The following is a 114,278-nucleotide window of genomic DNA, read 5'->3' as shown; positions in this document are numbered from 1 at the left end:
CCATCGCCCGGGTGAGCGCGATCACGGCGCCCTTGGACGTGACGTAGTGGGCGAGCCGTACGGAGCCGTACAGCGCGGCGTCGGACGCGAGATGGACGATGCGACCGCCGTCGCCGTGCGCCAGCAGCTGGGGCAGCAGCGCACGGGAGACCAGCCAGGGGGAGCGGGCGTTGACGGCCATCAGCCGGTCCCACTCCGCGACGGTGATGTCCTGGAACTCCTTGCCGCCCACGCCGTTGGCGAGCGCCGCGTTGTTGACGAGACCGTGCAGCGGGCCGAGCCCGGCGACGGCCGACGCGAGGGCGTCGACCGATGCGGGGTCCGCCACGTCGCACTGGACGAAGTGGGCGTCCAGGCCCTCGTCGCGCAGCGCGCGGGCCGCCGATTCGCCGCGTTCCCGGTCCAGTTCGGCGACCACGGTGCGGAAGCCGTCCTGGCCCGCCCGGCGGGCCATGGCCAGTCCGAGGCCACGGCCGGCGCCGGTGATGACGACAGTGCGCATCAGTCGCGGGTCACGCCGTGCATCGGCGAGTGCTCGGGGTAGGTCGGGACCTGCGGCTTCTGCGTGCCGATGACGACGCAGAACAGCGCGTCGGTGTCGCCCTCGTTCTTCAGCGAACGCGCCACGCCCGCCGGGACCACGATCATGTCGCGGTAGCCGAGCGTGCGGTACTCCGCCTCGCTGTCACCGCGGTGGATCCCGACGCGCACCTTGCCCTCCAGGACGAAGAAGGCCTCCTCGACGTCGTGGTGGGTGTGCTCGGGGCCCTCGGCGCCCGGCGGCAGCAGCATGTTGGAGAAGGTGAAGCCGCCGGACGGCAGGATCCGGTTGTCACCGTCGTGGTTGCCGGTCGCGCCGGAGCCGACGTAGCGGATCTGCGCGCGCCGGTACTGGTCACCGGCCTTGGCCTGGAACGCCAGGGTGTCCCAGTCGGGCTCGCGGGAGTCCTTCGTGGCGATCAGGGAGTCGGTGTAGCCGGCGAGGTCGCCGCCGTTGTCGTACTCGGTGGTGGTGACGGGCATGACGTGCTCCTTCTCGGTGCGGGTGCTGCTCGGGTGGGTGCTGCTGGGGTGGGTCATTCGGGGATCTGTGCGGTGATACGGAGGTGGGAGAGGACCCAGGCGTTGAAGGCCCGGGGCTGCTCCTGGTTGGCCAGGTGACCGGCGTCCTTGACGATCACGTAGGCGGACTTGTGGAGGGAGCCCGCGATGAGCTGGCTCGCCTCGACGCCGGTGACCCGGTCCTGGTCGCCGCAGATGACCAGGGCTGGGGCGGTGATCCCGGCGAGTTCGGTACGGAGGTCGGCTGCGGCCATCGCCTCCGCGGCGTAGCCGTAGCCGGGCAGCCGGACGGCGCCGGCCATGGTGTCGACGACCCGCCGCACCAGCTCCGGGGGCGCCATCGCGGAGACGAGCCGCGGTCCGCGCTGCTCGGCGAAGGCCCGCGGCCCGGCGGCTTCCAGCTCGGCCGCCCGTCCGCGCATCGCCGCCGCCTTCGCCGGGTCGGTGCCCGAACCGGCGCTGGAGTCGGCGACGATCAGCGAGGCGACCAGCCCGGGGTGGCGGGCGGCCAGCCGCAGTGCGATGACCCCGCCCCAGGAGACGCCCAGCACATGGGCGCTGCCGCCGCGCTCCTCGATGAGCGCCGCCGCCGCGTCCGCGTAGCCGTCGAGCGTCAGCGGGCCCCGCGGGTCGGGGGACGCCGCGTAGCCGGGCGCGTCCCAGGCCACCACCCGGACGTACGCGGAGAGTTCCGCGAGCTGCGGGGCGAAGGCGGCGGACGACGAGCCGATGCCGTGCAGGCAGAGCAGCAGCGGCCCCGCGGCCCCGGCCTCCGTCACCCGCGGGCCGGCCGCAGGCGCGGCGGTCACAGGATCTGCCCCGTCCGCCCGGCGAGGGCCGCGATGCTGCGCAGCACCGCGTACGGCACGATCCGGCTGGTGGCGGGGTTGCCGGGGTCCGGCAGATGCGCGACCTCGAAGCGGTAGGTCCCCTGCGGGCCGTCGGCCTCGATGAGATGACGGGTACGGTCGGCGCCCGGGTCGGCGACCACCCTGACCCGTACGGAGTCCGGGTCCCCCACGGCGAGGGCCACCGAAGCGGCCACATTCGTCGACTTGGGGAATTTCACCGGGATGTCGCGTGCGGTGCCCGACATGACCTCGACCGGACCGGTCGCCGTCCGCATCCGGGTCAGCAACTCCTCGTCCATCCAGGGCTGTTCGAGGGTCGACGGCAGTTTGGTGGTGGTCAGCCGTATGTCGTGCAGCGGCCCGAGGCCCTGGGCCGCCTGGAGCAGGTCGAGACCCCCGACGGCGCCCGATGTGAAGTACACCCGGCCAGGACCGGCGGCCAGCAGCCGCTTCGCCAGCTCCTCGTCGGTGAGCGCCCCGGTCGACGCGATCAGCAGATCGGTCCCGGACCGCAGGATGCGCTCGGCCCACTCCCGTACGACGCCCTGGCCCGCCGCCTCCACGATCAGATCGCAGCGCTCCAGGGCCTCTTCGAACGTCAGCTGCGGGGCGGGCGCTTCGCCGATCGCGCGGTTGTCCACCACGCAGACCAGTTCGGCGCCTTCGACGGCGCCTGCGGCGAGTGCGGTGCCCACGGTGCGGCCGATGGCGCCCCAGCCGACGAGTCCCACGCTGCGGGTCATACCGGAATCTCCTCGGTGTCGGTGTCGGTGTCGGTGTCGGTGTCGGTGTCGGTGTCGCTGTGGGTCGTTGCTGTGCCGGCGTCGGCACAGGGGGTTGCGGGGGCCGCCGGGGCGGCGAGCGGACCGGGGTCGGGGGTGCCCGCCATCCGGTCGCGGATCTCCGCCGACGGCGGCCCGGCCGTTCCCCAGAGATCGGACAGCTCGGGGGTCCGCCGCCAGACCCGGGCGATCCAGGCGTCCTCCACGATCTGCGCGACCTCCGACGTGTACTCGCAGACGAGCCCCGACGGGTCGGTGAAGTACGAGAAGGTGTTGTCGCCCGGACCGTGCCGGCCGGGGCCCCACTGCGGGACGATGCCGTGGTGACGCAGGCGGCCGAGCCCGCGCATGAAGTGGTCGACCGAACTCATCTCGTACGCCACGTGGTTGAGCGAGGCCCACTCGGCCTGGTTGAAGGCGATGCAGTGGTGGTCGGCGTTGCACCGCAGGAACGCCATCTGGTGCTCGGACCAGTCGGAGACCCGCAGGCCGAGTACGTCGCGGTAGAAGGCGACCGAGGCGTCGATGTCGGTGGTGTTGAGCACGGTGTGGGTGACGCCGACCGGCACCGAGCCGTCCCGGCCGCGCGGTGCGACCGCCTCGACCTCGGCGCTTATCTCGATCAGCCGGTGCTCGGGGTCGGTGAAGCGCAGCCCGTAGCCGCCGCCCACCTGGTCGAGCGGTCCTGGGCCCGCGACCGGGGTGATGCCCCGGGCGAGCAGCCGCCGTGCGGCCTCGTCCACATCGGCCGGTGTCGCCACGGCGAAGGCGATCCGGCCGAGGCCGGTGCGGTCGGCGCGGGTGAGGTGCAGGACGTGGTGCTCGGTTCCGGTGCCGCGCAGCCAGCGCGCACCGGGGCCGGACTCGACGCTCTCCAGGCCCCAGACCTCCTGGTAGAAGTCGGCGGTCTCGGAGAAGGCGGGGGTGAACAGCTCGACGCTGCGCAGCGACCGCAGCCGGGCGATGGGGGGTTGGGGCATGACTGTCTCCAGACGGGCTGTGACGACCGGGCGACTACAGGGCGGCCCAGGGCAGGGGGGCGTCCGACGTGCCCCAGTACAGGGACTTCTGGCGCTGGTAGGCGCGGATGCCGTCGCGGCTCTTCTCCCGCCCGAGACCGCTGTCCTTGAGGCCGCCGAAGGGGGTGGCGATGCTGAACTGCTTGTAGGTGTTGATCCAGACGGTGCCGGCCTCGACCCGGCGGGCGATCCGCCAGGCCGCCCGGTGGTCACGGGTCCAGATGCCGCAGGCCAGCCCGTACACCGAGGCGTTGGCCCGCCGGACGAGATCGTCCTCGTCGTCGAACGGCAGCGCGGCGAGCACCGGCCCGAAGATCTCCTCCTGGCAGGTGCGCGAGGAGTTGTCCAGGCCGTCCAGGACGGTCGGCAGATAGTAGGCGCCGTCCCGGTACTCGTCGCCCGGCGGCACCGAGCCGCCGCAGAGCACCCGGGCCCCCTCGGTACGCGCCAGGTCGACCCTGGCCGCCACCGCGTCCCGGTGCCGGTGGTGCACCAGCGGACCGACCTGGGTGTCCGGCGCCGTACCGGGGCCGACCCGCAGCTTCCGGGTGCGCTCTACCAGTTCACCGACGAAGGCGTCGTAGATCTCACGCGCCACGAAGAGCCGCGAACCGGCGATGCAGGACTGGCCGCTGGAGGAGAAGACGCCGAACATCACGCCGGCCAGGGCCTGTTCGATGTCGGCGTCGGCGAGCACGATGGTCGGTGACTTGCCGCCCAGCTCCAGCGAGACGGGCATGATCTTCTCGGCCGCGGCGTGCGCGATCGTCCGTCCGGTGTCCGTACCGCCGGTGAAACTGACCTTTCCGGTACGCGGATGGCGCACGATGGCGTCGCCCACGATGCTGCCGCGCCCGGGGAGCACCGACAGGAGCCCGGCGGGCAGCGAGAGTTCGTCCAGGGCGCGGCTGATCAGCCGCCCCAGCGCGAGCGAGACCAGCGGGGTCCACTCGGCGGGCTTCAGCAGGACCGCGTTGCCCCCGGCGAGGGCGGGCGCGAGCTTCTGCGCGTCGCTGGCCACCGGGGAGTTCCAGGGGTTGATCGCGCCGATGACACCGATCGGCTCGAAGGTGCTCATCGTGAGGTAGTCGCCGCGCGAGGGGGTGATCGCCTCCTCGGCGGTCTCCAGCGCGGCGGCCGTGTACCGGAAGGTCCCGGCCGCGCTGGCCACCAGGGCGCGGGTCTCGGTGAGGGCCTTGCCCGTGTCGGCGGTCTGGAGCGCCGCGAGGTGTTCCGCCGCGCCCTCGGTCAGCTCGGCGATCCGGTGCAGCAGCCGGGCGCGCTGATGCGGGAGGAGCGCGCGCCAGGCCGGGTCGGCGGCGGCGCGGGCGGCGCCTTCGGCGGCCTCGTCGACCTCCGCCGGGGTCACGGCGTGCACGGTGGCGAGCACCCGGCCGGTGGCCGGGTCGACGGTCTCGGCCGGGGCACCGGCGCCGCGGCGCCACACGCCGGCCACGAGCGCTTCGTCGGGTACTTCGGCAGCAGGGGACCGGGTCATACGGGAGCCTCCTGGCTGGACGGGTTTGAGTGTGGGCTGGTTTGGGTGAGGGCTAGAAATCTAAGGGCTTAAATATCTCAACGCAACCCCCTAATTGTTTGGTGATTTACCTGTGCAGACCCTTGACGCCGTCCGGTATGCAGGCGATACAACTTAAGCGCTAAGAAACTTTGGCCTAACGCGCTTCGTAGTCCGGGTTGCGGACAACCCCTGTGGGACATCGCGTTCTTCTCGCCTCGCCCTCGCCCCTCAGCCGTGGAGTCGGAGGACCCTGCATATGACGATCGACGCTTCAGCGGACCGAGCCGTCCGGGCGGCCGTCGCCGCCCGTTTCGAACGGCTCCCGATGAGCCGCTGGCATGTCACCGTCCGGCTCATCGTGGGCGCCGTCACCTTCTTCGAGGCGTTCGACCAGCTGCTGATCGCGTACGCGATGCCCCAGCTGCGCCACGAGTGGCATCTGACCGACTCCGCCTCCACCTGGCTGCTCACCGTCGGCTCCGTCGGGATGCTGATCGGGGCGGTGCTCTCCGGCCGGCTCGCCGACCGCATCGGCCGGGTCAAGGTCATCGCGCTGTGCGTGGCCGTCTCCAGCGTCGCCAACCTCGCCCTGGCCGCGACCACGTCGCCCGGCTCCTTCATGGCGGTGCGGTTCGTCCAGGGACTGGCCATCGGCGGCGAGGTCCCGGTGGCCGCCACCTTCATCGCCGAGATCACCCGCAGCCACCGGCGTGGGCGGTTCGTCCTGCTCTACGAACTGGTCTTCCCGGCCGGGCTCACCGTGGGCGCGCTGGTCGCCGCCTGGGTGGTGCCGCTGCTCGGCTGGCGCTGGATGTATGTGCTGGCCGCCGTGCCCGGGGTGCTCTGCGTCCTGGTGCAGCGATCCGTACCGGAGTCCCCGCGCTGGCTCGCCGAACACGGCAGGGTCCAGGAGGCGGCCGATGTGATGACCAGGATCGAGACCGAGGTCCAGCGCGCCACCGGGAAACCCCTGCCACCCGTCACCGACCCGCCGGCGGACGAGGCGGGCCCGGCGCCCGAAGCGGCCCCGGAAGCCGGGGCGAGCGGTCTGCGCGGGCTGTTCACCGGCCGCTACCGCCGCCGCACCCTGGTGATCGCCGCTCTCTGGTTCACCGGCTACTTCGTCAACTACGGCATCACGTCCTGGCTGCCGACGATCTACCAGAACCGCTACGGCCTCTCGCTCTCCGACGCGCTCCTCTACTCGACCGTCACGGCCTGCGCGGGACTCGCGGGCTGTCTGGCCGCGGCCCTCACCGTGGACAGGGCAGGACGCCGGCGCGTCATCACGGTGTGTCTCACGGGAGCCGCCGTGATGCTCCTGGTACTCGCGTACCTCGGCGCCGGGACCCCGGTCCAGGTGCTGGTGTGGACCTCGCTCGCCGCGGTCTTCTTCTTCGGCTCCAACATCTGCCTCTACCTCTACACACCCGAACTCTTCCCGACCCGGATGCGGGCCCTGGGCAGCAGCGTGGGCGGTGCGATGAACCGGCTCGGTGTGATCCTCGGCCCCATCGCCGTCGGCATGGTGTACGCCGGGGGACATGTCTCCCCGGTCTTCGTGGTGCTGGGAGCGGTGGCCCTGGCGGGCGCCGCCGTCGCGGTGGTCGGCGCGGAGGAGACGGCGGGGCGGCGCCTGGAGGAGGTCTCGCCCTGAGCCGCCGCCGTGAACCGAACCGGCCGTGAACCGAATCGGCCGTGAACCGAACCGGCCGTGAACCGAATCGGCCGTGAACCGAATCGGCCGTGAACCGAATCGGCCGTGAACCGAATCGGCCGTGAACCGAATCGGCCGTGAACCGAACCGGCCGTGAACCGAACCACGGGCACTGGAAATGGTCGGCCGGTCACCGGTCAAGGCTGAGCGGAAGCTCGCGATGCGCGCTCACGGCGCCGGGGCCGGACCCGCACGTCGTGGAACCCCCCTGGTGGTGATGGCCTGTCAGGTGGCCATGTACCACCGTGAACGCGCCGCCGCACGCCATGCGCGCGCTCCGCCAATCGGTTGACGACGCGTCAATTCCCTTGGTGGAGGCGTCACTCCGATGGGTTAATGCGGGTATCTACATCATGGGGCGATGGTCCATCGAGTCGCCGCGGACCAGCCTCCCTCCCGGGACTGGCCTCATCCCGTCCGGACGGGTCTCCGCACATCCCCATCTGCCAGCGGCCGGACGTGTTGGCCTGGGCCGGTTCGGGACGCCCGTGGATCGGGAAACCCAGTCGCTGCTCGGAGAAGACTTCCGAGTGAGGAGGAACCCCTCATGCCCATCAGTCCCAACCAAGGCTCCACCAGCGGCGGAACAACCGTCACTATCACCGGCGTGAACCTGTCCGGTGCCACCGCCGTCCACTTCGGGTCCCGGACGGCCACGATCACCGCGAACACCCCGACCGCGATCACCGCCATCGACCCCGCGGGCTGCGGTGTCGTCGACGTCAACGTGACGACCGCGGGAGGGACGAGCAACTCGCTCTCCTTCTTCTACATCAGCCCGCCGATCGCGGTGTCCGTGGACCCGGGCTCCGGTCCGACGGCGGGCGGCAACACGGTCACCATCAACGGCTACGGACTCTCCACTGCCACCACCGTGTCCTTCGGCCCCAACAGCGTGACCCCGACGGTCGTCTCGGACAGCCGGCTGTCGGTGGTCGTTCCGGCCGGCAGCTCAGGTGGCTCCGTCGACGTCGCCGTCACCACCACCGGGGGCACGACCGCTCCGCTCACCTACGCCTATCTCGACGCGCCGACACCGGTCTCGCTCACACCCACCTCGGGGCCGGCCTCCGGCGGTACCTCGGTGACCGTCAACGGCACCGGCCTGGCATCCACCACGGCCGTCACCTTCGGCGGTACCGCCGCGTCCTTCGCAGTGCTGAACAGCACCACGCTGGTGGCTGTCACACCGCCCGGCACCACAGGTCCCGTCGATGTCGTCGTGACCACCGAGGGCGGTAGCGCCACCCTCAGCGACGGATTCACCTACGTGTCCGGTCCCGGTATCTGACGGAGTATCGGACGCACGGCTGTGCACAGCTCCGCTCCGGTCACCGGTCTGTGCCCAGCGGAAGCGGTGCGAACTCGGGTACGCCCGCCCGCACCGCTTCCGTGACCCCCACAGCTCGCGGCCCAGCCAGGCCGACCACACCCCTTGGAGTCACCGTGGCCCCTCCCGTCCTCACCTCGGTCGCACCCAATACGGGTCCGGCGGCGGGCACCAATCCCGTGACCCTGAACGGAAGCCAGTTCACCGGCGCCACCGCCGTCACGTTCGGATCCGCGGCCGCCTTGTCGTACACGGTCACCACCCCCTCGACGATCACGGCGACCGTCCCGCCCGGAACCGGCACGGTCAACGTCACCGTGCGCACGCCCGCCGGGCTCAGCAACACGGTCGCCTACACCTACGCGCCCACACCGACCCTCAGTGCGATCGCACCGAACCAGGGACCGACGTCGGGCGGGACCACCGTGGTCCTCACCGGCACCGGCCTCACCGGGACCACTGCCGTCACCTTCGGCAGCACCCCCGCGACCTCCTACACCGTCAACTCCGCCAACCAGATCACCGCCGTCACCCCGGCCGGCAGCGGCGCGGTTGCGATCACCGCGACCACCGTCGGCGGCACCTCGGGGCCGGTGTTCTTCTACTACCTCAACGAGCCCTCGCTGCTGTCCGTCTCACCCGCCGAGGGACCGACGTCCGGCGGGAGCACCGTGGTGCTCACCGGCACCGGCCTCACCGGGACCACTGCCGTCACCTTCGGCAGCACCCCCGCGACCTCCTACACCGTCAACTCCGCCACTCAGATCACCGCCATCACCCCGCCCGGCAGCGGATCCGTCGCGTGCACCGTCACCGGTCCCGGCGGCACCAGCAACTCCGTCATCTACACCTACGTGGCAGCGCCGACGCTCACCGCACTGTCGCCCACGCAGGGGCCGACCGGCGCGGGCGCCACCGTGACCCTGACGGGCACCGGGCTGACCACGACCTTCGCGGTCCACTTCGGTACCGAGCCGGCGGCCTTCACCGTGGTGTCGGACACGACAGCGATCGCGATCGCCCCGGCGGGTCCGGCGGGTCCGGTGCCGGTGAGTGTCATGACGTCGGGCGGCACGACCAACTCGCTCGCCTACCAGCGGGTTGCGCCTCCCGCGATCTAGCCAATACCACGCCACCGGCCCGCGCCATCGGCCCGCTCCAGCCCATTCGAGCGAGCCGATGACTCAGGTGGGGCCGCCGGGACCCGCGCCTCCCGCATATGCCATCGAAAGCGGCCTAAGGTCACGCCCCGAACGGTTACGGCGAAACCCCGCCTGCCGAGCAGACCGAGGAGGCCCTTCAGTGAAAGCATGTCGTGCGCGCAAAGCCGGAGCCATGGTCGCCGCAGCCGCGGCGGCCACAGTGCTGTTCCTCGCTCCGTCGGCTGCTGCCGCCGATCAGTCCTCGACCACGGTCCAGGCCACGCCCTCATCGGCGGCGACCGGGCAACTGGTCACCCTCGACGCGACAGTGACCTGCAGCTCGGACCCGAGCGGCGGCCTCGGCGTGTCGTTCTTCGACGGCTCGGACCTCCTCGCGACCGCACCCGTCTCCGCAGACGGACACTCCTCACTGACCACCGGTTTCACGACCACCGGAACACACACCATCACCGCCGCCTACAACGGCGACGACGGTTGCAGCGCTTCGAACGACACCACCACCGTCACCGTCTCCCAAGCCCCGGCTCCCCCGGCCAACAACCCGGGCTGCCTGCTGTGCGGGCTCATCGACTTCCACTCCGGGGACATCCACAACCAGGTCAACGTCAACAGCCACAATGTGACGCGCATCGACAAGTAAGCCCGTCCCGCCGGCCACTGGACGCGCGCCCGGGGTGCCACCACCGTGAGACTGAACGACCGACCGCCGATGTGAGACACCGGAAGCAGTACTGGTCAGAAGCCGGGCCGCTGCCGACAGAGGCGCGAACCCACGAACCCACAGGTCCGGTCAGGGCGGGCCTCACTCCCAGAGGGCCGACGGCGCCTCCTTCCGCACCACCGGGGCGATCTCCTCCGCGAACCGCTGCAGCGTCTCCAGCTGCTCCCCGCGCGCGAGCCCGAATCCGTCGACGCTGATGGACTGGAGGTCGTGCCGGTAGACCTCGTGGTAGCCGAGGATCTTGTCGATGATCTGCTGCGGGGACCCGATGAGCTGCGGGCCGCTCCCCATCGCGTCCTCGATGGTGCGGAAGGGGGTGTTGTATCCGGCTCTGCCCGCCAGATGTGGCTTGAAGGTCTGCGCCACCTTCGCCTCGTACAGCTCCTTGAAGCGCTCCACCGCCTGCTGCGAACTGTCGGCGATCAGCAGCCCGCCCGACCCGGCGGCGACATGGGCCCGCGCCGGGTCGTGCCCGTACTCCTCGAATTTCTCGCGGTAGTGGGCGATCAGCGCCGCATACGCCTCGCGCGGCTGGACGGCGTTGGCGGTGAAGAGCGGATCACCGTGGCGGGCCGCCAGTTCGGGGGAGTTGAGGCTGGTCGCCGAGCCGTGCCAGATGCGCGGGACCCCGTCGTACGGACGCGGGAGGGTCGTAGCCCCGTGCAGAGCGGGCCTGAACTCACCTTCCCAGTCGATCTCCTCCTCGCTCCAGAGCCGGCGCAGCAGCTCGTACTTCTCCTTCTGGAGGTCCCACTGCCGCTCCTCGTCGAGCCCGAAGAGGTCGAAGTGCCCGGCCTCCGCCCCCTTGCCGACGACCAGCTCGATACGGCCCCGCGACAGCTGGTCCAGGGTCGCGTAGTCCTCGGCGACCCGGACCGGATCGAGGATCGCCACGACCGTGACGCCGGTCAGCAGTCTGATCCTGGAGGTGCGGGCGGCGAGGGCGCCCAGCACCACCGTCGGGCTGGACGACAGAAAGGGCCCCGCGTGCCGCTCGCCGACCGCGTACCCGTCGAAGCCGAGCTGCTCGGCCGCCACGCCGACATCGACGACCTCGGCCAACCGGTCCGCTGCGGAGGGCAGTTCACCGGTCAGCGGGTGCGGGGCGTGGCTGATGAGGGAGAGCACTTGAAACTTCATGGTGCAACTCTGGTCGCCGCACATTGCGGCACTGTGGCAGCCGTGTGGCAGCAGTGAGGGGCGGCCCCGGAGGACCGCCCCTCACCGCTGCGGTGTTTCAGCGTGCTGCCGTTGTCAGCACGTCGGTTCTCCGCGCGTGGCCGCTACTTCTTGCCGAGCACGTCCTCGACCTTCGCCCGGACGTCGTCCGTGGCCAGGCCCCGGATGGTCAGCGTCGTACGGCGGCGCAGCACGTCGTCGGCCGTCTCGGCCCACTCGTGGTCGCGTGCGTAGACGACCTGCGCCCATATCTCCGGGGCGTCCGGGTGGACCCGTTCGGCCAGCGCCGGGTCCTCGTTCGCCAGCCGCGCGATGTCGAAGGAGAGCGAGCCGTAGTGCGTGGCCAGGTGGCGGGCCGTGTCCGCCGCCATGCGCGGCCCCGGCGTCCCGCCGTCCACAAGAAGCCGGTGCGCGACCGCGTGCGGGTTGGCGATGCCGGGCAGCGGCTGCTTCTTCGGCAGGTGCGAGATCGGCTCCATGTCGTCGCCGAGCGGGTGGCCGGGCAGTGCGGCCAGCTTGTTCATGACCGTACGGCCGATGTGCCGGAAGGTCGTCCACTTGCCGCCCGCCACCGAGAGCATCCCGCCGCGCCCCTCGGTGACGACCGTCTCGCGCTTGGCCTTCGAGGTGTCACCGGGGCCGCCCGGCAGCACCCGCAGTCCGGCGAAGGAGTACGTGATCAGATCACGCGAGAGCTGCTGGTCCCGTACGGAGAAGGCGGCCTCGTCCAGGATCTGGGTGATGTCCTTCTCGTTGACCGAGACATCGGCCGGGTCGCCCTCGTACTCCTCGTCGGTGGTCCCGAGCAGCAGCTGGTCCTCCCAGGGGAGGGCGAAGGTGATCCGGTACTTGTCGATCGGCGTCGCCAGCGCGGCACGCCAGGGCGCGGTGCGCTTGAGCACCAGGTGCGCGCCCTTGGAGAGCCGGATGGAGGGCGCCGCGTTCGGGTCCTCCAGCTTGCGCAGGTGGTCGACCCAGGGGCCGGTGGCGTTCAGTACGAGCCGGGCGCTGACGCCGAACTCGCTGCCGTCAAGACGGTCCTTCAGCTCCGCGCCGGTCACCCGGCCCCGGGTGAAGCGCAGCCCGGTGACCTCCGCGTGGTTGAGCACGGTGGCGCCGGACTCGACGGCGGCGCGCACCGTCATCAGGGCCATCCGCGAGTCGTTCATCTGGTCGTCGCCGTAGACCGCGACGGCCTTGAGGTTGTCGGTCCGCAGCTCGGGCACGTCGCGCTGCGCCTTCGCCGCGGAGATGACGTGGCCGACACCGTCGCCGAAGGCGGAGAGCGCGGAGTAGGCGAAGACGCCCGCACCGAGCTTGGCCGCGCCGTGCGGGCCACCCTTGTACACCGGCAGGTAGAACGTCAGCGGGTTGGCCAGGTGCGGGGCCACGTCACGGGAGACGGCGCGGCGCTCGAAGTGGTTCTCCGCGACCAGCTTCACGGCCCCCGTCTGGAGGTAGCGGAGGCCGCCGTGCAGCAGCTTGGAGGAAGCGGACGATGTGGCGCCGGCGAAGTCACCGGCGTCCACCAGGGCCACCCGCAGCCCGGACTGCGCGGCGTGCCAGGCGGTGGAGATGCCCAGGATTCCGCCGCCGATCACCAGGAGGTCGTACGTCGCCTTGGAAAGCTGCTCCCGAGTCTCGGCGCGGCTCGGAAGGGAGCCGGAGGCCGGGTGCGTCCCGAGGGCCGGGACGCTCTGCAGGGTGGTCATATTGGTTACTCCTCGTCTTCGAGCCAGCCCATGGTCCGCTGTACGGCCTTGAGCCAGTTCTTGTACTCGCGGTCACGGACGGCCGCGTCCATCCGGGGTGTCCACTCGGCGGCCCTGCGCCAGTTGGCACGCAGTGCGTCGGTGTCCGGCCAGAAGCCGACGGCGAGACCGGCGGCGTAGGCAGCGCCGAGGCAGGTCGTCTCGGCCACCATCGGGCGCACCACCGGCGCGTCCAGGAAGTCGGAGAGCGTCTGCATCAGCAGGTTGTTGGAGGTCATTCCGCCGTCGACCTTGAGCGCGGTCAGCTCGACGCCGGAGTCCTTGGTCATGGCGTCGCTGATCTCACGCGTCTGCCAGGCGGTGGCCTCAAGAACGGCACGGGCGATGTGCGCCTTGGTGACGTAACGGGTCAGACCGGCGATCACACCGCGCGCGTCGGGACGCCAGTACGGGGCGAACAGACCGGAGAAGGCCGGTACGAAGTACGCGCCGCCGTTGTCCTCGACCGACGATGCCAGCGTCTCGACCTCGGCGGCACTGTTGATCATGCCCATCTGGTCGCGCAGCCACTGGACGAGCGAGCCCGTGACGGCGATCGACCCCTCCAGGGCGTACACCGGCTTCTGGTCGCCGATCTGGTAGCCGACGGTCGTCAGCAGGCCGTTGTACGAGTTGACGGGCGTGTCACCGGTGTTCATGAGCATGAAGGTGCCGGTGCCGTACGTCGACTTGGCCTCGCCCTCGGAGAAACAGGTCTGGCCGAACAGGGCCGCCTGCTGGTCGCCGAGCGCGGAAGCGACCGGGACACCGGCCAGCACGCCCGCGCTGGCCGTGCCGTACACCTCGGCGGACGAGCGGATCTCCGGCAGAACGGACTCCGGGATGCCGATGGAGGCGAGGATCTTCGGGTCCCACTCCATCTTGTGCAGGTTCATCAGGAGCGTGCGGGAGGCGTTGGTGACGTCCGTGACGTGGACACCGCCGTTCACCCCGCCCGTCAGGTTCCAGATGACCCAGGAGTCCATGGTGCCGAAGAGGATGTCGCCGGCCTCCGCGCGCTCGCGCAGCCCATCGACGTTGTCCAGCAGCCAGCGGATCTTCGGCCCTGCGAAGTACGAGGCCAGCGGCAGACCGGTCTCGCGGCGGAAGCGGTCCTGGCCGACGTTGCGGCCGAGTTCGCGGCAGAGCGCGTCGGTGCGGGTGTCCTGCCAGACGATGGCGTTGTGGACGGGCTCACCGGTGTTCTTGTCCCAGAGCAGCGTGGTCTCGCGCTGGTTGGTGATGCCGATGGCCTTGACGTCGGCCGCTGTGATGCCGGCCTTGTTGACCGCGCTGCCCACGACTTCCTGGACGTTGGTCCAGATCTCGGCGGCGTCGTGCTCGACCCAGCCGGGCTTGGGGAAGATCTGCTCGTGTTCCTTCTGGTCGACGGCGACGATCCGTCCGTCCCGGTCGAAGACGATGCAGCGGCTGGAGGTGGTGCCCTGGTCGATGGCCGCGATGAACGGCCCGGTGGTGTGAGCGTCAGTGGTCACGGTGTGCTCCGAAAGTCTGAAGGGTTGGTCGACGGTGCCGGTGCCGGGAGCTCACGCGAAGGCGAGGTTGTACAGACCGCCTGCGAGAGCGCCGCCTATGAGGGGGCCCGCCACGGGTATCCACGCGTAGCTCCAGTCCGAGCTGCCCTTGTGGGGGAGCCGCAGCAGGGAGTGGACGATACGCGGGCCGAGGTCGCGGACCGGGTTGATGGCGTAACCGGTCGGACCGCCGAGCGAGAGCCCGATGGACACGACGACCAGCGAGGTGATCAGAGCGCCGATGATGCTCAGGCCCTTGCCGTCCGCGCTGAGGCCCTGGGTCAGGATCGCCAGGACGAGGACCATGGTGCCGATGATCTCGGTGGCCAGGTTCTGCACGACGTTGCGGATCTCGGGCGCGGTGAAGAAGACACCGCCCACCGGGCCGGGGCCCGGCTCGCTCTTCGTGAGGCCCTTGTCCTGCGCCGCGATCTCCGGGTCCCTGAGATGGGCCTGGAAGTGTCCGTAGTACGCCACCCAGACCAGGGTCGCACCGATCATGGCGCCGAGCAGCTGGGAGCCGAGGTACAGGGGTACGTCACCCCACGGGGTGTCGCCCTTGATGGCCAGGCCTATGGTCACGGCCGGGTTCAGATGCGCGCCGGAGACGCCGGTGGAGATGTAGGCGGCGGTCAGTACGGCGAATCCCCAGCCGAACGTGACGGCCAGCCAGCCCGCGTCCTTGGCCTTGGAGCGCTTGAGTGTGACGGCGGCGCACACACCGGCGCCGAGCAGTACGAGTACGGCGGTCCCGATGGTCTCGCCGATGAAGATGTCGGAGCTGGACACCCGCGACTCCTTTGTCCTTCGTCCAGGGGAAGCCGGACACCGGTTTCCTCCGGTCGTCCGCGCCCTCAGGTGAGGGCGTTGCCGGCCCTTTGGCACTGTCACACCTTAACGCGTATTTCCGTTAAGTGTTCGACAATGCCGACCGATGAACGGCAGTTTTGTCCTGCGGTCGGTAAACGTCAAGGGGCTGTGACGTGAAACTCGATGAGCGGTTTCCGTCGGAGCCGTGCCGGCGCGCGGCCGGGACGGAAAAGGCGCCCCGGACCCGTATCCGCGGCGGCGCCTCAGAAGCGGCCGGCGCCCAGATCGCGCGAGACGGAGCGGGCGCAGTCGCGCACCGCGGCCACCAGTTCCGGGCGGAGCTCCCCGTCCACGCAGACCCGCTCGACCGCACCGGTCACCGCGATGGCGCCCAGCGGCATCCTGCGCCGGTCGTGGATGGGGGCGGCCACCGACGCCACGCCCTCCCAGGTCTCCTCGATGTCCGAACCCCAGCCGCGCGCCCTGGTCAGGTCGAGCACCGACTCGAACTGCTCCGGGTCGCTGATCGTGCGGGGAGTGAAAATCTGCCGCTCGGTCTCCAGGGCCTCGCTGTGCGCCACCGGGTCGTACGCCGAGAGCACCTTGCCCAGGGCGCTGGAGTGCAGTGGCTGCATGGCTCCGACCTCCAGCACCTGCCGGCTGTCGTCGGGGCGGAAGACATGGTGGACGATCAGGACGCCGCGCTGGTGCAGCACGCCCAGATAGACGCTCTCACCGCTGGAGCGGGCCAGGTCGTCGGTCCAGACGAGGGCGCGCGCCCGCAACTCGTGCACGTCCAGGTAGCTGTTGCCCAGGCGCAGCAGTTCGGCCCCCAGCTGATAGCGCCCGGATGCCGGGTCCTGCTCCACGAAACCCTCCTGCTGGAGGGTGCGCAGGATGCCGTGGGCGGTGCCTTTGGCCAGGTCGAGGGAGGAGGCGATGTCGGAGAGGCCGAGCCGCCGCTCGCCGCCCGCGAGCAGCCTCAGCATCGCAGCCGCCCGCTCCAGGGACTGAATGTTCTTCGCCATTGCTGGGCCACCCTCCACACTGTTCGGCAATGCTGAACACTATCGGTCCATGTCGACCCAGTGTCACGCGGAGTGCGGCCGGGCGATACCGGATCCGACCCGCGGCCCTGCGGTGGCAGGGGCGTCCGTCCCGTGGGACACCTGCCCCTATCGGTGCCGTCCCCGTTAGGCTGGCCTGGTGCGCCATCCTGCCGGAAGGCGCAAAGCCGACAGCCGTCGCATCCCAGGGAGTACATTCCATGGCCTCGTCGCCAACCCCTTCCGCTGACAGCCGGACCCGAGCTGACGCCCTCCGAGAGGCACTGGCCACCCGTGTGGTGGTGGCCGACGGTGCGATGGGCACGATGCTGCAGGCGCAGGATCCCACTCTTGAGGACTTCCAGCAGCTGGAGGGCTGCAACGAGATCCTGAACGTGACCAGGCCGGACATCGTCCGCTCGGTGCACGAGGAGTACTTCGCTGTCGGCGTCGACTGTGTGGAGACGAACACCTTCGGCGCGAACCACTCGGCGGCGAACGAGTACGAGATCGCCGACCGGATCACCGAGCTGTCCGAGGCGGGCGCCCGCATCGCCCGCGAGGTGGCCGACGAGTTCGGCGCGAAGGACGGCCGCCAGCGCTGGGTCCTCGGCTCGATCGGCCCCGGCACCAAGCTGCCGTCGCTCGGCCACACCACGTACGACGTCCTGCGGGACGGCTACCAGCAGAACGCCGAGGGACTGCTCGCCGGCGGGGCGGACGCCCTGATCGTGGAGACCACCCAGGACCTGCTGCAGACCAAGTCGAGCCTGATCGGCGCACGCCGGGCGATGGACGCCCTCGGTGTCAGCGTGCCGCTGATCTGCTCACTCGCCTTCGAGACGACCGGCGTCATGCTGCTCGGCTCCGAGATCGGCGCCGCGCTGACCGCGCTGGAGCCCCTGGGTATCGACCTGATCGGGCTGAACTGCTCGACGGGCCCGGCCGAGATGAGCGAGCACCTGCGCTATCTGGCCCGCCACTCGCGTACACCGCTGATGTGCATGCCGAACGCCGGGCTGCCCGTGCTGACCAAGGACGGCGCGCACTTCCCGCTCGGCCCCGAGGGACTGGCGGACGCGCAGGAAGCATTCGTGACCGACTACGGCCTGTCCCTGATCGGCGGCTGCTGCGGTACGACGCCCGAGCATCTGCGCCAGGTCGTCGACCGGGCCAGCGCCCTCACCCCCACCGCTCGCGAGCCGCGCCCCGAGCCGGGTGCCGCGTCGCTGTATCAGACGGTGCCGTTCCGTCAGGACACGGCGTATATGGCGATCGGTGAGCGGACGAATGCCAACGGCAGTAAGAAGTTCCGCGAGGCGATGCTGGAGGCGCGTTGGGACGACTGTGTGGAGATGGCGCGCGATCAGATCCGTGAGGGCGCGCACATGCTGGATCTGTGTGTCGACTATGTGGGCCGTGATGGTGTGGCCGACATGAGCGAGCTGGCGGGCCGTTTCGCCACCGCGTCCACGTTGCCGATCGTGCTGGACTCCACGGAACTGCCTGTGCTGCGGGCGGGTTTGGAGAAGCTGGGCGGTCGTGCGGTCCTGAACTCGGTCAATTACGAGGACGGTGACGGGCCGGAGTCCCGTTTCGCGAAGGTGACCGCGCTGGCGGTCGAGCACGGTGCCGCGCTGATCGCGCTGACGATCGATGAGGAGGGTCAGGCGCGCACGGTCGAGCACAAGGTCGCTGTCGCGGAGCGGCTGATCGAGGACCTGACCGGTAACTGGGGGGTGCGCGAGTCGGACATTCTCATCGACACGCTGACCTTCACGATCTGCACGGGTCAGGAGGAGTCGAGGGGCGACGGCGTCGCCACCATCGAGGCCATCCGCGAGCTGAAGCGCCGGCATCCGGACGTCCAGACCACGCTGGGTCTGTCGAACATTTCCTTCGGTCTCAACCCGGCTGCCCGGGTGGTGCTGAACTCGGTGTTCCTGGATGAGTGTGTGAAGGCGGGGCTGGATTCGGCGATCGTGCATGCGTCGAAGATCCTGCCGATCGCCCGCCTGGAGGAGGAGCAGGTCAAGGTCGCCCTCGACCTGATCTACGACCGGCGGGCTGAGGGCTATGACCCGTTGCAGAAGCTGATGGAGCTTTTCGAGGGCGTCAACATGAAGTCCATGAAGCAGGGCAGGGCCGAGGAGCTCATGGCTCTCCCGCTGGACGAGCGGTTGCAGCGCAGGATCATCGACGGGGAGAAGAACGGTCTGGAGGCCGACCTGGATGAGGCGTTGCAGACCCGGCCGGCTCTGGAGATCGTCAATGACACCTTGCTGGAGGGTATGAAGGTTGTCGGTGAGCTTTTCGGGTCGGGGCAGATGCAGTTGCCGTTCGTGCTCCAGTCGGCTGAGGTGATGAAGAGTGCGGTGGCTCATCTGGAGCCGCACATGGAGAAGACCGATGATGACGGCAAGGGCACGATCGTCCTGGCCACCGTCCGTGGTGACGTGCATGACATCGGTAAGAACCTCGTCGACATCATTCTGACGAACAATGGCTACAACGTCGTCAACCTCGGTATCAAGCAGCCTGTCTCGGCGATCCTGGAAGCGGCGGAGGAGCACAAGGCCGACGTCATCGGGATGTCCGGTCTCCTGGTGAAGTCGACTGTGATCATGAAGGAGAACCTCCAGGAGCTCAACCAGCGCAAGATGGCTGCCGATTTCCCCGTCATCCTCGGCGGCGCGGCCCTGACCAGGGCGTATGTCGAGCAGGATCTTCACGAGATCTACGAGGGCGAGGTCCGCTATGCGCGGGATGCTTTCGAGGGTCTGCGGTTGATGGATGCGCTGATCGGTGTCAAGCGGGGTGTGCCGGGTGTGGTGCTGCCCGAGCTCAAGCAGCGGCGGGTGCCGAAGCGGGATACGGCTGCTGTTCTGGAGGTGGAGGAGGCGCAGGGGCCTGTCCGCTCGGATGTGGCCACCGACAATCCGGTCCCGGAGCCGCCGTTCTGGGGTACCCGTGTCGTCAAGGGGATCCAGCTCAAGGAGTATGCGTCCTGGCTGGACGAGGGCGCGCTGTTCAAGGGGCAGTGGGGTCTGAAGGAGGCCCGTAAGGGTGAGGGTCCCACGTATGAGGAGCTGGTGGAGACCGAGGGCCGGCCGCATCTGCGGGGGTGGCTGGACCAGCTGCACACCAAGAACATGCTCGAAGCGGCAGTGGTCTACGGCTACTTCCCTTGTGTCTCCAAGGGCGACGATCTGATCCTCCTGAATGAGGACGGCAGTGAGCGGACCCGTTTCTCCTTCCCGCGTCAGCGCCGTGGCCGCAGGCTCTGTCTGGCGGATTTCTTCCGCCCCGAGGAGTCCGGCGAGACCGATGTGATCGGTCTCCAGGTGGTCACGGTCGGCTCGCGGATCGGTGAGGCAACCGCCGAGCTGTTCGAGGCCAACTCCTACCGCGACTACCTCGAACTCCACGGCCTCTCCGTCCAGTTGGCCGAAGCCCTCGCCGAGTACTGGCACGCACGAGTCCGCTCCGAACTCGGCTACGCGGGCGAGGACCCCTCCGACGTCCAGGACATGTTCGCCCTGAAGTACCGCGGTGCGCGCTTCTCGCTCGGCTACGGCGCCTGCCCGGATCTGGAGGACCGGGCGAAGATCGCCGAACTGCTCCAGCCCGAGCGGATCGGCGTACACCTCTCCGAGGAGTTCCAACTGCACCCCGAGCAGTCCACCGACGCGATCGTGATCCACCACCCCGAGGCGAAGTACTTCAACGCCCGGTAGACCCGGTAGCCCGCTACCGGGCGCGGGTGCGCCGCATCGCAGCGCGCGCCGGACCGTCCCGACGTACACTGGTCGGTCCGGTGCAGGCCGGTTGCCTTCCCAGCAGGGCGGGCGACCGGCCTTCGTGTCCCTCCAGGAGGTGTCCCCGTATGACCAGTACGGTCGCCGCGCTCAACACCCGTATGGCCGAAGGCGCAGCTCTGCAGGCGGTCCTGCTCGACATGGACGGCACGCTGGTGGACACCGAGGGCATCTGGTGGGACGCCGAGGTGGAGGTCTTCGCGGACCTCGGCCACCGGCTCGACGAACGCTGGCGCGACACCGTGGTGGGCGGGCCGATGACCCGCAGTGCGGGATACCTCATCGAGGTCACCGGCGCGGACATCGCGCTCCCCGAGCTGACCACGCTGCTCAACGACCGGTTCGAGGCGCGGATCTCGGGCGGGGTGCCGCTGATGCCCGGGGCGCTGCGGCTGCTCACCGAGCTGGCCGCCCACGGTGTGCCCACGGCCCTGGTCTCCGCCTCGCACCGGCGGATCATCGACCGGGTCCTCAAGTCGCTCGGCCCGGACAACTTCTCCCTGACCATCGCGGGCGACGAGGTGGCGCGGACGAAACCGCACCCGGACCCCTATCTCGCCGCCGCCGCGGGCCTGGACGCCGATCCGGCGCGCTGCGCGGTCATCGAGGACACCGCGACCGGAGTGGCGGCGGCGGAGGCTGCGGGCTGCCGTGTGGTGGCTGTGCCCTCCGTGGCGCCCATCGCCGCAGCGGACGGCCGGGTAGTCGTCGGATCTCTGGAAGAAGTCGATCTGGGCTTTCTCAGGGCACTGGTCAACGGAATGCACCGAGCCGGATACTGACCGTGTTCCTTTCGTTTTGAAGGGAATCGGCGCCTGTCATCCACCTGCATTTACGTGAGCATGAAGAGTGGCTTGATGCTTTACGAAAGGCGGGGTCGAAGTGACGTTCATCACCTGACGAAACGTCGACACGGGGGCATTTGCGTGCTGCGAGTGCCGCATCGCCGTTCAGCACATGCCCATGTGTCCCGATTGGTGAAGCGGTGTACGAATCATTTCGGTGGTCGGATATTGACGCTCCGCTATCCGTGAAGATGGTGTGGATCCCACCCAAGTCGCCCCCGGTCCAGGTTTCCTGACGTTCCCCACTAATCTCATGGCGAGAACTTCGCCGTACACTTCTGTGCCCCCGGTGCCCACCAAGCGGCCGGGATCACTGGACTGATCGCTCTGTACCCGGCCCGATCGCCCCGCCCCGATCGGGCGGCAGCGGCGGAGTGTCTGTACATCGCTGTATCCCAGTGCCGGATGAGGAGAACGTCCAGAATGAACCGCAAGACTCTGGTGCTGCCGGCGATAGTGTGCCTGCTCGCTCCGGTACTCGCCGCGTGCGGCAGCACAGGCAGCGGCGGCGACGGCGGCAAAGCCATCGTCGTGGGCACGACGGACTTCATCGAGTCCGGCAACAAGGCTCCGGCTCCTCTCGACCCCGCCTACACCTATGACACCGGCGTCTGGAACTTCCTGCGCCCGACACTCCAGTCACTCATGGCGATGCCGCGTGGTGGCGGCCTGCCGGTGCCGGACGCCGCCAGCGACTGCCGTTTCACGGACACCGAGAACGAGAGCTACCGCTGCAAGCTCCGCAGCGGCCTCCAGTTCGCCAACGGCGACCCCCTCACGGCCGCCGATGTGAAGTACTCGATGGAACGCGTCACCAAGATCGATGACCCGAACGGCCCGGCCGGTCTGCTGGAGAACATCGACACCATCGAGGCCGTCAACTCTCACGAGCTGGTCTTCCACCTCAAGACGCCCGACGCCACCTTCCCGTACAAGCTGGCGACGCCTGCCGCGGGCATCGTGGAGAAGAAGGAGTACGCGCCGAACAAGCTGCGCAAGGGCTTCGTGATCGACGGCTCCGGCCCGTACACCTTCAAGGCGGTGGTCAGCAACAACCGCCTGCAGAAGGCCATCTTCACCAAGAACCCCCACTACAAGGGGTCGCTGAAGCTGCAGAACGACAAGGTCGAGATCGATTCCTTCAAGGACGCCGCGGCCATGGGCTCCGCGCTGAAGTCCGCGAAGATCGACATGATGGCCCGCACGCTCTCCCCGGAGCAGATCAAGCAGTTCTCGGACGGTTCGTCGCCGAACATCAACTTCGTCGAGAGCCCCGGCCTGGAGATCCGCTACCTCGCCTTCAACACCAATGACCCGGCGGTGAAGAACAAGGCGGTCCGCCAGGCGATGGCCGCGCTCGTCGACCGCGGTCAGATCGCCAGCCGGGTGTACGGCGCCACCTCCGACCCGCTCTACTCGCTGATCCCCACCGGCATCGGCGGACACACGAATTCGTTCTTCAACAAGTACGGCGATCCGAGCAAGTCCGAGGCCGCCCAGATCCTGCACTCCGCCGGGATCACCAACAAGGTCCGGCTGACCCTGGACTACACGAGCGACCACTACGGGCCGGGTACGGCGAAGGAGTTCGCGCTGCTCAAGCAGCAGCTGAACGACTCAGGGCTGTTCGACGTGAAGACCCAGGGCCACAAGTGGGCGCAGTTCCGCCCCGACGAGGTGAAGGGCGACTACGCGGTCTACGGCATGGGCTGGTTCCCGGACTTCCCCGACGCGGACAACTTCATCTCGCCGTTCCTCAGCAAGGGCAACTTCCTCAACTCGCCCTACGTGAACACCACCATCCGCGACAAGTACATCCCGGACTCCCGGCGCGCCGCGGACCGCACCACGGCGGTGGTCCCGCTCCAGAAGATCCAGGACATCGTCGCGGACGACGTTCCCGTGCTGCCGCTCTGGCAGGGCAAGCAGTATGTGGCGGCCCGGGACGACCTGACCGGAGCGGAGTGGGCGCTGAGCAACTCCTCCGCCCTGCAGATCTGGGAGCTCGCCCGCGGCGTCAGCTGACCGGCCGGCGGCAGCACACCGGCCGGTGTGCTGCCGCCCGGAGCCGCCCCGATGGGTCGCGGGCGGCCCGGAGGACCGGCGGGCGGGGCCCGGGAGCTACTGCTGGGCCCCCGGGCGTACCAGACCGCTCTCGTACGCGTAGACCGCTGCCTGGACCCGGTCGCGCAGCCCCAGCTTGGTCAGCACGTGACCCACATGCGTCTTCACCGTGGTCTCGCTGACGAACAGATCGGCGGCGATCTCGGCGTTGGACAGACCCCGCGCGACCAGCTTGAGGACTTCCACCTCGCGCTCGGTCAGCGTGTGCAGCGTGTCCGGAACGGGATCCTCGCCGGACGGCAGATGGTCCGCGTACTTGTCGAGCAGCCGGCGGGTGATGCTCGGCGCGAGCATCGCCTCGCCCCCGGCCACCACCCGGATCGCCTGGACCAGCTCATTGGCGGGCGCGTCCTTGAGCAGGAAACCGCTCGCGCCGGCCCGCAGGGCCTCCACGACGTACTCGTCCAGGTCGAAAGTGGTCAGGACCAGGACCTTCGCCGGGCCGTCCCGGCCGGGGCCGGTGATCTGGCGGGTGGCCTCGACCCCGTCCATCCGGGGCATCCGGATGTCCATCAGCACCACATCGGGCTGCAACGCCCGGACCTGGTCGAGGGCCTGGAGGCCGTCCCCGGCCTCACCGACCACCGCCAGGTCCTGCTCGGCCTCCAGAATCATCCGGAAACCGGTGCGCAGCAGCGGCTGGTCATCGACCAGTAGGACGCGGATCGCCACGGGAACTCCTTCGCTAGACCGGCCCCATTCTGCCCTGACCGGCCCACCGGGACGCCGCAGGGCGTACCGGGGGAGTCCCGGACGGATCAGGCACAGCGCCGAAGGGGCCCGCCGGATCTCACCGCTCCGCGGCCGCGCCGGACACCTCGGCCCCGGCCCCGCGCACCACTTCCAGGGGGTAGACCGGCGGGGTGCCGCCGAATTCCGGACAGACCGCCTGGTGGTCGCACCAGCCGCAGAGCTTCGTCGGCCGCGGCTGCCAGTCGCCGCTCTCCGTGGCCTTCCTGATCGCGTCCCACAGCGCCAGCAGCTTGCGCTCGACCCGCTCCAGATCGCCTTCGACCGGGTCGTACGTCACCACGTCGCCGCTCCCCAGATACACCAGCTGGAGCCGGCGCGGCAGGATGCCCTTCAGCCGCCACACGACCAGCGCGTAGAACTTCATCTGGAAGAGCGCGCCCTCCGCGAACTGCGGGCGCGGCGCCTTGCCCGTTTTGTAGTCGACGATCCGGACCTCGCCGGTCGGCGCCACATCGACCCGGTCGATGATCCCGCGCAGCCGCAGCCCCGACGCCAGCTCCGTCTCGATGAACAGCTCCCGCTCGGCCGGTTCGAGCCGCGTCGGGTCCTCCAGCGTGAACCACCGCTCGACCAGCGCCTCGGCCTCCGAGAGCCACTTCGCCAGCTGCTCGCCCCCGGGGTCGTCCGCGAACAGCTCGCCCAGCTCCGGCTTGGCCGACAGAAGGCGGTCCCACTGGCCGGGGACCATGCCCCGGGCGCGCGGAACCGTCCGCTCCGCCGCCGGGTCGTCGAACATCCGCTCCAGCACCGCATGCACCAGAGTGCCGCGCGTCGCCGCAGGACTGGGCTTCTCCGGCAGCTTGTCGATCACCCGGAACCTGTACAGCAGCGGACACTGCATGAAGTCACTCGCCCGCGACGGCGAGAGTGAAGTGGGCTGCTGGGCGGTAGTCATGTCCAAGACCCTACGACCCGCCACTGACAACGATCCGCATACCATCGACGGTGGACCTCCTCACCCTGCATGATCAGGACACCGTGGAAAGCGGTGTCTGGACCGGCGACGGTGCGGAGGAACGCATTCGAACGACATGAACGACATGAACGACATGAAGGGACACCGTGGACGAGAGCGGCGACAGCGGGCGCCCGCAGCCCGGCGCGGACGGGTCGGGGCCCGGCCCCGCGCCCGACGGCGGCAAACCGCAGCGCCGCCGGGACGCACCGGGCGGCGGCATCCTGATGGGCCGCCCCTTCGGAGTCCCGGTGTACGTCGCCCCCAGCTGGTTCCTGGTGGCAGCCCTCATCACCTGGGTCTTCGGCGGCCAGCTCGACCGGATCCTCCCCGAACTGGGCAACGTCCGGTATCTGGTCTCCCTCTTCTTCGCGGTCGCCTTCTACGCCTCCGTACTGGTCCACGAACTGGCCCACACCGTCGCCGCACTGCGGTTCAAGCTGCCGGTGCGCCGCATCCAGCTCCAGTTCTTCGGCGGTGTCTCGGAGATCGAGAAGGAATCCGACACCCCGGGACGCGAGTTCATCCTGGCCTTCGTCGGACCGCTGCTCTCGCTGATCCTCTCCGGCCTCTTCTACCTCGGGATGAAGGCGGTGGAGCCCGGTACGGTCCCCGGAGTGCTGCTGGCCGGCCTGATGATCTCCAACCTCATCGTGGCGGTCTTCAACCTGCTGCCCGGGCTTCCGCTGGACGGCGGCCGGATGCTCCGCGCGGTCGTCTGGAAGATCACCGGCAAGCCGATGAGCGGCACCATCGCCGCCGCCTGGTTCGGCCGCCTGCTCGCCGTCTCGGTCCTGATCGGCCTCCCGCTGCTCACCCACACCGGCTCCGACGCCGACGTGGGCGGCATGGAGACGGTCATGGACGCACTGCTCGCCGCGATCCTCGCCGCGATCATCTGGACCGGCGCGGGCAACAGCCTGCGGATGGCCAGGCTCCGCGAACACCTCCCCGAACTCCGCGCCCGTACGCTCACCCGGCGCGCCGTCCCCGTGGAGACGACGACACCGCTCTCCGAGGCGCTGCGCAGGGCCAATGACGCCGGTGCCCGCGCACTGGTCGTCGTGGACAGCCAGGGCGACCCGACCGCCCTGGTCAGGGAAGCGGCCATCGTCGGAGTGCCGGAGCACCGGCGCCCCTGGGTCGCGGTCAGCGGACTCGCCCAGGACCTCACCGAGGGGATGCGGGTGCCGGCCGAGCTGGCGGGCGAGGCGCTCCTCGACAAGCTGCGGGCCAGTCCGGCCACCGAGTACCTGGTGGTCGAGGAGACCGGCGCGATCTACGGAGTCCTCTCCACCGCCGACGTCGAACGGGCATTCGTCCAGGCGATGGCGCGACCCGGTTCCTGAGGCCGGTAGTCTGCTCGTATGTCCGAACCGACCGGTGCCGCCCGCCGACGTGGGCCCTTCAAAGTCGGGGACCAGGTCCAGCTCACCGACCCCAAGGGACGCCACTACACCTTCACGCTCGAAGCCGGGAAGAACTTCCACACCCACAAGGGTTCTTTCCCGCACGACGAGCTGATCGGTGCTCCCGAGGGCAGTGTTGTCCGTACCACGGGAAACGTCGCCTACCTCGCGCTGCGCCCCCTGCTCCCCGATTTCGTCCTGTCCATGCCCCGCGGCGCCGCCGTGGTCTACCCCAAGGACGCGGGCCAGATCCTGGCCTTCGGGGACATCTTCCCCGGCGCACGCGTCGTCGAGGCGGGTGTGGGGTCCGGCGCGCTCAGCAGCTTCCTGCTGCGTGCCATCGGCGAGCAGGGGATGCTGCACTCGTACGAGCGCCGCGAGGACTTCGCGGAGATCGCCACGCAGAACGTGGAGCGCTACTTCGGCGGTCCGCACCCCGCCTGGCAGCTCACCGTCGGTGACCTCCAGGACAACCTCTCCGACACGGACGTCGACCGTGTGGTGCTGGACATGCTCGCCCCCTGGGAGTGCCTGGACGCCGTCTCCAAGGCGCTCGTCCCCGGCGGCATCCTCTGCTGCTACGTGGCCACCACCACCCAGCTCTCGCGCACCGTCGAGTCGATCAGGGAGATCGGCTGCTTCGCCGAGCCGCAGCCCTGGGAGTCCATGGTCCGCAACTGGCACGTCGAGGGGCTGGCCGTCCGCCCGGACCACCGGATGATCGGCCACACCGGCTTCCTCGTCACCGCCCGCCGTCTCGCCGACGGTGTGGAGGCCCCGCTGCGCCGCCGCCGGCCGTCCAAGGGCGCGTACGGCGAGGACTACAGCGGTCCCGGAAAGAGCACCGCCCAGCCGAAGGCCGCAGTCGAGAGCGACTCGGCCGAGAGCGAATCGACCGGTTCCGACGAGATCGTCTGACCCGGACAACGCACCGGCGCCGCCGCGTAGTTCCCCGAGCACACCGGGGAACTGCGCGACGGCTTCTTTACGTTGACCTTACGGACCCCGGCGTTCCGATCCCCTGTGACGTGTGGCACTATTCTGGCCACCCCCTCCGGCACTGCCCCACAGGAGACCTCTCGCGTGCAGCCCTCCGCGCTCCCGGACCTCGTACTCCCGGACCTCGCGCACAACAGGACCAGTCCGGTCCACTGGCTCGCCACGGCCACCGCGATGGCCGGCGTCGTCGCACTGGCGGGCGTCCTCACGCCCGATCCGGCCACCGCGTCCCAGCCCGGCGGCAGACCGGCCCGCACGCACACGGCCGCGCCGAACCCGGCGGCCGTGACCTTCCCGCTGAAGTGCGGAGGGGCGGGGACCACCGTCACCGGGAAGGCGTCCGGCGACCTCGACGGGGACGGCAGCTCCGAAACGGTGGCCGCGGTGCGCTGCGACGCCGGATCGGGCACACCCCCCAGCGGGATCTACGTGCTCACCCGGCCGGGGACCGGTGACGGCCCGCCCCGGATCGTCGCGACACTGATCAGCCCGGCCGAGCAGCAGACCGTGGGCGCGCTCGCCGTGCGGGACGGCGCGGTGACCGCGACGCTCCTCGGCTACTCCTCGCCCGATGTGCCGCGCTCGAATCCGGACGTGCGGCAGCAGGCCAAGTGGCGCTGGCAGGGCGGCGAGTTCGTACGCTCGGCGCCCTCCCAGGCGCGGAGCGTCTGACGGCGGTGGGCCCGGCGGCGGGCGTATGCCGACGGCGTGTACGTGGCGTACCTGAGGATGCGGCGCGCGCGATGACCTACTCGGCAGCGGGCCCGTAGACCTCGACGCTGTCCGAAACGCGACGTACATGGATGCAGTCGCCCGGACACTCCTTGGCCGAGTCCACCACGTCCTGGAGGAGCGGCAGCGGCACGGGCGTTGTGGCGCCGACGGCCTGGAGCAGCTCGTCGTCGGCGCTCTTCACATAGGCCAGCCCGTCGATGTCCAGCTCGAACACCTCGGGCGCGTACTGGGCGCAGATGCCGTCCCCGGTGCAGAGATCCTGGTCGATCCAGACCTCCAGCGCCTGGGCGCCGTCGCTGGTGGGAGCCTCGTCCTGCACGGTCATTTCTCCTGCCGTTCCTGCGCGGTTGAACCAATTGAAGCCAGCCCTGACGGGTGTTGAACACTTCGACGATACAACCGGCCGCTTTCCGATGTTGTTGGGTGGGTATTCCCAAGGCGTGAGGGAGTACGCAAGGGTGAAGATCAGACACACCCCGACGGTCTTTGTGATCTAGGGGTTTCAATCACCAGCCGCCCAGGTAGGGTCAGGAAGCGTCCAGCTCCCCTTGGAGGAGGTGAGGACCGTGGCAGCCCACGACGACGACATCAACCGCGGCACCCGGCCCGCGCGAGGGTCCGAGGACCCCGCCGGCCAGGTTGCCTATCTCGAGCAGGAAATCGCCGTCCTGCGCCGCAAGCTCGCCGACTCTCCGCGTCATACGAGGATTCTCGAAGAGCGGATCGTCGAGCTGCAGACCAACCTGGCAGGCGTGTCCGCGCAGAACGAGCGGCTCGCCAATACACTCCGTGAGGCCCGCGACCAGATCGTGGCCCTCAAGGAGGAGGTCGACCGGCTCGCACAGCCGCCGGCCGGCTTCGGTGTCTTCCTGCAGGCCAATGAGGACGGGACCTGCGACATCTTCACCGGGGGCCGCAAGCTCCGGGTGAACGTGAGTCCCAGCGTCGAGCTCGAAGAGCTCAGGCGCGGCCAGGAAGTCATGCTCAACGAAGCGCTCAACGTGGTCGAGGCCATGGAATTCGAGCGCGCCGGGGACATCGTCACCCTCAAGGAGATCCTTGAGGACGGCGAGCGCGCCCTGGTGATCGGGCACACCGACGAGGAACGGGTGGTGCGGCTCGCCGAGCCGCTGCTGGACATCACCATCCGCCCCGGCGACGCCCTGCTGCTCGACTCCAGGTCCGGTTACGTCTATGAAGTCGTGCCGAAGAGCGAGGTCGAGGAGCTCGTCCTCGAAGAGGTCCCGGACATCGACTACGACAAGATCGGCGGCCTGGGCGACCAGATCGAGCTGATCCGCGACGCGGTCGAGCTTCCGTACCTCCACCCCGACCTCTTCAAGGAGCACGAGCTGCGGCCGCCGAAGGGCATCCTGCTCTACGGTCCGCCCGGCTGCGGCAAGACTCTCATTGCCAAGGCCGTCGCCAACTCCCTTGCCAAGAAAGTCGCCGAGGTCACCGGCCAGCCCGCGGGGAAGAGCTACTTCCTCAACATCAAGGGCCCCGAACTCCTCAACAAGTACGTCGGTGAGACCGAGCGGCACATCCGCCTGGTCTTCCAGCGTGCCCGGGAGAAGGCGAGCGAGGGCACCCCTGTCATCGTCTTCTTCGACGAGATGGAATCCCTCTTCCGCACCCGTGGATCAGGCGTCAGCTCGGACGTGGAGAACACCATCGTCCCGCAGCTGCTCGCCGAGATCGACGGTGTGGAGGGCCTGGAGAACGTCATCGTCATCGGCGCCTCCAACCGCGAGGACATGATCGACCCGGCGATCCTGCGGCCGGGCCGGCTCGACGTCAAGATCAAGATCGAGCGTCCGGACGCGGAGGCGGCGAAGGATATCTTCGCCAAGTACCTGCGGTCGTCGCTGCCGCTGCACACGGACGACCTGGCCGAACACCGGGAGAACCCCGATGTCACGGTCAGCGCCATGATCCAGTCCGTCGTGGAGCGGATGTACACGGAGTCCGAGGAGAACCGCTTCCTCGAAGTCACGTACGCCAACGGCGACAAGGAAGTCCTCTACTTCAAGGACTTCAACTCCGGCGCGATGATCCAGAACATCGTCGACCGGGCCAAGAAGATGGCCATCAAGGCCTTCCTCGACCAGGGACAGAAGGGTCTGCGGGTCTCCCATCTCCTCCAGGCATGTGTGGATGAGTTCAAGGAGAACGAGGACCTGCCGAACACCACCAACCCCGACGACTGGGCCCGTATCTCCGGCAAGAAGGGCGAGCGGATCGTATTCATCCGCACCCTTGTCACCGGAAAGCAGGGCGCGGACACCGGGCGCTCCATCGACACGGTGGCGAACACCGGTCAGTACCTGTAAAAGACAGGGCGGCTGCGGGTCCCCCGGCGGGCACCCGCAGCCGCCGTGTTTTCCGGCCTTCGGCCGCAAGGACAGCAATGCCTGTAATGATCTCCCCAGCGGCGCAATGGCGTTCTACGCTCTTCGGTATCACCGAGTCGCGCAGTGCGGGGAAGGGCAACCGCACACGCACCGGAGAAGCAGCGGTACTTGAGCGACGTTCCCGCGAGGGGCGCTGCCGGGCAAGGAGGGCCGCATGACCGTACGGCGGGTAATGGGCATCGAGACGGAGTACGGCATCTCTGTTCCGGGCCACCCGAACGCCAATGCCATGCTCACCTCGTCCCAGATCGTCAACGCCTACGCGGCGGCGATGCACCGGGCGCGCCGCGCCCGCTGGGACTTCGAGGAGGAGAATCCGCTGCGGGACGCGCGAGGCTTCGACCTCGCCCGGGAGACCGCGGACACCAGCCAGCTGACCGACGAGGACATCGGCCTGGCCAATGTGATCCTCACCAACGGGGCGCGCCTCTACGTCGACCACGCCCACCCGGAGTACAGCTCCCCGGAAATCACCAATCCGCGCGACGCCGTGCTCTGGGACAAGGCGGGCGAGCGGATCATGGCGGAGGCCGCCGAACGGGCCGCCGAGATCCCGGGTGCGCAGCCGATCCACCTGTACAAGAACAACACCGACAACAAGGGCGCCTCGTACGGGACGCACGAGAACTACCTGATGAAGCGGGAGACCCCCTTCTCGGACATCGTGCGCCATCTGACCCCCTTCTTTGTCTCCCGCCAGGTGGTGACCGGGGCCGGCCGCGTCGGGATCGGCCAGGACGGCCACGAGCACGGCTTCCAGATCAGCCAGCGCGCGGACTACTTCGAGGTCGAGGTCGGCCTGGAGACCACGCTCAAGCGGCCGATCATCAACACCCGCGACGAACCGCACTCGGACGCCGAGAAGTACCGCCGCCTCCATGTGATCATCGGCGACGCGAACCTCTCGGAGATCTCGACCTACCTCAAACTGGGCACGACCTCGCTGGTGCTCGCGATGATCGAGGACGGGTTCATCAAGGTGGACCTCGCGGTCGACCAGCCGGTGCGCACCCTCCACCAGGTCTCGCACGACCCCGGCCTCCAGCAGCTGGTCACGCTGCGCAGCGGCCGCACCCTCACCGCAGTACAGCTCCAGATGGAGTACTTCGAGCTGGCACGGAAGTACGTCGAGGAGCGGTACGGCGCGGACGCCGACGAGCAGACCAGGGACATCCTGGGCCGCTGGGAGGACGTGCTGAACCGGCTGGAGAACAACCCGATGAGCCTGTCGGGGGAACTCGACTGGATCACGAAGCAGGAGATCCTGGAGGGTTACCGCCGCCGGGACGGTGTCGACTGGGACGCGGCCAGGCTCCATCTGGTGGACCTGCAGTACGCGGACGTCCGGCCCGAGAAGGGGCTGTACAACCGTCTGGTGGCCCGCGGGAAGATGAAGCGGCTGCTGGACGAGCCGACGGTCGTACGGGCTGCTGCGAACCCGCCGGAGGACACCAGGGCCTATTTCCGGGGCCGCTGTCTCGAACAGTACGCGGACGACGTCGCCGCGGCCTCCTGGGACTCCGTGATCTTCGACCTGCCGGGCTATGACTCGCTGCAACGGGTGCCGACGCTGGAGCCGCTGCGCGGGACCCGTAACCACGTCAAGGAGCTGCTGGACCGGTGCCGGACGGCGGAGGACCTGGTCCGAGTGCTGCAGGGCGGCTGAAAAGCCCCGCTGGTGGGAATCATCAGGGTAGGCCCCGGACGTTGAGGAAAGTGCGGGGCCAATGTCGGACCCCGCTTGTAGTGTCTGATCAAGCGGATCCGATCATGCTTCTGACCGGGGCGGGCCGATCCGTTCGTTCCAGTCAGCTCCAGTCAGTTCCAGTCCGTTTCAGCTTCAACAACATCGAACCGAGCGGGGTGAGGTAGATGGCGACCAAGGACACCGGCGGCGGGCAGCAGAAGGCGACGCGCTCCACCGAGGAGACCGAGGAGCAGGCGCCTGAGGCGCAGGGCTCCGAGGACCTCAAGGAGCGCCAGGAGAAGCTCTCGGACGACGTCGACTCCGTTCTGGACGAGATCGACGACGTGCTTGAGGAGAACGCCGAGGACTTCGTTCGGTCATTTGTTCAAAAGGGTGGCGAGTAGACCCTGTTGTCCGTGGCCGGTGCGGCCGGCGCAAGCCGTTCGTACCGGGGCGGATGACCGGCGCGGGCGCGGGTAAGGTCCGTTCACAGTCCGCAAGATCGGCCCGGCCTCCAGAAGGCGGGCCGCCGCCCATCCGGAAGGAAACGCGTGGAAGCCAACCCTCGTAGCACCGGGCGTCTGCCGGCCGCTTTCCTGACGCCGGGGTCCTCCTCGTTCATGGACTTCCTGTCCGACCACTCGCCGGAAATCCTGCCGGGCAGGCGGCCGTTGCCGCCCACCCAGGGGCCGGTCGAGGCGCCGCACGGGACGACCATCGTCGCCGCGACCTTCCCCGGCGGGGTCGTCCTCGCCGGAGACCGGCGCGCGACCATGGGGAACATGATCGCTCAGCGCGACATCGAAAAGGTCTTCCCGGCCGACGAGTACTCGGCGGTCGGGATCGCGGGTACGGCCGGTCTCGCCGTCGAAATGGTCAAGCTGTTCCAGCTCGAACTGGAGCACTTCGAGAAGGTCGAGGGCGCCACCCTCTCCCTGGAGGGCAAGGCCAACCGGCTCTCCACCATGATCCGGGGCAATCTCTCCATGGCGATGCAGGGCCTCGCCGTGGTGCCGCTCTTCGCCGGGTACGACGTCGACCGCGAGGAGGGCCGGATCTTCTCCTACGACGTCACGGGCGGCCGCTCCGAGGAGCGCGGCTACGCCTCCACGGGCTCCGGCTCGATCTTCGCGCGCGGCTCCATGAAGAAGCTCTACCGCGACGACCTGACGGAGCAGCAGGCCACCACCCTGGTCGTACAGGCGCTGTACGACGCGGCCGACGACGACTCGGCGACCGGGGGGCCCGACGTGGCCCGCCGGATCTATCCGATCGTCACGGTCATCACCGACGAGGGCTGCCGCAGGCTGACCGATGAGGAGGGCTCCGAGCTCGCCCGTTCGATCCTGGCGCGGCGTCTCGAACAGCCCGACGGCCCGCGCGCCGAGCTGCTCTGAGGCCCTTCCGATGCACTCGTCACTGACAGAAAGGGACGGATAGCCGGTGTCGACGCCGTTCTATGTCTCACCTCAGCAGGCCATGGCCGACCGGGCGGAATACGCCCGGAAGGGCATCGCCCGTGGTCGCAGCCTGGTCGTGCTGCAGTACGCCGACGGCATCGTCTTCGTCGGCGAGAACCCGTCCCGTGCGCTGCACAAGTTCAGCGAGATCTACGACCGGATCGGCTTCGCGGCCGCCGGCAAGTACAACGAGTACGAGAATCTGCGGATCGGCGGTGTGCGCTACGCGGATCTGCGGGGCTACACCTACGACCGCGACGACGTGACGGCCCGCGGTCTGGCGAATGTGTACGCGCAGACGCTGGGCACGATCTTCTCCAGCGCGGCCGAGAAGCCGTACGAGGTGGAACTGGTGGTCGCCGAGGTCGGGTCCGAGCCCGACGGCGACCAGATCTACCGGCTGCCGCACGACGGATCGATCGTGGATGAGCACGGCTCGGTCGCGGTCGGCGGCAACGCCGAGACGATCAGCACCTTCCTGGACCAGCAGCACCGCGAGGGGATGACCCTCGCGGAGGCGCTCAAGCTGGCCGTGCAGGCGCTGTCCCGCGACACCAACGGAGGCGAGCGGGAGATCCCCGCCGAGCGCCTCGAAGTGGCGGTGCTGGACCGGACCCGGCCGCAGCAGCGCAAGTTCAAGCGCATCGTCGGCCGTCAGCTGGCCAGGCTGCTCGATGCGGACGACGCCGCGACCGCCGAGACGGATGCGCCGTCGGACGAGGACGAGTAGCTCCGGCTGCCGCCCGGTTACGCCTGTGCCCCGGTCCGCCTGTGCGGTCCGGGGCACGCGTATGTGGCTCCGCAGAGCGCCCGCGAGCAGAGATCGCACAAGGCAGAGCGCCCACTGGCAGAGATCCCGCTGCCAGAGCGCCCACGAGCCGACGCCCGTGAGCCGACGCCCGTGAGCCGGCGCCCACGAGCCGGCTTCCGCAGGCTCGCACCCGCAAGTCCCGGTTGCCCGGTCCTCAGCCCTGCGCCGGTGCCGGTGCCCGGGCCGTCGAGCCGCGTACGAGAAGGTCCACCGGCAGATCGCCGCCCTCGGGCCTGCGGCCGTCGAGCACGGCGAGCAGGGCCGCCATGCCGCGCCGGCCGATCTGCTCCGCGGGCAGGGCCACCGTCGTCAGCTCCGGTTCGATCGCGGTCGCGAGCGCCAGATCGTCGAAACCGGTGACGGAGAGATCCTCCGGCACCCGCAGCCCCAGCCGCCGCGCCGCCTTGCAGGCGCCCGCGGCCAGGATGTCGTCGTCGCAGATGACCGCGGTCGGCCGGGGACCGGGGCCGGTGAGCGCGTCCTCCGCCGCCTGCCGCGCGGCATCCACCGCCAGCGGGGCCGTGACGGTGCGGACTTCCGCGCCCCGCAGAGCCGACCGCAGGGCGGCGGCCCGGACGTCGAAGGTCCAGGAGTCGACCGCCGGTGCGAGATGGACGAATCTGCGGTGGCCCAGCGCGAGCAGATGGTCCGTCACCTGGCGCATCCCGTCCGCGATATCCAGATTCACATGGGCCGCGGCCCCCGACTGGTCCGGATCGCTGTCCAGCATGACCAGCGGCAGACCGGACTCCTGGATCGCGGCGAGCGCGCCGACAGCCATCGACGAGGCGATGACCCCGTCCAGCGCGGTCCGCGCCGAGCCGAAGGGATCCCGGGCCGGCCCCACGCCGTCGGGGGAGGGGTAGAGCACCACCCCGAAGCCGTGCTCGGCCGCTGTCGCCGCGGCGCCCGTGTAGACGCGGGCGAAGAACTCGGTGGTCAGCGCGGGGACGACCAGCAGCACGGTCCGGGTGCTGCCCAGACGCAGATCGCGGGCGGCGAGATTCGGCCGGTACCCCAGCTGCCCGGCCGCGTCGCGGACCAGCCCCGCCGTGCGCTCGGAGACCCGTCCGCGCCACTTGTCGCCGAGGACCAGCGAGACGGTGGCCTGCGAGACACCTGCGGCGCGGGCCACGTCACGGCTGGTGGGGCGGGCCGGAACCACTGGTTCCGGGCTCGTCGCTCGGGCGTCCACTCGGGCCTCCGTCCGGCCTGCTCCCGGCCGCGGTCATCTGGACTAGCGGTCTGCGCACATGGTACGTATGAGCCCAGACGTTATACGTAACACTCCGGTCGCGGCCGGGAGACAAGGGGCGGACATGGCCGCGGGATACGCGGAACTCTTCGGCACCAGGCATGTGACGCGGCTGCTCACCGGCACCCTCGTCGGCCGGCTGCCGAACGCGACAGCCGCCATCGCCGTAGTGCTCTTCGTCCGCGCCGAAGGCGGCAGCTACTCGCTCGCGGGGGCGCTCTCCGCCGTCTACGGGCTGGCCACCGCGGTCGGCCAGCCGCTGCTCGGCCGCGCCGTCGACCTGTACGGACAGCCCCGGGTGATGCTGCCGTCGGCGCTGGTGTCGGCCCTGGGCATGGTGCTCTTCGCCGTCGTCGGCACCGGTCCGCTCGCGCTCGCCGTCATCGCGATGCTGGTCGCCGGGCTCTTCACACCACCCCTGGAGGGCGGGCTGCGTGCCCTGTGGCCCAGTGTCCTGAAGCGTGAGGACCGGGTGCACGCCGCGTACGCGATGGACGCGGTGGCCCAGGAGGTGATGTTCACGGTCGGCCCGCTGCTGATCACCCTGGCGGTCTCGCTGTGGTCGGCGGCGACCGCGCTGGTGGCGGTCAACGCCCTCGGGGTGCTCGGGGCGCTCTCCGTCGTCGTGTCGGAGCCCTCGCGCACCTGGCGCTCCGCGCCCCGCGAGGCCCACTGGCTGGGCGCCCTGCGCTCGCCCGGGCTGCTCGCACTCCTCGGGGCGTTCTTCTTCGTCGGCCTGGCGCTGGGCTCGATCACGGTGGCCGCGATCGCCTACTCCGACGGGCACGGCGGCGACACGGCGTACGGCGTGCTGATGGCGGCGATCGGACTCGGCGCCCTCTTCGGCGGGCTGCTGTACGGCGCGCGGCAGTGGCCGGGCGCCGCGGAGAAGCGGCTGCGCGTCATCGTCGGGGCACTGGCGCTCTGTTATCTGCCCCTGATGCTGGTGCCCGGGGTGACCGCGATGTCCGTACTGATGACGGTGGCCGGTGTCTTCCTGGCTCCCGCCATCGCCTGCGCCTTCATCGTCGTCGACCGGCATGCCCCGCGCGGCACGGTCACCGAGGCGTTCTCCTGGCTGGTGACGACCTTCGGCGTCGGCGCCGCGCTGGGTACGGCTGTCGCAGGACCGGCCGTCGAGGCGGGCGGCGCGCCCGCCGGGTTCGCCGCCGCGGGAGGCGGCGGGATCGCCGCGCTGCTCGTCCTGCTGGCCACTCAGCGGGTCCTCGCAGCTCCCGGCGGTACCGGCTCCGTCGTGGCCGGTTCCGAAAATGATCGGAACGGGGCCGTCGAACCCGGTTTCAGGACAGGCCATCAGGCGTAATGTTCAGTCATGGACCGCCGCATTTTCGGGCTGGAGAACGAGTACGGCGTCACGTGCACATTCAGGGGACAGCGCCGACTGTCACCTGACGAAGTGGCGCGCTACCTCTTCCGCCGTGTTGTGTCATGGGGCCGCAGCAGCAACGTCTTTCTGCGGAACGGCGCCCGCCTCTACCTCGACGTGGGATCGCATCCGGAATACGCAACTCCCGAATGCGACAACGTGGCTGAACTGGTCACACACGACAAGGCGGGCGAGCGCATTCTCGAAGGCCTGCTCGTCGACGCCGAACGCCGCCTGCACGAGGAGGGAATCGCGGGCGACGTCTATCTCTTCAAGAACAACACCGACTCGGCGGGAAACTCCTACGGCTGCCACGAGAACTATCTCGTCGCCCGCCATGGGGAGTTCTCGCGGCTCGCGGACATTCTCATCCCCTTCCTCGTCACCCGCCAATTGCTCTGCGGCGCCGGAAAGGTGTTGCAGACACCGCGCGGAGCGGTTTTCTGCGTGAGCCAGCGGGCGGAGCACATCTGGGAGGGCGTCAGTTCCGCGACCACCCGTTCCCGTCCCATCATCAACACCCGTGACGAGCCGCACGCGGACGCCGAGCGCTACCGCAGGCTGCACGTCATCGTCGGTGACTCGAACATGTCCGAGACGACCATGCTGCTGAAGGTCGGCGCGACCGACCTCGTCCTGCGCATGATCGAGGCGGGCACGGTGATGCGTGATCTGACCCTGGAGAACCCGATCAGGGCCATCCGCGAGGTCAGCCACGACACCACGGGCCAGCGCAAGGTGCGCCTCGCCAGCGGGCGGGAGGCCTCGGCGCTCGAAGTCCAGCGCGAGTACTACGAGAAGGCCGTGGACTTCGTGGACCGCCGCGGCATCCGTACGGGCCAGGTCGAGCAGGTCCTGGAGCTCTGGGGCCGCACGCTCGACGCGATCGAGGAGGAGGACCTCGACAGGATCGGCACCGAGATCGACTGGGTGATGAAGTACAAGCTCATCGAGCGGTACCGGGACAAGCACAACATGACCATGTCGAATCCGAGGGTCGCTCAGATAGACCTCGCCTACCACGACATCCACCGCAGGCGCGGGCTGTACTACCTGCTGGAGAAGCGCGGACAGGCCGCGCGCATCTGTGAGGACCTGAAGATCTTCGAGGGCAAGTCGGTGCCCCCGCAGACCACTCGGGCGCGGCTGCGCGGGGACTTCATCCGCCGTGCCCAGGAGCAGCGCAGGGACTTCACCGTCGACTGGGTCCATCTCAAGCTCAACGACCAGGCGCAGCGCACCGTGCTCTGCAAGGACCCCTTCCGGTCGGTCGACGACAGGGTGGAGAAGCTGATCGCCGGGATGTGACCGTCCTCACCCCGGTCGCGCGAGGGCCCCGTACACATCAGTGCACGGGGCCCTCGCGCATGCCGTGAGCCCACATGGGGGACGCGGAGTCGTAGAGTGGCGGCCACTGACACCCCCACTACCCCGAGGACCACTGTGCGACGCCGTTTTGCTGCCTTGCTCATCGTGCCGGCCCTGGTACTGACCGCCTGCGGAGGTGGGTCCTCCAAGAAGACGGATGACTCGTCCTCACCGCCAGACCAGTCCGCGGCCACGGCCGTGCCCAAGCCGGTCGATTCGGCGTCCCCCCTGCCGACGGTCTCGGGCGGCGCGGGCAAGAAGGCGACCATCACGGTCCCCAAGAAGGACCCGAGCGGCAAGTTCGTCATCCACACTGTCTCCGAAGGCAGTGGCGCCGTGGTCAAGAAGAACGACCTGGTGATGGCCGACTTCACCGGCAAGGTCTGGAAGAGCGGCAAGGACATCGGCAGCTCGTTCGACAAGGGCGGCGCCCCGCAGCTCATCACCGCCGGTTCCAAGACGATCATCCCGGCCTTCGCCGACGCCGTCACCGGCCAGAAGATCGGCAGCCGGGTCCTGGTCGTCGCTCCGCCCAGCGCGGCCTTCGGCAGCCAGGGTCAGCAGCAGCTCGGTGTCACCGGCAAGGACACCCTGGTCTTCGCGCTGGACATCAAGAAGGTGATCCCGAAGAAGGTCGAGGGCACCCAGGCCCCCACCTCCTCCGACCTGCCCCAGGTCAAGGCGGACAAGGAAGCGCCCGCCACCATCTCCGTACCGAAGAGCGACCCGCCGACGAAGCTGGTCGACAAGGAGCTGATCCAGGGCAAGGGCGCCACGGTCAAGAAGGGCCAGACCGTCTACATGCAGTACAGCGGTGCTGCCTGGAAGCCCAACGAGGGCAAGTCCACCGCGACCCTGTTCGACTCGTCCTGGAAGAGCGGCACGCCGTTCCAGACGGCCATCGGTGAGGGCGCCGTCATCAAGGGCTGGGACCAGGGAATCGTCGGCAAGAAGGTCGGCAGCCGGGTCCTGCTGGTGATCCCGCCGTCGCTGGCGTACGGCGACAAGGCCCAGGGCACGACCCTGCCGGCCAAGTCGACGCTGGTCTTCGTCGTCGACATTCTGGCGGCAGTGTAAGACTGTCCCGGTTGCCCAGTACCAAGAAGTAGGAGCAATTACGTGAGCATCGACAAGCCCGAGGTCGACTTCCCGGGCGGCGAGCCGCCGGCCGAGCTGGAGATCAAGGAGATCTGGGAGGGCGACGGCGCCGTCGCCAAGGCCGGGGACAAGGTCAAGGTCCACTACGTGGGTGTGGCCTTCTCCACCGGTGAGGAGTTCGACGCGAGCTGGAACCGCGGCACCCCGCTGGAGTTCCAGCTCGGCGTCGGCCAGGTCATCTCCGGCTGGGACCAGGGTGTCCAGGGCATGAAGGTCGGCGGCCGCCGTCAGCTGACCATCCCCGCGCACCTCGCGTACGGAGACCAGGGCGCCGGCGGTCGTATCAAGCCGGGCGAGACGCTGATCTTCGTCTGTGACCTGGTCGCTGTCTGACCGGAACTGATCGTTTCCGAGGGTCCATGCCTGCCGGCATGGACCCTCGGCTTTTGACCGGGCACCCGGGAGCGGTACGGTCGGCGGTCGTGGAACGTCCCGCGTTCCACGTGCTGCGTTCTTCCCGGGGAATCGCCCCGGCGGACACTTCCGGACCCCAGAGAGGGCGTCGATGGCGATTGCCAAGGCCGAGCGGCTCATGAATCTGGCGCTGTGCCTGCTCGGAACCAGGCGACCCCTCAGCAAGCGTGAACTGCGGGGGTCCATCGAGGCGTATCTGGAAGCGGGGTCGGACGAGTCCTTCAACCGGATGTTCGAACGGGACAAGGACGATCTGCGTGAACTCGGCCTGGTCATCGAGACGGTCGAGAGTCTGGACGGGGACGCCGGATACCTGGCGCGCCGCGACAGCAACAGGCTTCCGCCGGTCGCACTCGACGCCGAGGAGGCCGCGGCGCTCGGACTGGCCGCCAAGGTCTGGCAGCAGGCGCGGCTGGCCGGCGCGGCCAGCGGCGCCCTGCAGAAACTCCGGGCCGCCGGAATGCCCGAGGCCGAGGACCCGTACGCCGTGCAGCACGGCGCCCTGGAACCGCGCATCCCGGTGCACGAGGCCGCGTTCGAGCCGCTGATGCTGGCCTGCCGCGACCGCCGCCCGGTCGTCTTCGACTACCGCAAGGCCAACGCGGCCCGCCCCGAGGCCCGTCAGGTCGAACCCTGGACGCTGGAGTGCTGGCGCGGCCACTGGTATCTCGCGGGCTGGGACCGTGAGCGCGGCGCCGAGCGGGTGTTCCGGCTCTCCCGTATCACCGGCAAAGTCCGTGCCAGGCCCGGTGCGTTCACCGCCGACGTGCCGGACGTGGTGACCGTACGCGAGACGGTGGAGACCTGGGCGGGCGAGACGGCGACCCGCAGCGCTCGGATCAGGCTGCGCTCCGGCGCCGGTTACCCGCTGCGCTCGCGCGCCACCGCCGTCCGGGAACTCGGCGACGGATGGGACGAGTTGGAGATTCCGTACGGACACGGCCTGGACGCCTGGCTGGTGGAGTTCGGCCCCGACGTGATCGTGCTGGACCCCGCGGATCTGCGGGCCGACGTGGTGGACCGGCTGCGCGCCGTGGCCAAGGACTGAGGAGCACGTGGCTACGAACGCGATCGACCAGACCCGCCGGATGCTGTCCCTGGTGACCTATCTGCGCGAGCGCCCCGGTGCCCGTGTCGGGGATGTCGCGCGGGCCTTCGGCATCACCGAGGACGAGCTGATCTCGGACCTGGACGTGCTGCCCATGTGCGGGACGAGCTTCCGCGGCGGCGACCTCCTCGACATCGACACCGACGGCGAGTCCATCTGGTGGCACAACGCCGACGATGTCGCCGCGCCGCTGCGGCTCGCCGCCGACGAGGCCACGGCCCTGCTGGTGGCAGCGCGTGCAGTGGCGACCCTGCCGGGGCTCCGCGAGGGAGACCGGCAGGCGCTGCTGCGGGCCACCGCGAAGCTGGAGGCCGCGGCCGGCGAGGTGGCGGGCGCCAGCTCCCGGCTCTCGGTGACCTTCGAGTCCGAGGGCGGTGTGTTCGCCGACGTGGACCGGGCCATCTCGGAGCGGCGCAGGCTCTGGCTGCGGTACTACTCGCCGGCCCGCGACGAGCTCACCGAGCGTGAGGTCGACCCGATCAGGCTCTTCGCCGTCGGCCATACGTACATGGAGGCCTGGTGCTACCTCTCCGAGGCCCGTCGCACCTTCCGGCTGGACCGGGTGGCCGGGATCCGGCTGCTCGACGAGCCCTCCGCGCCGCCCGAGCTCGAACTGCGTGACCTGTCGGCGGGGCTCGTCCAGCCCGCGGCCGAGGACCCGGAGGTCGTGGTCGAGACCGGCCCCGGCGGCCGCTGGGTCGCCGAGTACTACCCCCACGACAGCGCGGAGGAGCTCGCCGACGGCGGGCTGCGCATCACTCTGCGCACCCCCGACCCCGCCTCGCTGCGCAGGCTCGCCCTGCGGCTCGGCCGGGACGGGCGCATCGTCTCGCCGGGTGACCTGGCGGCCAGCGCACGTCTCGCGGCCCGTGAGGCCCTCGCCGCCTATGACGGGCAGGAGTAGAGGAGTTGAGGAATATGTCGGTTATGCCCGGATTTTCCGCGCAAGTGGGCCCGGTCATCTTCCGGGCCGCCTGCCCGGACTGCCGCAGCCGGTTCGAGCTGGCCGCGGGTGCGCTCCGGCTGGCGATCGGCGCCAGCCGGCGTACCACCTTCTACTCCTTCACCTGCCCCGACTGCGGGTCGTCGGTGCGCAAGCCGGCCGGTGAGCGGATCGTCGAACTCCTCACCGGCGGAGGCGTGCGGACGCTGCGCCTCCACTCCACTGTCTAGGAAGTTCACATGTTCTGGCCGATGACCGCGATCGCTCTGGGGTTCCTCGGAATCGCCGTGCTCGGTGTGCTCGCCATCAGGGTTTTCGTCGAGGCCCAGCGCCTCGGCGGCGAAGTGGCGCGCGCCACACAGCAGATCAGTAAGGCCTCCGAGGGGCTGGAGCGCGCGGCCACGGGGCTCGCGCGGAGCGGCGAAAGTTTGCGATAGAGGCACTCGGCTCTGCTGCCGGGCCGTTTCGAGCGGTACGCTGCTGGTCGCGGGCTCGGGAGCGAGGTACGGGCCGCAAGCGCGAGTCTGCACAGGGATTGCCCTGCGTTTACCCCCGCGGGTTACGATCGCTGCCAGCACGACGACCGGACGCCTGTCCGATCGGTCGGCAGCCCCACCCAGCCGCCTCGGTGAGAAGGTACAGCTTATGTTCGGAAGGCTCGGCGCCCCCGAGATCATCCTGATCCTCGTCGTCATCGTCCTGCTGTTCGGTGCGAAGAAGCTTCCGGACATGGCCCGTTCGCTGGGCAAGTCCGCCCGCATCCTCAAGAGCGAGGCCAAGGCGATGAAGTCGGAGGGCCAGCAGACCGCCCCCGCCGACCCGCCGCAGGACACCAACGGCCAGACCGACGTCCCGCGTACGATCCAGGCCGCTCCGGGAGACGTGACCAGCGCCCGTCCCGTGACCGAGCCGTCGGACTCGACCAAGCGCTGACAACCGGGCCGGAGCGGGCTCCGCGGTGAGCGGCAGCCCGCCGCACAGATGAGGACGTGGGTTGCTCGTGTCTGCCCGCAAAGTGGATAGGGATCCCGATGGGCGTATGCCCCTCGTGGAGCACCTGCGTGAGCTGCGCAATCGCCTGGCGAAGGCGATTCTGGCGATCATCGTGGTCACGATAATCGCCGCTTTCTTCTACGACGACATCATCAACTTCTTCACCCGCCCGGTGCTGCACTCGGTCGGCTGCCCGACAGCCTTCGCCGATCTCGCCACCCAGCCGAAGGGCACGACCTGCGCGCAGATCACGCTCAACGGCCTGCTCGGGCCCTTCACGCTCTCGCTGAAGGTCTCGCTCATGGCCGGAGTCGTGGGAGCGTCACCGATCTGGCTCTACCAGCTGTGGGCATTTCTCGCCCCGGGTCTGCACAAGAGCGAGAAGCGCTACACGCTCGGTTTTGTCGGGGCCGGAGTCCCGCTCTTCCTCTGTGGTGCCCTCTTCGCCTACGAGGTACTCCCGACCACCGCCAAGGTGCTGATCAACTTCACGCCTTTCGGGGTGAAGAACCTCCTGCCGCTCGACGATCTGCTCGATCTCGTCACGCGTATGGTCGTCGTCTTCGGTCTCGCGTTCGAGCTGCCACTGCTGCTCGTGATGCTCAACTTCGCCGGGATCGTCACCGGGAAGCGGATGCTCGGCTGGTGGCGCGGCATGGTCCTCGGGATCACCGTGTTCGCGGCGGTCGCCACGCCGAGTACGGACCCGCTCTCGATGCTGGCGCTGTCCGCCCCGATCTGGGTCCTCTACTTCGTCGCCACCGGCGTCTCGATCCTGAACGACAGGCGGCGCAGGCTCCGTGCCGAGGAGGGCCCCGGCGACGACGAGGCATCCGAGCTCGACCTCACCCCCGAGGACATAGGAGAGGTCGAGACCGTGCCCGCGTCCCGGGTGCCGGGACAGGCCGGCAGTGAGACGGACGGTTCCAGCCCCCGTGGTCTGGGCGGTTACGACGACGTGACCTGACCTTGTAGGGTCCGGCGGGTGACCAGCGAGATCACCCTCTTCGTCAATCCCACCGCAGGACGCGGCCGGGGCGCGCACGCCGCGCAGCCGGCCGCTTCCGCGTTGCGGGACGCAGGTTTCTCCGTACGTACGGTGCTCGGCAGCGACGCGCCCGACGCGCTGCGCCGGGCGCGCGAGGCGGTTCGGGAGGGGACCGGCGCCCTCATAGCCGTCGGCGGGGACGGCATGATCAGCCTCGCCCTCCAGGCCGTGGCGGGCACCCGCACCCCGCTGGGCGTGGTGGCCGTCGGCACCGGCAACGACTTCGCCCGCGGGCTCGGGCTGCCGGTACGGGACCCGGCGGCGGCGGGCCGCTCGGTGGCCGGGGCGCTCAAGGGCGGGAACATCAGGGAGATCGACCTCGGCCGGGTTGTTCCGGGCGACGGTGCCGGTCAGAACGACGGTGTGGAGCCGGGTGACCGTGCGGACAACACCGGGGTCCGGCCGGCCGGGGAGCGCTGGTTCGGGAGCGTGCTCGCCGCCGGATTCGACTCGCGGGTCAACGACCGCGGCAACCGGATGCGCTGGCCCGCCGGCCGGCTGAAGTACGACCTGGCGATGGTCGCCGAACTGGCCGCCTTCCGGCCGCTCCCGTACCGGCTGGTGCTCGACGGGGGACCGGCGCGCGAGATCGAGGCGACGCTCGTCGCCGTCGGCAACGGACCGTCGTACGGCGGGGGCATGAAGATCTGCGCCGGGGCGGAGCTGGACGACGGTCTTCTCGACGTCACGGTGGTCGGTGCCTGCTCGCGCACCACCCTGGTCAGGGTCTTCCCGAAGGTCTACCGCGGCACCCACCTCGGCCATCCCGCCGTCACCTCGTACCGGGTGCGCAGGATCGAGCTGGGGGCCGCCGGGGTCACCGGGTACGCGGACGGTGAGCCGCTGGGCGCGCTGCCGCTGACCGCCGAGTGCGTGCCGGGCGCGGTCCGGGTCATCGGCTGTTGAAATGCTGAAATAAAGATCACTGACTGTCGGAGGCGGCGGGTAGGCTCGTTGACAAGATGACCGAGGACCTTTCGCCCGCTGAGCGTTATGCAGCCGCCCGCATCCGCGCCGTCGAGGACGCCACTGCGCTGGCCCCTTTCCGCGGCATGTACGACTTCGATCTCGATCCGTTCCAGATCGAGGCGTGCCGGGCCCTGGAGGCGGGCAAGGGTGTGCTCGTCGCGGCACCCACCGGCTCGGGCAAGACGATCGTCGGCGAGTTCGCCGTGCACCTGGCCCTGGAGCAGGGCCGCAAGTGCTTCTACACCACCCCGATCAAGGCCCTGTCCAACCAGAAGTACGCGGACCTGGCGCGGCGGTACGGGGCGGACAAGGTCGGCCTGCTCACCGGCGACAACAGCGTGAACGCGGACGCCCCGGTGGTCGTCATGACCACCGAGGTCCTGCGGAACATGCTGTACGCGGGCTCGCAGGCGCTCCTGGGGCTCGGCTATGTGGTGATGGACGAGGTGCACTACCTCTCCGACCGCTTCCGCGGCGCCGTGTGGGAGGAGGTGATCATCCATCTGCCCGATTCGGTGACCCTGGTGTCGCTCTCCGCGACCGTGTCCAACGCCGAGGAGTTCGGCGACTGGCTGGACACCGTCCGCGGCGACACCGAAGTGATCGTCTCCGAGCACCGGCCCGTCCCGCTCTGGCAGCACGTGCTCGCCGGGCGCCGGATGTACGACCTCTTCGAGGAGTCCACGGACCACGGCGGGCGGGGCGGAGCCAAGCGCGAGGTCAACCCGGACCTGCTGCGGATGGCCCGGCAGGAGAACCAGCGCACGTACAACCCGCGGGACCGCCGTCGCGGCAAGATGGTGCGCGAGGCGGACCGCGAGCGCGAGCGGCGCTCCCGCAGCCGGGTCTGGACCCCCAGCAGGGCCGAGGTCATCGCCCGGCTCGACGCCGAGGGGCTGCTGCCCGCCATCACCTTCATCTTCAGCAGGGCCGGCTGCGAGGCCGCGGTCCAGCAGTGCCTCTACGCGGGGCTGCGGCTCAACTCCGACGAGGCGCGCTCCAAGGTCCGCGAGATCGTCGAGGAGCGCACCGCCGCCATCCCGCGCGAGGACCTCCACGTCCTCGGGTACTACGAGTGGCTGGAAGGCCTGGAGCGGGGCATCGCCGCGCACCACGCCGGGATGCTGCCGACCTTCAAGGAGGTCGTCGAGGAGCTCTTCGTGCGCGGGCTGGTGAAGGCCGTGTTCGCGACGGAGACCCTGGCGCTCGGCATCAACATGCCCGCCCGCACGGTGGTCCTGGAGAAGCTCGTCAAGTGGAACGGCGAGCAGCACGCCGACATCACCCCCGGCGAGTACACCCAGCTGACCGGCCGGGCCGGGCGGCGCGGCATCGACATCGAGGGCCACGCCGTGGTGCTCTGGCAGCGCGCCATGGACCCCGGCGCGCTCGCGGGCCTCGCCGGAACCCGTACCTACCCGCTGCGCTCCAGCTTCCGGCCCTCGTACAACATGGCCGTCAATCTGGTGCAGCAGTTCGGCCGGCACCGTTCGCGGGAGCTGCTCGAAACGTCCTTCGCGCAGTTCCAGGCCGACAAGTCGGTCGTCGGAATCTCCAAGCAGGTGCAGAAGAACGAGGAGGGCATCGCCGGCTACCGCGAAGGCATGACCTGCCACCTCGGGGACTTCGAGGAGTACGCGAGGCTGCGCCGGGACCTCAAGGACCGCGAGACGGAGCTGGCCAAGCAGGGGGCCGTGCAGCGGCGGGCCGCCGCCGCTGACGCCCTGGAGAAGCTCAGGGCGGGTGACGTCATCCATGTGCCGACCGGCAAGTTCGCCGGCCTCGCACTGGTCCTGGACCCGGGGCTGCCGGCCGGGCGGGCCAACGGGCACCGCGGCTTCGAGGCGTACGACGGGCCGCGGCCGCTGGTGCTCACCGCCGAGCGGCAGGTCAAGCGGCTCGCCGCGATGGACTTCCCGGTGCCGGTCGAGACCCTGGACCGGATGCGGATCCCGAAGTCGTTCAACGCGAAGTCGCCCCAGTCCAGGCGCGATCTGGCGTCCGCGCTGCGGACCAAGGCCGGGCACATCGTGCCCGACCGGCACCGCAAACCGCGGGCCGCTGCCGCCGACGACCGGGAGATCGCCCGGCTCCGTACCGAGCTGCGCGCGCATCCCTGCCACGGCTGCGACGAGCGGGAGGACCACGCCCGCTGGGCCGAGCGCTACCACCGGCTGCAGCGCGACACCCGTCAGCTGGAGCGCCGGATCGAGGGGCGGACCAACACCATCGCCCGCACCTTCGACCGGATCTACGCCCTGCTGACCGAGCTGGACTACCTCAGGGGCGACAAGTCGACCGAGCACGGCAAGCGCCTCGCCCGGCTCTACGGCGAGCTGGACCTGCTGGCGTCCGAGTGTCTGCGGGCCGGTGTCTGGGAAGGTCTCAGCCCCGCCGAACTGGCCGCGTGCGCCTCGGCCCTGGTCTTCGAGGCGCGCCAGTCCGACGACGCCGTCGCGCCCAAGGTCCCCGCCGGTGCGGCGAAGACCGCGCTGGGCGAGATGGTCCGGATCTGGGGCAGGCTCGACGCCCTGGAGGAGGACTTCAAGATCAACCAGACGGAGGGCGTGGGCCAGCGCGAACCCGACCTCGGCTTCGCCTGGGCGGCCTACCAGTGGGCATCCGGCCGGGGCCTCGACGAGGTGCTGCGCGACGCCGAGATGCCGGCCGGTGACTTCGTCCGCTGGTGCAAGCAGGTCATCGACGTCCTGGGCCAGATCGCGGCGGCGGCCCCCGGCGAGAACAGCACGGTCTCGCGCAACGCCCGCAAGGCGGTCGACGCGGTGCGGCGGGGCGTGGTGGCGTACAGCTCGGTGGGCTGACCGCACATACCGAAGCGCCGTACGGGCCCCCGCGGGAGCAGTCCTGCGGGGGCCCGTACGCGTGTGCTCAGCGGCCTGCGGCCCACTCGTCGTACGCCGTCCAGGCCAGGAGCGAACGGCCGCTCTCGAAGCGGTGCTCGGTGCCGGTGACCGGGTCGGTGAACTCCAGTACCCGGGCGAGGAGTTGCAGCGGCCTGCGGAAGTCGTCCGGCGGCGGGTCGGTGACCACCGGGAAGAACGGGTCGCCGAGCAGCGGGACGCCCAGCGCGTTCATATGGACGCGCAGCTGGTGCGTACGGCCCGTGACCGGGGTGAGCCGGTAGCGCGCGAGGTCCCCCCTGCGGCCGGCCGCTTCGATCCGGGTCTCGCTGTTCGGCTCGCCGGGTGTCTCGAAAGCGGCGACGATCCCCGGCACCTTCTCGATACGGCTGCGGGAGACGTGCGGCAGTTCAAGACCGGCCCGGTACGGGGCGACGCCCTCGTACTCCTTGTGTACCTTCCGGTCCCGGAACAGCGTCTGGTAGGCGCCGCGCTCCTCGGGCCGCACGGAGAACAGCACAAGCCCCGCGGTCAGCCGGTCCAGCCGGTGGGCCGGGCTCAGCGCGGGCAGCCCGAGATCCTTGCGCAGCCGTGCCAGCGCGGTCTGGGTGATGTGCCTGCCCCGCGGGGTGGTGGCCAGGAAGTGCGGTTTGTCGGCGACGACGATGTGCTCGTCGCGGTAGCGCACAGTGATGGCGAACGGTACGGGTACCTCGTCGGGGAAGTCCCGGTGGAACCAGACCGAGGCGCCCGGCAGATAAGGGGTATCGGCCAGGACCGGACCGTCCACCCCGACGAACGCGCCCCTCCGCAGCATGGCGTCGACCTCGGCGGCGCCGCCCGGCAGCCGCTCGGCCAGGTGCTCCCTGACGGTGGTCCACGCACCGTCCACGGGAAGCCGCAAGCGCACCGCGTCGATGCCCTCGCGCTGGGGCAGGGGGCCCGGGAGCCGGGAAGTCTTGCGTCTCATGGTGGGTCAAGAGTACGAGCGGCGGGGCACGGCGGGTGCGCCGGTCGAAAATCGCGATACATCGCGGTTGTCCTCTCCTGGTGCTCACGATATATTCGGTGACGAGTATTCGGATGGCGGGACGGCGACGAGGCGGTGGGTGCGGTGGCCGGAAGGCGGCGCAAACTGAGCAATCCCCTGGCCCTTGCGGTCATGGTGACGCTGCACGAACGCCCCATGCATCCGTACGAGATCGCGCAGACGCTCCGACAGCGCGGCAAGGAGCAGAGCGTCAAGATCAATTTCGGCTCGCTCTACACGGTCGTGCAGAACCTGGAGAAGCACGGCTTCGTGGAGGTCGCCGATGTGCAGCGGCAGGGCAACCGACCCGAGCGCACTCTGTACGGCCTCACCGACAGCGGCCGTACGGAGATGCTCGACTGGATGTCCGATCTGCTGGCCGTCCCGGCGGCCGAGTTCCCGTTGTTCGGGACCGCGCTGTCGTTCCTGGGGGTGCTGCCGCCCGGTGAGGCGATGGCGCTCCTCGCGGAGCGGCTCGGCTCGCTCGATGTGGAGGCCGCCTCACTGCGGGGTGCGCTGCACAAGCTGTACGAGACGCTGCCCCGGATCTTCCTGGTGGAGATCGAGTACAAACTGCACATGATCGAGGCCGAGGCCGACTGGATCCGCACGCTCCGCACGGAGGTCGCGGACGGGTCGCTCAGTGGTCTCGACGGATGGCGGTCTCTGCACGAGACCGGTGAAATTCCGCCCGAATGGCGGGCGTTGGAGGAGAGGAACCCAGCAGGCACAAGCCGCGCACACGACAGCGGCAGAGACTAGAAAGCCCTGGCGGGCGCTGTTGGAGCAGCTCCCGCCAGGGTTCGAACCCCGGACCGGACTGCCGTGCGGCAGGCCAGGCCATCGAGGTGCGGCACACCAACGATAGCCCGGCGCTCCTCACGCGGATCGGCTCGGCATGCCCGAGAACCCCCGCTCACCACAGGAGAGCCCCGTCATGAGCACCCGTGCGCCCGCAGTCCTGGCGCGGAAACTGATCAAGACCTATCCCGGCGGAATCACCGCCCTCAACGGTATGGACATCACGGTCGAGACCGGCAAGGTCTTCGGCCTCCTCGGCCCCAACGGCGCCGGAAAGTCCACGACCGTCAAGATCCTCACCACCCTCGCCCGCGCCACCAGCGGAGAGGCGACCGTGGCCGGGCACGATGTGCTGCGCCACCCCGACCGGGTACGCCGCGCCATCGGTGTGGTCGCCCAGAGGTCGGGCGCGGACCCGGTGGCCACCGGCCGCGAGAACCTGCAGCTCCAGGGCAGGCTGTACGGACTGACGGGCGCCGCGCTCAACCGGCGTGCCGACGAACTGCTCGACCGGTTCGACCTGGCCGGTGCCGGGAAGCGCGCGGTGAAGGGGTACTCCGGCGGAATGCAGCGCCGGCTGGATGTGGCGCTCGGCCTGGTCCACCGGCCCGATGTGCTCTTCCTCGACGAACCGACGACCGGGCTCGACCCGGAGGCACGCGCGGCGATGTGGGACGAGATCTCCCGGCTCGCGGGCGACGAGGGGCTGACCATTCTGCTCACCACCCACTATCTGGAGGAGGCCGACCGGCTCGCCGAACGTATCGCGATCGTCGACCGCGGCCGGGTCGTGGTGGAGGGCTCGCCCGACCAGCTCAAGGGTGAACTGCGCGGCGACGCCGTGCACATGGAGCTGCGCGCCGAGGCCGGGCGGACGTCGCTCGCCGCGGCCGTCGGCGGGCTGCCCGGCATTCACGAGGTGCTGATCGAGGGGCGCAGGATCAGCGCCCGCGCCGACGACGGCGCCGCTGCCGTGCCGGTGCTGCTCGCCGCGCTGGAGCGGGCCGGGGCCGTGGTCGCGTCGGCGACCGTCGCGCGGCCCTCCCTCGACGACGTCTATCTGCGCTACGCGGGCCGCCGCTTCTCCGAGGCGCAGGACGACCGCACCCTCGAACCCGCCACCGCCGGAGGTACCCGATGAGCGCCGTCGCCCTCCGCCAGACCTGGTACATGACGCAGCGCCAGCTGACCGCGATCCTGCGGCAGCCCGTCTTCCTGCTGATCTCGCTGATCCAGCCGGTGATCTGGCTGTTCCTCTTCGGCAACCTCTTCAAGAAGGTCGTACAGCTCGGGGGCTTCGGCACCTCCAGCTATCTGGACTACCTGATCCCCGGCATCGTGGTGATGAGCGCGCTGGGATCCAGCATGTGGGCCGGTATGGGGACCCTGGAGGAGATCGACCGCGGCACGCTCAACAGGTTCCTCACCACACCGGTCAGCCGTACCGCGCTGATGAACGCCAACGTCGTGCAGAACGGCATCTCCACCGCCGTCCAGTCCGTGATCATCGTGCTGCTCGGGATGCTGGGCGGTGCGGACTATCCCGGCGGCGCGGGTGGACTCGCCGTGCTGGTGTTGGCGTCGATCCTGCTCGGCACGGTCTTCGGCGCGCTCTCCAACGCGCTCGGCATGCTGGTGCGCCAACGGGAGTCGATCATCGGTATCAACACGTTTCTGCTGCTGCCGCTGACCTTCCTCTCCTCCGCCTTCATGGCGCCGTCCCAGATGCCGTCCTGGATGCGGTACATCGCCGACTTCAACCCGGTCAACTGGGCCATGGCCGCGGGCCGTTCGGCGATGGCGGCCGACCCGGACCGGTTCCTGGTGCTCAGCCGCGGGGGAGCGCTGCTCGTCCTGGCGGTCGTCGCGGTCCAGCTGTCGACCCGCACGTTCCGGTCGTACCAGCGCTCTGTATAGCCCTGAACACCGCGGCCTGAACACCGCAGCCCGAAAGGTGCGGTCTGAAGACTCTGCCCGCACAGCGGCAGGCCCCGGCACCGAGCGCAATGCTCGCTGCCGGGGCCTGCCGCGACGGGGAGTAGGGAGGCGGGTCAGCCCGCCTGCTCCTGCTCGGCCTCCACCTGGGCGTTCCACTCGCGCTTCGCCGCGCGCCAGGTCTCGTCGTTCTGGCCCAGCCGCCAGTAGCCCGAGATGGACAGCTGCTCGCGGGGGATCCCCCGGTCCAGCCGCAGATGGCGCCGCAGCTCCTTCACACAGCCCGCCTCGCCGTGCACGAAGGCGCTGACCTCACCGGACGGGAAGTCCAGTGCCTTCACCGCGTCGATCAGGGCCTCGCCCGCCGGGCGGTCACCGCGGTGCAGCCAGTGCACCCCGACGCCGTCCGGCGCCGCGATCTTCTGCTCCTCGTCGGGGCCCGAAACCTCCACGAAGGCGTGCACCACGGCGCCCTCCGGCATCCGCTCCACCGCGGCCGCGATCGCGGGCAGCGCGCTCTCGTCGCCGGCCAGCAGGTGCCAGCCGGCGGCCGGGTCCGGGGCGTAGCCGCCGCCGGGGCCGAGGAAGCGCATCGTGTCGCCGGGCCGGGCGGCGGCCGCCCACGGACCGGCAAGACCTTCGGTGCCGTGCACGACGAAGTCGACCACCAGCTCGCCCAGCGCCGGATCCCAGGACCGCACCGTGTACGTCCGGGTCACCGGCCACTGCTCGCGCGGGAACTCCTCGCGGATCCGGGCCATGTCGAACGGTTCCGGGTAGCTCACGCCCTCGGGCGCGAAGAGCACCTTGATGTAGTGGTCGGTGAACTCTGCCGCGTCGAACGCGTCCAGCCCCTCGCCGGCGAGGACCAGACGGACCATGTGCGGGGTGATCCGCTCGGTACGGACCACCTGCGCCTCGTGGGCCTGCGGTGTCTTACGGGCCGGTGCTTCCGCCACGGACGGCTCCCCTGATCGTTGTGGTTAGGCTCGCCTAAGTTAACACCTCAGCCCTGGAGAGTGGAGAGCAGGCGCTGAAGCGATCCGCCCAGGCCCCACAGGGCGCCCTGCTGTTCCAGGGTGGCGGGGTCGCGCGGCTCGGCGGGCAGGGCCGGGTCGAACGGCGGCAGCGGTACGTCCGAAGCCACCCGCACCACCTTCGGCGCCACCGCGACATAGGGGCGCGCCTCGTCCAGCTTCCTGCGCTGCGAGGGGGTGAGCCGGGACGCCGGGTCGTCGACCGCGGCCATGATCCCGGCCAGATCCCCGAACGCGTCGAGCAGCTTCGCCGCGGTCTTCTCGCCGATCCCCGGAACGCCGGGCAGCCCGTCGCTCGGGTCGCCCCGCAGCAGCGCCAGGTCCACATACCCCTGGCCGGTCACCCCGTACTTCTCGCGCAGCAGCGCCTCGTCGGTGAGCTGGAGGTTTCCGACGCCCTTCAGCGGATAGAGGACCCTGATGCCGCGGGCGTCGTCCACCAGCTGGTAGAGGTCGCGGTCCCCGGTGACGATGTCGACGGGTCCGGTGGCCCGGCCGGCGAGCGTGCCGATCACGTCGTCCGCCTCGTACCCCTCGACGCCGACCCGGGCGATGCCCAGGGCATCGAGCACCTGCTCGATCATCGGCACCTGCGGGGCAAGGGTGTCCGGGGTGTCCTCCTCGTCGGGGCCCTGGTCGGTCTCCTGCGCCACCCGGTGCGCCTTGTACGAGGGGATCAGGTCGACCCGCCACTGGGGGCGCCAGTCCGCGTCCATGCAGGCGACCAGGGAGTCCGGGCGGTGGTCCTGCACCAACCGGGCGATGAAGTCGAGCAGCCCGCGCACGGCATTGACCGGGGTGCCGTCCGGGGCCCGTACGGTGTCGGGGACCCCGAAATAGGCCCGGTAGTAGAGGGAAGCGGTGTCGAGGAGCATCAGGCGTCGCGTCACACCCCGATCATGCCGCACGCCACTGACAGCTCACCCGAAGTGAGCTGGGTCACTCTTCTGTTTGGGCCGCATAAAGGTGGGCAGGCGCCGCCACGGAGCGGAACCAGTAGCAGATTCAAGTATTGCGAGGGTGAAGCGGACCGATACCGCGCCGCTCCACGACCCGTCGACACGGGGGTGGCAGGTCGTATTCGTTTCAACGCGTGAGGTGTATGTGTCCAGGCTGCAAGCCGACCGCTTGTACAAAGTGTTCGGCAGACGACCCGATGAAGCCGTGCGGAAACTCGAGAACGGCACCGGCCGCGATGAGCTGCGCGGTGAAGGGACGACTGCTGCGGTCATCGACGCATCCTTCACCGTCGAGCCGGGCCACATCTTCGTGGTCATGGGTCTCTCGGGATCCGGCAAGTCCACGCTGCTGCGCATGCTCAACGGACTCCTGGAGCCGACGTCGGGCCGGGTGCTCTTCGACGGCCAGGACCTGACCGCGCTCAGCGACGGCGAGCTGCGCGAGGTCCGCTCGAAGAAGATCAGCATGGTCTTCCAGCACTTCGCGCTCTTCCCCCACCGCAGCGTCCTGGAGAACGCCGGCTACGGCCTGGAGGTCCAGGGCGTGCCCCGCGCGGAGCGCGACAAGCGGGCGGCCGAGGCCCTGGAGATGACGGGTCTCGCGGGCTGGGAGAACTCCTGGCCCGACGAGCTGTCCGGCGGTATGCAGCAGCGTGTGGGCCTGGCCCGCGCGCTCGCCACCGACGCCGACCTGCTGCTGATGGACGAGTCCTTCAGCGCGCTCGACCCGCTGATCCGCCGCGACATGCAGGACCAGCTGCTCGAACTGCAGAAGCGGCTGAAGAAGACGATCGTCTTCATCACCCACGACCTCAATGAGGCCATGCGCCTCGGCGACAGCATCGCGGTCATGCGCGACGGTGAGATAGTCCAGCTCGGCTCCGCCGAGGACATCCTCATCACGCCGGCCAACGACTACGTCGCCTCCTTCACCAAGGACGTGGACCGCACACGGGTCCTCACCGCCGCGGCGATGATGACCGACGACCACCGCCCCGACGCGGGCACCTGCGGCTGCGAGACCGTCACCCCCGACACCACCTTCGCCGACCTGTGCGGCGTGAGCGCGCGTGTCCCGCACGACGTGTCCGTGAAGAACGCCCAGGGCAAGATCGTCGGAGTCGTGCAGCAGTCCCGTCTCATAGGATTCCTCGGCGAGTACGCCGAGGCCCCGCTGGCCTGCGACGCAGCCCCCAAGAACAAGGCGGTCGCCAGTGCCTAGGTTCCATTTCGGCGACTGGGTCGAAAACATCGTCAAATGGCTGACGGACAACGTCGGCTGGCTCTTCGACGCCATCAACAGCGTGCTCACGCACATGTACAACGGCGTCGACGCGGTACTGGGCGGCGGTGAGCCGCTGCTGATGGCGGGCATCTTCGCCGTCCTCGCCTTCTGGCTGCGCGGACTGATACCGGCGGTGCTGACCTTTGTCGGCTTCGCCCTGATCGACTCCCTCTCCCTCTGGGACGACGGGATGGAAACGCTGTCGCTGGTGATCGTCGCGGCGGCCATCACGATCGTGATCGCGGTGCCGCTGGGTATCTGGGCGGCGCGCAACGCGAAGGTCGGCGCCGTGGTGCGCCCGGTGCTCGACGTCATGCAGACGATGCCCGCCTTCGTCTACCTGATCCCGGGCGTCATGTTCTTCGGCGTCGGGGTGACCCCCGGCGTGATCGCCACGATCGTCTTCGCGATGCCCCCGGGCGTCCGGATGACCGAGCTCGGCATCCGGCAGGTCGACGGCGAACTGGTCGAGGCCGCCGAGGCGTTCGGCAGCACCCCGCGCAACATCCTGCGCCGGGTCCAGCTGCCCCTCGCGCTGCCGACCATCATGGCCGGTGTCAACCAGGTCATCATGCTCGCGCTCTCCATGGTCGTCATCGGCGGTATGGCCGGTGCGGGCGGTCTCGGTGAGAAGGTCTACGCGGCCATCACCCAGCTCCAGGTCGGTCTCGCCGCCGAGAGCGGTGTGGCCGTGGTCATCCTCGCCATCTATCTGGACCGGATGACCGGCGCCCTCAACCAGCGCGTCTCCCCGCTCGGCCGGCGGGCCGCCGCGAAGGCGGCCTCCGTGGCCCAGAAGTGGAGCTTCGCGCACTACCGCCCCGGCACCACCGTCGCCATGATCGGCGTCGTGATCCTGGGGCTCGTCGCGGGCGGTATGAACCTCGGCTCGGCCTCCGACAGCAACGGCTCGTCGCAGGCGGGCTCGGACGTCGGCCACGGCAAGCAGATCAAGATGGGGTACATCCCCTGGGACGAGGGCATCGCCTCCACGTACCTGTGGAAGGAGCTGCTGGAGGAGCGCGGCTACACGACCGACGTCAAGCAGCTCGACGCCGGCCCGCTCTACTCCGGTGTGGCCCGCGGCGACATCGACTTCCAGACCGACTCCTGGCTGCCGACGACCCACAAGGACTACTGGAACAAGTACAAGTCCCAGCTCGATGACATGGGCACGTGGTACGGCCCGACGTCGCTCGAACTGACGGTGCCTTCGTATGTCAAGGGTGTGAAGTCCCTGGCGGATCTGAAGGGCAAGGGCAAGGAGTTCAACGGCAAGATCATCGGTATTGAGTCGAGTGCCGGTGAGATGGGTCTGCTGAACAAGAAGGTCCTGAAGGCCTACGGGCTGCAGGGTGAGTACAAGGTGGTGTCGTCGAGTACGTCGTCGATGCTGGCGCAGCTGGCCCGCTCCATCAAGAAGAAGGAGCCGGTCGTGGTGGTGCTGTGGTCGCCGCACTGGGCGTACGGCAAGTACGACCTGACGAAGCTCAAGGACCCGAAGGGTGCCTGGGGCAAGAGCGACTCGATCCACACCGTCGCGCACAAGGGCTTCGACAAGAAGGACCCGACGGTCGCGAAGTGGCTCAAGGACTTCAAGCTCACCGAGGACCAGCTGACCAGCCTGGAGAACTCGGTCCAGGCCGCCGGTGAGGGCCACGAGCAGGACGGTGTGCGCGCCTGGCTGAAGAAGAACCCGGGCATGGCCGCCAAGCTCGCGCCCGTCGCGAAGGGTGCGGGCGCCCCGCAGAAGGGCAAGGACGCCGGCAAGAGCGTCAACCTGGGCTTCTTCCCGTGGGACGAGGCCATCGCCTCCACATACCTCTGGGACAACATCCTGGAGGACCGCGGCTACAAGCCCAACGTCAAGCAGCTCGACCCCGGGCCGCTGTACACCGCGCTGGCCCAGGGCCAGGAAGATGTGCAGTTCGACTCCTGGCTGCCGACGACCCACAAGCAGTACTGGGACAGATACAAGAGCAAACTCACCGATGTCGGCTCCTGGTACGGCCCGACGTCACTTGAGCTGTCCGTGCCTTCGTATGTCAAGGGTGTGAAGTCCCTGGCGGATCTGAAGGGCAAGGGCAAGGAGTTCAACGGCAAGATCATCGGTATTGAGTCGAGTGCCGGTGAGATGGGTCTGCTGAACAAGAAGGTCCTGAAGGCCTACGGGTTGCAGGGTGAGTACAAGGTGGTGTCGTCGAGTACGTCGTCGATGCTGGCGCAGCTGGCCCGCTCCATCAAGAAGAAGGAGCCGGTCGTGGTGGTGCTGTGGTCGCCGCACTGGGCGTACGGCAAGTACGACCTGACGAAGCTCAAGGACCCGAAGGGTGCCTGGGGCAAGAGCGACTCGATCCACACCGTGGCCCGCAAGGACTTCGGCAAGGACCTGCCCGAGCTGAACGGCTGGCTGAAGAACTTCAAGCTCAGCGAGGACAAGCTCAACTCCCTGGAGGTCGCGATCCAGGACGGCGGTGCGGGCAAGGAGAAGGAGTCCGCTCGCAAGTGGCTCGACGCGAACCCGGGCCTGGAGGACAAGCTGGCGCCTGTCGGCAGCTGATCCGGTTCTCCCGCGGGATCTTCCGCGGAAGGCTCTCCCGCGAGGGGCGGGCAACGCCACCGGCGTTGTCCGCCCCTCGCGGCGTTCCGGGCTCCGTGCCGTCAACTTCGTACCGCAGATCCGCACTTGGGGAGGCGGGTCCGCGCGGTGCCGGATGCGGGCGCGCGGTTGTGCGGCGGAGAGGTTGTACGACGCGGGTGTGGCAGGAGGACCCTCCGGTGGCCCGAAGCTGCGTAAGGTGCTTGCAGACACGACGGGCGACAGGGCAAGGGGAGGGGAACCAGGGATGGACGCTAAGGAGAAGGAGGCGTTCCGGGTGGGTGCCGCCGTCCGCAGGCGCCGCCGCACACTGGGACTCACCCTCGCCAAGGTCTCCGCGCGCAGCGGACTCTCGGTGCCCTTCCTCAGCCAGATCGAGAACCAGCGGGCGCGGCCGAGCGAGCGCTCGCTCCAGCGGGTCGCCGACGCGCTGGAGACCACGGCCGTGGAACTGCTGGCCGCGTCCGACGCGGGACGCACGGTCGACGTCGTCCGTGCGACGGCCGCCACCGGGGCCGTGCCGGACCCCGAGCCGCAGATCCGGGACCTGGTGCGCGGACACCACCAGCTGCACGCCATGGAGTTCACGGGCGAGCAGGAGACCGGGCGCGAGTTCCAGCACCGCAACGACGAGGTGCTGTACGTGGCCGAGGGCGCGGCCGAGGTGGAGGCGGAGGGCCGGGCGTACCGACTGGAGCGCGGCGACAGCCTGTTCCTCTCCGGGGGAGTACGGCACCGCTGGCGTGCCACGGCGCCCGAGACCCGGATCGTCGTCGTCGCTGTCGCCGAGCACGTCGACGCGACGGCCGCCCCGCGGTGCTAGGGCCTGCGGTGCCAGGACCCGTCTTCCGGACCGGGCCTGCGGTGCCAGGACCCGTCTTCCGGACCGGGCCTGCGGTGCCAGGACCCGTCGTCCGGACCGGGCCCCCGGTGCCGGGGGCCTGACTCTAGAGTGACCGGATGACCCACACGACCCCGCCCGGCTGGTACCCGGACGCCGGCCTGCCCGCCACCGAGCGGTGGTGGGACGGCGCGGCCTGGACCGCGCACACCCGCCCGCTCGACGCCGTACCGCAGCAGCCGGGACCGCACCGGCCCGGATCGCACCAAGCCGTACCGCACGGCTTCGGTCCGCCGCCGCCCGCGCCGGCGGCCGGGCGCGGGCCCGGCGGGCTGCCGCGTGCGGTGCCGATCGCCGTCGGCGCGGTGGTCGCCGTCGCCCTGGCCGTGACGGTGGTGGTCACCGTGGTCAACAGCGGCGGTCACGGCAGAACGGCGCACTCCCCGTCCGCCACCGGCGTGCCCGCCTCGCACCAGGCCACGGCCGCCGGGACACACGGCCCGAACACCGCCGCGCCGCCGACCGACGACCCCTCGCTGCTCGTCGACGAGCTGAACGGCATCACCCTGCCGGTCCCGGCCGGCTGGGAGAAGCCGACGAGCACGGTCGATGACGTGACGACCATGCGGACCAGCCACTCCTACGAGTGCCCCGGCGACTCGGCCTCGTTCTGCTACCACGGCACGGTGACCTCACGCACCGCCGACGAGACCGAACTCCCCTCGGCGGAGGCCGTGGCCAAGGCGGACATCAAGGACGCCGCCGACAGCTCGTACGACAGGGACCTCGTCGGAGATCTCAACTACGACGGCATCACCTCGCACACCCGGCTCAAGTCCCAGTCCGTGGTGGTCGCGGGCCGCACCGGCTATCTGGTGCGCTGGCGGGTCAGGACCGGTGCGGGGCCCGGCGGTTACGTGCAGACCGTCGCCTTCCCGTCGTCGCTCGGCTCCGAGTCGATGGTGGTGGTGCGCTTCGCCTTCGACGCCGGGCCGGACGGACCGCCGCTGGGCGGCATGGACACCATCACCAGCGGGATCCGCCCCATCGGCGATGCCACCAGCGGCGGGGTGGGCAGCAGGATCGGTCACTGACGCCCCCTCAGGCCGGAGCGGGAACCAGGGAATCAGGGAGAGAAGAGGGCAACGGGGCGCCGGGCCGGGGAGCTACAGGAAGGTGTGCCCCTCACCGCGGTACGTCGGCGCGGTCCCGGTCACCCGGTCGCCCTCGATCAGCTGCAGCGCGTCGAACCGCTCGCACAGCTCGCCCGACTTCGCGTGCCGGAACCACACCTTGTCACCGATGAGCAGATCGTCGGCGGGCGAGCCCAGCAGGGGTGTCTGGACCTCGCCCGGCCCCTCCTGCGGGTCGTAGCGAAGGCCCTCCGGAAGGTACGGGACGGGCAGCCGGTCCGCCCCCGCCGCGCCCGACGCGGGGTAGCCGCCGCCGAGCACGGTCACCACGCCCACGCCCGGCCTGCGCACCACCGGCATGGCGAAGAGGGCCGCCGGACGCCCGGTGAAAGAGGTGTAGTTGTCGAAGAGCCGCGGCACATAGAGGCCGGAACCCGCCGCGATCTCGGTCACCGCGGCCTCGGCCGCCGTGTGCTGGACGCTGCCCGTCCCACCGCCGTTCACGAACTCCAGGTCGGGCGCCACCGCCCGCACCGCCCGCACCACGGCGGCCCGCCGGGCCGCCAGCTCCCTGCGGGCCGCCGACTGCATCAGCCGCACCGCGCGGGAGCGCAGCGGCCGTCCGGCCACCGAGTCGCCGACCCCGGCGATATGGCCCTCGTACGCCATGAGGCCCACCAGCCGGAACCCCGGACGGCGCGCCACCGACCTTGCCAGCTCGGCGAGTTGGGCGGGCTCGCGCAGCGGCGACCTGAGCGCCCCGATCCGTACCCGGCCGGCGAGCATCCGGAGCGAGGTGTCCAGCTCCAGGCAGACCCTGATCTCCTCGCGGCCGCCGTCCCGTGCGCGGTCGATCAGCTCCAGCTGGGCCGGATCGTCCACCATGACGGTCACGGCGGCGGCGAGCTTGGGGTCGCCGGCCAGCTCGGCGTAGCCACCGCGGTCGGCCGACGGGTACGCGAGGAGCACGTCGTCGAAGCCCGAACGCGCCAGCCACAGCGACTCCGCCAGGGTGAAGGACATCAGTCCCTCGAACCCGTCCCGCTCCAGCACCCGTTCCAGGAGCGCCCGGCAGCGTACGGACTTGCTGGCCACCCGGATCGGTTTGCCCGCCGCGCGGCGGACCAGGTCGTCGGCGTTGGCGTCGAAGGCTTCGAGATCGACGATCGCCAGCGGGGCATCGAGAGCGGCGGTGGCCCGGTCGTACCGGGTCCGGTCAGCAGCACGGGGCGTCATGGCCGAAGCCTGCCAGACATGAATACCGGAGGGTAGGGGGATGTTCTGGGCAGATGCCCCGTGCGTACCGTCCGGTTCCCGCAGGTCCCGTGCCAGCCCGTAGAGTGACCGACGGACCCGCCAGGAAGGCGAATTCGGGCGGACGCACAGGGGGGCGGATGAGTACCGAGGCGCGACGTGCCCCCTTCCCGTCCTTCCCGCCCCGCCCGAAGGAACCGCCGCCCGCGCGGACCGGCACGGGGGAGCCCCCGGCAGAGACCCCCACCGAGACGACCACCCGGCTGCGCCCGGTCGTCGAATCGCCCGCTCCCGCAACATCCGCAGTACCTGCACCCGCAGCATCGGCAGTATCCGCTGCATCGTCCGCATCCCAGGAATCCGCGGCATCGTCCGCAGCGTCTCCTGAGTCTCCCGAACCGCCCGGCACGTCAGCCGGTTCACCGGCCGGAACGTCCGCCCCGCGGTCCGGCGTCCCGCCCCGGCCCACCACCGCGCCGCCGGCCTACCCGCCCCGGCCCCCGGCGCCCCCGGCCACCCGCCGCCGTCCGGTCGGCGCCGTCGATCTCACCCCGCGGCCGGGCGCGGGCGGCCCGGCGATCCGTACGCAGCCGCATCCGGTCGCCGACGAGACGCCGGTGGAGACGACCACCCGGCTGCGGCCCGTTCCGGCCCGGCACCCCGCCAGGGCCGCGGCGGCCGCGGCCTGTGTGGTCCTCGGGCTCGGACTGCTCGGCGGCGCGGCCGCCGGGAGCATGCTGAGCGGTGACAGCGCGGCGGTCGGCCCCAGCGACGGGTTCACCGCATCGCGCGGCCTGTGGCACAGCACCCCTGTCGACACCCTCTTCCCCCCGACGCTCAAGGGCATCGGCGCGGGCCCCGGCGGTGCCGACCGCACCTGGACCAGGGTGGGTGTCGCGCCGGACAGCACGTGCACGGGCCGGCTCGACCCCATGCTGCTGCGGGCGCTCCAGCCGGTGGGCTGCACCAGGATGGTGCGCGCGACGTACACCGACGCCACCAGCAGCAGCGTGACCACGGTCGGGATGGTCTTCACGGAGGCGGACCCGGCGGCGATGTCCGCCCTGCACAAGAGGTTTGCGGCCGAGGGGCTCGACCGGCGCACCGATCTGATGCCCGGCACCTACCCGGTGAAGTCCACCGACGCCGCCTCCTTCGGCGACCGGCAGCGGGCGAGCTGGACGGTGAGCATCCTGACGGACGCGCCGGTGGTCATGTACGCGGTCTCGGGGTTCGCCGACGGGCGGACGGTCACCGATCCGCAGCCTGCCGCCGTGGCCATGGAGGAGTCGCAGACAACGGCCGCGGCCCAGGCGGGACTCGGCCACGAGGCCAAGGGCGTCGAGGAGCGGGTCGAGCGGGCGCTGCGCAAGAACGTCGCCGCGGCGGAGAAGCCCTGAACCGCAACCGACCAGGAAGCCCTGAACCGCAACGGACGGGCAGCCCTGACCCGCAACCGGGCGGGAATCCCTGACCGCACAGCGAAGCCCCGAACCGCACGGAGGAGCACCGATGAGACGCCGAGGACCGACCGTACTCACGGCCGTGCTGGCCGCCGCGGCCCTCACCGTGCTGCCCGCCGCGCCCGCGAGCGCCGACTCCATCCGCGCCCAGCAGTGGGAACTGGCCGCCATGCACACCCAGCAGGCCTGGCGTACGACCAAGGGCCGGGGCGTCACGGTCGCCGTGCTCGACACCGGAGTCGACAGCGCCAACCCCGATCTCACGGGGCAGGTGCTGCCCGACAAGGACCTGATCGGCTTCGGAGCGAAGCGCGGCGACCGGTCCTGGGCCCGGCACGGCACCGCGATGGCGGGCATCATCGCCGGACACGGCCACGGCCCCGGCCATGTGGACGGCGTCCTGGGCATCGCACCCGAGGCGCACATCCTGCCGGTCCGGGTGATCCTCGAAGGCAGCGACCCGGCGATCAAGAAGGCCCGTGCCTCGCGAGGCGGCGCCCTGGCCACCGGTATCCGCTGGGCGGCCGACCACCATGCCGATGTCATCAACCTCTCCCTCGGTGACGACAGCGCGTCCGCCCGCCCGGAGCCCGGCCAGGACTCCGCCGTCCAGTACGCCCTCTCCAAGGGCTCGGTCGTCGTCGCGTCGGCGGGCAACGGCGGCGAGGACGGGGACCACATCTCCTACCCGGCCGCCTACCCGGGCGTGATCGCGGTGACCGCCGTCGACCGGTACGGCACCCATGCCTCCTTCTCCACCCGCCGCTGGTACGCCACGGTCAGCGCCCCCGGCGTCGACGTCGTGATCGCCGACCCCGACCGCAAGTACTACGAGGGCTGGGGCACCAGCGCGGCGTCCGCGTTCGTCTCGGGCGCGGTCGCGCTGGTGCGGGCCGCGTACCCGGACCTCACTCCGGCACAGATCAAGAAGCTGCTCATGGACACCGCCCGGGACGCCCCGCAGGGCGGCCGCGACGACTCCCGCGGTTACGGCATGGTCGACCCCGCGGCCGCGCTCGCGGCGGCGGCGAAGCTCGCCCCGGCGCAGATCCGTACGGAGGCCGCCGGTTACGGGAAGAAGTACTTCGGGCCGGGCCCCGACGCGGAGCCGGGCGGCGGAGACGCCGGTGTCTGGGTCGTCCCGCTCGCGGGCGGCGCGGGGGTGCTGCTGCTGGCCGGCGCCCTGGTGCTGTGGCGCCGCGGACCGTCCAGGCCCCCGCGCGGCGCCGGATTCAGCCGGTTCCGCCGGTCGCTGTGACGGCGGCCCGCGCCGCCGCCCCGGTGACCGCGATCCCCGCCGGCAGGGTCGTGTGCCCCTCGGAGAGCACGGCGATCAGCCGGCCGCCGGCCCCCGTGGTCACCCGCCCGATGCTGTTGACGGTCCAGCGGGCGGCGGAGCCGCGCGGGAGCCAGCCGTTCTTCAGCGCCCAGCTGCTCCCCGCCGCCGAGACGCCCCACGCCTGACCGGGCACCACCTGCGCCATCAGCGCCGCGAGGACGCGGCGCGAGGCCGGTGCCAGCTCGGAATCAGTGCCGAACACCGCCCGCAACAGGGCCAGTTGATCCCCGGCGGTGGTCCGGGTCAGGCCCCACTCGCCGTTGGCGCCGCCCCGGGTGCGGGTGAGCCCGAGCCGCCGGACACCCGAGTCGAACCCCCGCGCACCGCCGATCGTCTTCCACAGTGCGGTGGCCGACGCGTTGTCGCTGTGCTCGATCATCGGCGCGGCGAGAGCCAGCTCCGGGGCGCCGGGACCGCGACCGGCGTCCTGCGCCCGCAGCAGCAGCGTCGCCAGGATGCCCACCTTCACGATGCTGGCCGTGTGGTAACTGCCGTTCCCGTACGCGGCGGTGGCGCCGGTCGCCGTGTCGAGCACCGCGACCGACAGCGAGGCGTCCCCCGCGACGGAACGCAGCGCACGGGCCAGTACCGCGTCCGGATCCACCTCGGCCCTCCCGGTGCTGCCCGCCGGCGCCCGCCGCGGCGGCGACGGGCGACGCCGACGATACGGCTGTGCGGGCCCGGCCCGGCAGCCGGCCGCGGCGCCGCGGCGGATAGGGTCGGGGCGTGGCGCTCAAGAACATTCCGGACTCCGGATTCTCCGACGACGACGGCACCGCCGACCCCCGGCTGACCGCGGCTCTCGCCGACTGGTCGCAGGACAGGGCGGCCGAGCCGAAGGTGCTCGAAGCCCTCAAGGACGCCCGGCTGCTGGTGCCGGTCGTCGCGATGCTGGGGGAGGCCGAGACGGGCGAGGACGGGCTGCGCCGCGAGAAGTCCAGCGACATGGCGGTCCCGACGCTCCAGGCCGGTGACCGCAGGGCGCTCCCGGCCTTCACGTCGACCGCGTCGCTGGCCCGCTGGGACCCGCAGGCCCGCCCGGTCGCCGTACCGCTGCACCAGGCGCTCCAGGCCGCCGCCCATGAGCGCGCCGACACCCTCGTACTCGATCTGGCGGGCCCCGTTCCGTACGAGCTCAAGGGCGGTGCGCTGCTCGCCCTCGCGGAGGGGCGCACCAGCGCCGACCCGCTGGACGACCCGGCCGTGGTGGAGGCGGTGCGCGACGTCGTGGCCGCGCACCCGGCGGTGGTCCGCGCCCACCTCGGCCCCGGCCGGGCCGACGGCACCCTGGCGCTGGTCCTCGCACCCGGTGCCGACCAGTCGGCCGCCACCGCCGTCGCCACGGATCTGGCCGCCCACGAGGTGCTCAGGGCCCGGCTGGTACGGGGCCTCGATCTGGCCCTGCTGCCCGCCGGGGCACCGGCTCCGAACACGCCGCTCTTCGCGCGCTGACCCGCGGCCCGGCGCCCCGAGAGGCAGGTCCGGCTCTTCCGACGAATAATTGCGGAGAAATCCGACAATCTTCGTGAGGGTGTGAGCTATGGAGACGGCGGAGACACGGAGGATTGCCGCGGAGTTCCTGGGAACTCTGCTGCTGGTGTTCATCGCGGTGGGATCCGTGGTGCTCGCCAGCGAGTACATCGGCGCCTTCGGCATCGCGCTCACGTTCGGCTTCACCATGCTGGCGCTGGCCTACTCGCTGGGTGCGATCTCGGGCTGCCACATCAACCCGGCCGTGACGCTGGGCATGTTGCTGGCCGAGCGCATCGATCTGCGCAGGGCGGTGGAGTACTGGATCGCGCAGTTCCTCGGCGCCATCGTCGGCGCCGCGCTGCTCTTCCTGCTCACCAAGCAGGTGCCGGGAATCAAGACCGACGGCCTGTTCGGCAGCAACGGGTACGGCAGCCGCTCGGCCGTCCACATCAACCTGGGCGGCGCCTTCCTGGCGGAACTGGCGCTGACCTTCGTCTACGTCTTCGTCGTGCTGGCCGTGACCCACAAGGTGGCCGTCGTGGGCTTCGACGGCCTGCCCATCGGTCTGGCGCTCGCCGCGGTCCACCTGATCGGCATCCCGCTGACCGGTACCTCGGTGAACCCGGCGCGGAGCCTCGGGCCGGCCCTCTTCGCCGGTGGCGCCGCACTCTCCCAGCTGTGGCTCTTCATCGTGGCGCCGCTGGTCGGCGGGGCGCTCGCGGCCTACGCGCACCGGTTCACGCACCCTGTGGGGTTCACCGGCCACGAGGAGGGGCAGCTGAACGGCGGCCCCGCCGGTGGCTCCCCCGCCGACGGCTCCCGGGGCGGTACCTCACGGACCGGCCCCCGGGGAACCTCGTGGATCCGGCGTGGGCCCCGCTCTCAGCCGTAGACCGGCCCGGTGAACTTCTCACCGGGCCCGTCGCCCGGCTCGTCGGGCACGGCGGAAGCCTCGCGGAACGCCAGCTGGAGCGACTTCAGACCGTCGCGCAGCGGGGCGGCGTGGAAGGAGCTGATCTCCGTGGCGCTCGCCGTGATCAGTCCGGCCAGCGCCTGGATCAGCTTCCGGGCCTCGTCAAGGTCCTTGTGCTTCTCGCCGTCCTCGGCCAGGCCCAGGTTGACGGCGGCCGAGCTCATCAGATGCACCGCGACCGTCGTGATCACCTCGACCGCGGGGACGTCCGCGATGTCACGGGTCATGGAGTCGAAGCCGGGGGCTTCTTCGGGGGTGGGGGAGGGGGTCGCGTCGCTCATGACGCACACGATATGCGGTGGTCCCGGTGGCCCCGCGCGGAGGCCGCCGCGCACCGGTTCGCCGCACCGGGTCCGGGGTGCTAACCTTGTGTAACGACCGGCCGGACACCTGTGTGCCCGGCCCACAAGTGGAGGCTCCGATCTCCCACCTGACTGTCCTCCGGGACGGCGGGTCACCGGTCAGGCGGCGCCCATCGTTCCGTACGGACGATGGAAGCCACCCGATGTGCGCCCCGCGGCAAACGCGGCGGTGCTCCGGTATGTGAGGAGCTCCCGCCTGTGTCCCGTCCGGGGCGTTTTTCATGTTCCAGGTGCGGTTGGTCTGTCTAAACAGACGTTACGCGGCTGTCTGCCAGAGAGCCGTGTGGTGCTACCGAGGAGGATCCATCAGCGCCGAGCCCCGCATCAACGACCGGATTCGCGTTCCCGAGGTGCGACTTGTCGGACCCAGCGGCGAGCAGGTGGGCATTGTCCCGCTCGCGAAGGCCCTGGAACTGGCACAGGAGTACGACCTCGACCTGGTCGAGGTCGCGGCGACCGCCCGTCCGCCCGTGTGCAAGCTCATGGATTACGGGAAGTTCAAGTACGAGTCGGCCATGAAGGCCCGTGAGGCGCGCAAGAACCAGGCGCACACGGTCATCAAGGAGATGAAGCTCCGGCCGAAGATCGACCCGCACGACTACGACACCAAAAAGGGTCACGTCGTGCGCTTCCTCAAGCAGGGCGACAAGGTCAAGATCACGATCATGTTCCGCGGTCGCGAGCAGTCCCGCCCCGAACTGGGTTTCCGGCTGCTGCAGCGTCTCGCTTCGGACGTCGAGGACCTCGGGTTCATCGAGTCGAACCCGAAGCAGGACGGCCGAAACATGATCATGGTGCTTGGCCCGCACAAGAAGAAGACCGAGGCCATGGCCGAGGCGCGCGAGGCCCAGGCCGCCCGCAAGGCGGAGCGCCAGGGCTACGCGACCGAGGGGTCCGCGGACGAGGTCGCCGAGGCTCCGGCCGAGGCAGAGGCCGAAGCACCGGCCGAGACCACCTCCGAAGCGTGACCGGACGGGCCACCAGCCAGGCGGCCCCGGGGTTCCGCCCGGAACACATACCAACGATCTGACGCTCCCGGTCTCCGGTGCCCGCACCGGGGGAGCGCCACTGACGAGGAGAGTACGGCGCGATGCCGAAGAACAAGACGCACAGCGGCTCCAGCAAGCGCTTCAAGATCACCGGCTCCGGCAAGGTGCTCCGTGAGCGCGCCGGCAAGCGCCACCTGCTGGAGCACAAGTCGTCCAAGAAGACGCGTTCGCTGACCGGCACCGTCGTGGTGGCCCCGGCCGACGCCAAGAAGATCAAGAAGCTTCTCGGCAAGTGACCTCGCGGCCCCCGGTCACCACCGGGGGCACGAAGTCGGGACCGGGACCAATTCGTTTCCGGGCCGTGTGAGTTCACCCACGGCCCCGCTACAAGGAGTCAACAAGTGGCACGCGTCAAGCGGGCAGTCAACGCCCACAAGAAGCGCCGGGCAATTCTCGAAGCGGCCAAGGGCTACCGCGGTCAGCGTTCGCGCCTGTACCGCAAGGCCAAGGAGCAGGTCACCCACTCCCTGGTCTACAACTACAACGACCGCAAGAAGCGCAAGGGCGACTTCCGTCAGCTGTGGATCCAGCGCATCAACGCCGCTGCCCGCGAGAACGGCATGACGTACAACCGCCTCATCCAGGGTCTGAAGGCCGCCAACATCGAGGTGGACCGCAAGATCCTCGCCGAGCTGGCCGTCAACGACACCAACGCGTTCGCCGCGCTGGTCGAGGTCGCGCAGAAGGCGCTCCCGAGCGACGTCAACGCGCCGAAGACCGCTGCCTGATCAGGCACGCACTTCAGCCGGAGCCCGGCCGGCAGGACCCGCAGGCGGAAGCCGCCTGCGGGTCCGCTGTGTTCCGCGGACCCGTTGTGCCCCGCATGCCCCCCTGCAGAACGACCCGGACCGGCCACCACCGGCCCGGACGTGCCGCAGTTCCGTACGTGAGTAAGGTGAAACGCCGACCATGGGCACCCCCGCCGAGCTGATCTCCCCGCGCTCCCCGCGCGTCGCCGCCGCGAAGCGGCTCGCCCGGCGCAACTTCCGTACCAAGGAACGCCGGTTCATCGCCGAGGGGCCGCAGGCCGTACGCGAAGCCGTGCAGCACCGGGTCGACGGCCGGCCGACGCTCGTGGAGCTGTTCGCCACCTTGGAGGCCGCCGAGCGGTACGAGACCGTCGTCGCCTCGGCACGGGACTCCGGAGCCCGCATCCACCTGGCGGGCGACGACGTACTCGCCGAACTCTCCCAGACCATCACCCCGCAGGGCCTCGTCGGAGTCTGCCGCTTCCTGGACTCGCCCTTCGACGAGATCCTCGCGGCGCGGCCCCGGCTGGTGGCCGTACTCGCGCATGTCCGCGACCCGGGCAACGCCGGGACGGTGCTGCGCTGCGCCGACGCGGCGGGCGCCGACGCCGTCGTACTCACCGACGCATCCGTCGACCTGTACAACCCCAAGTCCGTACGCGCGTCGGTCGGTTCGCACTTCCATCTGCCCGTCGCGGTCGGCGTCCCCGTCGAGCGGGCCGTCGCCGGTCTCAAGGCCGCCGGGGTACGGATCCTCGCCGCCGACGGGGCGGGCGACGACGACCTCGACGCCGAGCTCGACGCGGGCACCATGGGCGGTCCGAGTGCCTGGGTGTTCGGCAACGAGGCCTGGGGGCTCCCCGAGGAGACCCGGGCCCTCGCCGACGCCGTGGTCCGCGTCCCCATCCACGGCCGGGCCGAAAGTCTCAATCTCGCCACCGCCGCCGCCGTCTGCCTCTACGCGTCAGCGCGTGCGCAGCGCGCTTCCGGAGGGTGCCGCTCCGTGACCTCCAGCTAGTAGGGTGACGAGTTCGGGGGCCCACTGCGCTATTCGGAGAGGTGGGATACGGGGATGGCTGTCTCTTCGGGCAGTGCGTCATCGCACGGACATGGATCGCCGCTGAACGGAACCGGCGCGTCCGTCGGCCCGGGTCCTGCCGGATCCGGGGTCGACCCCGACGAACTCCCCGACGGTCTGGTCGTCGCCGACGAGCACGGCCGGATCATCTGCTTCAACGCCGCCGCCGCACGGATCACCGCCGTACCGCGAGCCACCGCACTGGGCCGCCCCCTGGAGCAGGCGCTGCCCCTGGAGGACCTCAAGGGCCGCCGCTGGTGGACCCTGACCGATCCGTACGGCGGGCTCGCCATCCGCTACGGCCAGCCCGAACGCAATCTGCTGCTGCCCGGCGGGCGCGAGGTGCTGGTCTCCGCGCGGTACATACGGGAGCGCCCCACCGGGCCCGTCCTGCGGGTCGTCGTCTCGATCCGGGGCACCGAGGCGCGCCGCCGCACCGAGCGCAGCCACGCCGAGCTGATAGCCACCGTCGCGCACGAGCTGCGCTCCCCGCTGACCTCGGTCAAAGGGTTCACCGCGACCCTGCTCGCCAAATGGGAGCGCTTCACCGACGCACAGAAGCGGCTCATGCTGGAGACCGTCGACGCCGACGCCAACCGGGTCACCCGGCTGATCGCCGAGCTTCTCGACATCTCGCGCATCGACTCGGGCCGGCTGGAGCTGCGCCGCCAGCCCGTCGACATCGCCGCTGCCGTCGACCGGCACATCCAGGCCCACACCGCGTCCGGCCAGGACCCCGACCGGTTCCTGGTCCGGATCCAGCAGCCGCTGCCCGATCTCTGGGCCGACCCGGACAAGATCGACCAGATCCTCGGCAACCTGCTGGAAAATGCGGTGCGCCACGGTGAGGGAACCGTCACCATCGAGGTGGCGGCAGCCGCCGCGAAGAACGACGAGAAGGGGACGGGCGTCACGGTGACCGACGAGGGCCCCGGTATCCCCGAGGAGTCGATGAGCCGCGTCTTCACCCGCTTCTGGCGGGGCAGCAAGCGCGGCGGCACCGGGCTGGGCCTGTACATCGTCAAGGGCATCGTCGAGGCGCACGGCGGGACGATCACCGTCGGCCGCGGGGCGGGCGGCGGCGCGGAGTTCCGATTTATCCTGCCCGTAGGGGCTCCGGCCTACCTGAAATAGGAAATGTCGCGAAGCGTCGTGCAAGGGTGGCGGCGGGCGACGGGTGGGCTTGAGGACCTGCGGGCTTCTCCGACCCCACGCGACCTCTAGAATCGACCTTTGGCACGTTTGCGTCCTTGACGTCGCTGTCGGCGAGCAGGTCGCCTCAGCCAGAAATCGGAAGTACGGGAAGAGATGTCGGCACCGAACAAGTCGTACGACCCTGTTGAGGTCGAGGCACTGAAACCGGAAGAGATCGAGCGGATGCGGAGCGAGGCGCTCGCCGCCTTCGCCGCCGCGGGTGATCTCGACGCGCTCGCGCACGCCAAGACGGCCCACACCGGCGGCACCTCGCCGCTGGCGCTCGCCAACCGCGAGATCGGCGCGCTGCCGCCGCAGGCCAAGGCCGACGCGGGCAAGCGCGTCGGCATGGCGCGCGGCGCCGTGAACAAGGCCCTCGCGGCCCGTCAGGCGGAGCTGGAGACCGAGCGCGACGAGCGGGTCCTGGTCGAGGAGGCGGTGGACGTCACCCTGCCCTACGACCGCACCCCCGCCGGCGCCCGCCACCCGCTGACCACCTTCATGGAGCGGGTCTCGGACATCTTCGTGGCCATGGGCTACGAGGTCGCCGAGGGCCCGGAGGTCGAGGCGGAGTGGTTCAACTTCGACGCCCTGAACTTCACGCCCGACCACCCGGCCCGGCAGATGCAGGACACCTTCTTCGTCCAGGGCCCCGAGGGCACCGAGGGCGACGAGTCCGGTGTCGTGCTGCGGACGCACACCTCGCCCGTGCAGGCCCGCACCCTGCTCGACCGCGAGCCGCCCGTCTACGTCGTCTGCCCGGGGCGGGTCTACCGCACCGACGAGCTGGACGCCACGCACACGCCGGTCTTCCACCAGATCGAGCTGCTCGCCGTGGACGAGGGCCTCACCATGGCCGACCTCAAGGGCACCCTGGACCACATGGTGCAGGCACTCTTCGGTCATGACATGACGACCCGGCTGCGCCCCAACTACTTCCCGTTCACCGAGCCGTCCGCCGAGATGGACATGCAGTGCTACGTCTGCCGCGGCGCATCGGTGGGCAACCCCGACCGCCCCTGCCGTACCTGCTCCAGCGAGGGCTGGATCGAGCTGGGCGGCTGCGGGATGGTCAACCCCAAGGTGCTCACCGCCTGCGGTGTCGATCCCCAGAAGTACAGCGGATTCGCCTTCGGGTTCGGCATCGAACGGATGCTGATGTTCCGCCACAACGTCGAAGACATGCGAGACATGGTCGAGGGTGACATCCGGTTCACCCGGCCGTTCGGGATGGAGATCTGATGCGGGTCCCGCTTTCCTGGCTGCGGGAGTACGTCGATCTCCCCGCCACCGAGACCGGTCGTGACGTACAGGCCAAGCTGATCGGCGTCGGCCTGGAGGTCGAGACCGTCGAGCAGACCGGCGCGGGCCTCAAGGGTCCGCTGGTCGTCGGAGAGGTACTGACCATCGAGGAGCTGGAGGGCTTCAAGAAGCCCATCCGCTTCTGCACCGTCGACGTCGGCACCGCCAACGGCACCGGCGCCCCGCAGGAGATCGTCTGCGGCGCCCGGAACTTCGCCGTCGGCGACAAGGTCGTCGTGGTCCTGCCCGGCGCCGTGCTGCCCGGCGACTTCGCCATCGCCGCGCGCAAGACGTACGGCAAGACCTCGCACGGCATGATCTGCTCCGGCGACGAGCTGGGCATGGGCGACGACGGCACGCACGGCATCATCGTGCTGCCCCCCGGCCACGAGCCGGGCACCGACGCCATCGCGCTGCTCGAACTGGTCGACGAGGTGCTCGACATCGCCGTCACCCCCGACCGCGGCTACGCCCTGTCGATCCGGGGCGTCGCCCGGGAGACCGCCACCGCGTACGGGCTGCCGCTGAGCGACCCGGCGCTGCTCGACGTGGCGCCGCCCAACGCGTTCGGCTACCCGGTGAAGATCGCCGACCCGCGTGGCTGTGACCGCTTCACCGCCCGTACGGTCACCGGCATCGACGTCGAGGCCCGCACACCGATCTGGCTCCAGCGCCGCCTGCAGAAGGCCGGTATGCGGCCGGTCTCGCTCGCCGTAGACATCACCAACTACGTGATGCTGGAGCTCGGCCAGCCGCTGCACGCCTACGACCGCACCCGGATCGACGGGCCGATCGGCGTACGCAGGGCCGTGGCCGGCGAGAAGTTCACCACGCTCGACGGCGCAGCCCGCGTACTCGACGCCGGTGACCTGGTCATCACCGACGACCGCGGCCCCATCGGCCTCGCCGGTGTGATGGGCGGGGCCAACACCGAGATCGCCGACGTCACCACCGACCCGGAGACCGGACAGCTCCAGGGCACCACCGACGTCGTCATCGAGGCCGCGCACTTCGACGCGCTCTCCATCTCGCGCACCGCGCGCCGTCACAAGCTGGCCTCCGAGGCGTCCAAGCGCTTCGAGCGGGGTGTCGACCCGGAGGCAGCTTCGGCGGCCGCCCAGCGGACCGTCGACCTCCTGGTGCTGCTCGCGGGCGGCACCGCCGAGGCCGGGGTCACCGAGGTCGTCGCACCGTCGGCGCCGCGCACCCTCCAGATGCCCGCCGACCACCCGGACAAGGTGGCGGGCGTCGCGTACGGCCGGGAGACCGTCGTACGCCGCCTCCAGCAGGTCGGCTGCGACGTCTACGGTCAGGACGAGCTCGTCGTCACCGTGCCGTCCTGGCGCCCCGACCTCGCCTACCCCAACGACCTGGCCGAAGAGGTCATCCGTCTTGAGGGGTACGAGAACCTCCCGTCGACGCTGCCCAGGCCCCCGGCGGGCCGCGGGCTCACCGAGCGGCAGCGGCTGCACCGCAGGGTCGGCCGCGCGCTGGCCGGCGCGGGCTTCGTCGAGGCACTGAACTACCCGTTCACCGGCGACGCCGCGTTCGACCAGCTCGGGCTGGCCGCCGACGACCCGCGCCGCGCCACGGTCAAGCTGGTCAACCCGCTCTCCGACGAGGAGCCCGCGCTGCGCACCACGCTGCTGCCGGGGCTGCTCGGCGCGCTGCGGCGCAACACCGGACGCGGCTCGCACGACCTCGCGCTCTTCGAGACCGGTCTGGTCTTCCGGCCGACCGGTGAGGAGCGGGTGCCCGCGCGGCTGCCCGTCGACCGCAGGCCCACCGACGAGGAGATCGCCGGGATCACCGCCGCACTGCCGCGCCAGCCGCGCCGGGTCGCGGCCGTCCTGGCCGGTGCGCGCGAGCAGGCCGGCTGGTGGGGCAAGGGCCGCCCGGCCGACTGGGCGGACGCCGTCGAGGCGGCCCGTACCGTCGCCCGCGAGGCCGGTGTCGAGCTGATCGTCCGCGGTGACCGGCACGAGCCGTGGCACCCCGGGCGCTGCGCCGCGCTGTACGTCACCGTGGACGGCGCGGAAGTCCTCGCCGGGCACGCGGGTGAGCTGCACCCGCGCGTCATCAAGGCGTTCCACCTCCCCGAGCGCAGCTGCGCCATGGAGCTGGAGCTCGATGTGCTGGAGCGGGCCGCCGGCACGCTCGTCGCGCCCCGGATCTCCTCCTTCCCGGTGGCGACCCAGGACGTCGCGCTGGTCGTTCCCGCCGGGGTACCGGCCGTGGACGTCGAGGCGGCCCTGCACGAGGGCGCCGGTGAACTCCTCGAATCGCTGCGGCTGTTCGACGTCTTCACCGGTGAGCAGATCGGTGAGGGCAAGAAGTCCCTGGCCTACGCACTGCGCTTCCGGGCGGCCGACCGCACGCTGACCGTCGAGGAGGCGACCGCCGCGCGGGACGCCGCTGTCGCGCTCGCGGCGGAGCGGACCGGGGCGGTGCTGCGCGGCGCGTAACCGCCGTTCCGCGTACGGGAACCACTGAGGGGCGTGTCCGGATCTCCGGGCGCGCCCCTCACTCGTTCGGGTGAGAAGCGCCCTGATGTACGCCAACGGGTACGCACCGCCGACAGAATCGATCCGCCCGATCATAGGCCGCCCCCGACTGCCGGACGGTCTCAAGTCGAGGGGGCCGGCGGCATGATCCGTACCAGGGCCGTGATCCGTACCAGGGGATGGCGGGGCGGGGTCGTCTTCGGCCTCCCCGCGCTCGGGCTGGCCGTCGTGGTCGGCTGGGAGCTGGCCGGCTCGCCGGCCGGCGACGACAGCATCACCGTCCGGCTGGCCTTCAGCGCCGCGCTGCTCTCGCTGGCGGGCTATGTCATCGCGGGTGTCCGGCTGGGCCCGGTACGGGAGTTGAGGCAGGTGCGCGCCGTCGCGTACGCCACCCAGCGGGTGCTGCTCAGGCCGCTGCCCGCGCGGATCGACGGTCTCGCCGTCGCCGCCGGCCAGCTCTCCGCCTCCGGGGGTGCGATGGTCGGCGGGGATCTCTACGAGGCGCTGGCCACGGTGCACGGGGTGCGGTTGGTGATCGGTGACGTGCGCGGTCACGGGCTGGCGGCCATCGGCGCGGTGGCCGCCGTGCTCGGCAGCTTCCGGGAGGCCGCGCACGACGAGCCGGGGCTGCCCGGCGTGGCACGGAGACTGGAACGCGCGCTGGAACGGCATCTGCGGGAGCGGTCCCGGCAGGAGCACCCGGCGGCGGGCGGGGCCGCGCCGGGCCATCCGCCGGCCGAGGAGTTCGTGACCGTACTGCTCCTGCAGATCGACGGCGAGGGCGGGATGACCGCGGTCAACTGCGGGCATCCGTGGCCCTACCGGCTGGGGAAGCCGGCCGGACCGCTCTGCGGGGGCGATCCGCTGCCCCCGCTGGGGACGTTCCCGCTGCCCGCCGCCGTCGAGGCGGACCGGTGCGGCCGGCTGCTGCCCGGTGACGCGCTGCTCCTGCACACCGACGGGGCGACCGACGCACGGGACCCGGCAGGCCGGTTCTTCCGTCTGGAGGAAGCGCTGTCCGAAGCGGCCGCGGACGGCGTTCCCGCACCTGCGCGGGTGATCCAGCGGGTGCACGGGGCGCTGCTGCGGCACACCGGCGGCCGTATCACCGACGACGTGGCGCTGCTCGTCCTGCGCAACGACCGCCGCAGGACGCTCGGCAGGCCGGACCCGGTCCGTACCGCACGGTCAGCCCTCTGAGGCGGGCATGTGGCGCCGTATGCGGGGCTGCGGGCCGTGTGGAGCGCGCGGCGCTGCGGTGTGAGGGGGCATGGATCGGGGCTGCGCCGTGTGCGAGTGCGGCGCGGCGTGCGCCACCCGTCCTGTCGCGGAGCGCCGGGCAGTTCCGGCAGGGCGGGTGGCGCCGGGAGCGGGCCGTCGCACTGTACGAGGGGGAGCCGACGGCCCGGCCGCCTCCTGGGAGGCAGTTCAGTCAATCGCCCGGGCTCTCCCGGAGGAAGGGACTCGGGCCCCTGGTCCGGGCGTTCCGTTCACACCCCGTGTGAACCGCGCTCCACTACGCTGTCCCGCACCCGGCCACGGAGGGCCCCATGCTGCCCAACACCCAGCTCGACGCCCTGCTCGACGAGGCCGGGATGTCCCATGCGGGCCTCGCCGTCCGGGTCAACAGGGCGGGCCGGACCCGCGGACTGGCCCTGCGGTACGAACACACCGCCGTGGCCCGCTGGCTGAAGGGCCAGCGGCCGCGCGGCCAGGTGCCCGACCTGCTCTGCGAGGTCCTGGGCGCCCGGCTGCGCCGTACGGTCACGCTGGACGACATCGGCCTCGGCGTACCGGGCGCACCCGCGCCGGTGCACACCACCGCGCTCTGCGGGTTCGTGGAGCGGGCGGCTGCGCTCTGGCGCTCCGACGCACAGCAGCGACCGCATCTGCGGGGCGCGGCCCCGGTGACCGGGACCCCGGCCGTGCTGCCGGTCTGGGAGTGGGAGAACCCGCCCGAGGACAACGACGTCTCACGCAGCGGCAGTTGCCGGGTCGGCCACGCCGACACCGGCACGCTCCGCGCGGCCCGGACGCACTACGAGCAGATGTACCGGAAGGCGGGCGGTGTCGCGACCCGCGCCCGGATCGTCGGATTCCTCAACACCGGGACGGCGCCGCTGCTGCGCGGCTCCTACAGCGACGCCACCGGACGCGAACTCCTCCGTGCCACCGGCGGACTGGTGGCCATCGCCGGGATCTGCGCCTATGACTCCGATGAACAGGGCCTGGCCCAGCGCTACTTCCACCAGGCGCTGCGGCTGGCCAAGGCGAGCGGGGACCGCGCGCTCGGCGCGTATGTCGTCGCGCTCCTGGTCAACCAGGCGCTCTTCATGCGGGAGTACCGGCAGGCCGTCGCCTTCGCCGAGGCGGCGCTGCGGACAGCGGGCCGCGAGCTCACTCCGGCGCTGGGCAGCGATCTGCACGCGATGCAGGGGAAGGCGTACGCCTATCTCGGCGACGCCGGCAGCGCGCTGGCCTGCATCGGACGGGCGGAGGAGGCCGCCGGACGGATCAGGCCGGGTGCCGAACCGGACGAGACCGGCTATGTGCAGCCCGGGCTCGTCAATGTGCAGGTGGCGGAGGCGCTGCTCAGGCTGGGTGATCTGCCGGCCGCCAGGGCCCAGGCGGTCGCCGCCGCCGCGGCCCCCGCGCACGACCGTGGCCGGGTCCACCGGCTGGCGATGCTCGCCCGGATCGAACTGCGGCAGGGGGACGCCGACCGCGGCGTGGCCACCGCGGTCGAAATGGCCGTCCAGGCACGGGGGATGGAGTCGCGCAGGCTCCGGGACCGGCTCCGCGATGTGCGCGACGATCTGCGCGAGACCCGGTTCGGCGGGGCCGATGAGGCCGCCGCTCTGATCGAGGGAGCGCTGCGCGTTCCCCTGTGAGCGTGCTCCTGCTGCCATATTGCCATCGACTTGTCGGAAGGTGGCAGGACTGTGCAGTGGACGAACTTAAGCGAACGAAATGTGTACAAGAACCGCTGGTTCCAGGTCAATCTGGCGGATGTCGCGCTCCCGGACGGCACCCGGCTCGACCACTATGTGATCCGGCAGCGGGCCGTCGCGGCGGCGACCGTCGTCAACGGGGCGAACGAGGTGCTGCTGCTCTGGCGCCACCGGTTCATCACGGACAGCTGGGGCTGGGAGCTGGCAGCGGGGGTGGTCGAGGACGGCGAGACGGCCGAGGCGGCAGCGGCCCGCGAGATGGAGGAGGAGACGGGGTGGCGGCCGGGTCCGCTGCGCCATCTGCTCAGCGTCGAACCGTCCAACGGCCTCTCCGACGCCCGGCACCATCTGTACTGGTCGGAGCAGGGAACCCGGACCGGCGGTCCACAGGACGCGTTCGAGTCCTCGCGCCGTGAGTGGGTGCCGCTGAAGCTGGTGCCTGACATGATCGCGCGCGGCGAGGTCCCGGCGTCCAACATGGCGGCGGCGCTGCTGATGCTGCACCATCTGCGGCTCGGCTAGCCGGACTTGACGGCGACGGGGGCCTGGCGGCGGCGGGGGTGTGCGGGGCGGTGCGTACCGCCCCGCACACCGCGCCGGGTCCGTCCGTACGTACAGCTCAGTTGTACGGGTAGAAGCCCGAGCCGGTCTTACGGCCGAGCCGTCCCGCGTCGACCATGCGCTGCAGCAGCGGGGGAGCGGCGTACAGCGGCTCCTTGAACTCGGCGTACATCGAGTCGGCGACGGACGCGACGGTGTCGAGGCCGATCAGGTCGGCGAGCTTCAGCGGGCCCATCGGGTGGGCGCAGCCCATCTCCATGCCGTTGTCGATGTCCTCGCGGCTCGCGATGCCGGACTCGAACATCCGGATCGCGGAGAGCAGATACGGGATGAGCAGGGCGTTCACCACGAAGCCCGAGCGGTCCTGCGCACGGATCGCGTGCTTGCCGAGTATGTCCTGGACCAGCGCCTCGGAGCGCTTGACCGTCTCCTCGGACGTGGTCAGCGCCGGGATCAGTTCGACGAGCTGCTGCACGGGCGCGGGGTTGAAGAAGTGGATGCCCATGACCTGGTCGGGCCGGGAGGTCGCGACGGCCAGCTTCACCAGCGGGATCGAGGAGGTGTTGGAGGCGAGGATCGCGTCCGGCCGGGTCACCACCTGGTCGAGCACCTGGAAGATCTCCGTCTTCACCTGCTCGTTCTCCACGACGGCCTCGATGACGAGGTCGCGGTCGGCGAACTCCCCGAGGTCGGTCGTGAAGCTCAGCCGGCCGAGCGTCGCGTCGCGCTCCTCCTCGGTGATCTTGCCGCGCTCTGCGGCCTTCGAGAGGGAGTTGTGGAGCCTGGTGCGGCCGATTTCCAGAGCCTCGCCGGTGGTCTCGGCGACCATCACCTCAAGGCCGCTGCGGGCACAGACCTCTGCGATCCCCGCGCCCATCTGGCCACAGCCCACCACTCCGACGCGTTCGATGTCGGTCACATCCAGCCTTTCGCAGATCGTCGCGGGCGAGTACCCCGTATGGTTCCGGCGCCCGCCCGGCCCTCAGACGTTACCCCCGACCTGCGGGTGGCCGGGGCGCCGGGTTAACCACCGCTCACTGCGCAAATCATGACTTTTCCGCCTATCTCGTCCTGGAACGCTGAGTGACCGCGATGCAGACGAGGACCGCGACGGCGGCGATCGGAGCGGCCACCGGAAGGTGCTCACCCAGCAGTGCGACGGACCAGACCAGGGTCAGCAGCGGCTGTGCGAGCTGGAGCTGACTGGCCCTGGCCACGCCGATCTCCGCCATGCCGCGGTACCAGACCACCAGCCCCAGGAACTGGGAACCCGCAGCCACCCAGAGCACCCCGGCGATGCTGTGGCCGGTGAGGTGTACGGGTTCGAGAGCCAGCGCCACGGCGGCGGCCGGCACGGCGAGCGGCAGGCAGAGGACCAGCGCCCAGCCGATCACCCGCCAGCCGGGCATCTCGCGGGCCAGCCGTCCGCCCTCGGTGTAGCCGGCGGCGCAGATCAGCAGAGCACCGAAGAGATACATGTCACCCGTGGACACGGCGCCGCCGGACTGCTGCACGGTGAACGCGATCACCACGGCCGCCCCGGCCAGAGCGGCGGCCCAGAAGGCGCGGGACGGCCGCGAACCGGTCCGCAGGGCCGAGAAGGCAGCCGTGGTGAGCGGCAGCAGTCCCACCACCACGGCGGCGTGCGAGGTCGTGGACGTCTGCAGGGCGAGCGTGGTGAGCAGCGGGAAGCCCAGGACCACCCCGGCGGCCACCACGGCGATACCGGCCCAGTGGCGACGTTCGGGGACGGGGGCCCGCAGGGCCAGCAGGGCGCCGCCCGCCAGCAGGGCGGCGAGCACGCAGCGTACGGAGACGAGCGACCAGGGCCCGAAGCCCTCAAGGCCCCAGGCGGTCGCGGGGAACGTCAGTGAGAAAGCGACGACCCCGAGCCCGGCGAGGAGGGTGCCGTTGCGGCCCGTAGGGGTCCCGCCCGGTCGGGCCGCTCGGGCAACTGCGGTCCCGCCTGCGGCACCGTCACCTCTGCTGTCGGCGACTGCTATCGATGGATCGTCGGTAGCGCTATTCTGTGCTGTCATGTACGAGCGTAGCAGTGTGGCCGAATTGGTGAAATCCCTGAAAGCGGAGCTGAACCGCTATCCGGTGGATGGAAAGCTGCCGTCGAGCCGGGCCATGGTCGAGTCCTATCGGGTCAGCCCGGTGACCGTTTCCAGGGCGCTCGCCCAGCTCGCCGCCGAGGGGCTCGTCGTGACCCGCCCGGGCGCCGGAGCGTTCCGGGCGCGGCCCAGCGAGGACACCCACGCACCCGGCGATACCTCCTGGCAGGAGATCGCGCTCAGCGCCGACGGTGCCACCGACGCGGCGCCCCGGGCGGTGGACGCCTCCGGAGTGCTGGTCACGCTCGCCGCCCCGCCGCCGGGCGTCATCGAGTTCAACGGCGGCTATCTGCATGCCTCACTCCAGCCGGAACAGGCCATGGCCGCCGCCCTCGCCAGGGCGGGCCGCAGGCCCGGCGCGTGGGGGCGGCCCCCCGTCGACGGGATTCCCGAGCTGCGCGAGTGGTTCGCGCGGGGGATCGGCGGACCGGTCACCGCGGCCGACGTCCTGGTCACCGCGGGCGGTCAGAGCGCCCTCAGTACCGCCCTGCGTGCACTCGCCCCGCCCGGTGCCTCCGTACTCGTCGAATCCCCGACCTATCCGGGGATGCTGGCCGTCGCCCGCGCGGCAGGGCTGCGGCCGGTGCCGGTGCCGGTTGATCCCGACGGCGTGCGCCCCGGGCTGCTCGCCGACGCTTTCCGCGCCACCGGGTCCCGGGTCTTCGTCTGCCAGCCGCTCTTCCAGAACCCGACCGGCGCCGTCCTCAGCGACGCCCGCCGCCCGGAGGTGCTGCGCATCGCCCGGGAGGCGGGGGCGTTCGTCATCGAGGACGACTTCGTCCGCAGGCTCGTCCACGAGGACGCGGGACCCCTGCCGAGACCGCTGGCCACCGATGACCACGACGGGGTGGTCGTCCATGTCTGCTCGCTCACCAAGGCGACCTCGCCCAGCCTGCGGGTGGGGGTGCTGGCCGCTCGCGGTCCCGTGTTCGAACGGCTGCGCTCGATCCAGGTCGTCGACAGCTTCTTCGTCCCGCGGCCGATCCAGGAGGCCACCGTCGAGCTGGTCGGATCGCCCGCGTGGAACCGCCATCTGCGTTCCGTTTCCGGGAAGTTGAAGGACCGCAGGAACACCCTCACCGCCGCGCTCCGCAGCAGTCTCCCCGAGCTGGACCTGCCGTACATCCCCAGCGGCGGCTACCACCTCTGGCTGCGGCTGCCCGACGGTACGGACGAGGCGGCGGTGGTCTCGGCGGCTCTCCGCGCGGGCGTCGCCGTCGCGCCGGGCCGCCCGTACTTCTCCGCCGAACCGCCCGCCCCGCACCTGCGGCTGAGTTTCGCCGGGGTGGCGGGGCAGGGCGAGATCGCCGAAGGGGTACGGCGGTTGCGTAGGGCGTGCGACGAGGCGCTCGGCTGAGGCGGCGCGGACGGGTCCCGCTCGCCCGCGCGGTCACGTGCCGCTCTGTTCCGGCGAGCCCCGGTCCGGTGTCGGCCCCGGCCTGCCTCGTTCGGTTCTGGCGCGCCGGTTTCCGCTTCCGTGCGCCGGTTCGCCGCCGCCCCTTGACCCGTCGGGGTTTCAGTCGCACGATCGCGGCCATGAGCGTTCGCGTCACGCTGGTCGCCGCCGCACGCAGTTCCTCCAGGCTCGCCGAGCGCTTCGACGACGACCGGCCTCTCGACCACGCCGGCTGGCACGAGGTGCAGCTCTCGGCGGGCTTCCTCGTCCCGCTGGCCGCGGCCGAGCTGCGCTACTGCTCGCCCACCGCCCGCAGCCGTGCCACCGGCGACGCGCTCGGGTTCGCGCCGCTGCTCCAACCCGCGCTGAGCGACTGCGACATGGGACGCTGGCGCGGGCTCACCCTGGCGGAGGTGACGGCGCGCGAACCAGCCGCCGTCGATGTCTGGCTCTCCGACCCGCGCTCCGCCCCGCACGGCGGCGAGTCGCTGATGGGCTTCATCTCGCGGATAGGGAACTGGCTGGAGACCCGGCCCCCGTGCGACGGCTCCATCGTCGCGGTCGCCGAACCGTCCGTCGTCCGGGCAGCCCTGGTCTACGCGCTCAAGGCGCCGCCCTCGACGTACTGGAACGTCGACGTGCCCCCGCTCTCCACGGCGACCCTGACCGGTCTGCCGGGGCGCTGGAGCCTGCGCCTGGAGACAGCTGCCCGCTGACCCGGCCGTACGGGGTGAGGAGAAGCTCTGCCCCGACCCGCCAGGAGCTGAGCCGCCAGGTCCTGACCCGCCAGGTCCTGAGTCGCCAGTACCCGGGCCGCCCGGTGCCTGGGTCTGCCAGTACCTGAACTACCAGTGCCTGGACCTTGTTCGTACCTGACCTGCCGGTAGCTGACCGTCAGGGCAGCGCCGGCGGTGTCCAGTCGGCGTGCCGCAGGATCATCCGTACCGCTGTACCGGACGGGGCGATCCTGAGCGCAGCGTTGCGCAGCGACACGGCGAGCGGGTGCGCGAGCTGCTGCCCCATCCGGCCCGCCTGCCGGGCGGCCCGGGCCACCGACCGGCTGCGGGGGCGGCGTTCGGCGTCGTACCGCATGAGTGCGGACTCCACCGTGGTCGCACCCGCGAGCGCCGCCGCCAGGGTGACGGCATCCTCCAGCGCCTGGCAGGCGCCCTGACCGAGATGAGGGGTCATGGCATGTGCGGCATCGCCGAGCAGGGCCACGCGGCCCACGGCGTACGAGGGGAGCGGGGTGACGAGTTCACCGACGTCGTGGTGGAGGACGGTGTCCGGCCGGGTCGCGTCCAGCAGGGCGGGGATGGGGTCGTGCCAGCCGTCGAACCGGCGCCGTACCTCGGCCAGCGGGTCCCTGTGGCGCACCCCTGCCGGGGAGTTGACCACCGCGTGCCACTCGGCCCGGCCGTCCGTGAACGCGATGTGGCCGAACTCGGCGCCGCGTCCCCAGGTGAGTTCGAAGTCGGACCGCAGATCGACCGGGTGCTCCGTGATGGCGCGGAGCACGGTCGAACCGGAGTGGACGGGACCCGGGTGCCCGGGGAACAGCTCCGCGCGCACCCGGCCGGCGATGCCGTCGGCCGCCACGACCAGATCCGCTTCGAGCACGGTGTCGCCGTGGCCCACCAGGACCCGGGCGGGGTCGGAGCGGTCGACGGAGGTCACTTCGGCGCCCACGACCAGGGACTCCGGGGGCAGGGCCGCCCGCAGCAGCCGGTGCAGCGCGGCACGGGGGATGCCCACGATCGGGGTGCCCAGGGCGCGCTCCAGGGCGGCGCCGTCCATCCGGGCGAGCCAGGTGCCGTCCGGCCTGCGGGTGCCGCCGGTGTACTGCGGCCGGGCCGCGCCGCGCACCTCGTCGCCCACGCCGAGGGCGTCCAGAGCGCGGATGCCGTTGGCCGCGAGGGAGATTCCGGCGCCCGCGTCGTCGAGGACCGGGGCGCGCTCGACGACCGTCACCTCCCAGCCGATACGCCGCAGGCCGATCGCAGCCGCCAGCCCGCCGATCCCCCCGCCGATCACCACCGCGCTGTTCCCCATACCGGCCCCTCCTTCGGTCTCCGCCACCCGGCCGTCCCGTGACCTGCGGCCGTCCCGCGCCCCTGCTCTTTCTACAGCTGTAGAAAGAGTGGGCAGGGGGAGCGTACTACGGTCTTCTACGGGTGTAGAAGACCGGGTGTAGAAAGGGGGGATGACTGGAGATCGACGCACTGTCCTCGCCGACGCGGCCATCGGGGTGCTCGCCGACGAAGGGATGCGCGGTCTGACCCACCGTGCGGTGGAGCGCGCTGCCGGTCTGCCGCCCGGCACCACATCGGCGTACTTCCGCAGCCGGAAAGCGCTGCTCACCGCACTGGTCGGCAGGCTTGTCGAGCTGGACCAGGCGGAGCTCCAGGCGGCGGGGGAGGCGGCGCAGGTGCCGCGGGACGCCGGTGAACTCGCCGACGCCATCGCCGTGTTCGCCGCAGGACGCCTCGGGGGTGAGGGCCGTCGGCGGTCGCTCGCCCGGTACGCCTGCGCCGTTGAGGGCGTACGCCACCCGGAGCTGCGGGAGATTCTCGTACCGCATGAGAACGCGGCGCGTGACGCGGTACGCGCGTTCCTGGCCGCGCAGGGCGTCGCCGACGCCGAAGGGCGCACCCTGACCTTGCTGGCCTGTGTGGACGGGCTGATCTTCGACCGGCTGGTGGGCGGCGGGACCGTGCCGCGCGAGGAGATCCGGGGGCTGGTCACCGCGGCGCTGCGCGAGGGCCGCGCGTCCGGACCGGGCCGGGGGTGAACGGGCAGGGGTGAACGGCAGGGGTGAACGGGCCGGAGTGAACGGGCCAGGGGTGGACGGGCCGGTCGTGCGTGCCGTCGCCTCAGCCGGCCGGCGCGGTCTGCCGGTCGAGCTGTTCGAGGACCAGGGGCCAGGCGTCGGCGGTGCGCTCGCAGGACTCCTCGTCGGCGAAGCCCGCATGGGTGAGCGTCAGCAGCGTGCCGTCCCCCTCGGGTGCGAGCTCGACGGTGACGACGGTCTCGGCGCCCTCGGTGCCGCCCGCCCCCGTGACCCAGGTGAGCTCGACGAGCCGGTCCCGCTCCAGCCGCAGGAACCGGCCGTAGTGCGGGTGCCGGACCACCGGGCCGCCCGGCTCGGGCGCGTACTCCGTCTCGAAGAAGAACGGCGCGCTCTCCTCGGGCGTCATCCGTACCGAACCGGGGGCCGCGAACCACCGGTCGAACCGTTCGGTCCAGGCCAGATAGAGGTCCCCGGGGGCGGCGCCCATGGTGCGCCCGGTCGTCAGCCGGAAGGGCCTGGACGTCAGATCCGGACTGCGGAACGGTTCCTCGGACATCGCGGTACGCCTCTTTCCACGGTCGGTCGGACAAGCCGGTCCGGACAACAGGGCGGTCGTCCCCATCGGATCACATGCGCCCGCCCGGCGCCCCGCGCGGGCGGGTTCTCCACGGGCGGCCGTCCCCGCCGGGCCGGCGGTCCCGCAGCGCAGGCCGAGCGCGATCCGGCCGGCAACCGGTCAGGAATCGAGAAGCACGGCTGAGCGAGCCGCATTAGCGTGATCTCCATGGACGTCGGCATCCCCACGCCGGGTGGATGCGACCCACGACCACAGGAGCGACCATGCCAGGATCGGCAACCCAGGGAATCAAGACCGTGCTGCATCCCGTCTCCGACGTGGCGGCGGCCAAGTCGGTCTACACCGCCCTCCTCGGCGTACCGCCGGTGGCCGACGAGTCGTACTATGTCGGGTTCGAGGCCGGCGGACAGCACATCGGGCTGGTGCCGGGCGGTGCGGAGCAGGGCATGAGCGGGCCTGTGACCTACTGGGAGGTGCCGGACATCGAGGCGAAGCTGGCCGAGGTGACCGCCGCGGGTGCCGTGGTGAAGGAGCCCGCGCACGACGTCGGCGGGGGCCGTCTGGTGGCCACGGTCACCGACCCCGACGGTAATGTCCTGGGGCTGCTTCAGGACCCGTGAGCACCGCCCCCTTCCGTGACAGAGAGGGTTCCCGCGACGCAGGAGGCTTTCCGCGACGGGGGAGAGCCGCACTGCCCGACCGGAGTGGGTCCGGCCGGGCCGGGTGACACCGGCGGAGACCGCGAGGGCGGCCCCGCCCGACAGATGGAGAGACGACACACATGGCCAGGAGGACGGGCGCACAGCCGCCTGCGCACGTTGCCGACAGCCACGGGCTGATCCGCGTGCACGGCGTGCGGGTGAACAACCTCAAGGACGTCAGCGTCGAGATACCGAAGCGCCGGCTGACGGTGTTCACCGGCGTATCCGGCTCGGGCAAGAGCTCCCTGGTCTTCGGCACGATCGCGGCGGAGTCGCAGCGGCTGATCAATGAGACCTACAGCGCCTTCGTGCAGGGCTTCATGCCGACGCTGGGGCGGCCCGAGGTCGACGTGCTCGAAGGTCTGACGACCGCGATCATCGTCGACCAGCAGCGGATCGGCGCCGACCCGCGCTCCACGGTCGGCACCGCCACCGACGTCAACGCGATGCTGCGCATCCTCTTCAGCCGGCTCGGGAAGCCGCACATCGGCTCGCCCCAGGCCTACTCCTTCAACGTCGCCTCGGTCAGCGGCGCGGGCGCGGTCACGATGGAGCGCGGCGGGGAGACCGTGAAGGAGCGGCGCAGCTTCAGCATCACCGGGGGTATGTGCCCGCGCTGCGAGGGCCGCGGCACAGTCACCGACATCGACCTCACCCAGCTCTTCGACGACTCCAAGTCGCTCGCCGAGGGCGCGATCACCGTCCCCGGCTACAAGGCGGGCGGCTGGAACTACCGGCTCTACAGCGGGTCCGGCTTCTACGACCCGGACAAGCCGATCCGCAAGTACACCAAGAAGGAGCTGCACGACTTCCTCCGCCGCGAGCCGACCAGGATGAAGATCGAGGGCATCAACATGACCTACGAGGGGCTGATCCCCCGGGTCCAGAAGTCGATGCTCTCCAAGGACCGGGAGGCGATGCAGCCGCACATCCGGGCGTTCGTGGACCGGGCGGTCACCTTCACCGTCTGTCCCGAGTGCGACGGCACCCGGCTCGCCGAGGCGGCGAGGTCGTCGCGGATCGGGAAGACCAGCATCGCCGACGCGTGCGCGATGCAGATCAGCGATCTGGCCGAGTGGGTCCGCGGCGTCGATGACCCCTCGGTCGCGCCGCTTCTCGCGAAACTGCGGCAGACCCTCGACTCGTTCGTGGAGATCGGCCTCGGCTACCTCTCGCTCGACCGGCCGTCGGGCTCGCTGTCGGGCGGCGAGGCACAGCGGGTCAAGCTGATCCGCCACCTCGGCTCCTCGCTCACCGACGTCACGTACGTCTTCGACGAGCCCACCATCGGTCTGCACCCCCACGACATCCAGCGGATGAACGACCTGCTGCTGCGGCTGCGGGACAACGGCAACACGGTGCTCGTCGTGGAGCACAAGCCGGAGACGATCGCGATCGCCGACCACGTGGTCGACCTCGGTCCCGGCGCCGGTACGGAGGGCGGCACCGTCTGCTTCGAGGGCACCGTCGAGGGGCTGCGGGCCGGCGGCACCCTCACCGGCCGCCATTTCGACGACCGGTCCACCCTCAAGGAGAAGGTGCGCACACCCACCGGCACGCTGGAGATCCGCGGCGCGACCGCGCACAACCTGCGCGATGTCGACGTCGACATCCCGCTCGGGGTGCTGGCCGTCGTCACCGGTGTCGCGGGCTCCGGCAAGAGCTCGCTCGTGCACGGATCGATCCACGCGGACGACGGCGTGGTGTCGATCGGCCAGGAACCGATCCGCGGCTCACGGCGGAGCAACCCGGCGACGTACACCGGACTGCTCGAACCGATCCGCAAGGCGTTCGCGAAGGCCAACGGCGTGAAGCCGGCGCTGTTCAGCGCCAACTCCGAGGGTGCCTGCCCCAACTGCAACGGCGCGGGCGTCATCTACACCGACCTGGCGATGATGGCCGGCGTCGCCACCACCTGCGAGGAGTGCGAGGGGAAGCGGTACCAGGCGTCGGTGCTCGACCATCACCTCGGCGGACGCGACATCAGCGAGGTGCTCGCGATGTCGGTGGCCCAGGCCGAGGAGTTCTTCGGTGCGGGCGAGGCGCGCACCCCGGCCGCGCACGCCGTCCTCAGCAGGCTCGCCGATGTCGGGCTCGGCTACCTCAGCCTCGGCCAGCCGCTCACCACGCTCTCCGGCGGCGAGCGGCAGCGGCTCAAGCTGGCCACGCACATGGCCGAGAAGGGTGGCGTCTACGTACTGGACGAGCCGACCGCCGGGCTGCACCTCGCCGATGTCGAGCAGCTGCTCGGCCTGCTCGACCGGCTCGTGGACTCGGGCAAGTCGGTCATCGTCGTCGAGCACCACCAGGCGGTGATGGCGCACGCCGACTGGATCATCGACCTCGGCCCCGGCGCGGGCCACGACGGCGGCCGGATCGTCTTCGAGGGCACCCCCGCCGATCTGGTCGCCGCCCGCTCCACCCTCACGGGCGAACACCTCGCGGCGTACGTGGACGCGTGACGGCCCCGGCCGCTGCCCGGCCTCTCCGGTGCCCGGGCCGGGGGCACCGGAGAGGCCCCGGGAGGTCTCCTGCTCTCCTGCGAGGTCACTCCGTGCCGGTGGGCGGCTCGGTCAGGAACGGGCGCAGTTCGAGCCACTCGTGGATCGGCTTTCCGCCCGCCCCGGGGGCCGCCGACAGCTCCCCGGCCAGCTCGACGGCGCGCTCGTAGCCGGCGACGTCGATCACCATCCAGCCCGCGATGAGGTCCTTGGTCTCGGCGAACGGGCCGTCGGTGACCGGCGGGCGGCCCTCGCCGTCGTACCGGACGAACGTTCCCCCGGGGGCGAGCGCCTGACCGTCGACGAACTCGCCGGTCTTCTCCAGCCGGGCCGCGAAGTCGTTCATGTACTGGACGTGCGCAGATACCTCTTCCGGTGTCCACTGGTCCATGGGCACGTCGTTGACCGCAGCCGGAGCGCCGCGGTAGTGCTTGAGCAGCAGGTACTTCGCCATGGTTTCTCTCCTCGGTGCTGGTGCGGCCCATTCTGGCCGCGTTCGCCGTTGGGGGCGCGTTCACTGCTGGGACGGAGCGGGTCATGAGTTCTCGACATCGCCGCCCGGATTTTTTCCCTGCCTTTCGACGGCCCCAACCCGACGGCCCCAACCCGATCCCCCCAACGGTCGGTGCCTTCGGGCATCCTTTGCATAAAAGTGCAGCATTGCGTATAGTCATGCCATCGACGAGGAGGTTTCGGTGGCGGTACGTGCAGCGGTGGCAGGGGCAAGCGGATACGCCGGCGGGGAACTCCTCCGCCTGCTGCTGGGCCACCCGGATGTCGAGATCGGTGCGCTCACCGGCAACACCAACGCGGGTCAGGCGCTCGGCGCCCTCCAGCCGCATCTGCGGCCGCTGGCCGGGCGCGTGCTCCAGCCGACCACCGCGGACGTTCTCGCAGGTCACGACGTTGTCTTTCTGGCGCTGCCGCACGGGCAGTCCGCCGCCGTCGCCGACCAGCTCGGTGACGATGTCCTCGTCGTCGACATGGGCGCCGACTTCCGGCTGAAGGACGCCGGGGACTGGGAGCGGTTCTACGGTTCCCCGCACGCCGGGACCTGGCCGTACGGTCTGCCCGAGCTGCCCGGAGGGCGGACCGCCCTCGCCGGGTCGAAGCGGATCGCCGTCCCCGGCTGCTATCCGACAGCGGTGTCACTCGCGCTCTTCCCGGCGTACGCGGCCGGCCTCGCCGAGCCCGAAGCGGTGATCGTCGCCGCCTCCGGTACATCCGGCGCGGGCAAGGCGGCCAAGCCGCACCTGCTCGGCTCCGAGGTGATGGGCTCGATGTCGCCGTACGGGGTCGGCGGCGGCCACCGGCACACCCCCGAGATGATCCAGAACCTCAGCGCGGCGGCCGGCGAGCCGGTCACCGTCTCGTTCACGCCGACCCTTGCGCCCATGCCGCGCGGCATCCTCGCCACCTGCACCGCGAAGGCGAAGCCCGGTGTGAGCGCCGAGACGGTCCGTGCGGCGTACGGCAAGGCCCTCGCGGACGAGCCGTTCACCGAGCTGCTGCCCGAGGGGCAGTGGCCGTCGACCGGCGCCGTGTACGGCTCCAACGCGGTGCAGATCCAGGTCGCGTACGACGAAGCCGCCGGCCGGATCGTCGCCATCAGCGCCATCGACAACCTCACCAAGGGCACCGCGGGCGGCGCCCTGCAGAGCATGAACATCGCACTCGGACTCCCCGAGGACCGAGGGCTTTCCACGATCGGACTGGCGCCGTGAGCGGCGCACGCACAGACACCGGCCGGCACGTACGTACAGAGGCGAACGAGGAGATGCAGTGAGCGTCACGGCAGCGAAGGGATTCACGGCAGCGGGCATCGCCGCCGGAATCAAGGAGAGCGGCGGACCGGACCTGGCCCTCGTGGTCAACGCCGGCCCCCGGCTGGCCGCCGCGGGAGTCTTCACCTCCAACCGCGTCAAGGCCGCACCGGTCCTCTGGTCCGAGCAGGTAATCAAGGGCGGGACCGTCGGCGCCGTGGTCCTCAACTCCGGTGGCGCCAACGCCTGCACCGGACCCAGGGGCTTCCAGGACGCCCACGCCACCGCCGAGAAGGCGGCCGATGTCCTCGGCGGCAACGCGGGCGAGGTCGCGGTCGCGTCGACCGGGCTCATCGGTCTGCCGCTGCCCATGGACAAGCTGCTGCCCGGCATCGAGCGGGCCGCCGCCGAACTCTCCCCGCACGGCGGCGAGAAGGCCGCCATCGCCATCAAGACCACCGACACCGTCCACAAGACGGCCGTCGCGGGCGGGGACGGCTGGAGCGTCGGCGGGATGGCCAAGGGTGCGGGCATGCTCGCCCCCGGCCTCGCCACCATGCTCGTGGTGCTCACCACCGACGCCGACCTGGACAGCCCGGTGCTGGACCGGGCGCTGCGCGCCGCCACCCGCACGACCTTCGACCGGGTCGACTCCGACGGCTGCATGTCCACCAACGACACCGTGCTGCTGCTCGCCTCCGGTGCCTCCGAAGTGGTGCCCGGTGAGGAGGAGTTCGCCGAGGCAGTCCGTACGGTCTGCGCCGACCTGGCCCGCCAGCTGATCGGCGACGCGGAAGGCGCCAGCAAGGACATCCGGATCGAGGTGGTCAACGCCGCGACCGAGGACGACGCCGTCGAGGTGGGCCGCTCCATCGCCCGTAACAACCTGCTGAAGTGCGCCATCCACGGGGAGGACCCCAACTGGGGCCGGGTGCTCTCCGCGATCGGCACCACGTCCGCCGCTTTCGAGCCCGACGAGCTCAACGTCGCCATCAACGGCGTCTGGGTCTGCAAGAAGGGCTCCGTCGGCGAGGACCGCGACCTGGTCGACATGCGGTACCGCGAGGTCGCCATCACCGCGGACCTGGCGGCGGGCAGCGAGTCGGCCGTGATCTGGGCCAACGACCTCACCGCCGACTACGTCCACGAGAACAGCGCGTACAGCTCATGAGCACCCGCAAGCACACCGCGCTCCCCAAGGCGCAGACCCTCATCGAGGCGCTGCCCTGGCTGACCCGCCACCACGGCAAGACCGTCGTCATCAAGTTCGGCGGCAACGCCATGGTCGACGAGGAGCTGAAGGCCGCCTTCGCCCAGGACGTGGTCTTCCTGCGGCACGCAGGACTCAAGCCGGTCGTCGTCCACGGCGGCGGCCCGCAGATCAGCGCACAGCTCGACCGGCACGGTCTGGTCAGCGAGTTCAAGGCCGGGCTGCGGGTGACGACGCCCGAGGCGATGGACGTCGTACGGATGGTCCTCGCGGGCCAGGTGCAGCGCGAACTCGTCGGACTGCTCAACCAGCACGGCCCGTTCGCGGTCGGCATGACCGGCGAGGACGCGAACACGATCACCGCCGTCCAGCACTTCCCGCAGATCGACGGCGAGGCCGTCGACATCGGCCGGGTCGGCGAGATCACCGGGATCGACATCGGCGCGATCGAGGCGCTGCTCGCCGACGGCCGCATCCCCGTCGTCTCCTCGATCGCCCGCAGCGCCGATGACAACCACGTCTTCAACGTCAACGCCGACACCGCGGCCGCCGCACTGGCCGCAGCGCTGAACGCCGAGACGCTGATGGTCCTCACCGACGTCGAGGGCCTCTACGAGGACTGGCCCCACAGCGACGAGGTCATCAGCAGGCTCACGGCCAAGCAACTGGAGAAGCTCCTTCCGGAGCTGGCCAGCGGCATGGTCCCCAAGATGCAGGGCTGCCTCTTCGCCGTACGCAACGGCGTCACCACCGCCCGCGTCATCGACGGGCGGGTCCAGCACTCGATCCTGCTGGAGATCTTCACCGATGAGGGAATCGGCACGATGGTCGTGCCGGACACCGAGACGGAATCCACCGGCGCCACCGAGGGGGAGTCATGAGCAACCAGGAACTCGCACAGCGCTGGCAGGGCGCTCTGATGGACAACTACGGCACGCCGAAGCTCTCCCTGGTACGTGGCGAGGGCGCCACCGTGTGGGACGCCGACGGCACCGCGTACACCGACTTCGTCGGCGGTATCGCGGTCAACGCGCTCGGCCACGCCCACCCCGCGGTCGTCGAGGCCGTCTCGCGGCAGATCGCCTCGCTCGGCCATGTCTCCAACCTCTACATCGCCGAACCGCCCGTCGCGCTCGCCGAACGGCTGCTCCAGGTCTTCGGCCGCGCGGGCCGCGTGTACTTCGCCAACTCGGGGGCCGAGGCCAACGAGGCGGTCTTCAAGATCGGCCGGCTCACCGGGCGTACGCACATGGTCGCCACCCAGGGCGCCTTCCACGGCCGGACCATGGGCGCGCTCTCGCTCACCGGGCAGCCCGCCAAGCAGAACGGCTTCGAGCCACTGCCCGGTGTGGTCACCCATGTTCCGTACGGCGACGCGGAAGCCCTGCGCGCGGTCGTCACGGAGAACACCGCCTTCGTCATCATCGAACCGGTCCAGGGCGAGAACGGCGCAGTCGTCCCGCCCGCGGACTACCTCAGGGCCGCCCGGGAGATCACCCGCGCCACCGGCACACTGCTGGTGCTCGACGAGGTGCAGACGGGGATCGGGCGCACCGGCCACTGGTTCGAGTACCAGGCGCACGAAGGGGTCGACCCCGATGTCGTCACGCTCGCCAAGGGCCTCGGCGGCGGGCTCCCGCTGGGCGCGGCCGTGGCGTTCGGGGCGGCTGCCGAACTGCTGCACCCCGGTCAGCACGGCTCCACCTTCGGCGGCAACCCGGTGGCGTGCGCCGCCGGACTCGCCGTGCTCGACACGATCGCTGCGGACGGAATCCTCGACCGGGTGAAGCGCACGGGCGAGAAGCTGCGCACCGGAATCGAGGCGTTGGGGCACCCGCTGGTCGGGCAGGTCCGCGGTGCCGGACTGCTGCTGGGTATCGTGCTCACCGAGCCCCGCGCGCACCGGGTGCAGCAGGCGGCTCAGGACGCAGGCTTCCTGGTGAACGTGACCGGCCCCGATGTCGTACGGCTGATGCCGCCGCTGATCATCGGTGACCGCGACGTGGACGCGTTCCTTCAGGCGCTGCCCGGCGTTCTCGACCAGGCCAACGGGGAAGAGTGATCCGCAGAGTGAGGCGACGATGACCGAGGCGCAGCAGACCGAGCACGAGGCGCAGGACACCGAGCACGGCGGGCCGTCGGTCCCGCAGACCCGGACCGCACGCCACCGCCGGATCGTGGACATCCTCAACCGGCAGCCGGTGCGCTCGCAGAGCCAGCTCGCCAGGCTCCTCGCCGACGACGGGCTGAGCGTCACCCAGGCGACGCTCTCCCGCGATCTCGACGAACTGGGCGCCGTGAAGATCCGCAACACCGGTGGTGAGCTGATCTACGCGGTGCCCAGCGAGGGCGGCTACCGCACCCCCCATGCGCCGCTCGGCGAGTCCGCCAAGGAGGAGCGGATGCGCAGGCTCTCCTCCGAGCTGCTGATCTCGGCGGAGGCCTCGGCCAATCTGGTCGTGCTGCGCACCCCGCCGGGCGCCGCCCAGTTCCTCGCATCGGCCATCGACCAGGCCGAACTGCACGACATCCTCGGCACGATCGCCGGGGACGACACGCTGATGCTGATCAGCCGGGACCCGGCGGGCGGTCAGGCACTCGCGGACCACCTCCTGCGGCTGGCGCAGAACCCGCGCTGAGCACCCGCGGCCCCGGCCGGATGCTTCTTCTCGGTTCCGTCAGTGACGGGCCGTCAGTGACAGGCCGTCAGGAACGGGCCGTCAGTAACGGGTCAGGGCTGTCGGCCCGGACCGGGTGCCGATCGCGATGTGCGGTCGGCTCCCGGGGGCGGCCCAGGTGAGGATACGGTCGATCGCGGCCGCCGGTACGGACACACAACCGTCGGTCGCGCCACTGCCGTTGACATGCAGGAAGATCCCGGCGCCCCGTTCGTGCACCGGCCGGGCGTAGTTGAAGCCGATGACGAGCGCCCGGGCGTACTGCGTCGGATAGTTGATCAGCCGCTCGGCGTCACTGGTCCGGCAGTCGGCGGGCAGCGGGTCCACCCAGCGGTTGTACGCACGGGACGCGTTGTCCTCGCACCACCAGGAACTCCCGTTGACCGCCCGGTAGGGGTAACGGGTCCCGGCGGGGGCCGCCTTGATCCCGAACGCGTACGGCAGGTCGTAGATGCCGGTGGGCGTGGTGGCCGTGCCCTGTCTGCGCGTCGCGCCGTCGGCCAGCCCCTTGGAGCCGAAGCGGGCCGGCGCCGAGCCGGCCTCGCGCCAGGTGCCGTCGCGCAGGTCCCACCAGGTCAGCGTGCCGGTGGTGGAGTGCAGGGTCGCGGCCTCCACGGTGATCAGCTGGGAGCCGCCGCCGGTGTCGGCGAGCTGTCCGGGCAGCGGACCGTCACCGGCGGGAAGGGCCGCGAGGGAACCCGCGACGGCCAGCAGAACCGAACCTGCCACCAGGAATCTGCGCATGGTCCGGACGGTACGCGGCGGCCGGCCGGCCCGCCCGCGCTGTTGCTCCGTACGGCCCACCGGCAGTGCCCGGGCGGTCGGCGGCGGACCCGGCGCGAGACCGTGAGCGGGCAGGCGGCCGGCTCAGGGTGTCGAGTCGCGGCTCGCGACCAGTGCGTCGATCAGGCCGAGCCCCTCGCCGCGGTGCCGGTCGATGGCGCGGTACCAGGTGCTCAGTGCCTCCTGGACATCGGTCATGAACTGCCGTGCGGCCGGGGCGAGTCCGCCGGTACGGTGCACCACGCCGAACCGGGCTTCGATGGCCGGGACCGTTTCGAGTACGCCGGCTCCCGCGTCCAGGGCGGTCAGGCACATCCGCAGGGGAAGGAACGCCTGGAACCCGGACCGGAGCACGAACGTGAGCTGCGCGGACCGGCTGGGCACGGTGGCCCCGATCGTCGCCTCGACACCGTTCGCGGTCAGGGCGCGCTGGATGGCGTCCTCCTCGTGCCTGGGCACCTGCCGGCAGACCAGCGGGAGATCGCCGATGCGGGCCAGTTCGACCGCCGCCTCGCCCGAGGGCGGGCGGTGGCCGGGCGGACGTACCAGCAGGAGCCGCTGCACCCCCAGTTCGACGAACGTCAGATCGCTGCGGAGCTTCGAGGCCAGCGAGAAGCCCAGCTCCGCCTGGCCCTCCGCGACCGCCGCGGCCATCTCCTGCTGTGAGCCGACCTCGCGGATGACCAGCCGCACGGCGGGATGGCTGCGAGTGAAGCTGCCCGCCCAGGAGGCCACCGCCTCACCCGACATGTCGGGGGTGCAGACCACCGTGAGCTCACCGCCCTGCACCTCACGTGCACGCCGCATGGTGTCCTCGACGACCACCAGATCCTCCAGCACCCGGCGGGCCGGCGGCACCAGCTCAAGACCGGCCGAGGTCGGGACCAGCCGCCGTCCCGTCCGGTGGAACAGCGTCACCTTCAGCTCACGCTCCAGGGAACGGATCGCGCTCGACAGCGAGGGCTGGGAGAGATAGAGGTGCTCCGCGGCGCGTCCGAGACCGCCCTGGTCCACGACCGCGAGGAAGTACTCGAGTTGCCTCAGCTCCACCTGTCCCTGCCCTCCTGCTGCATTCACGGGCTCCGTCGGCCCGCTGGCCGGCGGACGGGTGCGGTGCCCCTCATCCCGCCCGCCTGCCGGTCACACGATAGGTGTCGGGCAGGGAGCCACAGGCCCCGACCTGGCGGGTGACGGCGCGGCCGAGGTTGCGCTCGTGGACCGGCGACGAGCCTTCGTAGATCCGCAGCGCCCGCACGTCCCGCCACATCCGGGGCACCGGGTGGTCGCCCACGATGCCCTCTCCGCCCAGGAGCTGGACGCAGCGGTCACCGACCCGGCTCGCCATCTCCGAGGCGAACAGCTTCGCCGCGGCGATCCGGTGCCGGGGGATGGTGCCGCTGTCGAAACTGTCCGCCGCCGCGACGGTGAGCGCGCGGGCCGCCTCCAGATCGGCGAAACACCGGCCGAGGTCGGCCTGCACCGCGCCCAGGTCCGCGAGGGGCGCCCCGAACTGCCTGCGCTCCAGCAGGTGGGCCGCGGTCTCCTCCAGCATCCGGGTGGCCTGGCCCACACAGGTGGCCGCCACGTGCAGCCGGGCGTGGTTGATACCGCGCAGCGCCGCCGCGAAGCCGCCGCCGAGCGTGTCGCCCAGCAGCGCGGAACCGTCCACTTTCACCCCGGTCAGAATGATCTCGGCGACCGGCCCCTCGGCGTGCCCGTTCATCCGGGTGGCAAGCCGGGTCTCCAGGCCGGGGCTGCGGCGGGGCACCAGGAACGCGGAGACCCCGGCCGCGCCCTCCTCCACGGTGCCGGTACGGGCGAACAGGAGGAGTTCGTCGGCCCAGTGGGCGTTGGTGATGTAGCGCTTGTGGCCGTCGATGACCCAGCCGCCGTCGACCCGCCGGGCGGTCGTGGTGAGCGAGCCCGCGTCCGATCCGGCGTCCGGCTCGGTCAGCGCGAACGCGGTGATCAGCTCACCGGCGGCCATGCCCGGCAGCATCCGCTTGTGCTGTTCCCCGGTGCCGTGGTCGAGGATGGCCTGTGAGCACAGTCCGATCACCGAGGCGAACCGGGACCGGTAGACACAGGAGGCGCGGGTGAACTCCATGGTCAGCCGGACCTGCTGGGCCATAGTCCACTGGAGTCCGCCCAGCCGCCGCGGGATGGATATCGCGAACAGCCCCGCGCGGGCCAGGGCCTCCATCACATGTTCCGGGACCTCCCCGGCCTCCACCATCTCCGCTTCGGCGGGGATGAGGACGTCGTCGGTGAGTCCGGCGACCAGCTTGAGGTACGTGTCGAAGTCGAGGTCGAGGACTTCACGGTCGATCATGCGATCTCCTTGGTCAGGGTTTCGGGCAGTTCGTTCGGTGCGCCGTGTGCCGCTCCGGCCACGACGCCGCGTGCGATCAGGTCGCGTATCTCCGCTTCGTCCCGGCCCAGTTCGGCCAGGACCCGACCGGTGTGCTCGCCGGTGTCCGGGGCCGGCGCGGATGTCGAAAGACGGTGGCCGTCGAGGGAGAAGGGTGTGGTGGGTGCCGAGTACCGGCCGTCCGTACCCTCCGGGCCCCGGCAGTCGGCGATCAGCCCGGAGGCGAGCAGGTCCGGGTCCGTGGTGATCTCGTCGAAGCTCCGGACCGCGCCGCAGACGATGCCGGCCGAGCGCAGCCGCTCCAGGGCTCCCGCACGGTCCAGCCGGCCGAGCGTGGCGTGCAGGATCGCGAGGAGTTCGTCCCGGTGCGCGACCCGGGCCGAGTTCGAGGAGAACCGTTCGTCGGACGCCAGCCCGGGGCGGCCGATGACCTCGCAGAGCGCCGCGAACTTCTCCACGGTGTACGCCGAGATCACCAGCGCCCCGCCGTCGCGCGTACGGACCAGGTCGGCGGCGGGCGCGGCCAGCGCCTGCCCGTTGCCGCGGCGGCGCGGTGCCCGGCCGGTCATGCCGTGCTCCGTCCACTGCGGCGCCTGGGCGTGCACCACCGCCTCCATCAGCGAGGTCTCGACCACCCGGCCGCGCCCGTCGGCCGACCGAGCCAGGAGTGCGGCGAGCACCCCGGAGGTCAGGGCCTGCGCGGCCAGGACGTCGGTGACTGCGAACCCGACCCGTTGGGGGTCGCGGTCGGCCTCGCCGGTGAGGTCCATGACGGCGAACTCGGCCTGGGCGGCGATGTCGAGCCCGGCCCGCTCCGCCGAAGGGCCCCGGGAGCCGAATCCGCTCACGAACCCGTAGACCAGCCGGGGGTGGCGGGCCGTCAGGGTGGCGGAGTCGAGTCCCAGCCGGTCCACCACTCCGGGGCGGAAGTTGTGCAGCACCACGTCCGCCGTGGCGATCAGGTCCGCGATGATCTCGCCGCTGCCCGGCGCCCGCAGGTCGATCGCCAGGCTCCGTTTGGCGCGGTTGTTCGCCCGTACCATCGCCATCCCGAAGGTGCCGACACGCCGCGCCTGATCACCGGCCGGTGGTTCGACCTTGACGACGTCCGCGCCGAGGTCGGCGAGGTTCTGTCCGGCGCCCGGAGCGGCGATGAACTGTCCGAAGTCCACCACCCGCAGTCCGGCGAGCGGCCGGGGTCCGGCGGGGTGGGCGGTCATCGGGGCACCACTTTCGTCGCCCGGCGCCGGGCGGTCTCGGCGAGCAGGGTCTCGCGTGAACGGGCGGGGTCGAGGAGCAGGCCGCCGCCGACCGCGAGGACGCAGATCGCGATTCCTATGAGCAGGAAGCCGTGGTCGTAGCCGTCGGTGACGGTCGTACCGGCGTCCACGACCGCTCCGAGCGCCCAGGGCGCGACGATTCCGGCGAGGCTGTAGAGGGCGTTGCTGCACCCGAAGAAACCCGCGCGGTGCTTGCGCGGCAGGAAGTCGGCCGCTCCGGCGAAGGTGATAGCGAAGGCGACGCTGTTGATCGAGAAGGAGACGACCACCAGCGTCAGTTGGAACCCGCCAGGCGGCAGCCGGCTGAAGACGATCATCGCAAGGCCCGAGACGCACAGCAGGCCCATCGTCAGGTGGCTGCGCGCCACCCGGGAGGAGAAGCCGGCCTTCAGCAGTCTGCCCGACACCAGCCCGGCGGTGAGCAGGACCACGATGTCCAGCCCGTACGGCAGGGTGGCGAGCAGACCGACGGTCGACTGCGAGTACCCCATGCCCTGGTGCAGGAAGGACGGCAGCCAGGCCACCTTCAACGACGTGATCAGGTAACCGGACGAGCCGAGCAGTGCCACCCCCCAGAAACTGCGGTTCCGCAGCAGCGAGACGAAGGGGACGTCGATGTCGGCGTTCGGGTCGTCGGTGACGGCCGTGGGGCGGGCGCCGGTGATGCGCAGCCGCCGTGCCCCCGGCTCGTGCCGGGTCGCCCACAGCCATACCAGGACCCAGAGCAGACCGGCCGCGATCAGTACGACGAACCCCATGTGCCAGTTCCAGGTCACGATCAGCCAGGTCAGCGCCGGTGTCGCGACCAGCGGGCCCAGCGATGAACCGGAGTTGACCACGGCGCCGGCGAACGCGCGCCGCTGCGGGGCGAACCGGTCCATGACGATCGACTGACAGAGCGCGAACGCGGGCCCTTCGAAGAACCCCAGGGCGATCCGCGACAAGAGCAGCACACCGAGCGTGGTGGGCGCAGTCAGAGGGGCCATGCTGACCAGCCAGACAGCCATCAGCAGCGCCGCCGACCACCGCCAGTTGATCCGGCGGACGGCCACGGTCAGCAGGACCGCGCCCACCGCGAACAGCCAGAAGAAGGAGCTCGACACCATGCCGTACTGGCTCGCGCTGAGACCGAGGTCGGCCTCGATGTCGGGCGCCGCCACACCGATCGCGGACTTGTCGGCGAAGTTCAATGTGAAGAAGGCCAGCAACAGGCCGATGATCAGCCAGTCCCTTGCCGGGACACCGGCGCGGGTGCTTCGCGTGAGGTCCTGCTCGGGGATCGCCCGCGGTGCCGTGTTTGCGCTCATGTTCACCTCCGGACACTTGGGCTACGGGAACGTGCCGTACGTCACACAGCACACCGTGGTGACGGGAGGGCGAACAAGGCCGGATCGGCTCAGGGTCACTTCGGCGATTCCGAAGTGACCCCGTGCGATATCCGGCCGTGGCCTCCGGGATCAGCCGGTCTGCCGGAATCTTCCGGATCAGCCGGATCAGCCGGATCGGAAGGATCAGCCGGGGAAGACGCGGGGCAGCTCCGAGGCCCTGCCCGAGAACTGGGGCGCGCGCTTCTCCAGGAAGGCGGCGACGCCCTCCTTGCCGTCACCCGTCGAGGTGTGGAACATCGCCAGCGAGTCGGCCACGTGGGCGTCCAGCGGGTGCGGGGCTGCGGCGTTCCTCAGGAGGAGTTGCCTGGCCAGGGCGAGGGCAACCGGGGAACGGCCGACGACGAACTTCCGGGCCAGCTCCTGCGCAGCCGGAAGCAGTTCCCCGGGCGCGTGGACGGACCGGACGAATCCCCCCTCCCGGGCCTCCTCCGCCCCGAGTATGTCGGCGGAGTAGATCCATTCGAGCGCCCGGGGCAGGCCGACGATGCGGGGCAGGAACCAGCTGGAGCACGCTTCGGGAACGATGCCGAGCCGTCCGAACACGAACCCGATACGGGCCGCGGCCGACGCGAGACGCAGGTCCATCGCGCAGGTCATGGTGGCGCCGATGCCGACAGCGGGGCCGTTGATGGCCGCGATCACCGGCTTGGGGAGCGCGTGGATCGCGAGGGTGACCTTGCCGCCGGTGTCGCGCAGGCCGTCCGCGAACTCCGGGTGCGCGGTGGGGTCGGCCAGGTGCTCGCGCAGCGACTCGGGGGTCGGGCGCAGCGACTCGTCGAGGCCGAACACGTTGCCGTCGGCGTTGAGGTCCATGCCGGCGCAGAAGGCGCGTCCGGCCCCGGTCACCACGATCGCCTTCACGTCGTCGTCGGTGGCCCGCCCGGTGAAGAAGCCGAGGAGTTCGCGGGCCATCGTCACCGAGAAGGCGTTCAGCGCGTCGGGACGGTCGAGGGTCAGGGTGCCCACGCCGTCGGCGTCCGTGTCGAAGGTGAGTGTCTCGTAGCTCATGCCGCCCAGTCTGGCGGGACCTCCCTGGTCCAAGTGGGTCTGAGCGCATGGGTTCTGGCTCATGGATCCATCGCCGATCCGTGGGTTGTCCCGCTCGCCGGCCTCTTCGAGACTCGGAGGCCCCGACCGTGAGGAAGCCCCCATGCTGACCACCGAGTTCACCCGTCTCTTCGGCGTCCGGCACCCCATCGTGTGCGGCGGCATGACCGGTGTCGGCACCGCCGGCCTGGTCGCCGCGGTGGCCGAGGCGGGCGCGCTGGGATTCGTCACCGCGCTCAACAGCCCCACGCCCGGCCATCTGGCAGCTGAGATCGCCCGGTGCCGTGCCATGACCGACAAGCCGTTCGGGGTGAACCTCACCGTCCTGCCCACGCGCACGCCGGTGCCCTACGACGAGTACCGGCAGGTGATCGTGGACAGCGGGGTCGAGGTCGTGGAGACGGCCGGCAGCAACCCCGCCGAGCACCTGCCGTACTTCAGGGAGGCCGGGATCAAGGTGATCCACAAGGCGGTCTCGGTGCGTCATGCCCGCAAGGCGCAGGACCTGGGGGTGGACGCGGTGACCGTCGACGGCTTCGAATGCGCCGGTCACCCCGGCGAGGACGACGTGCCCGGCCTGGTGCTCGTTCCGGCGGCCACCCGGGCGCTGGACATCCCGGTGATCGCGTCGGGCGGGTTCGCCGACGGCCGCGGGCTCGTCGCCGCGCTGTCGCTGGGGGCCTCGGCGATCAACATGGGCACCCGTTTCGTCGCCACCCGGGAGGCCCCCGTCCACGACAACGTGAAGCGGCAGATCGTCGCCAACGACGAACGGTCGACCATTCTGGTCTTCCGGGAGTTCCGCAACACCGCGCGCGTCGCCCGCAACAGTGTCTCCACGAAGATCGCCGAGATCGGCGGGCGGCCGGAGGCGACCTTCGCCGATGTCGCAGACCTCGCATCGGGCGCCCGGGGGCGCGAGCGGGTGCTCGCCGCCGGCGATGTCGAGGACGGCATGTGGTGGGCGGGTCAGTCGCAGGGGCTCATCCACGACGTCCCCACGGTCGCCGAACTGGTGGAGCGCGTCGTCGCCGAAGCGCACGCGACCGTGACCGGGCGGCTGTGCGGCATGGTGTGAGGAGACCGTTCCGGGGCAGGGCGGGGCGGCCTCCCGGGGCCGTCCGTCACCGGAGCTCGGCGGTCTCCGCCTTCCGGGACCGGTACGACATCCAGGCCGCGACCAGGGCCCCGGACACGTTGTGCCAGACCGAGAAGATCGCCGCGGGGAGCGCCGCCAGCGGACTGAAGTGGGCGGTGGCCAGGGAAGCGGCCAGGCCCGAGTTCTGCATACCCACCTCGAAGGCCATCGCCCGGCTCCCCGGCTTCCCGAGACCGGCCGCCTTGCCCGCGCCGTAACCGAGCAGCAGGCCGAGGCCGTTGTGGAGGACGACGGCCAGCAGCACCATCGCCGCAGCCGACTTGATCGCCGTCGCGCTGCCGCCCACCACGACCGCGACGATGACCGCCACGGTGACGGCCGAGAGCCAGGGCAGCGCGCCCAGCACCCGGTCCACGTAACGGCCCGCCAGGAACCGCACCGTCAGCCCCGCGAGCACCGGCAGCAGTACCGTCTTGAGGATGTCGGTCATCATCGAGCCCGCGTCGACCGGCAGATAGGCGCCCGCGAGCAGCAGCGTCAGCGGCGGCGTGACCAGCGGGGCGAGGACCGTCGATACGGTGGCCACCGAGACCGAGAGTGCGACGTCGCCGCGCGCCAGATAGGTGACCACGTTGGATGCCGTGCCGCTCGGCGCGCAGCCGACCAGGATGACGCCCGCCGCCAACTGCGGGGAGAGACCGAGGACATGGGCGATCAGCCAGCCGAGTCCCGGCATGATCACATAGTGCGCGACCAGGCCGAGCCCCACGGCCCACGGCCGTTTCGCCACGCCCTGGAAGTCCACCTTGGTCATGGTCAGTCCCATGCAGAACATGACCACGCCCAGCAGATACGGGACGGAGACGCTCCACCCCGCGAAGGTGCCCGGGGACGCCAGGCCTATCGCCCCCGCCACCAGGACGAGTACGGGGAAGACAGTGACCGCGCGGCGGGCCGCCCGGTCGGTGGCGCCGGCGGTGTCGGTCGTACCGGCGGATTCCTGGATCACTTGTTCGTTCTGCACCTGAGTGATGCAACGCTGCTCGCGCACTCCGCCGCAATCCCGTCTCGTTATGTGGTCTTTACATCGATTGTGCGGGCAGCGCGGCCAGCCGCTCCGCCAGCGGGTCGTCACCGAGGAGCGCCACCAGCTCCGCGAGGCCGGGGGCGGTCGCCGGACCGCGCCGGGTCACCGCGCAGGCCGCCGACGCGTTGGCGCCGCGTGCCGCCGACAGCGGGTCGAGACCCCTGCCGAGCAGGGCGAGGAACGCCCCGACATGGGCGTCGCCCGCACCGTTGCTGTCGACCGCCTCGACCGCGAAGCCCGGCACATGGACCGGCTCAGCACCCGGCGCCGCCAGTACGCAGCCGTCCTTGTCCGCGCGCACCAGCACCCCCGCGCCGGCCGGGAGCCGCTCGCGCAGCGCGGCGGCGGCCCGGCGCGGATCCGCGTGCCCGGTCAGCAGCCGCCCCTCGCGGGCGTTGCAGCTGAGCCAGTCGGCCCGTGCCAGGACCGGATCCAGGATCTCGCCGGGGATGTCGGCGACCAGCGGGCCCGGGTCGAAGCAGACCGTGACCCCGGCCGGCAGTCCGGCGGTGAAGCGGGCGAGCAGCGGGCCGTTCACCGGCATGACCAGGCCGTACCCGGACAGCTGGACCAGGTCGCCGTCCCTGAGCCGCCCGGCCACCACGGCCAGTTCCGCCGCGGTCAGCCGGGCGTCGACCCCGAAGCTGGTCACGAACGTGCGCTCGCCCCCGGCGTCCACCAGCGCCACGCAGAAGCCGGTGTCGCCGTCCTCGCGGACCGGCAGCACGGTCCGTACGCCCTCGGCGGCCAGCGCCTCCCGTACGAGATCGCCGTGCGGGCCCGTACCGTGCAGCCCCGCGTACACCGCGTCCGTACCGAGCCTGCGGGCCGCGACCAGGGTGTTGAACCCGCCGCCCGCCGTCCGGGACGCGTGCGAGCCGATGACATCGCCGCCCCGCTCGGGCAGCGCGGGGATCTCGATCACCAGGTCCACGATGACGTTTCCGGCGAGGACCAGGCGGGGGGTGAGCGGGCGGGGGTTCATCGGACGGCCTCCTCAAGGGCGGGCTCGGGGACGGCGGCGGTCACCGGGGAGCGGCGGCCGGCCAGGAAGTAGACGGCGGCGCCGACCGCCATGGAGACGGCCCAGCCGAGGCCGTTGGTGCCGAACCAGCTTCCGGCCAGCGGGCCGGAGAACCAGACGTCGTCCTTGCCGGTGGACGCCTCGGTGAAGAGCAGCCCGGCCACGATCGCGGCGACCCAGGCGAGCACGGCCGGCAGCCGGAAGCCGCCGGTGTACCAGTAACCGCTGGTGCGGGTGGTGTCCATCAGGGCCGCGTCGTCGTACGTACGGCCGCGCAGCGTGTCCACGGCGATCACCCCGATCCACGCGGAGATCGGCACGGCCAGCAGGGTCAGGAAGGTGGAGAAGGGCCCGTAGAAGTCACCGGCGATCAGCATGAAGTAGATGCCGCCGAGGAACATCAGGACGACGTCGACGAGCACCGCAGCGGCCCGCGGCACCTTCAGCCCCAGCGTGATCATGGTGAGGCCGGCCGAGTAGGTGGAGAGGTGGTTGGACATCAGGAGTCCGCCGAACGCCGCGATCAGATAAGGGATCGCCATCCAGGACGGCAGCATCGCGTTGATGGCGGCGACCGGGTCCGACGCCGTGGCGAGGGCCGGGTCGCCCGCGGTCAGCAGCGAACCCAGCGAGATCAGCAGCACCAGCGGGATACCGGCGCCGAAGGCGGACGCGCTGATCAGCCGGGAGCCCCGCACCGAGCGCGGGAGGTAGCGGGCATAGTCCGCGCCCGCGTTGGCCCAGCCGATGCCGGTGCCCGCCGCGATGAACCCGATCCCCGCGATGACACCGCTGGTGGGTCCGGACGGTGTGTGCAGCACCTTGGACCAGTCGACGGTCGCGACCAGGAAACCCATCACGACCAGGTTCAGCACGCCGAAGAGGACCGTGGCCCACTTGTTGATCCACATGATGGTGGCGTGGCCGAGGCCGCTGATCAGCAGGGTGCAGGCGATGAAGACCAGCAGACAGACCACGGTGAGGACAGTGTTTTTGTGCACCCCGAAGGCGACCCCGAGCAGCGCAAGGAGCGCGTAGGCGGCGGTGGTCGTCGTGATCGTCTCCCAGCCCACCCGGCTCAGCCAGGTGATCAGGGTCGGACCCGCGTTGCCGCGCTGCCCGAAGACCGCCCTGGACAGCGTGAGTGCGGGGGCTCCGCCCTTCTGGCCCGCGATGCTCAACGCGCCGACCAGCGCGAACGAGCCGAACGAACCCACGACGGCGACCAGCGCCGCCTGCCAGATGTTCAGGCCGCGGAAGGCGACCAGCGTCGCACCGAGCGGCAGCCCGAGTAGCGAGATATTCGCGGCGAACCAGGTCCAGAACATCTGGCTCGCACGGCCATGGCGTTCACTGTCGGGGACCGGTTCGATCCCCCGGGTCTCCACGGTGCCGACGCGATCGTTCTTCGTTGAAGCGGCCATGGCGGAACCTCCTTGCACGGTGCGTTGCGGGAATGGGGGCGATGCGGGAACGGGGGGACGCGGGGCTCAGCGGAGCGCGAGCAGCGCGTCGGCCAGTGGCTCCAGCGCGAGGCCGTTGACGGCCCGGAGCGTGCGTACGGCATCGGGCGGCAGGCCCGCCAGCCCGCGCACGGACCCGGCGACGGCGCCTGCGATGGCCGCGATGGTGTCGCTGTCGCCGCCGAGGTTGGCGGCGAGCAGGGTGCTGCGCCAGGGGTCGCCACCGGTCAGCGCGAGGACGGCGAAGGCCGCGGGGACGGACTCCTGGCTGGCCACGCTGGTGCCGATGAGCGCGACGATACGGTTGAGGGCTTCGGCCTCGTCCAGGCCGCTCACCAGCTCGCGGGCCCAGCCGATCCGGGCGGAGATGTCCGCCCCGGCGATCCAGTTGCCGCGGGCGGCTCCCGCGCGGGCCGCGGTGACCGCCGCCGCGAAGGCGTCGTCCAGCGTACCCCCCGCGACTCCGGTGCTCACCGCTGCCGCGACGGCCGCTGCGCCCGCGATCCCCACGTTCGTGTCGTGGGTGACCTGGCAGGACTCCACGACCCGGTCGAGGAACCGGGGCAGCGGCTGCACGGCGGAGGCGATGCCGACGGGGGTGACGCGCATGGCGGCGCCGTTGGTGGTGCCGTACCTGCCCGCCTCCTTGATGTCCGCGCCGCCCGCCACCGCGTCGAGAGCCGCCTTGGTGGAGGGGCCGAGCAGGTCGAAGGAGCCCTTGGCCTTCATCTGCTTCTCCCAGGCGAGCAGTTCAGCGGCGAACCGGAGCGGGTCGATGTGCCCGCCGCCCTCCACCAGCAGCCGGCCCACGATGACCGCCTGGTCGGTGTCGTCGGTGACCGATCCCGCGGGCATCCCGGCGCTGACCGGGTTGTCGTGCTGCGCGGGTTCGAAGCCGGTGATGCTGCCGTAGACCCGTACGACGTCCTCACGGGACATCACCTGGGTGGGCATGCCCAGGGCGTCCCCGAGGGCGAGGCCGTAGAGGGCGCCGAGGGCGCGGTCGAGCTGGTGCGGGTCGGTCATGCGTGGCCTCCTCGGCCGGTGGTGCGGACGTGCAACTGGAACCGGGACGGGTCGAGCAGGCTGGTGACCTGCTCCACGACGGAGCCGTCGGCGGCCCGGAACACCTGGGACTGGTGGAGGAATGCCTCACCGGGGGAGCGGCGCAGCGTGGCGGCGTCGGCCTCGTCGATGCCGGAGACCGAGATCCGGGCCTCGCCGGAGTCGGCGATCCGGCCCGCCGCGACGAGCGCCTTGTGCAGTGAACCGTCCTCCAGGCCGCGCTCGGCCAGCCCGGCGAGCGCGCCGACCGCGGGCACCCGGCTGCGCTCCAGCGAGATGCCGCGCCCGTCGGGCAGCCGCCTCACGCGGTCCAGGGCGACGAACCCGGTGGTCGCCAGACCGAGTGCGGCGGCGAGCTGCTGATCGGTGACGGTCTCGAACCGGAGTACCTCGGTGGTCAGTTCGGTGCCCTGGTCGGCGAGGGCCTGGGTCCAGCCGAGCCGGTTGTCCAGCGGTGTCCCGTCGAAGGTGACGAACGAGCCGATACCGGCGTGGGTGGCGATCAGACCCTGCTCGCCGAGCTCGTTCAGCGCCTGCCGCACGGTGGTGCGGCTGACCCCGAAGCGTTCCCGCAGGGTGTGCTCGCCCGGCAGCTTGCTGCCGTCGGCGTGCACACCGGCGCGGATCTCCTCGGCGAGGATGCGTGAGATGCGGTGATGCTTATGAACCTGTCCAGGCATGTCTAGAAAGTAAGCGGAGTTCACCCTTCCAGTCCATGGTTCACGGCGAAAACTTTTCTGGACCTCCTGTGGCGACATCGCTCACCTGCACTTTTGACAAGTCATGCGGAGTTCTGCATAGTTATGCCTACCAGTGATTGCACCGTAAGGAGAAGCCCGTGACCGAGCGCGTCGTACTCGCCTACTCGGGAGGCCTGGACACCTCTGTCGCCATCGGCTGGATCGCCGAGGAGACGGGCGCCGAGGTCATCGCCGTCGCTGTGGACGTCGGCCAGGGCGGCGAGGACCTGGACGTCATCCGCAAGCGCGCGCTCGCCTGCGGTGCTGTCGAGGCCGAGGTCGCCGACGCCAAGGACGAGTTCGCCGAGGAGTACTGCCTCCCGGCGATCAAGGCCAACGCGCTCTACATGGACCGCTATCCGCTGGTCTCCGCGCTCTCGCGGCCGACCATCGTCAAGCACCTGGTCGCCGCCGCCAGGAAGCACGGCGCCACCACGGTCGCCCACGGCTGCACCGGCAAGGGCAACGACCAGGTCCGCTTCGAGGCCGGCATCACCGCGCTCGGCCCCGACCTCAAGTGCATCGCGCCGGTCCGTGACTACGCGATGACCCGCGACAAGGCCATCGCCTTCTGCGAGGCGAAGAACCTCCCGATCGCGACGTCCAAGAAGTCCCCCTACTCCATCGACCAGAACGTCTTCGGGCGCGCTGTCGAGACGGGCTTCCTGGAGGACATCTGGAACGCGCCGATCGAGGACGTGTACGAGTACACGGCGAACCCGGCGGAGCCGCGCGAGGCCGACGAGGTCGTCATCTCCTTCGAGGCGGGTGTCCCGGTCGCCATCGACGGCAGCCCCGTCACCGTCCTGCAGGCGATCCAGCAGCTCAACGAGCGGGCCGGCGCCCAGGGCATCGGCCGGATCGACATGGTCGAGGACCGGCTCGTCGGCATCAAGTCCCGGGAGATCTACGAGGCGCCCGGCGCCATCGCGCTGATCACCGCCCACCAGGAGCTGGAGAACGTCACGGTCGAGCGCGAACTGGCCCGCTACAAGCGGCAGGTCGAGCAGCGCTGGGGCGAGATGGTCTACGACGGTCTGTGGTTCTCCCCGCTCAAGCGCGCCCTGGACGGCTTCATCAACGAGGCCAACCAGCACGTCACGGGCGACATCCGGATGACGCTGCACGGCGGCCGCGCCACCGTCACCGGCCGCAAGTCCAGTGAGTCCCTGTACGACTTCAACCTGGCGACCTACGACTCGGGCGATACTTTCGACCAGTCCAAGGCGCAGGGCTTCATCGAGATCTTCGGCCTCTCCGCGAAGATCGCGGCCAAGCGCGACCTGGCCTGACCCCACCGCACCGACCCGACCCGTACGGCGGCCGCCTCCCCGATCCTCCGCGGCGGGGAGGCGGTCCCCCCGGCCTTTGAGGCACTGGGGGGAAGCCGCGCATTCCGACCCTCTTGAGGAGCAACTCAGTGAGCAGCAACACCGGTGACGTCCGGCTCTGGGGCGGACGTTTCGCCGACGGCCCCGCCGAGGCGCTGGCCCAGCTGTCCGCCTCCGTCCACTTCGACTGGCGGCTCGCCCCGTACGACATCGCCGGCTCCCGCGCCCACGCCCGCGCGCTGCACACGGCCGGGCTGCTCACGGTGGACGAACTGGACCGGATGCAGGACGGCCTCGACCGGCTGGCGGCGGACGTCGCCGACGGATCGTTCACCGGTACCGTCGCCGACGAGGACGTCCACACCGCACTGGAGCGGGGACTCCTGGAGCGCGTCGGCCCCGACCTCGGCGGCAAGCTGCGGGCCGGCCGGTCCCGCAACGACCAGATCGCCACCCTCTTCCGGATGTACCTCCGCGACCACGCCCGGACCATCGGCGGTCTGATCGCCGGTCTCCAGGACGCGCTGGTCGGCCTCGCCGAGGCGCACCCGGACGTGGCGATGCCCGGCCGTACCCATCTCCAGCACGCCCAGCCCGTCCTCTTCGCCCACCATGTGCTGGCCCACGCCCAATCGCTGGCCCGGGACGCCGAGCGGCTGCGCCAGTGGGACGACCGCACCGCGGTCTCGCCGTACGGATCGGGGGCGCTCGCCGGGTCCTCGCTGGGGCTCGACCCCGAAGCGGTCGCGGCGGACCTCGGCTTCGAGCGCGGCTCGGCCGGCAACTCGATCGACGGCACCGCCTCGCGGGACTTCGCCGCCGAGTTCGCCTTCATCACGGCGATGATCGGCGTCAACCTCTCGCGGATCGCCGAGGAGATCATCATCTGGAACACGAAGGAGTTCTCCTTCGTCACCCTCCACGACGCCTTCTCCACCGGCTCGTCGATCATGCCGCAGAAGAAGAACCCGGACATCGCGGAGCTGGCGCGCGGCAAGTCCGGCCGGCTGATCGGCAATCTGACGGGGCTGCTGGCCACCCTGAAGGCGCTGCCGCTCGCGTACAACCGCGACCTCCAGGAGGACAAGGAGCCGGTCTTCGACTCCTGCGACCAGCTGGAGGTACTGCTGCCCGCCTTCACCGGCATGATGGCGACCCTGACCGTGCACCGCGAGCGGCTGGAGGAGCTGGCGCCCGCGGGCTTCTCGCTCGCCACCGACATCGCCGAGTGGCTGGTCAAGCAGGGTGTGCCGTTCCGGGTCGCCCACGAGGTCGCCGGTGAGTGCGTCAAGGAGTGCGAGCGGCACGGCATCGAGCTGGACCAGCTCACGGACGAGCAGTTCGCGAAGATCTCCGAGCATCTGACCCCCGAGGTCCGTACGGTGCTCGACGTGCCCGGCGCGCTGGCCTCCCGCAACGGCCGCGGCGGCACCGCACCGTCTGCGGTCGCCGCACAGCTCATCGAGGTCAAGGCGAACCTGGTCATCCAGCACGCCTGGGCAGCGGCCAAGAAGTAGCTCTCCCGTTCCGCCACCGGGTCCGACAGCGCCCGGCACCTCCACCCGGGTGCCGGGCGCTGTCGTACGCGATCGTGGGTAGGGGTGTCAGAGACCGCATCCCCCGATCCGCGCAGGGAGCCCCCGATGCCCTTCGCCCGCCTCACGGCAGCGACCACCCCCACGGCCCACATCGGACTCGGTCTGGCAGCCGTGGGCAGGCCGGGCTACATCAACCTCGGCCGCGACCAGGACCTGCCCGCCGACCGGACCCCTGAGGCCCTGCTCGCCCGTACGCATGAACTCCTGGACGCCGCCTACGCGCAGGGCGTGCGCTACTTCGACGTCGCACGCTCCTACGGCCGCGCCGAGGCCTTCCTCGCCGAGTGGCTGAATGCCAGGCCCGCCGTCCAGGACGTCGTGATCGGCAGCAAGTGGGGCTACACCTACACCGCCGACTGGCGCACCGACGCCGAGGTCCACGAGGTCAAGGACCACAGCGTCGCCACCTTCGACCGGCAGCGCACCGAGACCGGCATGCTGCTCGGTGAACGGCTCGACCTCTACCAGATCCACTCCCTGACCGCCGACAGCCCGGCCCTGACCGACACCGAACTGCACGCCAGGCTGGCGGGCCTCGCGGCGGAAGGCGTGACGATCGGGTTCTCCACGAGCGGCCCCGCCCAGGCGGACACCGTCCGGGCCGCGCTCGGGGTCGAGGTCGGCGGCGAACCGCTCTTCCGCGCGGTGCAGAGCACCTACAACCTGCTGGACCCCTCGGTCGGAGAGGCGCTGGCGGAGGCCAACGAGGCAGGGCTCTCCGTGATCGTCAAGGAGGCGGTGGCCAACGGCCGTCTCGCCGGCAGCGCCGCCCCGGCGCCGCTGCGGGACATCGCCGAGGAGACCGGTACGACCCCCGACGCCGTCGCGCTGGCCGCGATCCTGCGCCGCCCCTGGGCGACGGTGGTGCTCTCCGGGGCGGCCACCGCCGTACAGCTGTCGGCCAATCTGCACGCGGCGGTGGCCGACCTCGGCGACGAGCAGCTGGAGCGGCTGGCCGGACTGCGGGAGGAGCCCGCGGCGTACTGGCAGCAGCGGGCGAAGCTGCCCTGGCACTGAAACACCGGAACGGGGCCCGCGCCGCGCGGGCTCAGGACGCGTCGAAGAGCGCGCTCACCGATTCGCCGTTGTGGATCCGCCGCATCGCCTCGGCCAGCGCCGGGGCGATGGAGAGGACCGTGAGCTTGTCGGTGTGCTCACGGGGCGGTATCGGCACGGTGTTCGTGCAGACGATCTCCAGCACGTCGGGCTGGTCCGAGAGCCGCTTGAGCGCTCCGGCGGCGAAGAGCCCGTGCGTACAGGCCACCCGGATCGACCTGGCGCCCAACTCGCGGAGCCGGTCGAGGAGTTCCAGTACGGTGCTGCCCTTGGCGATCTCGTCGTCCAGGACGATGATGTCGCGGCCCGCGACCTCGCCGATGACGGAGCTGATGGCCACTCGGTCGTCGGCGAAGCGCTGCTTGGCGCCCGCCGCCACCTGGACGCCCAGCATCCGTGCGAAGGCCGCCGCCTCCTTGGCGTTGCCGAGGTCCGGCGAGACGACCGTGGTGCGCGAGACGTCGTAGCCGCGGAAGTGCTCGGCCAGCTCCCGCAGGGCGTGCAGATGGTCCACCGGGACCGAGAAGAACCCGTGCACCTGGGGCGAGTGCAGGGTCAGTGCCAGCACCCGGCTCGCCCCGGAGTTCACCAGCAGGTCGGCCACCAGCCGGCCCCCGATGGAGATCCGCGGCGCGTCCTTCTTGTCCGAACGGGCGTAGGCGTAGTGCGGCATCACCACGGTGATCCGGCCGGCCGACGCGCCGCGGGCCGCGTCGCACATCAGCAGCAGCTCGACGAGGTTCTCCTGCACCGGGGTGACCAGGGGCTGGATCAGGAAGACGTCACGCTCACGGCAGTTGGCCTGGAGCTGGACCTCCAGGCAGTCGTTGGCGAACCGGTTGACCCGCACCGGGCTCAGGGGTACGCCCAGATGCGCGGTGACCTCCTCGGCCAATTCGGGGTGGGCGCTACCGCTGAACACAGCGATGTCTCGCACGAACCGCTCCTTGTGTGGTCGAGGGGCGGCCGAAGTTCGGCCGAACCGGCTTGTCGCGCCGGGCCCATGCTACTGGCCGATATTGATGAGACATAGCTGTCTCATTGTGGTTATGTTTGTCTCATGACTGTCGACCGGGACCAGGTGCTGCGCACCGCCGCCACCCTGCTCACCCGTAAGGCGACCGCCACCATGGACGAGGTCGCCAGGGCGGCAGGCATCGGCAGGGCCACCCTCCACCGGCACTTCGCCGGACGGGACGCGCTGGTCAGGGCCCTGGAGGAGTTCGGCATCGCGGAGTTCGAGGCGGCGCTCGACGCGGCCAGGACCGACGAGGGACCGGCGGTGGAGGCGCTGCGGCGCCTGATCGCCGAGGTCCAGCCCGCCGCCGGACTGCTCGCCTTCCTCGTCACCGAGAACGAACTCTTCGAGGGTGAAGGGGTGAACGAGGGCTGGGACCGGCTCGACGCCCGGGTCTGCGCCCTCTTCCGGCGCGGCCAGGAGGCCGGGGAGCTCCGGATCGACCTCACCCCCGCCTGGCTGACCGAGGCGTTCTACGGGCTCATCGGCACCTGCGCCTGGGCGATACAGGACGGCCGGGTGGCGGCCAATGACTTCTCTTACATGATCGCCGAGTTGCTGCTCGGCGGCGCACAACGGAGCGTGGAGCAATGACCGGTACCACCCGGCGGACGAGCGACTCCGGGGCCACTCGCGGTCCCGGCCGCTGGCTCGCCCTCGCCGTGCTCGTCCTCGCCGTGCTGCTGGTCGCGGTCGACGCGACGGTGCTCGGCCTGGCGACGCCCTTCCTGAGCGAGGACCTCAAGCCATCGGGCACCCAGCTCCTGTGGATCGGCGACATCTACTCGTTCGTCATCGCGGGACTGCTGGTCTCCATGGGCAGCCTCGGCGACCGGATCGGCCGCAAGAAGCTGCTGCTCTCCGGCTCTGTCGCCTTCGGCGCGATCTCCGTACTGAACGCCTACGCGAACAGCCCCGAGATGATGATCGCCGCCCGGGCGCTGCTCGGCATCGCGGGCGCCACCCTGATGCCGTCCACCCTCGCGCTGATCCGCAACATCTTCCACGACCCGAAGGAGCGCAGCCTCGCCGTCGGGATCTGGGGCGCGGCCGCTTCGGCCGGTACCGCGGTCGGTCCGGTGGTCGGCGGGTTCCTGCTGGAGAACTTCTGGTGGGGCTCGGTCTTCCTCATCAATCTGCCGGTGATGCTGGTGCTCGTCCTGGTCGGCCTGAAGGTGCTGCCCGAGTCGCGCGACCCGAACCCCGGCCCGTGGGACCTGGTCAGTGTGGGCCTTTCCCTGGTCGGCGTGATGGCGGTGGTGTACGCGGTGAAGGAGGCGGCGGCCAACGGCTTCCACTGGGACAACCTGGCGGCCGGGGCCGTCGGTCTGCTGGCCCTGCTCTGGTTCGCCCGTCGCCAGCTGACCCTGGATTCGCCGCTGCTCGATATGCGGCTCTTCCACCACCGCGGTTTCTCCGGCGCGGTGCTGGCCGATCTGCTGACCATTCTCGGCCTCTCCGGTCTGGTGTTCTTCCTCTCGCAGTTCCTCCAGCTGGTGCAGGGGCGCTCCCCGCTGGCCGCCGGGCTGATCGAACTTCCCGCCGCGGTGGGAGCGGTCGCCACCGGGCTGATGGCCGGATACCTGGCGCGCAAGGCGTCGGTCCGCAGCGCCGTGGCCGGCGGTCTGTCGGCGGTCGCGGTGGCCCTCGCGGGCTGTGTGTGGGTCAGTGCGTCGACCGGTGTGGTGGCCCTGGGGCTTGCCCTGTTCTTCGGCGGGCTCGGAGCGGGCCTGGCCTTCACCGTGACCTCCGACGTGCTGCTCTCCAGCGTCCCCAAGGACCAGGCGGGCGCGGCGTCCGCCGTGTCCGAGACCGCGTACGAACTGGGTACGGCTCTGGGGATCGCCCTGCTCGGCTCGGTGGTCACCGGGATCTACCGGGGCTTCTCCATCCCGCAGGGGGTCCCCGCCCACGCCGCGGTCGAGGCCCATGAGTCACTCGGCGGCGCCGTGGAAGCGGCGAAGACCCTGCCGCACGACCAGGGCGCCGCCCTGCTCTCCTCCGCGCAGGAGGCCTTCACACACGGCTTCCAGGCGGCCGCCGCGGTCGGCTCCATCGTCCTGTTCGCCACGGCGGTGACCTCGTGGTTCCTGCTCAGGGGACAGAAGCTGCACGTCTGACACGGACCGCACGCCCGCGGGGCACGGCTGATACATACGGCGGAGGGCCACCCGGGACATTCCGGGTGGCCCTCCGCCGTATGCGTATGCAGCAGGCGTGCGCGGGTCAGGCGGCCTTCGCCTTCGTGGCGTACATGTCGACGTACTCCTGACCGGACAGGCGCATGACCTCGGCCATCACCGAGTCGGTGACCGCGCGCAGC

At 70.7% G+C, this 114,278-nt stretch carries 103 protein-coding genes (2 of these 103 only partly in view); 64 read left to right on the top strand and 39 right to left on the bottom strand.

Going from position 1 to position 114,278, the window contains the following annotated elements; genetic code table 11:
- The 6 genes in view from OHB13_RS05915 to OHB13_RS05890 are tightly spaced (at most 53 nt apart) and all read right to left on the bottom strand, a layout consistent with a single transcriptional unit that may run on beyond the window.
- On the bottom strand, positions 1 to 502 hold the 5' portion of the coding sequence (locus tag OHB13_RS05915; protein WP_266858658.1) for an SDR family oxidoreductase. The gene continues 239 nt to the left of window position 1, outside the view; the window shows 502 of its 741 coding nt (coding positions 1-502); its start codon is at positions 500 to 502; its stop codon lies beyond the left edge, outside the window.
- A complete protein-coding gene (locus tag OHB13_RS05910) occupies positions 502 to 1,023 on the bottom strand; it encodes a cupin domain-containing protein (RefSeq protein WP_328380221.1) in 522 nt (173 codons plus the stop codon). Before OHB13_RS05910 ends, OHB13_RS05915 begins: the two co-directional genes overlap by 1 nt.
- A gap of 53 nt (positions 1,024 to 1,076) precedes the next feature.
- Positions 1,077 to 1,871 (bottom strand): alpha/beta fold hydrolase, encoded by a 795-nt coding sequence (locus OHB13_RS05905; protein ID WP_328376084.1) that lies wholly within the window; start codon positions 1,869 to 1,871, stop codon positions 1,077 to 1,079.
- Positions 1,868 to 2,656, bottom strand: a complete 789-nt coding sequence (locus OHB13_RS05900; RefSeq protein ID WP_328376082.1) for an aspartate dehydrogenase domain-containing protein — start codon at positions 2,654 to 2,656, stop codon at positions 1,868 to 1,870. The genes OHB13_RS05905 and OHB13_RS05900 overlap by 4 nt, the downstream gene beginning before the upstream one ends.
- Positions 2,653 to 3,675 carry a VOC family protein gene (locus OHB13_RS05895; protein ID WP_328376080.1) on the bottom strand — a complete coding sequence of 341 codons (1,023 nt, stop codon included), beginning with the start codon at positions 3,673 to 3,675 and terminating at the stop codon, positions 2,653 to 2,655. Before OHB13_RS05895 ends, OHB13_RS05900 begins: the two co-directional genes overlap by 4 nt.
- A 34-nt stretch (positions 3,676 to 3,709) precedes the next feature.
- Entirely contained in the window at positions 3,710 to 5,212 is a 1,503-nt protein-coding gene (locus OHB13_RS05890) for an aldehyde dehydrogenase family protein (RefSeq protein WP_328376079.1), read from the bottom strand.
- A 277-nt stretch (positions 5,213 to 5,489) separates the two neighbouring features.
- Here OHB13_RS05890 and OHB13_RS05885 point away from each other — a divergent pair, with 277 nt between their 5' ends.
- The 4 genes from OHB13_RS05885 to OHB13_RS05870 all read left to right on the top strand — a co-directional run bounded on the left by OHB13_RS05885 (position 5,490) and on the right by OHB13_RS05870 (position 10,083).
- On the top strand, positions 5,490 to 6,890 hold the full coding sequence (locus OHB13_RS05885) for an MFS transporter (protein WP_328376078.1): 1,401 nt from the start codon (positions 5,490 to 5,492) through the stop codon (positions 6,888 to 6,890).
- A 607-nt stretch (positions 6,891 to 7,497) separates the two neighbouring features.
- Positions 7,498 to 8,241, top strand: a complete 744-nt coding sequence (locus OHB13_RS05880) for an IPT/TIG domain-containing protein (RefSeq protein WP_328376076.1) — start codon at positions 7,498 to 7,500, stop codon at positions 8,239 to 8,241.
- Between the two features lie 155 nt (positions 8,242 to 8,396).
- Positions 8,397 to 9,401, top strand: a complete 1,005-nt coding sequence (locus OHB13_RS05875; protein WP_328376074.1) for an IPT/TIG domain-containing protein — start codon at positions 8,397 to 8,399, stop codon at positions 9,399 to 9,401.
- Between the two features lie 181 nt (positions 9,402 to 9,582).
- The gene (locus tag OHB13_RS05870; RefSeq protein WP_266858677.1) at positions 9,583 to 10,083 is read left to right on the top strand and encodes an Ig-like domain-containing protein; all 501 of its coding nucleotides are present in this window, start codon (positions 9,583 to 9,585) and stop codon (positions 10,081 to 10,083) included.
- 162 nt (positions 10,084 to 10,245) lie between these two features.
- Here the strand turns inward: OHB13_RS05870 and OHB13_RS05865 are convergent, their stop codons facing one another.
- The 5 genes from OHB13_RS05865 to OHB13_RS05845 all read right to left on the bottom strand — a co-directional run bounded on the left by OHB13_RS05865 (position 10,246) and on the right by OHB13_RS05845 (position 16,467).
- Positions 10,246 to 11,304: an LLM class flavin-dependent oxidoreductase gene (locus tag OHB13_RS05865; RefSeq protein WP_328376072.1), complete on the bottom strand. Its 1,059-nt coding sequence runs from the start codon at positions 11,302 to 11,304 to the stop codon at positions 10,246 to 10,248.
- A gap of 143 nt (positions 11,305 to 11,447) precedes the next feature.
- The gene (locus OHB13_RS05860) at positions 11,448 to 13,055 is read right to left on the bottom strand and encodes a glycerol-3-phosphate dehydrogenase/oxidase (protein WP_266858681.1); all 1,608 of its coding nucleotides are present in this window, start codon (positions 13,053 to 13,055) and stop codon (positions 11,448 to 11,450) included.
- Positions 13,056 to 13,060: 5 nt separating this feature from the next.
- Entirely contained in the window at positions 13,061 to 14,590 is a 1,530-nt protein-coding gene (gene glpK, locus OHB13_RS05855) for a glycerol kinase GlpK (protein WP_266858682.1), read from the bottom strand.
- A gap of 51 nt (positions 14,591 to 14,641) precedes the next feature.
- On the bottom strand, positions 14,642 to 15,418 hold the full coding sequence (locus OHB13_RS05850; protein ID WP_266858683.1) for an MIP/aquaporin family protein: 777 nt from the start codon (positions 15,416 to 15,418) through the stop codon (positions 14,642 to 14,644).
- A gap of 284 nt (positions 15,419 to 15,702) precedes the next feature.
- Positions 15,703 to 16,467, bottom strand: coding sequence for an IclR family transcriptional regulator (locus OHB13_RS05845; RefSeq protein WP_266858684.1), 765 nt, complete (start codon positions 16,465 to 16,467; stop codon positions 15,703 to 15,705).
- Positions 16,468 to 16,706: 239 nt separating this feature from the next.
- Here OHB13_RS05845 and metH point away from each other — a divergent pair, with 239 nt between their 5' ends.
- The 3 genes from metH (at position 16,707) to OHB13_RS05830 (ending at position 23,173) form a co-directional block, all read left to right on the top strand.
- Positions 16,707 to 20,222 carry a methionine synthase gene (metH, locus tag OHB13_RS05840; RefSeq protein ID WP_328376068.1) on the top strand — a complete coding sequence of 1,172 codons (3,516 nt, stop codon included), beginning with the start codon at positions 16,707 to 16,709 and terminating at the stop codon, positions 20,220 to 20,222.
- A 149-nt stretch (positions 20,223 to 20,371) separates the two neighbouring features.
- Positions 20,372 to 21,085 (top strand): HAD family hydrolase, encoded by a 714-nt coding sequence (locus tag OHB13_RS05835; protein WP_266858687.1) that lies wholly within the window; start codon positions 20,372 to 20,374, stop codon positions 21,083 to 21,085.
- Positions 21,086 to 21,571: 486 nt separating this feature from the next.
- Positions 21,572 to 23,173 (top strand): ABC transporter substrate-binding protein, encoded by a 1,602-nt coding sequence (locus OHB13_RS05830; RefSeq protein ID WP_328376066.1) that lies wholly within the window; start codon positions 21,572 to 21,574, stop codon positions 23,171 to 23,173.
- A gap of 96 nt (positions 23,174 to 23,269) precedes the next feature.
- Here the strand turns inward: OHB13_RS05830 and OHB13_RS05825 are convergent, their stop codons facing one another.
- Both OHB13_RS05825 and OHB13_RS05820 read right to left on the bottom strand, forming a co-directional pair.
- Positions 23,270 to 23,944: a response regulator gene (locus OHB13_RS05825; protein ID WP_164263912.1), complete on the bottom strand. Its 675-nt coding sequence runs from the start codon at positions 23,942 to 23,944 to the stop codon at positions 23,270 to 23,272.
- Positions 23,945 to 24,062: 118 nt separating this feature from the next.
- A complete protein-coding gene (locus OHB13_RS05820) occupies positions 24,063 to 24,965 on the bottom strand; it encodes a RecB family exonuclease (RefSeq protein WP_443062926.1) in 903 nt (300 codons plus the stop codon).
- Positions 24,966 to 25,087: 122 nt separating this feature from the next.
- On the opposite strand from OHB13_RS05820, the gene OHB13_RS05815 reads away from it, so the two are divergent.
- The 3 genes from OHB13_RS05815 to OHB13_RS05805 all read left to right on the top strand — a co-directional run bounded on the left by OHB13_RS05815 (position 25,088) and on the right by OHB13_RS05805 (position 28,060).
- Entirely contained in the window at positions 25,088 to 26,329 is a 1,242-nt protein-coding gene (locus tag OHB13_RS05815; RefSeq protein ID WP_266858692.1) for a site-2 protease family protein, read from the top strand.
- 18 nt (positions 26,330 to 26,347) lie between these two features.
- Positions 26,348 to 27,307, top strand: a complete 960-nt coding sequence (locus tag OHB13_RS05810) for a tRNA (adenine-N1)-methyltransferase (RefSeq protein WP_328376062.1) — start codon at positions 26,348 to 26,350, stop codon at positions 27,305 to 27,307.
- Between the two features lie 165 nt (positions 27,308 to 27,472).
- Positions 27,473 to 28,060 carry a hypothetical protein gene (locus tag OHB13_RS05805; protein WP_328376060.1) on the top strand — a complete coding sequence of 196 codons (588 nt, stop codon included), beginning with the start codon at positions 27,473 to 27,475 and terminating at the stop codon, positions 28,058 to 28,060.
- Positions 28,061 to 28,136: 76 nt separating this feature from the next.
- On the opposite strand, the gene OHB13_RS05800 is transcribed toward OHB13_RS05805, so the two are convergent.
- Positions 28,137 to 28,448 (bottom strand): ferredoxin, encoded by a 312-nt coding sequence (locus OHB13_RS05800; protein WP_266858698.1) that lies wholly within the window; start codon positions 28,446 to 28,448, stop codon positions 28,137 to 28,139.
- Between the two features lie 241 nt (positions 28,449 to 28,689).
- Between OHB13_RS05800 and arc the strand changes: the two genes are divergently transcribed.
- From arc to prcA, 5 genes are all read left to right on the top strand, one after another.
- A complete protein-coding gene (gene arc / locus OHB13_RS05795; RefSeq protein WP_266858700.1) occupies positions 28,690 to 30,456 on the top strand; it encodes a proteasome ATPase in 1,767 nt (588 codons plus the stop codon).
- Positions 30,457 to 30,691: 235 nt separating this feature from the next.
- Positions 30,692 to 32,203, top strand: a complete 1,512-nt coding sequence (gene dop, locus OHB13_RS05790) for a depupylase/deamidase Dop (RefSeq protein WP_328376058.1) — start codon at positions 30,692 to 30,694, stop codon at positions 32,201 to 32,203.
- Positions 32,204 to 32,409: 206 nt separating this feature from the next.
- Positions 32,410 to 32,628: a ubiquitin-like protein Pup gene (locus tag OHB13_RS05785; RefSeq protein ID WP_164263898.1), complete on the top strand. Its 219-nt coding sequence runs from the start codon at positions 32,410 to 32,412 to the stop codon at positions 32,626 to 32,628.
- A 147-nt stretch (positions 32,629 to 32,775) separates the two neighbouring features.
- Entirely contained in the window at positions 32,776 to 33,621 is an 846-nt protein-coding gene (gene prcB, locus OHB13_RS05780) for a proteasome subunit beta (protein ID WP_266858704.1), read from the top strand.
- Between the two features lie 46 nt (positions 33,622 to 33,667).
- Positions 33,668 to 34,414: a proteasome subunit alpha gene (gene prcA / locus OHB13_RS05775; protein ID WP_266858707.1), complete on the top strand. Its 747-nt coding sequence runs from the start codon at positions 33,668 to 33,670 to the stop codon at positions 34,412 to 34,414.
- A gap of 235 nt (positions 34,415 to 34,649) precedes the next feature.
- On the opposite strand, the gene OHB13_RS05770 is transcribed toward prcA, so the two are convergent.
- On the bottom strand, positions 34,650 to 35,690 hold the full coding sequence (locus tag OHB13_RS05770; RefSeq protein ID WP_328376055.1) for a LacI family DNA-binding transcriptional regulator: 1,041 nt from the start codon (positions 35,688 to 35,690) through the stop codon (positions 34,650 to 34,652).
- Positions 35,691 to 35,814: 124 nt separating this feature from the next.
- On the opposite strand from OHB13_RS05770, the gene OHB13_RS05765 reads away from it, so the two are divergent.
- The 12 genes from OHB13_RS05765 to OHB13_RS05710 all read left to right on the top strand — a co-directional run bounded on the left by OHB13_RS05765 (position 35,815) and on the right by OHB13_RS05710 (position 47,960).
- A complete protein-coding gene (locus tag OHB13_RS05765) occupies positions 35,815 to 37,074 on the top strand; it encodes an MFS transporter (protein WP_328376053.1) in 1,260 nt (419 codons plus the stop codon).
- A 9-nt stretch (positions 37,075 to 37,083) separates the two neighbouring features.
- Positions 37,084 to 38,445, top strand: a complete 1,362-nt coding sequence (pafA, locus tag OHB13_RS05760) for a Pup--protein ligase (protein ID WP_266858713.1) — start codon at positions 37,084 to 37,086, stop codon at positions 38,443 to 38,445.
- Positions 38,446 to 38,580: 135 nt separating this feature from the next.
- A complete protein-coding gene (locus tag OHB13_RS05755; protein ID WP_266858715.1) occupies positions 38,581 to 39,582 on the top strand; it encodes an FKBP-type peptidyl-prolyl cis-trans isomerase in 1,002 nt (333 codons plus the stop codon).
- A 42-nt stretch (positions 39,583 to 39,624) separates the two neighbouring features.
- Complete coding sequence (locus tag OHB13_RS05750) at positions 39,625 to 39,996, top strand: FKBP-type peptidyl-prolyl cis-trans isomerase (RefSeq protein ID WP_266858717.1); 372 nt, start codon at positions 39,625 to 39,627, stop codon at positions 39,994 to 39,996.
- 172 nt (positions 39,997 to 40,168) lie between these two features.
- Entirely contained in the window at positions 40,169 to 41,125 is a 957-nt protein-coding gene (locus tag OHB13_RS05745) for a helix-turn-helix transcriptional regulator (protein WP_266858719.1), read from the top strand.
- Between the two features lie 7 nt (positions 41,126 to 41,132).
- Positions 41,133 to 42,089 carry a helix-turn-helix transcriptional regulator gene (locus tag OHB13_RS05740; RefSeq protein WP_266858721.1) on the top strand — a complete coding sequence of 319 codons (957 nt, stop codon included), beginning with the start codon at positions 41,133 to 41,135 and terminating at the stop codon, positions 42,087 to 42,089.
- A 23-nt stretch (positions 42,090 to 42,112) separates the two neighbouring features.
- The gene (locus tag OHB13_RS05735) at positions 42,113 to 42,358 is read left to right on the top strand and encodes a hypothetical protein (RefSeq protein WP_266858723.1); all 246 of its coding nucleotides are present in this window, start codon (positions 42,113 to 42,115) and stop codon (positions 42,356 to 42,358) included.
- Positions 42,359 to 42,367: 9 nt separating this feature from the next.
- Positions 42,368 to 42,565, top strand: a complete 198-nt coding sequence (locus OHB13_RS05730; protein WP_328376048.1) for a hypothetical protein — start codon at positions 42,368 to 42,370, stop codon at positions 42,563 to 42,565.
- Positions 42,566 to 42,773: 208 nt separating this feature from the next.
- Positions 42,774 to 43,061: a Sec-independent protein translocase subunit TatA gene (tatA, locus tag OHB13_RS05725; protein ID WP_266858727.1), complete on the top strand. Its 288-nt coding sequence runs from the start codon at positions 42,774 to 42,776 to the stop codon at positions 43,059 to 43,061.
- 61 nt (positions 43,062 to 43,122) lie between these two features.
- Positions 43,123 to 44,088 (top strand): twin-arginine translocase subunit TatC, encoded by a 966-nt coding sequence (gene tatC, locus OHB13_RS05720; RefSeq protein WP_266858729.1) that lies wholly within the window; start codon positions 43,123 to 43,125, stop codon positions 44,086 to 44,088.
- 18 nt (positions 44,089 to 44,106) lie between these two features.
- Positions 44,107 to 45,075: a diacylglycerol kinase gene (locus OHB13_RS05715; protein ID WP_328376045.1), complete on the top strand. Its 969-nt coding sequence runs from the start codon at positions 44,107 to 44,109 to the stop codon at positions 45,073 to 45,075.
- Positions 45,076 to 45,131: 56 nt separating this feature from the next.
- A complete protein-coding gene (locus OHB13_RS05710) occupies positions 45,132 to 47,960 on the top strand; it encodes a DEAD/DEAH box helicase (protein ID WP_328376042.1) in 2,829 nt (942 codons plus the stop codon).
- A 67-nt stretch (positions 47,961 to 48,027) separates the two neighbouring features.
- On the opposite strand, the gene OHB13_RS05705 is transcribed toward OHB13_RS05710, so the two are convergent.
- Positions 48,028 to 48,969, bottom strand: coding sequence for an RluA family pseudouridine synthase (locus OHB13_RS05705; RefSeq protein WP_328376041.1), 942 nt, complete (start codon positions 48,967 to 48,969; stop codon positions 48,028 to 48,030).
- Positions 48,970 to 49,161: 192 nt separating this feature from the next.
- Here OHB13_RS05705 and OHB13_RS05700 point away from each other — a divergent pair, with 192 nt between their 5' ends.
- The 3 genes from OHB13_RS05700 (at position 49,162) to OHB13_RS05690 (ending at position 51,747) form a co-directional block, all read left to right on the top strand.
- Entirely contained in the window at positions 49,162 to 49,791 is a 630-nt protein-coding gene (locus OHB13_RS05700; RefSeq protein ID WP_328376039.1) for a PadR family transcriptional regulator, read from the top strand.
- A gap of 175 nt (positions 49,792 to 49,966) precedes the next feature.
- Positions 49,967 to 50,971 (top strand): ATP-binding cassette domain-containing protein, encoded by a 1,005-nt coding sequence (locus OHB13_RS05695; RefSeq protein ID WP_266858749.1) that lies wholly within the window; start codon positions 49,967 to 49,969, stop codon positions 50,969 to 50,971.
- Positions 50,968 to 51,747 carry an ABC transporter permease gene (locus tag OHB13_RS05690; protein WP_328376035.1) on the top strand — a complete coding sequence of 260 codons (780 nt, stop codon included), beginning with the start codon at positions 50,968 to 50,970 and terminating at the stop codon, positions 51,745 to 51,747. Before OHB13_RS05695 ends, OHB13_RS05690 begins: the two co-directional genes overlap by 4 nt.
- A 134-nt stretch (positions 51,748 to 51,881) precedes the next feature.
- On the opposite strand, the gene OHB13_RS05685 is transcribed toward OHB13_RS05690, so the two are convergent.
- A complete protein-coding gene (locus OHB13_RS05685; RefSeq protein WP_328376033.1) occupies positions 51,882 to 52,724 on the bottom strand; it encodes a siderophore-interacting protein in 843 nt (280 codons plus the stop codon).
- A 47-nt stretch (positions 52,725 to 52,771) separates the two neighbouring features.
- Positions 52,772 to 53,677, bottom strand: coding sequence for a 5'-3' exonuclease (locus OHB13_RS05680; RefSeq protein ID WP_328380220.1), 906 nt, complete (start codon positions 53,675 to 53,677; stop codon positions 52,772 to 52,774).
- Between the two features lie 223 nt (positions 53,678 to 53,900).
- On the opposite strand from OHB13_RS05680, the gene OHB13_RS05675 reads away from it, so the two are divergent.
- The 4 genes from OHB13_RS05675 (at position 53,901) to OHB13_RS05660 (ending at position 59,580) form a co-directional block, all read left to right on the top strand.
- The gene (locus OHB13_RS05675; protein WP_328380219.1) at positions 53,901 to 54,983 is read left to right on the top strand and encodes a quaternary amine ABC transporter ATP-binding protein; all 1,083 of its coding nucleotides are present in this window, start codon (positions 53,901 to 53,903) and stop codon (positions 54,981 to 54,983) included.
- Complete coding sequence (locus tag OHB13_RS05670; RefSeq protein WP_328376032.1) at positions 54,976 to 57,606, top strand: ABC transporter permease/substrate binding protein; 2,631 nt, start codon at positions 54,976 to 54,978, stop codon at positions 57,604 to 57,606. The genes OHB13_RS05675 and OHB13_RS05670 overlap by 8 nt, the downstream gene beginning before the upstream one ends.
- Before the next feature lie 286 nt (positions 57,607 to 57,892).
- Entirely contained in the window at positions 57,893 to 58,468 is a 576-nt protein-coding gene (locus tag OHB13_RS05665; RefSeq protein WP_266858754.1) for a cupin domain-containing protein, read from the top strand.
- Positions 58,469 to 58,605: 137 nt separating this feature from the next.
- Entirely contained in the window at positions 58,606 to 59,580 is a 975-nt protein-coding gene (locus OHB13_RS05660) for a DUF2510 domain-containing protein (RefSeq protein ID WP_266858756.1), read from the top strand.
- 72 nt (positions 59,581 to 59,652) lie between these two features.
- Here the strand turns inward: OHB13_RS05660 and OHB13_RS05655 are convergent, their stop codons facing one another.
- Entirely contained in the window at positions 59,653 to 60,855 is a 1,203-nt protein-coding gene (locus OHB13_RS05655; protein ID WP_328376030.1) for an amino acid deaminase/aldolase, read from the bottom strand.
- Between the two features lie 635 nt (positions 60,856 to 61,490).
- Here OHB13_RS05655 and OHB13_RS05650 point away from each other — a divergent pair.
- Entirely contained in the window at positions 61,491 to 62,273 is a 783-nt protein-coding gene (locus tag OHB13_RS05650; protein WP_328376028.1) for a hypothetical protein, read from the top strand.
- Between the two features lie 112 nt (positions 62,274 to 62,385).
- Positions 62,386 to 63,594 (top strand): type VII secretion-associated serine protease mycosin, encoded by a 1,209-nt coding sequence (mycP, locus tag OHB13_RS05645; RefSeq protein ID WP_328376026.1) that lies wholly within the window; start codon positions 62,386 to 62,388, stop codon positions 63,592 to 63,594.
- Here mycP and OHB13_RS05640 read toward each other — a convergent pair.
- A complete protein-coding gene (locus tag OHB13_RS05640; protein WP_328376024.1) occupies positions 63,569 to 64,279 on the bottom strand; it encodes a serine hydrolase in 711 nt (236 codons plus the stop codon). The genes mycP and OHB13_RS05640 overlap by 26 nt on opposite strands.
- A gap of 122 nt (positions 64,280 to 64,401) precedes the next feature.
- Here OHB13_RS05640 and OHB13_RS05635 point away from each other — a divergent pair, with 122 nt between their 5' ends.
- Complete coding sequence (locus OHB13_RS05635; RefSeq protein ID WP_266858765.1) at positions 64,402 to 65,127, top strand: SseB family protein; 726 nt, start codon at positions 64,402 to 64,404, stop codon at positions 65,125 to 65,127.
- 88 nt (positions 65,128 to 65,215) lie between these two features.
- Positions 65,216 to 66,040, top strand: a complete 825-nt coding sequence (locus OHB13_RS05630) for an MIP family channel protein (protein ID WP_328376022.1) — start codon at positions 65,216 to 65,218, stop codon at positions 66,038 to 66,040.
- Here the strand turns inward: OHB13_RS05630 and OHB13_RS05625 are convergent.
- Positions 66,031 to 66,402, bottom strand: coding sequence for a DUF1844 domain-containing protein (locus OHB13_RS05625; RefSeq protein WP_328376020.1), 372 nt, complete (start codon positions 66,400 to 66,402; stop codon positions 66,031 to 66,033). The genes OHB13_RS05630 and OHB13_RS05625 overlap by 10 nt on opposite strands.
- A 362-nt stretch (positions 66,403 to 66,764) precedes the next feature.
- On the opposite strand from OHB13_RS05625, the gene infC reads away from it, so the two are divergent.
- The 10 genes from infC to OHB13_RS05575 all read left to right on the top strand — a co-directional run bounded on the left by infC (position 66,765) and on the right by OHB13_RS05575 (position 77,832).
- Entirely contained in the window at positions 66,765 to 67,451 is a 687-nt protein-coding gene (gene infC / locus OHB13_RS05620; protein ID WP_266858768.1) for a translation initiation factor IF-3, read from the top strand.
- 122 nt (positions 67,452 to 67,573) lie between these two features.
- The gene (gene rpmI / locus OHB13_RS05615) at positions 67,574 to 67,768 is read left to right on the top strand and encodes a 50S ribosomal protein L35 (protein ID WP_164266672.1); all 195 of its coding nucleotides are present in this window, start codon (positions 67,574 to 67,576) and stop codon (positions 67,766 to 67,768) included.
- Between the two features lie 105 nt (positions 67,769 to 67,873).
- Positions 67,874 to 68,260: a 50S ribosomal protein L20 gene (gene rplT, locus OHB13_RS05610; RefSeq protein ID WP_266858771.1), complete on the top strand. Its 387-nt coding sequence runs from the start codon at positions 67,874 to 67,876 to the stop codon at positions 68,258 to 68,260.
- A gap of 181 nt (positions 68,261 to 68,441) precedes the next feature.
- Entirely contained in the window at positions 68,442 to 69,299 is an 858-nt protein-coding gene (locus tag OHB13_RS05605; protein WP_328376017.1) for a TrmH family RNA methyltransferase, read from the top strand.
- A 54-nt stretch (positions 69,300 to 69,353) separates the two neighbouring features.
- Entirely contained in the window at positions 69,354 to 70,493 is a 1,140-nt protein-coding gene (locus tag OHB13_RS05600) for a sensor histidine kinase (protein ID WP_328376015.1), read from the top strand.
- Between the two features lie 174 nt (positions 70,494 to 70,667).
- Positions 70,668 to 71,795 carry a phenylalanine--tRNA ligase subunit alpha gene (gene pheS / locus OHB13_RS05595; RefSeq protein WP_266858776.1) on the top strand — a complete coding sequence of 376 codons (1,128 nt, stop codon included), beginning with the start codon at positions 70,668 to 70,670 and terminating at the stop codon, positions 71,793 to 71,795.
- Positions 71,795 to 74,320 carry a phenylalanine--tRNA ligase subunit beta gene (gene pheT / locus OHB13_RS05590; RefSeq protein WP_328376012.1) on the top strand — a complete coding sequence of 842 codons (2,526 nt, stop codon included), beginning with the start codon at positions 71,795 to 71,797 and terminating at the stop codon, positions 74,318 to 74,320. Before pheS ends, pheT begins: the two co-directional genes overlap by 1 nt.
- Before the next feature lie 183 nt (positions 74,321 to 74,503).
- Entirely contained in the window at positions 74,504 to 75,559 is a 1,056-nt protein-coding gene (locus tag OHB13_RS05585; protein WP_328376010.1) for a PP2C family protein-serine/threonine phosphatase, read from the top strand.
- Positions 75,560 to 75,909: 350 nt separating this feature from the next.
- Positions 75,910 to 77,250 (top strand): transcriptional regulator, encoded by a 1,341-nt coding sequence (locus OHB13_RS05580; protein WP_328376009.1) that lies wholly within the window; start codon positions 75,910 to 75,912, stop codon positions 77,248 to 77,250.
- 51 nt (positions 77,251 to 77,301) lie between these two features.
- The gene (locus OHB13_RS05575) at positions 77,302 to 77,832 is read left to right on the top strand and encodes an NUDIX domain-containing protein (protein ID WP_266858781.1); all 531 of its coding nucleotides are present in this window, start codon (positions 77,302 to 77,304) and stop codon (positions 77,830 to 77,832) included.
- A gap of 97 nt (positions 77,833 to 77,929) precedes the next feature.
- On the opposite strand, the gene OHB13_RS05570 is transcribed toward OHB13_RS05575, so the two are convergent.
- Complete coding sequence (locus OHB13_RS05570; RefSeq protein WP_266858782.1) at positions 77,930 to 78,790, bottom strand: 3-hydroxybutyryl-CoA dehydrogenase; 861 nt, start codon at positions 78,788 to 78,790, stop codon at positions 77,930 to 77,932.
- A 142-nt stretch (positions 78,791 to 78,932) separates the two neighbouring features.
- Positions 78,933 to 79,910, bottom strand: coding sequence for a DMT family transporter (locus tag OHB13_RS05565; RefSeq protein WP_266858784.1), 978 nt, complete (start codon positions 79,908 to 79,910; stop codon positions 78,933 to 78,935).
- Between OHB13_RS05565 and OHB13_RS05560 the strand changes: the two genes are divergently transcribed.
- Together OHB13_RS05560 and OHB13_RS05555 are read left to right on the top strand one after the other, a co-directional pair.
- Positions 79,909 to 81,345, top strand: coding sequence for an aminotransferase-like domain-containing protein (locus OHB13_RS05560; RefSeq protein WP_328376006.1), 1,437 nt, complete (start codon positions 79,909 to 79,911; stop codon positions 81,343 to 81,345). The two genes, OHB13_RS05565 and OHB13_RS05560, sit on opposite strands and share 2 nt — an antisense overlap.
- Positions 81,346 to 81,524: 179 nt before the next feature.
- A complete protein-coding gene (locus OHB13_RS05555) occupies positions 81,525 to 82,100 on the top strand; it encodes a histidine phosphatase family protein (RefSeq protein ID WP_328376004.1) in 576 nt (191 codons plus the stop codon).
- A gap of 178 nt (positions 82,101 to 82,278) precedes the next feature.
- On the opposite strand, the gene OHB13_RS05550 is transcribed toward OHB13_RS05555, so the two are convergent.
- Complete coding sequence (locus tag OHB13_RS05550; RefSeq protein WP_328376002.1) at positions 82,279 to 83,436, bottom strand: FAD-dependent monooxygenase; 1,158 nt, start codon at positions 83,434 to 83,436, stop codon at positions 82,279 to 82,281.
- 151 nt (positions 83,437 to 83,587) lie between these two features.
- On the opposite strand from OHB13_RS05550, the gene OHB13_RS05545 reads away from it, so the two are divergent.
- Positions 83,588 to 84,175 carry a TetR/AcrR family transcriptional regulator gene (locus tag OHB13_RS05545; RefSeq protein WP_328376000.1) on the top strand — a complete coding sequence of 196 codons (588 nt, stop codon included), beginning with the start codon at positions 83,588 to 83,590 and terminating at the stop codon, positions 84,173 to 84,175.
- An 82-nt stretch (positions 84,176 to 84,257) separates the two neighbouring features.
- On the opposite strand, the gene OHB13_RS05540 is transcribed toward OHB13_RS05545, so the two are convergent.
- Positions 84,258 to 84,731, bottom strand: coding sequence for an SRPBCC family protein (locus OHB13_RS05540; protein WP_266858794.1), 474 nt, complete (start codon positions 84,729 to 84,731; stop codon positions 84,258 to 84,260).
- A gap of 284 nt (positions 84,732 to 85,015) precedes the next feature.
- Here OHB13_RS05540 and OHB13_RS05535 point away from each other — a divergent pair, with 284 nt between their 5' ends.
- Together OHB13_RS05535 and OHB13_RS05530 are read left to right on the top strand one after the other, a co-directional pair.
- On the top strand, positions 85,016 to 85,372 hold the full coding sequence (locus OHB13_RS05535) for a VOC family protein (RefSeq protein WP_328375997.1): 357 nt from the start codon (positions 85,016 to 85,018) through the stop codon (positions 85,370 to 85,372).
- Positions 85,373 to 85,533: 161 nt separating this feature from the next.
- Positions 85,534 to 87,915 carry an excinuclease ABC subunit UvrA gene (locus OHB13_RS05530; RefSeq protein ID WP_328375996.1) on the top strand — a complete coding sequence of 794 codons (2,382 nt, stop codon included), beginning with the start codon at positions 85,534 to 85,536 and terminating at the stop codon, positions 87,913 to 87,915.
- A gap of 85 nt (positions 87,916 to 88,000) precedes the next feature.
- On the opposite strand, the gene OHB13_RS05525 is transcribed toward OHB13_RS05530, so the two are convergent.
- On the bottom strand, positions 88,001 to 88,408 hold the full coding sequence (locus tag OHB13_RS05525) for a YciI family protein (RefSeq protein WP_328375994.1): 408 nt from the start codon (positions 88,406 to 88,408) through the stop codon (positions 88,001 to 88,003).
- A 241-nt stretch (positions 88,409 to 88,649) separates the two neighbouring features.
- Between OHB13_RS05525 and argC the strand changes: the two genes are divergently transcribed.
- From argC to OHB13_RS05500, 5 genes are read left to right on the top strand one after another with little or no spacing between them, the layout of a single operon-like run.
- Positions 88,650 to 89,678, top strand: a complete 1,029-nt coding sequence (gene argC / locus OHB13_RS05520) for an N-acetyl-gamma-glutamyl-phosphate reductase (protein ID WP_266858802.1) — start codon at positions 88,650 to 88,652, stop codon at positions 89,676 to 89,678.
- Between the two features lie 58 nt (positions 89,679 to 89,736).
- Positions 89,737 to 90,888, top strand: a complete 1,152-nt coding sequence (gene argJ / locus OHB13_RS05515) for a bifunctional glutamate N-acetyltransferase/amino-acid acetyltransferase ArgJ (RefSeq protein WP_328375992.1) — start codon at positions 89,737 to 89,739, stop codon at positions 90,886 to 90,888.
- Complete coding sequence (argB, locus tag OHB13_RS05510) at positions 90,885 to 91,808, top strand: acetylglutamate kinase (RefSeq protein WP_266858804.1); 924 nt, start codon at positions 90,885 to 90,887, stop codon at positions 91,806 to 91,808. The genes argJ and argB overlap by 4 nt, the downstream gene beginning before the upstream one ends.
- The gene (locus OHB13_RS05505) at positions 91,805 to 92,989 is read left to right on the top strand and encodes an acetylornithine transaminase (protein WP_328375991.1); all 1,185 of its coding nucleotides are present in this window, start codon (positions 91,805 to 91,807) and stop codon (positions 92,987 to 92,989) included. Before argB ends, OHB13_RS05505 begins: the two co-directional genes overlap by 4 nt.
- A gap of 19 nt (positions 92,990 to 93,008) precedes the next feature.
- Complete coding sequence (locus OHB13_RS05500; protein ID WP_266858807.1) at positions 93,009 to 93,566, top strand: arginine repressor; 558 nt, start codon at positions 93,009 to 93,011, stop codon at positions 93,564 to 93,566.
- An 81-nt stretch (positions 93,567 to 93,647) separates the two neighbouring features.
- Here the strand turns inward: OHB13_RS05500 and OHB13_RS05495 are convergent, their stop codons facing one another.
- The 6 genes from OHB13_RS05495 to OHB13_RS05470 form a co-directional block, all read right to left on the bottom strand.
- The gene (locus OHB13_RS05495) at positions 93,648 to 94,349 is read right to left on the bottom strand and encodes a L,D-transpeptidase family protein (RefSeq protein WP_328375990.1); all 702 of its coding nucleotides are present in this window, start codon (positions 94,347 to 94,349) and stop codon (positions 93,648 to 93,650) included.
- A 123-nt stretch (positions 94,350 to 94,472) separates the two neighbouring features.
- A complete protein-coding gene (locus OHB13_RS05490) occupies positions 94,473 to 95,438 on the bottom strand; it encodes a LysR family transcriptional regulator (protein ID WP_328375989.1) in 966 nt (321 codons plus the stop codon).
- A gap of 70 nt (positions 95,439 to 95,508) precedes the next feature.
- Positions 95,509 to 96,720: an acyl-CoA dehydrogenase family protein gene (locus OHB13_RS05485; RefSeq protein WP_328375987.1), complete on the bottom strand. Its 1,212-nt coding sequence runs from the start codon at positions 96,718 to 96,720 to the stop codon at positions 95,509 to 95,511.
- Entirely contained in the window at positions 96,717 to 97,979 is a 1,263-nt protein-coding gene (locus OHB13_RS05480; protein WP_328375985.1) for a CaiB/BaiF CoA transferase family protein, read from the bottom strand. The genes OHB13_RS05485 and OHB13_RS05480 overlap by 4 nt, the downstream gene beginning before the upstream one ends.
- Positions 97,976 to 99,346, bottom strand: a complete 1,371-nt coding sequence (locus OHB13_RS05475) for an MFS transporter (RefSeq protein ID WP_328375983.1) — start codon at positions 99,344 to 99,346, stop codon at positions 97,976 to 97,978. Before OHB13_RS05475 ends, OHB13_RS05480 begins: the two co-directional genes overlap by 4 nt.
- 204 nt (positions 99,347 to 99,550) lie before the next feature.
- Positions 99,551 to 100,435, bottom strand: coding sequence for a crotonase/enoyl-CoA hydratase family protein (locus OHB13_RS05470; RefSeq protein ID WP_328375982.1), 885 nt, complete (start codon positions 100,433 to 100,435; stop codon positions 99,551 to 99,553).
- Positions 100,436 to 100,577: 142 nt separating this feature from the next.
- Here OHB13_RS05470 and OHB13_RS05465 point away from each other — a divergent pair, with 142 nt between their 5' ends.
- On the top strand, positions 100,578 to 101,552 hold the full coding sequence (locus OHB13_RS05465) for an NAD(P)H-dependent flavin oxidoreductase (protein WP_328375980.1): 975 nt from the start codon (positions 100,578 to 100,580) through the stop codon (positions 101,550 to 101,552).
- A 46-nt stretch (positions 101,553 to 101,598) separates the two neighbouring features.
- Here OHB13_RS05465 and OHB13_RS05460 read toward each other — a convergent pair whose 3' ends face one another.
- The 5 genes from OHB13_RS05460 to OHB13_RS05440 all read right to left on the bottom strand — a co-directional run bounded on the left by OHB13_RS05460 (position 101,599) and on the right by OHB13_RS05440 (position 106,892).
- The gene (locus OHB13_RS05460; protein ID WP_328375979.1) at positions 101,599 to 102,597 is read right to left on the bottom strand and encodes a bile acid:sodium symporter family protein; all 999 of its coding nucleotides are present in this window, start codon (positions 102,595 to 102,597) and stop codon (positions 101,599 to 101,601) included.
- Between the two features lie 58 nt (positions 102,598 to 102,655).
- Entirely contained in the window at positions 102,656 to 103,645 is a 990-nt protein-coding gene (locus OHB13_RS05455) for a PfkB family carbohydrate kinase (RefSeq protein ID WP_328375978.1), read from the bottom strand.
- A complete protein-coding gene (locus OHB13_RS05450; RefSeq protein WP_328375976.1) occupies positions 103,642 to 105,108 on the bottom strand; it encodes a purine-cytosine permease family protein in 1,467 nt (488 codons plus the stop codon). Before OHB13_RS05450 ends, OHB13_RS05455 begins: the two co-directional genes overlap by 4 nt.
- Before the next feature lie 66 nt (positions 105,109 to 105,174).
- The gene (locus OHB13_RS05445) at positions 105,175 to 106,173 is read right to left on the bottom strand and encodes an ADP-ribosylglycohydrolase family protein (RefSeq protein ID WP_328375974.1); all 999 of its coding nucleotides are present in this window, start codon (positions 106,171 to 106,173) and stop codon (positions 105,175 to 105,177) included.
- Positions 106,170 to 106,892, bottom strand: coding sequence for a GntR family transcriptional regulator (locus OHB13_RS05440; protein ID WP_328375973.1), 723 nt, complete (start codon positions 106,890 to 106,892; stop codon positions 106,170 to 106,172). The genes OHB13_RS05445 and OHB13_RS05440 overlap by 4 nt, the downstream gene beginning before the upstream one ends.
- 158 nt (positions 106,893 to 107,050) lie before the next feature.
- Between OHB13_RS05440 and OHB13_RS05435 the strand changes: the two genes are divergently transcribed.
- From OHB13_RS05435 to OHB13_RS05425, 3 genes are all read left to right on the top strand, one after another.
- Positions 107,051 to 108,244: an argininosuccinate synthase gene (locus OHB13_RS05435; RefSeq protein ID WP_266858827.1), complete on the top strand. Its 1,194-nt coding sequence runs from the start codon at positions 107,051 to 107,053 to the stop codon at positions 108,242 to 108,244.
- Positions 108,245 to 108,372: 128 nt separating this feature from the next.
- A complete protein-coding gene (gene argH, locus OHB13_RS05430) occupies positions 108,373 to 109,800 on the top strand; it encodes an argininosuccinate lyase (protein WP_328375971.1) in 1,428 nt (475 codons plus the stop codon).
- Between the two features lie 126 nt (positions 109,801 to 109,926).
- A complete protein-coding gene (locus OHB13_RS05425; RefSeq protein ID WP_328375969.1) occupies positions 109,927 to 110,898 on the top strand; it encodes an aldo/keto reductase in 972 nt (323 codons plus the stop codon).
- 31 nt (positions 110,899 to 110,929) lie between these two features.
- Here the strand turns inward: OHB13_RS05425 and OHB13_RS05420 are convergent, their stop codons facing one another.
- The gene (locus OHB13_RS05420; protein ID WP_266858831.1) at positions 110,930 to 111,874 is read right to left on the bottom strand and encodes a ribose-phosphate diphosphokinase; all 945 of its coding nucleotides are present in this window, start codon (positions 111,872 to 111,874) and stop codon (positions 110,930 to 110,932) included.
- Positions 111,875 to 111,997: 123 nt separating this feature from the next.
- On the opposite strand from OHB13_RS05420, the gene OHB13_RS05415 reads away from it, so the two are divergent.
- Together OHB13_RS05415 and OHB13_RS05410 are read left to right on the top strand one after the other, a co-directional pair.
- Positions 111,998 to 112,549 carry a TetR/AcrR family transcriptional regulator gene (locus OHB13_RS05415; protein ID WP_266858832.1) on the top strand — a complete coding sequence of 184 codons (552 nt, stop codon included), beginning with the start codon at positions 111,998 to 112,000 and terminating at the stop codon, positions 112,547 to 112,549.
- Entirely contained in the window at positions 112,546 to 114,075 is a 1,530-nt protein-coding gene (locus OHB13_RS05410) for an MFS transporter (RefSeq protein ID WP_266858833.1), read from the top strand. Before OHB13_RS05415 ends, OHB13_RS05410 begins: the two co-directional genes overlap by 4 nt.
- Positions 114,076 to 114,181: 106 nt before the next feature.
- On the opposite strand, the gene OHB13_RS05405 is transcribed toward OHB13_RS05410, so the two are convergent.
- Positions 114,182 to 114,278, bottom strand: partial view of a lysophospholipid acyltransferase family protein gene (locus OHB13_RS05405; protein ID WP_266858835.1) — the end only. Its footprint extends 575 nt past the window's final position; the window shows 97 of its 672 coding nt (coding positions 576-672); the start codon falls outside the window, past its right edge — the gene reads right to left on this strand; the stop codon is at positions 114,182 to 114,184.

Source organism: Streptomyces sp. NBC_00440 (assembly GCF_036014215.1).
Lineage (GTDB): Bacteria > Actinomycetota > Actinomycetes > Streptomycetales > Streptomycetaceae > Streptomyces.
This window is presented reverse-complemented; position numbering and strand designations above follow the sequence as displayed.

Bases quoted from the DNA above. Each gene is read 5' to 3' on its own strand.
- OHB13_RS05910 (WP_328380221.1), bottom strand. From the start codon at position 1,023: ATGCCCGTCACCACCACCGAGTACGACAACGGCGGCGACCTCGCCGGC.
- OHB13_RS05900 (WP_328376082.1), bottom strand. From the start codon at position 2,656: ATGACCCGCAGCGTGGGACTCGTCGGCTGGGGCGCCATCGGCCGCACC.
- OHB13_RS05895 (WP_328376080.1), bottom strand. From the start codon at position 3,675: ATGCCCCAACCCCCCATCGCCCGGCTGCGGTCGCTGCGCAGCGTCGAG.
- OHB13_RS05890 (WP_328376079.1), bottom strand. From the start codon at position 5,212: ATGACCCGGTCCCCTGCTGCCGAAGTACCCGACGAAGCGCTCGTGGCC.
- OHB13_RS05885 (WP_328376078.1), top strand. From the start codon at position 5,490: ATGACGATCGACGCTTCAGCGGACCGAGCCGTCCGGGCGGCCGTCGCC.
- OHB13_RS05880 (WP_328376076.1), top strand. From the start codon at position 7,498: ATGCCCATCAGTCCCAACCAAGGCTCCACCAGCGGCGGAACAACCGTC.
- OHB13_RS05865 (WP_328376072.1), bottom strand. From the start codon at position 11,304: ATGAAGTTTCAAGTGCTCTCCCTCATCAGCCACGCCCCGCACCCGCTG.
- OHB13_RS05860 (WP_266858681.1), bottom strand. From the start codon at position 13,055: ATGACCACCCTGCAGAGCGTCCCGGCCCTCGGGACGCACCCGGCCTCC.
- OHB13_RS05845 (WP_266858684.1), bottom strand. From the start codon at position 16,467: ATGGCGAAGAACATTCAGTCCCTGGAGCGGGCGGCTGCGATGCTGAGG.
- metH (WP_328376068.1), top strand. From the start codon at position 16,707: ATGGCCTCGTCGCCAACCCCTTCCGCTGACAGCCGGACCCGAGCTGAC.
- OHB13_RS05835 (WP_266858687.1), top strand. From the start codon at position 20,372: ATGACCAGTACGGTCGCCGCGCTCAACACCCGTATGGCCGAAGGCGCA.
- OHB13_RS05830 (WP_328376066.1), top strand. From the start codon at position 21,572: ATGAACCGCAAGACTCTGGTGCTGCCGGCGATAGTGTGCCTGCTCGCT.
- OHB13_RS05820 (WP_443062926.1), bottom strand. From the start codon at position 24,965: ATGGTATGCGGATCGTTGTCAGTGGCGGGTCGTAGGGTCTTGGACATG.
- OHB13_RS05810 (WP_328376062.1), top strand. From the start codon at position 26,348: ATGTCCGAACCGACCGGTGCCGCCCGCCGACGTGGGCCCTTCAAAGTC.
- OHB13_RS05800 (WP_266858698.1), bottom strand. From the start codon at position 28,448: ATGACCGTGCAGGACGAGGCTCCCACCAGCGACGGCGCCCAGGCGCTG.
- dop (WP_328376058.1), top strand. From the start codon at position 30,692: ATGACCGTACGGCGGGTAATGGGCATCGAGACGGAGTACGGCATCTCT.
- OHB13_RS05785 (WP_164263898.1), top strand. From the start codon at position 32,410: ATGGCGACCAAGGACACCGGCGGCGGGCAGCAGAAGGCGACGCGCTCC.
- OHB13_RS05765 (WP_328376053.1), top strand. From the start codon at position 35,815: ATGGCCGCGGGATACGCGGAACTCTTCGGCACCAGGCATGTGACGCGG.
- pafA (WP_266858713.1), top strand. From the start codon at position 37,084: ATGGACCGCCGCATTTTCGGGCTGGAGAACGAGTACGGCGTCACGTGC.
- OHB13_RS05745 (WP_266858719.1), top strand. From the start codon at position 40,169: ATGGCGATTGCCAAGGCCGAGCGGCTCATGAATCTGGCGCTGTGCCTG.
- OHB13_RS05735 (WP_266858723.1), top strand. From the start codon at position 42,113: ATGCCCGGATTTTCCGCGCAAGTGGGCCCGGTCATCTTCCGGGCCGCC.
- OHB13_RS05730 (WP_328376048.1), top strand. From the start codon at position 42,368: ATGTTCTGGCCGATGACCGCGATCGCTCTGGGGTTCCTCGGAATCGCC.
- tatA (WP_266858727.1), top strand. From the start codon at position 42,774: ATGTTCGGAAGGCTCGGCGCCCCCGAGATCATCCTGATCCTCGTCGTC.
- OHB13_RS05710 (WP_328376042.1), top strand. From the start codon at position 45,132: ATGACCGAGGACCTTTCGCCCGCTGAGCGTTATGCAGCCGCCCGCATC.
- OHB13_RS05705 (WP_328376041.1), bottom strand. From the start codon at position 48,969: ATGAGACGCAAGACTTCCCGGCTCCCGGGCCCCCTGCCCCAGCGCGAG.
- OHB13_RS05700 (WP_328376039.1), top strand. From the start codon at position 49,162: ATGGTGACGCTGCACGAACGCCCCATGCATCCGTACGAGATCGCGCAG.
- OHB13_RS05695 (WP_266858749.1), top strand. From the start codon at position 49,967: ATGAGCACCCGTGCGCCCGCAGTCCTGGCGCGGAAACTGATCAAGACC.
- OHB13_RS05690 (WP_328376035.1), top strand. From the start codon at position 50,968: ATGAGCGCCGTCGCCCTCCGCCAGACCTGGTACATGACGCAGCGCCAG.
- OHB13_RS05680 (WP_328380220.1), bottom strand. From the start codon at position 53,677: ATGCTCCTCGACACCGCTTCCCTCTACTACCGGGCCTATTTCGGGGTC.
- OHB13_RS05665 (WP_266858754.1), top strand. From the start codon at position 57,893: ATGGACGCTAAGGAGAAGGAGGCGTTCCGGGTGGGTGCCGCCGTCCGC.
- OHB13_RS05660 (WP_266858756.1), top strand. From the start codon at position 58,606: ATGACCCACACGACCCCGCCCGGCTGGTACCCGGACGCCGGCCTGCCC.
- OHB13_RS05655 (WP_328376030.1), bottom strand. From the start codon at position 60,855: ATGACGCCCCGTGCTGCTGACCGGACCCGGTACGACCGGGCCACCGCC.
- mycP (WP_328376026.1), top strand. From the start codon at position 62,386: ATGAGACGCCGAGGACCGACCGTACTCACGGCCGTGCTGGCCGCCGCG.
- OHB13_RS05630 (WP_328376022.1), top strand. From the start codon at position 65,216: ATGGAGACGGCGGAGACACGGAGGATTGCCGCGGAGTTCCTGGGAACT.
- OHB13_RS05625 (WP_328376020.1), bottom strand. From the start codon at position 66,402: ATGAGCGACGCGACCCCCTCCCCCACCCCCGAAGAAGCCCCCGGCTTC.
- rpmI (WP_164266672.1), top strand. From the start codon at position 67,574: ATGCCGAAGAACAAGACGCACAGCGGCTCCAGCAAGCGCTTCAAGATC.
- OHB13_RS05605 (WP_328376017.1), top strand. From the start codon at position 68,442: ATGGGCACCCCCGCCGAGCTGATCTCCCCGCGCTCCCCGCGCGTCGCC.
- OHB13_RS05600 (WP_328376015.1), top strand. From the start codon at position 69,354: ATGGCTGTCTCTTCGGGCAGTGCGTCATCGCACGGACATGGATCGCCG.
- pheS (WP_266858776.1), top strand. From the start codon at position 70,668: ATGTCGGCACCGAACAAGTCGTACGACCCTGTTGAGGTCGAGGCACTG.
- pheT (WP_328376012.1), top strand. From the start codon at position 71,795: ATGCGGGTCCCGCTTTCCTGGCTGCGGGAGTACGTCGATCTCCCCGCC.
- OHB13_RS05585 (WP_328376010.1), top strand. From the start codon at position 74,504: ATGATCCGTACCAGGGCCGTGATCCGTACCAGGGGATGGCGGGGCGGG.
- OHB13_RS05580 (WP_328376009.1), top strand. From the start codon at position 75,910: ATGCTGCCCAACACCCAGCTCGACGCCCTGCTCGACGAGGCCGGGATG.
- OHB13_RS05560 (WP_328376006.1), top strand. From the start codon at position 79,909: ATGTACGAGCGTAGCAGTGTGGCCGAATTGGTGAAATCCCTGAAAGCG.
- OHB13_RS05565 (WP_266858784.1), bottom strand. From the start codon at position 79,910: ATGACAGCACAGAATAGCGCTACCGACGATCCATCGATAGCAGTCGCC.
- OHB13_RS05555 (WP_328376004.1), top strand. From the start codon at position 81,525: ATGAGCGTTCGCGTCACGCTGGTCGCCGCCGCACGCAGTTCCTCCAGG.
- OHB13_RS05550 (WP_328376002.1), bottom strand. From the start codon at position 83,436: ATGGGGAACAGCGCGGTGGTGATCGGCGGGGGGATCGGCGGGCTGGCG.
- OHB13_RS05545 (WP_328376000.1), top strand. From the start codon at position 83,588: ATGACTGGAGATCGACGCACTGTCCTCGCCGACGCGGCCATCGGGGTG.
- OHB13_RS05540 (WP_266858794.1), bottom strand. From the start codon at position 84,731: ATGTCCGAGGAACCGTTCCGCAGTCCGGATCTGACGTCCAGGCCCTTC.
- OHB13_RS05535 (WP_328375997.1), top strand. From the start codon at position 85,016: ATGCCAGGATCGGCAACCCAGGGAATCAAGACCGTGCTGCATCCCGTC.
- OHB13_RS05530 (WP_328375996.1), top strand. From the start codon at position 85,534: ATGGCCAGGAGGACGGGCGCACAGCCGCCTGCGCACGTTGCCGACAGC.
- OHB13_RS05525 (WP_328375994.1), bottom strand. From the start codon at position 88,408: ATGGCGAAGTACCTGCTGCTCAAGCACTACCGCGGCGCTCCGGCTGCG.
- argB (WP_266858804.1), top strand. From the start codon at position 90,885: ATGAGCACCCGCAAGCACACCGCGCTCCCCAAGGCGCAGACCCTCATC.
- OHB13_RS05505 (WP_328375991.1), top strand. From the start codon at position 91,805: ATGAGCAACCAGGAACTCGCACAGCGCTGGCAGGGCGCTCTGATGGAC.
- OHB13_RS05500 (WP_266858807.1), top strand. From the start codon at position 93,009: ATGACCGAGGCGCAGCAGACCGAGCACGAGGCGCAGGACACCGAGCAC.
- OHB13_RS05495 (WP_328375990.1), bottom strand. From the start codon at position 94,349: ATGCGCAGATTCCTGGTGGCAGGTTCGGTTCTGCTGGCCGTCGCGGGT.
- OHB13_RS05485 (WP_328375987.1), bottom strand. From the start codon at position 96,720: ATGATCGACCGTGAAGTCCTCGACCTCGACTTCGACACGTACCTCAAG.
- OHB13_RS05480 (WP_328375985.1), bottom strand. From the start codon at position 97,979: ATGACCGCCCACCCCGCCGGACCCCGGCCGCTCGCCGGACTGCGGGTG.
- OHB13_RS05475 (WP_328375983.1), bottom strand. From the start codon at position 99,346: ATGAGCGCAAACACGGCACCGCGGGCGATCCCCGAGCAGGACCTCACG.
- OHB13_RS05470 (WP_328375982.1), bottom strand. From the start codon at position 100,435: ATGAGCTACGAGACACTCACCTTCGACACGGACGCCGACGGCGTGGGC.
- OHB13_RS05465 (WP_328375980.1), top strand. From the start codon at position 100,578: ATGCTGACCACCGAGTTCACCCGTCTCTTCGGCGTCCGGCACCCCATC.
- OHB13_RS05455 (WP_328375978.1), bottom strand. From the start codon at position 103,645: ATGAACCCCCGCCCGCTCACCCCCCGCCTGGTCCTCGCCGGAAACGTC.
- OHB13_RS05450 (WP_328375976.1), bottom strand. From the start codon at position 105,108: ATGGCCGCTTCAACGAAGAACGATCGCGTCGGCACCGTGGAGACCCGG.
- OHB13_RS05445 (WP_328375974.1), bottom strand. From the start codon at position 106,173: ATGACCGACCCGCACCAGCTCGACCGCGCCCTCGGCGCCCTCTACGGC.
- OHB13_RS05440 (WP_328375973.1), bottom strand. From the start codon at position 106,892: ATGCCTGGACAGGTTCATAAGCATCACCGCATCTCACGCATCCTCGCC.
- OHB13_RS05425 (WP_328375969.1), top strand. From the start codon at position 109,927: ATGCCCTTCGCCCGCCTCACGGCAGCGACCACCCCCACGGCCCACATC.
- OHB13_RS05415 (WP_266858832.1), top strand. From the start codon at position 111,998: ATGACTGTCGACCGGGACCAGGTGCTGCGCACCGCCGCCACCCTGCTC.
- OHB13_RS05410 (WP_266858833.1), top strand. From the start codon at position 112,546: ATGACCGGTACCACCCGGCGGACGAGCGACTCCGGGGCCACTCGCGGT.